The organism is Pseudoalteromonas sp. MEBiC 03607, from assembly GCF_004792295.1.
In the GTDB taxonomy this organism is placed as follows: Bacteria; Pseudomonadota; Gammaproteobacteria; order Enterobacterales; family Alteromonadaceae; genus Pseudoalteromonas; species Pseudoalteromonas lipolytica_C.
In genome coordinates this window covers 692,501-807,843 of the sequence record NZ_SRRY01000001.1, presented here as the reverse complement: position 1 = coordinate 807,843, position 115,343 = coordinate 692,501, and the positions used below count along the sequence as shown (strand labels likewise).

At 41.7% G+C, this 115,343-nt stretch carries 111 protein-coding genes, 3 tRNA genes, 2 rRNA genes and 1 riboswitch (2 of these 117 running past the window's edge); of the genes, 41 read left to right on the top strand and 75 right to left on the bottom strand.

The features are described from left to right. On the top strand, positions 1–1,077 hold the 3' portion of the coding sequence (locus E5N72_RS03675; RefSeq protein ID WP_135923274.1) for a sodium:proton antiporter. The gene continues 780 nt to the left of window position 1, outside the view; 1,077 of the gene's 1,857 nt are visible here — the last part of the coding sequence; the start codon falls outside the window, past its left edge; its stop codon occupies positions 1,075–1,077. Between the two features lie 50 nt (positions 1,078–1,127). Here the strand turns inward: E5N72_RS03675 and E5N72_RS03670 are convergent, their stop codons facing one another. From E5N72_RS03670 to cutA, 15 genes are all read right to left on the bottom strand, one after another. Continuing rightward, positions 1,128–1,736: a tetratricopeptide repeat protein gene (locus tag E5N72_RS03670; protein ID WP_135923273.1), complete on the bottom strand. Its 609-nt coding sequence runs from the start codon at positions 1,734–1,736 to the stop codon at positions 1,128–1,130. A gap of 112 nt (positions 1,737–1,848) precedes the next feature. After that, the gene (locus tag E5N72_RS03665) at positions 1,849–3,162 is read right to left on the bottom strand and encodes an adenylosuccinate synthase (protein ID WP_135923272.1); all 1,314 of its coding nucleotides are present in this window, start codon (positions 3,160–3,162) and stop codon (positions 1,849–1,851) included. 227 nt (positions 3,163–3,389) lie between these two features. Next, positions 3,390–4,268, bottom strand: coding sequence for a protease modulator HflC (gene hflC / locus E5N72_RS03660; protein ID WP_135923271.1), 879 nt, complete (start codon positions 4,266–4,268; stop codon positions 3,390–3,392). A gap of 5 nt (positions 4,269–4,273) precedes the next feature. Further along, positions 4,274–5,440, bottom strand: coding sequence for an FtsH protease activity modulator HflK (gene hflK, locus E5N72_RS03655; protein WP_135923270.1), 1,167 nt, complete (start codon positions 5,438–5,440; stop codon positions 4,274–4,276). Between the two features lie 91 nt (positions 5,441–5,531). Further along, positions 5,532–6,821 (bottom strand): ribosome rescue GTPase HflX, encoded by a 1,290-nt coding sequence (gene hflX, locus E5N72_RS03650; RefSeq protein WP_135923269.1) that lies wholly within the window; start codon positions 6,819–6,821, stop codon positions 5,532–5,534. Between the two features lie 17 nt (positions 6,822–6,838). Beyond that, positions 6,839–7,102, bottom strand: a complete 264-nt coding sequence (gene hfq / locus E5N72_RS03645) for an RNA chaperone Hfq (protein WP_130050381.1) — start codon at positions 7,100–7,102, stop codon at positions 6,839–6,841. Between the two features lie 80 nt (positions 7,103–7,182). Then, complete coding sequence (miaA, locus tag E5N72_RS03640) at positions 7,183–8,100, bottom strand: tRNA (adenosine(37)-N6)-dimethylallyltransferase MiaA (protein WP_135923268.1); 918 nt, start codon at positions 8,098–8,100, stop codon at positions 7,183–7,185. Between the two features lie 15 nt (positions 8,101–8,115). Then, a complete protein-coding gene (gene mutL, locus E5N72_RS03635; RefSeq protein ID WP_135923267.1) occupies positions 8,116–9,945 on the bottom strand; it encodes a DNA mismatch repair endonuclease MutL in 1,830 nt (609 codons plus the stop codon). A gap of 23 nt (positions 9,946–9,968) precedes the next feature. Continuing rightward, complete coding sequence (locus tag E5N72_RS03630; RefSeq protein ID WP_240704537.1) at positions 9,969–11,276, bottom strand: N-acetylmuramoyl-L-alanine amidase; 1,308 nt, start codon at positions 11,274–11,276, stop codon at positions 9,969–9,971. A 72-nt stretch (positions 11,277–11,348) separates the two neighbouring features. Continuing rightward, positions 11,349–11,816 (bottom strand): tRNA (adenosine(37)-N6)-threonylcarbamoyltransferase complex ATPase subunit type 1 TsaE, encoded by a 468-nt coding sequence (gene tsaE, locus E5N72_RS03625; RefSeq protein ID WP_135923265.1) that lies wholly within the window; start codon positions 11,814–11,816, stop codon positions 11,349–11,351. A 141-nt stretch (positions 11,817–11,957) separates the two neighbouring features. Next, the gene (accC, locus tag E5N72_RS03620; protein ID WP_135923264.1) at positions 11,958–13,298 is read right to left on the bottom strand and encodes an acetyl-CoA carboxylase biotin carboxylase subunit; all 1,341 of its coding nucleotides are present in this window, start codon (positions 13,296–13,298) and stop codon (positions 11,958–11,960) included. 23 nt (positions 13,299–13,321) lie between these two features. Then, the gene (gene accB / locus E5N72_RS03615; protein WP_135923263.1) at positions 13,322–13,786 is read right to left on the bottom strand and encodes an acetyl-CoA carboxylase biotin carboxyl carrier protein; all 465 of its coding nucleotides are present in this window, start codon (positions 13,784–13,786) and stop codon (positions 13,322–13,324) included. A gap of 30 nt (positions 13,787–13,816) precedes the next feature. Beyond that, positions 13,817–14,269, bottom strand: a complete 453-nt coding sequence (gene aroQ / locus E5N72_RS03610; RefSeq protein ID WP_135923262.1) for a type II 3-dehydroquinate dehydratase — start codon at positions 14,267–14,269, stop codon at positions 13,817–13,819. 348 nt (positions 14,270–14,617) lie between these two features. After that, positions 14,618–16,447: a protein-disulfide reductase DsbD gene (locus E5N72_RS03605; protein WP_135923261.1), complete on the bottom strand. Its 1,830-nt coding sequence runs from the start codon at positions 16,445–16,447 to the stop codon at positions 14,618–14,620. Further along, positions 16,447–16,767: a divalent-cation tolerance protein CutA gene (gene cutA, locus E5N72_RS03600; RefSeq protein WP_135923260.1), complete on the bottom strand. Its 321-nt coding sequence runs from the start codon at positions 16,765–16,767 to the stop codon at positions 16,447–16,449. The genes E5N72_RS03605 and cutA overlap by 1 nt, the downstream gene beginning before the upstream one ends. Positions 16,768–16,928: 161 nt before the next feature. On the opposite strand from cutA, the gene E5N72_RS03595 reads away from it, so the two are divergent. The 3 genes from E5N72_RS03595 (at position 16,929) to groL (ending at position 19,534) form a co-directional block, all read left to right on the top strand. Then, positions 16,929–17,405 (top strand): FxsA family protein, encoded by a 477-nt coding sequence (locus E5N72_RS03595; RefSeq protein ID WP_135923259.1) that lies wholly within the window; start codon positions 16,929–16,931, stop codon positions 17,403–17,405. A gap of 143 nt (positions 17,406–17,548) precedes the next feature. After that, complete coding sequence (locus E5N72_RS03590) at positions 17,549–17,836, top strand: co-chaperone GroES (protein WP_036973362.1); 288 nt, start codon at positions 17,549–17,551, stop codon at positions 17,834–17,836. 51 nt (positions 17,837–17,887) lie between these two features. Continuing rightward, the gene (gene groL, locus E5N72_RS03585; protein WP_135923258.1) at positions 17,888–19,534 is read left to right on the top strand and encodes a chaperonin GroEL; all 1,647 of its coding nucleotides are present in this window, start codon (positions 17,888–17,890) and stop codon (positions 19,532–19,534) included. 74 nt (positions 19,535–19,608) lie between these two features. Here groL and E5N72_RS03580 read toward each other — a convergent pair whose 3' ends face one another. Continuing rightward, positions 19,609–21,078 carry an NAD(P)H-hydrate dehydratase gene (locus E5N72_RS03580; protein WP_135926218.1) on the bottom strand — a complete coding sequence of 490 codons (1,470 nt, stop codon included), beginning with the start codon at positions 21,076–21,078 and terminating at the stop codon, positions 19,609–19,611. A gap of 171 nt (positions 21,079–21,249) precedes the next feature. Here E5N72_RS03580 and E5N72_RS03575 point away from each other — a divergent pair, with 171 nt between their 5' ends. Next, positions 21,250–22,560, top strand: coding sequence for a M24 family metallopeptidase (locus E5N72_RS03575; RefSeq protein ID WP_135926217.1), 1,311 nt, complete (start codon positions 21,250–21,252; stop codon positions 22,558–22,560). 98 nt (positions 22,561–22,658) lie between these two features. On the opposite strand, the gene speD is transcribed toward E5N72_RS03575, so the two are convergent. From speD to E5N72_RS03530, 9 genes are all read right to left on the bottom strand, one after another. Continuing rightward, entirely contained in the window at positions 22,659–23,471 is an 813-nt protein-coding gene (gene speD / locus E5N72_RS03570) for an adenosylmethionine decarboxylase (protein WP_063701590.1), read from the bottom strand. Between the two features lie 88 nt (positions 23,472–23,559). Then, positions 23,560–23,973, bottom strand: coding sequence for an OsmC family protein (locus E5N72_RS03565; RefSeq protein ID WP_135923257.1), 414 nt, complete (start codon positions 23,971–23,973; stop codon positions 23,560–23,562). Positions 23,974–24,134: 161 nt separating this feature from the next. Beyond that, positions 24,135–24,482: a DUF3802 family protein gene (locus E5N72_RS03560; protein WP_135923256.1), complete on the bottom strand. Its 348-nt coding sequence runs from the start codon at positions 24,480–24,482 to the stop codon at positions 24,135–24,137. A 128-nt stretch (positions 24,483–24,610) separates the two neighbouring features. Further along, positions 24,611–26,080: a succinylglutamate-semialdehyde dehydrogenase gene (astD, locus tag E5N72_RS03555; protein ID WP_135923255.1), complete on the bottom strand. Its 1,470-nt coding sequence runs from the start codon at positions 26,078–26,080 to the stop codon at positions 24,611–24,613. 18 nt (positions 26,081–26,098) lie between these two features. Then, positions 26,099–27,115, bottom strand: a complete 1,017-nt coding sequence (gene astA / locus E5N72_RS03550; RefSeq protein WP_135923254.1) for an arginine N-succinyltransferase — start codon at positions 27,113–27,115, stop codon at positions 26,099–26,101. Positions 27,116–27,197: 82 nt separating this feature from the next. After that, positions 27,198–28,403: an aspartate aminotransferase family protein gene (locus tag E5N72_RS03545; RefSeq protein WP_135923253.1), complete on the bottom strand. Its 1,206-nt coding sequence runs from the start codon at positions 28,401–28,403 to the stop codon at positions 27,198–27,200. Positions 28,404–28,772: 369 nt separating this feature from the next. Beyond that, positions 28,773–29,933, bottom strand: coding sequence for an HDOD domain-containing protein (locus tag E5N72_RS03540; protein WP_135926216.1), 1,161 nt, complete (start codon positions 29,931–29,933; stop codon positions 28,773–28,775). Positions 29,934–29,981: 48 nt separating this feature from the next. Further along, entirely contained in the window at positions 29,982–30,560 is a 579-nt protein-coding gene (locus E5N72_RS03535) for an aminodeoxychorismate/anthranilate synthase component II (RefSeq protein ID WP_135923252.1), read from the bottom strand. 82 nt (positions 30,561–30,642) lie between these two features. Then, positions 30,643–31,041, bottom strand: a complete 399-nt coding sequence (locus E5N72_RS03530; RefSeq protein ID WP_054552415.1) for a thioesterase family protein — start codon at positions 31,039–31,041, stop codon at positions 30,643–30,645. A 36-nt stretch (positions 31,042–31,077) separates the two neighbouring features. Between E5N72_RS03530 and E5N72_RS03525 the strand changes: the two genes are divergently transcribed. Further along, the gene (locus E5N72_RS03525) at positions 31,078–31,782 is read left to right on the top strand and encodes a 2OG-Fe(II) oxygenase (RefSeq protein ID WP_135923251.1); all 705 of its coding nucleotides are present in this window, start codon (positions 31,078–31,080) and stop codon (positions 31,780–31,782) included. 82 nt (positions 31,783–31,864) lie between these two features. On the opposite strand, the gene E5N72_RS03520 is transcribed toward E5N72_RS03525, so the two are convergent. The 7 genes from E5N72_RS03520 to E5N72_RS03490 all read right to left on the bottom strand — a co-directional run bounded on the left by E5N72_RS03520 (position 31,865) and on the right by E5N72_RS03490 (position 41,890). Continuing rightward, complete coding sequence (locus E5N72_RS03520) at positions 31,865–33,103, bottom strand: cysteine desulfurase-like protein (RefSeq protein ID WP_135923250.1); 1,239 nt, start codon at positions 33,101–33,103, stop codon at positions 31,865–31,867. A 9-nt stretch (positions 33,104–33,112) separates the two neighbouring features. After that, positions 33,113–33,745, bottom strand: coding sequence for a 2OG-Fe dioxygenase family protein (locus E5N72_RS03515; protein ID WP_135923249.1), 633 nt, complete (start codon positions 33,743–33,745; stop codon positions 33,113–33,115). A 196-nt stretch (positions 33,746–33,941) separates the two neighbouring features. Then, complete coding sequence (gene acnB / locus E5N72_RS03510; protein WP_135923248.1) at positions 33,942–36,539, bottom strand: bifunctional aconitate hydratase 2/2-methylisocitrate dehydratase; 2,598 nt, start codon at positions 36,537–36,539, stop codon at positions 33,942–33,944. A gap of 282 nt (positions 36,540–36,821) precedes the next feature. Next, complete coding sequence (locus tag E5N72_RS03505; RefSeq protein WP_135923247.1) at positions 36,822–37,889, bottom strand: OmpA family protein; 1,068 nt, start codon at positions 37,887–37,889, stop codon at positions 36,822–36,824. Positions 37,890–38,360: 471 nt separating this feature from the next. After that, complete coding sequence (locus tag E5N72_RS03500; protein WP_135923246.1) at positions 38,361–39,419, bottom strand: OmpA family protein; 1,059 nt, start codon at positions 39,417–39,419, stop codon at positions 38,361–38,363. A 354-nt stretch (positions 39,420–39,773) separates the two neighbouring features. Continuing rightward, positions 39,774–41,186, bottom strand: a complete 1,413-nt coding sequence (locus E5N72_RS03495) for a protein adenylyltransferase SelO family protein (RefSeq protein WP_135923245.1) — start codon at positions 41,184–41,186, stop codon at positions 39,774–39,776. 8 nt (positions 41,187–41,194) lie between these two features. Then, complete coding sequence (locus E5N72_RS03490; RefSeq protein ID WP_135923244.1) at positions 41,195–41,890, bottom strand: DNA-3-methyladenine glycosylase I; 696 nt, start codon at positions 41,888–41,890, stop codon at positions 41,195–41,197. 182 nt (positions 41,891–42,072) lie between these two features. Beyond that, a riboswitch (Lysine riboswitch) is annotated at positions 42,073–42,269 on the top strand. 137 nt (positions 42,270–42,406) lie between these two features. On the opposite strand from E5N72_RS03490, the gene dapA reads away from it, so the two are divergent. The 5 genes from dapA (at position 42,407) to E5N72_RS03465 (ending at position 47,600) form a co-directional block, all read left to right on the top strand. Beyond that, a complete protein-coding gene (dapA, locus tag E5N72_RS03485; protein WP_135923243.1) occupies positions 42,407–43,291 on the top strand; it encodes a 4-hydroxy-tetrahydrodipicolinate synthase in 885 nt (294 codons plus the stop codon). Positions 43,292–43,305: 14 nt separating this feature from the next. Beyond that, complete coding sequence (locus E5N72_RS03480) at positions 43,306–44,046, top strand: 2,3,4,5-tetrahydropyridine-2,6-dicarboxylate N-succinyltransferase (RefSeq protein ID WP_135923242.1); 741 nt, start codon at positions 43,306–43,308, stop codon at positions 44,044–44,046. Then, positions 44,046–45,251 carry a PLP-dependent decarboxylase gene (locus E5N72_RS03475; RefSeq protein ID WP_135923241.1) on the top strand — a complete coding sequence of 402 codons (1,206 nt, stop codon included), beginning with the start codon at positions 44,046–44,048 and terminating at the stop codon, positions 45,249–45,251. Before E5N72_RS03480 ends, E5N72_RS03475 begins: the two co-directional genes overlap by 1 nt. Positions 45,252–45,256: 5 nt before the next feature. Next, positions 45,257–46,375, top strand: coding sequence for a succinylglutamate desuccinylase/aspartoacylase family protein (locus E5N72_RS03470; RefSeq protein WP_135923240.1), 1,119 nt, complete (start codon positions 45,257–45,259; stop codon positions 46,373–46,375). Between the two features lie 187 nt (positions 46,376–46,562). After that, complete coding sequence (locus E5N72_RS03465; protein WP_054563462.1) at positions 46,563–47,600, top strand: phospholipase A; 1,038 nt, start codon at positions 46,563–46,565, stop codon at positions 47,598–47,600. A gap of 70 nt (positions 47,601–47,670) precedes the next feature. On the opposite strand, the gene E5N72_RS03460 is transcribed toward E5N72_RS03465, so the two are convergent. Beyond that, entirely contained in the window at positions 47,671–48,564 is an 894-nt protein-coding gene (locus tag E5N72_RS03460) for a bifunctional GNAT family N-acetyltransferase/hotdog fold thioesterase (RefSeq protein WP_135923239.1), read from the bottom strand. Positions 48,565–48,792: 228 nt separating this feature from the next. Between E5N72_RS03460 and E5N72_RS03455 the strand changes: the two genes are divergently transcribed. Next, entirely contained in the window at positions 48,793–49,482 is a 690-nt protein-coding gene (locus E5N72_RS03455; protein WP_135923238.1) for an SAM-dependent methyltransferase, read from the top strand. Between the two features lie 169 nt (positions 49,483–49,651). Here the strand turns inward: E5N72_RS03455 and dtd are convergent, their stop codons facing one another. Genes dtd through E5N72_RS03440 form a run of 3 tightly spaced genes read right to left on the bottom strand, consistent with a single transcriptional unit; the run spans position 49,652 to position 51,929 of the window. Continuing rightward, the gene (dtd, locus tag E5N72_RS03450; RefSeq protein ID WP_135923237.1) at positions 49,652–50,089 is read right to left on the bottom strand and encodes a D-aminoacyl-tRNA deacylase; all 438 of its coding nucleotides are present in this window, start codon (positions 50,087–50,089) and stop codon (positions 49,652–49,654) included. Beyond that, positions 50,077–51,030 (bottom strand): alpha/beta fold hydrolase, encoded by a 954-nt coding sequence (locus tag E5N72_RS03445; protein ID WP_168246705.1) that lies wholly within the window; start codon positions 51,028–51,030, stop codon positions 50,077–50,079. The genes dtd and E5N72_RS03445 overlap by 13 nt, the downstream gene beginning before the upstream one ends. Before the next feature lie 26 nt (positions 51,031–51,056). Beyond that, on the bottom strand, positions 51,057–51,929 hold the full coding sequence (locus E5N72_RS03440; protein WP_135923235.1) for a virulence factor BrkB family protein: 873 nt from the start codon (positions 51,927–51,929) through the stop codon (positions 51,057–51,059). Positions 51,930–52,015: 86 nt separating this feature from the next. Between E5N72_RS03440 and E5N72_RS03435 the strand changes: the two genes are divergently transcribed. Both E5N72_RS03435 and E5N72_RS03430 read left to right on the top strand, forming a co-directional pair. Beyond that, entirely contained in the window at positions 52,016–52,672 is a 657-nt protein-coding gene (locus E5N72_RS03435; RefSeq protein ID WP_135923234.1) for a DUF2959 domain-containing protein, read from the top strand. Positions 52,673–52,804: 132 nt separating this feature from the next. Then, positions 52,805–53,896 carry an MBL fold metallo-hydrolase gene (locus E5N72_RS03430; protein WP_135923233.1) on the top strand — a complete coding sequence of 364 codons (1,092 nt, stop codon included), beginning with the start codon at positions 52,805–52,807 and terminating at the stop codon, positions 53,894–53,896. A gap of 52 nt (positions 53,897–53,948) precedes the next feature. Here the strand turns inward: E5N72_RS03430 and E5N72_RS03425 are convergent, their stop codons facing one another. Together E5N72_RS03425 and typA are read right to left on the bottom strand one after the other, a co-directional pair. Further along, the gene (locus E5N72_RS03425; RefSeq protein WP_135923232.1) at positions 53,949–54,368 is read right to left on the bottom strand and encodes a BLUF domain-containing protein; all 420 of its coding nucleotides are present in this window, start codon (positions 54,366–54,368) and stop codon (positions 53,949–53,951) included. Positions 54,369–54,560: 192 nt separating this feature from the next. Next, positions 54,561–56,384, bottom strand: coding sequence for a translational GTPase TypA (typA, locus tag E5N72_RS03420; protein WP_135923231.1), 1,824 nt, complete (start codon positions 56,382–56,384; stop codon positions 54,561–54,563). A 507-nt stretch (positions 56,385–56,891) separates the two neighbouring features. Between typA and glnA the strand changes: the two genes are divergently transcribed. The 5 genes from glnA (at position 56,892) to E5N72_RS03395 (ending at position 61,993) form a co-directional block, all read left to right on the top strand. Continuing rightward, positions 56,892–58,298 carry a glutamate--ammonia ligase gene (gene glnA / locus E5N72_RS03415; protein ID WP_135923230.1) on the top strand — a complete coding sequence of 469 codons (1,407 nt, stop codon included), beginning with the start codon at positions 56,892–56,894 and terminating at the stop codon, positions 58,296–58,298. A gap of 134 nt (positions 58,299–58,432) precedes the next feature. Further along, positions 58,433–58,948, top strand: a complete 516-nt coding sequence (locus E5N72_RS03410; protein ID WP_135923229.1) for a DUF4124 domain-containing protein — start codon at positions 58,433–58,435, stop codon at positions 58,946–58,948. Between the two features lie 86 nt (positions 58,949–59,034). Further along, positions 59,035–60,105 carry a nitrogen regulation protein NR(II) gene (glnL, locus tag E5N72_RS03405; protein ID WP_135923228.1) on the top strand — a complete coding sequence of 357 codons (1,071 nt, stop codon included), beginning with the start codon at positions 59,035–59,037 and terminating at the stop codon, positions 60,103–60,105. Positions 60,106–60,123: 18 nt separating this feature from the next. Continuing rightward, the gene (gene ntrC / locus E5N72_RS03400; RefSeq protein WP_135923227.1) at positions 60,124–61,509 is read left to right on the top strand and encodes a nitrogen regulation protein NR(I); all 1,386 of its coding nucleotides are present in this window, start codon (positions 60,124–60,126) and stop codon (positions 61,507–61,509) included. A 25-nt stretch (positions 61,510–61,534) separates the two neighbouring features. Beyond that, positions 61,535–61,993 (top strand): cyclic nucleotide-binding domain-containing protein, encoded by a 459-nt coding sequence (locus tag E5N72_RS03395; RefSeq protein WP_135923226.1) that lies wholly within the window; start codon positions 61,535–61,537, stop codon positions 61,991–61,993. Here E5N72_RS03395 and E5N72_RS03390 read toward each other — a convergent pair. Beyond that, on the bottom strand, positions 61,990–62,652 hold the full coding sequence (locus E5N72_RS03390) for a hypothetical protein (protein ID WP_135923225.1): 663 nt from the start codon (positions 62,650–62,652) through the stop codon (positions 61,990–61,992). The genes E5N72_RS03395 and E5N72_RS03390 overlap by 4 nt on opposite strands. A gap of 57 nt (positions 62,653–62,709) precedes the next feature. After that, positions 62,710–62,997: a hypothetical protein gene (locus tag E5N72_RS03385; RefSeq protein WP_135923224.1), complete on the bottom strand. Its 288-nt coding sequence runs from the start codon at positions 62,995–62,997 to the stop codon at positions 62,710–62,712. 238 nt (positions 62,998–63,235) lie between these two features. Here E5N72_RS03385 and E5N72_RS03380 point away from each other — a divergent pair, with 238 nt between their 5' ends. From E5N72_RS03380 to E5N72_RS03360, 5 genes are all read left to right on the top strand, one after another. Then, on the top strand, positions 63,236–63,610 hold the full coding sequence (locus E5N72_RS03380; protein WP_135926215.1) for an RNA-binding S4 domain-containing protein: 375 nt from the start codon (positions 63,236–63,238) through the stop codon (positions 63,608–63,610). 70 nt (positions 63,611–63,680) lie between these two features. Next, positions 63,681–64,100 (top strand): hypothetical protein, encoded by a 420-nt coding sequence (locus E5N72_RS03375; RefSeq protein ID WP_135923223.1) that lies wholly within the window; start codon positions 63,681–63,683, stop codon positions 64,098–64,100. A gap of 214 nt (positions 64,101–64,314) precedes the next feature. Next, complete coding sequence (gene acnA, locus E5N72_RS03370; RefSeq protein ID WP_135923222.1) at positions 64,315–67,065, top strand: aconitate hydratase AcnA; 2,751 nt, start codon at positions 64,315–64,317, stop codon at positions 67,063–67,065. 188 nt (positions 67,066–67,253) lie between these two features. Next, positions 67,254–68,141 carry a DUF4097 family beta strand repeat-containing protein gene (locus E5N72_RS03365; RefSeq protein ID WP_135923221.1) on the top strand — a complete coding sequence of 296 codons (888 nt, stop codon included), beginning with the start codon at positions 67,254–67,256 and terminating at the stop codon, positions 68,139–68,141. A gap of 81 nt (positions 68,142–68,222) precedes the next feature. After that, positions 68,223–68,468, top strand: a complete 246-nt coding sequence (locus E5N72_RS03360) for a hypothetical protein (protein WP_054552382.1) — start codon at positions 68,223–68,225, stop codon at positions 68,466–68,468. Here E5N72_RS03360 and E5N72_RS03355 read toward each other — a convergent pair. The 5 genes from E5N72_RS03355 to E5N72_RS03335 form a co-directional block, all read right to left on the bottom strand. Further along, positions 68,465–69,004 (bottom strand): DUF4124 domain-containing protein, encoded by a 540-nt coding sequence (locus E5N72_RS03355; RefSeq protein WP_135923220.1) that lies wholly within the window; start codon positions 69,002–69,004, stop codon positions 68,465–68,467. The genes E5N72_RS03360 and E5N72_RS03355 overlap by 4 nt on opposite strands. Before the next feature lie 15 nt (positions 69,005–69,019). Next, positions 69,020–69,748 (bottom strand): transporter substrate-binding domain-containing protein, encoded by a 729-nt coding sequence (locus E5N72_RS03350; RefSeq protein ID WP_135923219.1) that lies wholly within the window; start codon positions 69,746–69,748, stop codon positions 69,020–69,022. Positions 69,749–69,848: 100 nt separating this feature from the next. Continuing rightward, positions 69,849–70,589, bottom strand: coding sequence for a phosphoadenylyl-sulfate reductase (locus tag E5N72_RS03345; RefSeq protein ID WP_135923218.1), 741 nt, complete (start codon positions 70,587–70,589; stop codon positions 69,849–69,851). A gap of 38 nt (positions 70,590–70,627) precedes the next feature. Beyond that, positions 70,628–72,325, bottom strand: coding sequence for an assimilatory sulfite reductase (NADPH) hemoprotein subunit (gene cysI / locus E5N72_RS03340; protein WP_135923217.1), 1,698 nt, complete (start codon positions 72,323–72,325; stop codon positions 70,628–70,630). Between the two features lie 48 nt (positions 72,326–72,373). Beyond that, positions 72,374–74,188, bottom strand: coding sequence for an assimilatory sulfite reductase (NADPH) flavoprotein subunit (locus E5N72_RS03335; RefSeq protein ID WP_135923216.1), 1,815 nt, complete (start codon positions 74,186–74,188; stop codon positions 72,374–72,376). A 347-nt stretch (positions 74,189–74,535) separates the two neighbouring features. Here E5N72_RS03335 and E5N72_RS03330 point away from each other — a divergent pair, with 347 nt between their 5' ends. Then, positions 74,536–76,176, top strand: coding sequence for an endonuclease (locus E5N72_RS03330; protein ID WP_135923215.1), 1,641 nt, complete (start codon positions 74,536–74,538; stop codon positions 76,174–76,176). Positions 76,177–76,236: 60 nt separating this feature from the next. On the opposite strand, the gene E5N72_RS03325 is transcribed toward E5N72_RS03330, so the two are convergent. From E5N72_RS03325 to rpsJ, 13 genes are all read right to left on the bottom strand, one after another. Beyond that, the gene (locus E5N72_RS03325; protein WP_135923214.1) at positions 76,237–76,551 is read right to left on the bottom strand and encodes a hypothetical protein; all 315 of its coding nucleotides are present in this window, start codon (positions 76,549–76,551) and stop codon (positions 76,237–76,239) included. A 64-nt stretch (positions 76,552–76,615) separates the two neighbouring features. Further along, positions 76,616–77,254, bottom strand: a complete 639-nt coding sequence (locus E5N72_RS03320) for a hypothetical protein (RefSeq protein ID WP_135923213.1) — start codon at positions 77,252–77,254, stop codon at positions 76,616–76,618. Between the two features lie 369 nt (positions 77,255–77,623). Beyond that, positions 77,624–77,881: a 30S ribosomal protein S17 gene (gene rpsQ, locus E5N72_RS03315; RefSeq protein WP_135923212.1), complete on the bottom strand. Its 258-nt coding sequence runs from the start codon at positions 77,879–77,881 to the stop codon at positions 77,624–77,626. Continuing rightward, positions 77,881–78,072, bottom strand: a complete 192-nt coding sequence (gene rpmC / locus E5N72_RS03310; protein WP_054552371.1) for a 50S ribosomal protein L29 — start codon at positions 78,070–78,072, stop codon at positions 77,881–77,883. The genes rpsQ and rpmC overlap by 1 nt, the downstream gene beginning before the upstream one ends. Beyond that, positions 78,072–78,485, bottom strand: coding sequence for a 50S ribosomal protein L16 (gene rplP, locus E5N72_RS03305; RefSeq protein WP_036974208.1), 414 nt, complete (start codon positions 78,483–78,485; stop codon positions 78,072–78,074). Before rplP ends, rpmC begins: the two co-directional genes overlap by 1 nt. A 12-nt stretch (positions 78,486–78,497) precedes the next feature. Next, complete coding sequence (rpsC, locus tag E5N72_RS03300) at positions 78,498–79,199, bottom strand: 30S ribosomal protein S3 (RefSeq protein WP_063701047.1); 702 nt, start codon at positions 79,197–79,199, stop codon at positions 78,498–78,500. A gap of 11 nt (positions 79,200–79,210) precedes the next feature. Further along, on the bottom strand, positions 79,211–79,543 hold the full coding sequence (gene rplV / locus E5N72_RS03295; protein ID WP_004588690.1) for a 50S ribosomal protein L22: 333 nt from the start codon (positions 79,541–79,543) through the stop codon (positions 79,211–79,213). 14 nt (positions 79,544–79,557) lie between these two features. Continuing rightward, complete coding sequence (gene rpsS, locus E5N72_RS03290; RefSeq protein ID WP_010376377.1) at positions 79,558–79,836, bottom strand: 30S ribosomal protein S19; 279 nt, start codon at positions 79,834–79,836, stop codon at positions 79,558–79,560. A 16-nt stretch (positions 79,837–79,852) separates the two neighbouring features. Then, positions 79,853–80,677, bottom strand: a complete 825-nt coding sequence (gene rplB, locus E5N72_RS03285; protein ID WP_135923211.1) for a 50S ribosomal protein L2 — start codon at positions 80,675–80,677, stop codon at positions 79,853–79,855. A gap of 17 nt (positions 80,678–80,694) precedes the next feature. Beyond that, positions 80,695–80,997 (bottom strand): 50S ribosomal protein L23, encoded by a 303-nt coding sequence (gene rplW, locus E5N72_RS03280; protein ID WP_135923210.1) that lies wholly within the window; start codon positions 80,995–80,997, stop codon positions 80,695–80,697. After that, on the bottom strand, positions 80,994–81,599 hold the full coding sequence (gene rplD / locus E5N72_RS03275; protein ID WP_062568199.1) for a 50S ribosomal protein L4: 606 nt from the start codon (positions 81,597–81,599) through the stop codon (positions 80,994–80,996). The genes rplW and rplD overlap by 4 nt, the downstream gene beginning before the upstream one ends. Positions 81,600–81,616: 17 nt before the next feature. Further along, positions 81,617–82,252 (bottom strand): 50S ribosomal protein L3, encoded by a 636-nt coding sequence (rplC, locus tag E5N72_RS03270; RefSeq protein ID WP_004588685.1) that lies wholly within the window; start codon positions 82,250–82,252, stop codon positions 81,617–81,619. A gap of 27 nt (positions 82,253–82,279) precedes the next feature. After that, positions 82,280–82,591 (bottom strand): 30S ribosomal protein S10, encoded by a 312-nt coding sequence (rpsJ, locus tag E5N72_RS03265; RefSeq protein ID WP_002957900.1) that lies wholly within the window; start codon positions 82,589–82,591, stop codon positions 82,280–82,282. Between the two features lie 493 nt (positions 82,592–83,084). On the opposite strand from rpsJ, the gene plsB reads away from it, so the two are divergent. Continuing rightward, positions 83,085–85,535 (top strand): glycerol-3-phosphate 1-O-acyltransferase PlsB, encoded by a 2,451-nt coding sequence (gene plsB, locus E5N72_RS03260; protein WP_135923209.1) that lies wholly within the window; start codon positions 83,085–83,087, stop codon positions 85,533–85,535. Here plsB and tesB read toward each other — a convergent pair. Next, the gene (gene tesB / locus E5N72_RS03255; protein WP_135923208.1) at positions 85,532–86,389 is read right to left on the bottom strand and encodes an acyl-CoA thioesterase II; all 858 of its coding nucleotides are present in this window, start codon (positions 86,387–86,389) and stop codon (positions 85,532–85,534) included. The two genes, plsB and tesB, sit on opposite strands and share 4 nt — an antisense overlap. 79 nt (positions 86,390–86,468) lie before the next feature. Between tesB and E5N72_RS03250 the strand changes: the two genes are divergently transcribed. Further along, positions 86,469–86,930 carry an EVE domain-containing protein gene (locus tag E5N72_RS03250; protein ID WP_135923207.1) on the top strand — a complete coding sequence of 154 codons (462 nt, stop codon included), beginning with the start codon at positions 86,469–86,471 and terminating at the stop codon, positions 86,928–86,930. Between the two features lie 85 nt (positions 86,931–87,015). Continuing rightward, the gene (locus E5N72_RS03245) at positions 87,016–88,047 is read left to right on the top strand and encodes a cytosolic protein (RefSeq protein WP_135923206.1); all 1,032 of its coding nucleotides are present in this window, start codon (positions 87,016–87,018) and stop codon (positions 88,045–88,047) included. Between the two features lie 15 nt (positions 88,048–88,062). Here the strand turns inward: E5N72_RS03245 and E5N72_RS03240 are convergent, their stop codons facing one another. Both E5N72_RS03240 and E5N72_RS03235 read right to left on the bottom strand, forming a co-directional pair. After that, complete coding sequence (locus E5N72_RS03240; RefSeq protein WP_135923205.1) at positions 88,063–88,275, bottom strand: hypothetical protein; 213 nt, start codon at positions 88,273–88,275, stop codon at positions 88,063–88,065. A 43-nt stretch (positions 88,276–88,318) separates the two neighbouring features. Then, the gene (locus tag E5N72_RS03235; protein WP_135923204.1) at positions 88,319–89,383 is read right to left on the bottom strand and encodes a potassium channel family protein; all 1,065 of its coding nucleotides are present in this window, start codon (positions 89,381–89,383) and stop codon (positions 88,319–88,321) included. 144 nt (positions 89,384–89,527) lie between these two features. Between E5N72_RS03235 and E5N72_RS03230 the strand changes: the two genes are divergently transcribed. From E5N72_RS03230 to E5N72_RS03215, 4 genes are all read left to right on the top strand, one after another. Next, complete coding sequence (locus tag E5N72_RS03230) at positions 89,528–90,481, top strand: chemotaxis protein CheV (RefSeq protein WP_135923203.1); 954 nt, start codon at positions 89,528–89,530, stop codon at positions 90,479–90,481. 114 nt (positions 90,482–90,595) lie between these two features. Then, positions 90,596–91,906: a short-chain fatty acid transporter gene (locus E5N72_RS03225; protein WP_135923202.1), complete on the top strand. Its 1,311-nt coding sequence runs from the start codon at positions 90,596–90,598 to the stop codon at positions 91,904–91,906. A 283-nt stretch (positions 91,907–92,189) separates the two neighbouring features. Then, a complete protein-coding gene (locus tag E5N72_RS03220) occupies positions 92,190–92,549 on the top strand; it encodes a hypothetical protein (protein ID WP_135923201.1) in 360 nt (119 codons plus the stop codon). 328 nt (positions 92,550–92,877) lie between these two features. Then, the gene (locus E5N72_RS03215) at positions 92,878–93,255 is read left to right on the top strand and encodes a hypothetical protein (protein ID WP_135923200.1); all 378 of its coding nucleotides are present in this window, start codon (positions 92,878–92,880) and stop codon (positions 93,253–93,255) included. Between the two features lie 172 nt (positions 93,256–93,427). On the opposite strand, the gene E5N72_RS03210 is transcribed toward E5N72_RS03215, so the two are convergent. Then, positions 93,428–94,444 (bottom strand): site-2 protease family protein, encoded by a 1,017-nt coding sequence (locus E5N72_RS03210; protein ID WP_135923199.1) that lies wholly within the window; start codon positions 94,442–94,444, stop codon positions 93,428–93,430. Positions 94,445–94,620: 176 nt separating this feature from the next. On the opposite strand from E5N72_RS03210, the gene E5N72_RS03205 reads away from it, so the two are divergent. Further along, entirely contained in the window at positions 94,621–95,841 is a 1,221-nt protein-coding gene (locus tag E5N72_RS03205) for an EAL domain-containing response regulator (RefSeq protein WP_135926214.1), read from the top strand. On the opposite strand, the gene E5N72_RS03200 is transcribed toward E5N72_RS03205, so the two are convergent. Then, entirely contained in the window at positions 95,838–96,902 is a 1,065-nt protein-coding gene (locus E5N72_RS03200) for a hemolysin family protein (RefSeq protein WP_135923198.1), read from the bottom strand. The genes E5N72_RS03205 and E5N72_RS03200 overlap by 4 nt on opposite strands. 144 nt (positions 96,903–97,046) lie before the next feature. Between E5N72_RS03200 and E5N72_RS03195 the strand changes: the two genes are divergently transcribed. Then, a complete protein-coding gene (locus E5N72_RS03195; protein WP_135923197.1) occupies positions 97,047–99,542 on the top strand; it encodes a S9 family peptidase in 2,496 nt (831 codons plus the stop codon). A 165-nt stretch (positions 99,543–99,707) separates the two neighbouring features. Next, the gene (locus E5N72_RS03190) at positions 99,708–100,412 is read left to right on the top strand and encodes a response regulator transcription factor (RefSeq protein ID WP_135923196.1); all 705 of its coding nucleotides are present in this window, start codon (positions 99,708–99,710) and stop codon (positions 100,410–100,412) included. A gap of 8 nt (positions 100,413–100,420) precedes the next feature. On the opposite strand, the gene E5N72_RS03185 is transcribed toward E5N72_RS03190, so the two are convergent. The 7 genes from E5N72_RS03185 to nudE all read right to left on the bottom strand — a co-directional run bounded on the left by E5N72_RS03185 (position 100,421) and on the right by nudE (position 105,139). Continuing rightward, entirely contained in the window at positions 100,421–101,932 is a 1,512-nt protein-coding gene (locus E5N72_RS03185) for a YifB family Mg chelatase-like AAA ATPase (RefSeq protein WP_135923195.1), read from the bottom strand. Between the two features lie 38 nt (positions 101,933–101,970). Then, a complete protein-coding gene (locus E5N72_RS03180) occupies positions 101,971–102,585 on the bottom strand; it encodes a trimeric intracellular cation channel family protein (protein WP_135923194.1) in 615 nt (204 codons plus the stop codon). Positions 102,586–103,103: 518 nt separating this feature from the next. After that, positions 103,104–103,180 (bottom strand) — tRNA-Met (locus tag E5N72_RS03175). Between the two features lie 141 nt (positions 103,181–103,321). Continuing rightward, positions 103,322–103,398, bottom strand: a tRNA-Met gene (locus tag E5N72_RS03170). A 61-nt stretch (positions 103,399–103,459) separates the two neighbouring features. Beyond that, positions 103,460–103,536, bottom strand: a tRNA-Met gene (locus E5N72_RS03165). Positions 103,537–103,776: 240 nt separating this feature from the next. Continuing rightward, complete coding sequence (gene cysQ / locus E5N72_RS03160; protein WP_135923193.1) at positions 103,777–104,574, bottom strand: 3'(2'),5'-bisphosphate nucleotidase CysQ; 798 nt, start codon at positions 104,572–104,574, stop codon at positions 103,777–103,779. Further along, on the bottom strand, positions 104,567–105,139 hold the full coding sequence (gene nudE / locus E5N72_RS03155; protein ID WP_205994286.1) for an ADP compounds hydrolase NudE: 573 nt from the start codon (positions 105,137–105,139) through the stop codon (positions 104,567–104,569). The genes cysQ and nudE overlap by 8 nt, the downstream gene beginning before the upstream one ends. 61 nt (positions 105,140–105,200) lie before the next feature. Here nudE and yrfG point away from each other — a divergent pair, with 61 nt between their 5' ends. Further along, positions 105,201–105,857, top strand: a complete 657-nt coding sequence (gene yrfG, locus E5N72_RS03150; protein WP_135923191.1) for a GMP/IMP nucleotidase — start codon at positions 105,201–105,203, stop codon at positions 105,855–105,857. On the opposite strand, the gene E5N72_RS03145 is transcribed toward yrfG, so the two are convergent. After that, positions 105,858–106,478 (bottom strand): dUTP diphosphatase, encoded by a 621-nt coding sequence (locus E5N72_RS03145; protein ID WP_135923190.1) that lies wholly within the window; start codon positions 106,476–106,478, stop codon positions 105,858–105,860. It abuts the gene before it with no gap. A 133-nt stretch (positions 106,479–106,611) separates the two neighbouring features. Between E5N72_RS03145 and E5N72_RS03140 the strand changes: the two genes are divergently transcribed. Continuing rightward, the gene (locus E5N72_RS03140) at positions 106,612–107,241 is read left to right on the top strand and encodes a peroxiredoxin-like family protein (RefSeq protein WP_135923189.1); all 630 of its coding nucleotides are present in this window, start codon (positions 106,612–106,614) and stop codon (positions 107,239–107,241) included. Positions 107,242–107,273: 32 nt separating this feature from the next. Here E5N72_RS03140 and E5N72_RS03135 read toward each other — a convergent pair whose 3' ends face one another. Together E5N72_RS03135 and E5N72_RS03130 are read right to left on the bottom strand one after the other, a co-directional pair. Further along, positions 107,274–107,642, bottom strand: a complete 369-nt coding sequence (locus E5N72_RS03135; RefSeq protein WP_135923188.1) for a YacL family protein — start codon at positions 107,640–107,642, stop codon at positions 107,274–107,276. A 123-nt stretch (positions 107,643–107,765) separates the two neighbouring features. Next, on the bottom strand, positions 107,766–107,990 hold the full coding sequence (locus E5N72_RS03130) for a hypothetical protein (RefSeq protein WP_054554878.1): 225 nt from the start codon (positions 107,988–107,990) through the stop codon (positions 107,766–107,768). A gap of 422 nt (positions 107,991–108,412) precedes the next feature. Between E5N72_RS03130 and uvrD the strand changes: the two genes are divergently transcribed. The 4 genes from uvrD to E5N72_RS03110 all read left to right on the top strand — a co-directional run bounded on the left by uvrD (position 108,413) and on the right by E5N72_RS03110 (position 114,628). After that, entirely contained in the window at positions 108,413–110,578 is a 2,166-nt protein-coding gene (gene uvrD, locus E5N72_RS03125) for a DNA helicase II (RefSeq protein WP_135923187.1), read from the top strand. Beyond that, positions 110,556–112,664 carry a GNAT family N-acetyltransferase gene (locus tag E5N72_RS03120; protein WP_135923186.1) on the top strand — a complete coding sequence of 703 codons (2,109 nt, stop codon included), beginning with the start codon at positions 110,556–110,558 and terminating at the stop codon, positions 112,662–112,664. Before uvrD ends, E5N72_RS03120 begins: the two co-directional genes overlap by 23 nt. Next, on the top strand, positions 112,588–113,712 hold the full coding sequence (locus E5N72_RS03115) for an ABC transporter substrate-binding protein (RefSeq protein ID WP_135923185.1): 1,125 nt from the start codon (positions 112,588–112,590) through the stop codon (positions 113,710–113,712). Before E5N72_RS03120 ends, E5N72_RS03115 begins: the two co-directional genes overlap by 77 nt. 67 nt (positions 113,713–113,779) lie before the next feature. After that, positions 113,780–114,628, top strand: coding sequence for a CZB domain-containing protein (locus E5N72_RS03110; protein WP_135923184.1), 849 nt, complete (start codon positions 113,780–113,782; stop codon positions 114,626–114,628). A 120-nt stretch (positions 114,629–114,748) separates the two neighbouring features. On the opposite strand, the gene rrf is transcribed toward E5N72_RS03110, so the two are convergent. Then, positions 114,749–114,863: ribosomal RNA gene (gene rrf / locus E5N72_RS03105) — 5S ribosomal RNA — on the bottom strand. A gap of 123 nt (positions 114,864–114,986) precedes the next feature. Then, positions 114,987–115,343 (bottom strand): 23S ribosomal RNA (locus E5N72_RS03100); it runs 2,526 nt beyond the window's last position.

Genomic DNA, 115,343 nt, shown 5'->3' with positions numbered 1-115,343 from the left:
GATTCAGTGCTTGAGTTTAAAGAAGATTTATCGATGATTTTAATTTCATCGCTATTCATTTTACTTGCAGCCCGCCTTCAATTATCTGATTTGATGATGTTACACAGCGATGTGTTTATTTTCTTAGCTATTGTGCTATTTGTGGCTCGCCCAGCGTGTATCGCGATATCTACGTTTAGAACCGACTTACCTATTAAGTCTCGTTTAGTGCTGTCATGGATTGCACCGCGCGGTATCGTAGCCGCAGCGGTAGGTTCTGTCTTCGCATTAAGTATGGTTGAAGCCGGTATTGCTGATGCAGAAAAAATGGTACCACTCATATTCACAGTGATTATCGTAACAGTGGTACTACAAAGCCTAACAGCAACGCCACTGGCAAAGCTGTTAAAAGTGCGCCAACCTGCGCCAAATACCATTTTGATTATTGGTGCAAACCATGTCGCTCGTGCCATTGCCTGTGGCTTAAAAGATCAAAATATTCCGGTGCACTTGTCTGATCCTGCATGGGAGAACTGTAAAATGGCACGTATGGATGGTTTGCCTTGCTACTATGGTAACCCACAATCTGAGCATGCTGAGCGTTATTTACCGTTAACGACGATTCGCAGCGTATTAGCGCTTTCGCCTAACCGCCATCACAACGCATTAGGCGTGCAATACTTCTCGCACCTGCTCGACGAAAAGGATGTGTTTTCATTACGTTCTTCAACTAACCACGCCAAAGCAAACAAAGACAGTGCAACCTTTTTGTCTCGACAAATTTTGTTTGGCGATAATGGTGCGTATGCTCGCTTGAGTAGCCTAATTGCAAAAGGTGGCAAAGTCAGTGCCACACGGATTTCAGAAGAATTTAGTTGGGAACAATACAAAGAAGTAAACAGCGAAGCAATTCCACTGTTTATTTTGCATGGTGAAAAATCAGATGACGACGACTCTCCTGTGAAAATTCGCCCGTTCACAACCAACATGGAAAAAGCTCCTCAAGTAGGTGAGCGTATTGTTGCGCTACAGCCTCCAAAGATGTCGGTTTTAAAAGACCCTAATAACGGCAAAAATAAAGAGATAAAAGAAGATTAATAACAAAAGGCCAGTTTTAAACTGGCCTTTTTTATACACAATTATAACGACTACATCGGTAAGCGAGCACGTGCGACGACGCTGTCAGGCATTTTTTCGGCAAGCTTAGCAAGTAAGCCTTCAATTTTTTTATGGGTGGCTTTATCAGCAACCATTGAATGAAACAACCAACGGTAAGCATCTTCATAATCTCGCGGACTACCATAACCTTGGTTAAACAAATTAACCAACCGCATCTGGGCTTTTAAATTCCCCTGTGCAGATGCCTCTCGCAGATAAGTTACAGCCATTGCTTTATCTTGCTGTACTAATTGACCGACATCATAGTAGCGCCCTAATTGCTCAAGTGCGGCCGCTAGACCCTGCTCAGCAGCCTTACGCATATAGTAGACACCAAGTTCTACATTTCGGTCGACACATACGGCATACGCTAGCATGTCACCATACAAGAACTGATACGATGGCAACGCCATTTTATTGGCTCGCGCTTCGATATCTTGAACTAACTGGCAATCATCTGCCTTTACACGTGCCAAATGGGTGTTTTTATTTATTAGAGCGATTAACTCGCTCTCTGTGTAAAGAGGCACAGCTGTAATGGGCTCTTCAGCCATGCTTAGGCTTGAGAAGAGTAATGTTAAAGGCAATAAAACACGCATCAAAATCACTTAAATAAAGTCGGTCTTAGCAAATAATATACAATTATCATTCCAGAGTGAATTTGGGGCACAAAAAAAGCTGCCGAAGCAGCTTTTTCAGTCACTATGACGATTATGCAAACGGGCTGCGTAATACCATAGTTTCTACACGGTCAGGGCCAGTAGAGATAATATCAACTGGAACACCAGTGATTTCTTCAATACGCTTGATGTAATCAAGTGCCGCTTGCGGTAATTGATCAACTGACGTAGCACCTACTGTGTTTTCTGACCAGCCTGGCATCTCTTCGTATACTGGTGTTACTTTCTCGTAACCTTCAGCAGCTAATGGTGTAACGTTCGTTACAGTGCCATCTTCTAACTGGTAACCAGTACAGATTTTTAATGTTTCTAAACCATCTAATACGTCTAGTTTAGTTAAACAGAAACCTGAGATGCTGTTGATTTGAACTGCACGGCGCATTGCCACTGCATCTAACCAACCAGTACGGCGTAAACGACCAGTCGTTGCACCGAACTCATGACCTTTTTCACCTAAGTGCTTACCTACTGGGTCTTGTTTATCAAGACCGTCGTAAAGCTCTGTAGGGAACGGACCAGAACCTACACGTGTTGTGTAAGCTTTAATAATACCTAGCACATAATCAAGGTGTAATGGACCAAAACCAGCACCTGTCGCTACACCACCCGCTGTTGTGTTTGACGATGTTACGTACGGGTAAGTACCGTGGTCGATATCAAGTAATGTACCTTGTGCACCTTCAAATAAGATGTTGTCACCCGCTAAACGCGTTTGATCAAGTAGCTCAGTAACATCAACAACCATTGCTTTTAAGATATCTGCGATAGCCATTGCATCGTCAAATGTCTTTTGGAAGTCAACTGGTTCAACTTTGTAGTAATGCTCTAACGTGAAGTTATGGTATTCCAATACTTCTTTAAGCTTGCTAGCAAACTGTTCTGGGTTGAATAAATCACCAACACGTAAACCACGACGTGCTACTTTGTCTTCATAAGCTGGACCGATACCACGACCTGTCGTACCGATTGGCTTATCGCCACGTGCTTTTTCACGGGCTAAATCTAATGCAATGTGGAAAGGTAAAATTAACGGACATGCTTCGCTAATTAATAAGCGCTCACGTACTGGTACGCCACGCTCTTCTAGCATACCGATTTCTTTCATTAATGCTTCTGGTGATAAAACAACACCATTACCAATCACACACTTAACATTGTCACGTAATACACCCGATGGAATAAGGTGTAAAACCGTCTTTTCACCGTTGATTACCAAAGTATGGCCTGCGTTATGACCACCTTGATAACGAACTACTAAAGATGCTTTGTCTGTAAGGAGGTCAACTACCTTACCCTTACCTTCGTCACCCCATTGGGTGCCTAGTACAACAACGTTTTTACCCATTGCAAATTCACTTAGAAAAAATTAGGACGAGATTTTATCAGAAAACGAGGTGAAAGATCACCCCGTTTAGCTTATTTTTTCTGCGCCTGAATTTTTATCATCTAAATAAACGCGACAAGCTGTGTCAGAACAGTGAGTTATAAACTGGCAGGAGTGAATAAATTAATAAAACACAGAAACAAAAAAGCCCTACAAACTGCAGGGCTTTTGTTCAACACAGTATTTAATTACTGTGCTTTCGATCCTTTCATATAGTTAAAGAAGTCGCTGTCTGGTGAAATCACCATTACGTCTTGTTTATCTTTGAAGGTCTTTTTATACGCTTCTAAGCTGCGCACAAAACCAAAGAACTCAGCATCTTTGCTGTAAGCATTCGCGTAAATAGCAGCAGCTTCAGCATCACCTTGACCACGAACCGTACGTGCATTTCGTTCAGCATCTGCCAGCATAACTGTAACTCGACGGTCTACCTCAGCACGAATCGTTTCAGCTTTTTCTTGACCTTCAGAACGGTGCTCTTTTGCCACTGCAGTACGCTCAGCACGCATACGTTGGAAGATTGAGCTACTCACTTCTTGCGGTAAGTTAATTTGCTTAACACGCACGTCTAGTACTTCGATACCTAGCTCTTGCGCACTTTCTGAAGCTTGTACTAATGCTTCTTCCATTAGCTCACTACGTTCACCAGAAACTATCTCTCTGATTGTACGCGAACCAAAGTTAGTACGAAGACCATTGTTCACTTTTTGCTTAAGTAATGTTTCAGCGTATTGCTTATCACCACGTGCACGAAGATAAAAAGCACTAAAATCATTAATACGCCATTTCACATACGAATCAACGATTAAGTCTTTTTTCTCGCTTGTTACAAAGCGGTCAGGTGCACCATCAAGCGTTTGAATACGTGCATCTAAACGACGTACTTGGCTAAAGAATGGCACTTTTAAATGTAAACCAGGGCCATATACCACCGCGTTATCGTTGCTGTCTTTTTCAACTTTGCTGAATAACAGTACGATCGCCTTTTCGCCTTCTTGAACAACAAATACAGCAGAGAAAGACAATACAACAGCAAGGGCAAGTATTACTAAACTAAAATTTTTCATCTTGCTTATCTCCCCTCATTAAAACGGTCAGTTGCGAAACGATCATTACTCGAATTAACCGTACTGTTACGCGACGTGTTTATTTTATTGCGAAGATCTTTGATATCACTTGAGCTTGGTAATGCAACACGTGTTGCCGTACCTTGCTTTTCCATGATTTTATCAAGTGGTAAATACAACATGTTATTACCGCCTTTCACATCAACTAACACTTTAGAGCTGTTACCAAGTACTTCTTCCATCGCATCGATGTATAAGCGCTGACGTGTTACTTCTTTTGCTGCTTGATATTCAGGTAGTAGCTTTTCAAATCGTGCCACTTCACCTTGTGCTTCAAGCGTAATACGTTCACGGTATGCTTCTGCTTCTTGCGTCATACGTGTAACCTGACCACGCGCTCGCGGTTCAATTTCACGGGCATAGGCTTCAGCTTCACGAATGAAACGTTCTTCATCTTCTTGCGCTGCAATTGCGTCATCAAAGGCGTCTTTTACTTCACCCGGCGGACGTGAATCTTTAAAGTTCACATCACTAACGATAATACCTAAATTATACGGCTCGATGATTTTGTTTAGCTCATCCCATGTTTGTTGACGAACAAGCTCACGGCCTGTTGTTAACACTTGGTCCATCTTCACATGACCAATTACATAACGCAGTGCGCTATCTAATGCTTGCTGTAAGCTATGATCAGCATCGGTGACGCTAAACTTGTATAAATGCGGGTCGATAACACGGTATTGTACTTCAAACTCAACATTAACCACGTTTTCGTCTTCGGTTAGCATGAAACCTTTTGCAGATAAAGAACGAACTGCTTCGATATCAACCGGGATCACGCGTTCAATGAAGGTCATTTTCCAACGTAAGCCTGGTTCTGCAATACGGTCATATTGACCAAACTGTAAAACAATACCACGTTCAGCTTCTTTTACTGTGTAAATACCACTTAATGCCCATACAATGACGGCAATAATCAGGATGAAAGAAATGCCTGCGCCACCAAGTCCGCCGTTATTTTTACCTGGCTTATTACCACCAAATAAACCGCCAAACTTGTTGCCGAACTTACGCAGTACCTCGTCTAAATCAGGTGGGCCTTGATCTTTTCCGCCTTTATTATTCCACGGATCTTTATCATTGCCATTGTTACCCGGTTCATTCCAGGCCATAGCTATACTCCATTGTTATCTAAATGAATTAGGTTAAATCTATCAAATCTACAGCATTTCTCATACTAAAAAAGACAAATGCTGGTAACTTTTAGTCAGCTGCAATAAAAGAATCGAGCTCTTGTCCCATTTCTTTTTTCAAGCGGTTCCACTCTGCCATAGGTAATCGTACTGACAACAGCCAGTTACCTTGTTCATCAAAACTCTCTTGATGAACCGCGTTTAAATTAAATAGTGCAGCTCGAATACGACCATGCTGAGGGGGTAATTTTAGCTCATCAGCAAACATCTTCTTGGCAAGTAACTCATTAATTGCCTCTGATAGTAGTTCGCAACCTACACCTGTACGCGCAGACAACCAAACTCGAATCGGCTGACCTTCGTCGTTTCTATCTATACGCGGCGCAACGTCATCTAGCGCATCTATTTTGTTATAAACTAGTAACTGCGGCACCTCATCTGCTTCAATCTCTTTTAAAACAGACTGTACTTGCTCAATATTTTCTTTACGTCGTGGGTCTGCGACGTCGATAACATGTAACTGTAAATCAGCTTCGCGGGTTTCAGTTAAGGTTGCTTTAAACGCCGCTACTAAATCATGAGGTAGATGACGAATAAAACCAACTGTATCGGCTAAAATTACGGGGCCGATATCGCCAATATCCAACTTACGTAGAGTTGGATCTAGCGTTGCAAATAACTGATCAGCTGCATACACATCAGAATCAGTAATACGGTTAAATAATGTTGATTTACCCGCATTGGTATAACCCACTAACGATACTGTAGGGATTTCGTTACGCGTTCGCGCACGACGCCCTTGCTCACGTTGAACAGCCACTTTATCTAAACGGGCACGAATATTTTTAATTCTTGCGCGCAGTAATCGTCTATCGGTTTCGAGCTGGGTTTCACCCGGACCACGTAAACCTATCCCGCCTTTTTGTCTTTCAAGGTGGGTCCAACCTCTGATCAAGCGGGTAGAAATATGCCTTAGCTGAGCTAACTCAACTTGAAGTTTACCTTCGTGAGTACGCGCTCGCTGTGCAAAAATATCAAGGATCAAACTCGTACGATCAAGTACACGGCACTGACAAACGCGCTCTAAATTGCGTTCCTGTGACGGGCTAAGTTGATGGTTGAAAATAATGACATCTGCATTGTGGATTTTGACAGTTTCAGCGATTTCTTCTGCTTTTCCGGTACCGACGAAAAGCTTCGGATGAGGTGCTTGACGACTGCCTTGCACAATCGCCAAACTACTAACACCAGCAGAAGATACCAACAACTCTAATTCGTGAAGATCTTCACGATCTCCCTCTTTAGGTAAGTCGATATGAACTAAAACTGCCTGTTCGCCGGCTTCATAACGGTCAAACAAGCATTACGCTCCTAAGTTTAAAAATTTCCAGGTTCTTGCTCTTCTGAATCATCACTTCCTTGAACACCTTGGAAGTTAACAGAACGCGCTGGAACAACAGTTGAAATAGCGTGTTTATACACCATTTGATTTACGGTGTTTTCAAGTAAAATAACAAATTGGTCAAATGACTGGATTTTACCCTGCAACTTAATGCCATTAACCAAAAAGATTGATACTGGAATGCGCTCACGACGTAACGCATTTAAAAATGGGTCTTGTAACGACTGGCCTTTTGCCATGTTATTTTCCTTCGTTCTAGGTGTTATTATAATTAAGTAGCTGAACTAATTTAACAAAGCTAAAAAAGTTCTAACTACTACTAGCTTAGCGAACTTACTACACGTTGCAAGTTTTCTTCATCACCCGTGGTTAACCAAGTTACTTCAGGCCAACCTCTTAACCAAGTTAACTGCCGCTTGGCTAACTGTCGTGTGGCTGCAATACCGCGAAAAACCATTTCATCATAGTCAATTTCGCCTGCAATGTAATCCCACATTTGTCTATAACCTACACAACGTATTGAAGGTAGATCTGGGTGTAAATCCTTACGTCTATATAGGGACGAAACTTCATTTTCAAACCCCTGTTCGAGCATTATTTTAAACCTTTTCTCAATCCGCTTATGTAATTCACTGCGATCATCAGGCGCAATGGCAAATTGATGAAAAGTATAAGGTAGCTCAGGCTGCTTTTGTTTTTGCAGCTCAGTCATTGTTTTACCTGTAATACGATACACTTCTAATGCGCGATTAATTCGTTGTGAATCATTTTCACTCATTTTATTCGCAGCATCTGGGTCGATATTCATCAGCTCTTTATGCAAATGAGGCCAACCAAATTGTTTTGCTTCTTTTTCCAGCTCACCGCGAACTTCCGGTGATGCTTCTGGTAGCGGCGATAGGCCATCAATAAGCGACTTAAAGTACATCATTGTACCGCCTACTAGGACAGGTACTTTACCTTGCTTATGAAATAGATCAATCTTTTCAATCGCATCACGGCGAAAATCCGCCACTGAATAACTTTCTGCAGGGTCAATAATATCAATCAAATGATGTGGCGCACGAGCAAGCTCTTCAGCGTTTGGTTTTGCTGTGCCTATATCCATATCTTTATAGACCAATGCTGAATCAACACTGATTATTTCAGTGTTTAAATGCTCACACAATGAAATTGCTAAATCGGTTTTCCCCGCAGCGGTTGGTCCCATTAAAAAAATGACCGGTAAGTTATTCAAGCCTAAATACCTTGCTTAATTTAAAAACTGAGATAGTTCTATTTTAACCGCTTTTTCGCGTAAACGTTGCATAGTTTGTGGATTATTTTCTAACCGAGCCACTTGCTCCATAAAGGCCTGACTTGCGTAATAACGTGTGGGTATTTGCTGAACCAGCCAATTTAGCCATTCATCAAGCGAATTAGCTGATGCTTTACAGCCGTTGATCAGCCGTTCAATAGCATTACTCACATCGAGTAAATAAAGACAGGGTGGTAATTTTTTTACCATCACAAACTGTTTTTCAAGAATTAAATCAAAGCCTAGTAAGGTAAACCACGACTGCTGAGCATTTAAAACGCTCATATCGTCAGCACTTGCATTGACTCTTACAGGTAATAATAAGGCTTTGCCGTCAAGACTACCCGCTTGCTCTACTTGGGCTTGCCAGTCGAGTGCTAAGGCATGTTTAAAGTGAGCAGCAAACAATTGATTATCTTCACTAAACACACACTCACCTTCACGTACGTGAATGAGTTTGGCAAGCTTTGTCTGCTCAGTAACGGGGGCAGCAATGCTTGGCTCTGGGCGTACTTGATCAAAATGCGCGGCATGTTGCTCACTGATCCCTTGATAAAAAGCATTCACATCTTGATGCGATGTTTTACTGCGTCCTTGGCTGTTGCTAAAACCTCCGCCTGAGCGCCCTGTGGCTCCTGAATAACTCGGTGAGCGTGTTGGCTGTAATTCAGATTTAGGGTAATCATATTGCTCAGTTGCCATAGCCTGATTAAAGTGTGGCTGCGAGCTTTGTGAATTAGCCTCGGCAAACGGAGTGCGGTCAAAGGTCGGCTCCTGAACAAAACCAGCCTCTTGCTGAAGCGGCACAACAACTTGTTTAATTGCCTGCAAAATAAAGTCATGCACTAAACGACCTTGATGAAAACGCACTTCATGCTTAGCCGGGTGCACGTTTACATCGACCTGACGAGGGTCAATATCAATATAAATTACAAAGCCTGGTAGCTCTTCTGAACCTGCGACTTCTTCAAACGCTTGGCGGATCGCATGCAAAATGAGTTTATCGCGCATCATGCGATTATTAACATAGGTATATTGCGTGCTATTCGCTGAGCCCACCGGTAATACCCAACCACGCAGCATCAAACCAGCTTCACCAGATTGAATATGCAGCCCTTGTTCACTAAAGGCTTTGCCAGCAACTTGAGCGACACGCGTTATTGCTTGCTCAGGGTTTGGTTTAGCACGGTATTGACGCACCACTTTACCGTTATGAGTAAGCGTAATAGACACATCAAAACGACTCAGCGCAATGCGCTTTATAAGTTCATCAATATGTGAAAACTCGGTTTTCTCGGTGCGAAGAAATTTACGGCGTGCTGGCGTGTTAAAGAACAAGTCTTTAACCTCGATAGTAGTACCATCAGGATGTGCGGTTGGTTTTACTTGCACAGCCATGTCACGACCTTCAGCAAAGGCTTGCCATGCGGCCTCTTGGTGTTTTGGCTTTGAACTTAATGTTAACCGTGATACAGAGCTAATAGACGCCAGTGCTTCACCACGAAAACCCAGCGAGCAAATGTTCTCAAGATCATCGAGTGATTTTAGTTTACTCGTGGCATGGCGTGAAAGCGCAAGGGTTAGCTCATCTTTATTAATACCAGAGCCATTATCGCGAATGCGAATGAGCTTATGACCACCCCGTTCAATATCTATTTGAATGCGCGTTGCGCCAGCATCTAAACTGTTTTCGACCAGCTCTTTTACAACCGATGCAGGGCGTTCAACCACTTCACCCGCAGCAATTTGGTTAGCCAATCGCGCGGGTAGTATTTCTATACTCATAGTGTTCCTAACACGAAAATTGACTAGCTTTGCGGAATATCAAGCTCTTGACCTATAAACAAGGTATTCGATTTTAAGTTATTGACCGTTTTTAGCTTACTAACAGAGGTGTTGTATCTGCTTGCCAAAATACTTAACGACTCACCCGGACGTACTCTGTGCTTTGTTGGAAATTGCGCTTTTAATTTCGCAAATAACGAGTCATCTGGGGGATTTTGCATGTAGTAATTTTTAATTGAGGTGAAAATTGCTTTCGCTAAGCGCTCCTGATGCTGCGCCGTTTTTAGCATTCGCTCTTCACGCGGATTCGAAATAAACCCTGTCTCGACCAAAATAGACGGAATATCCGGTGATTTTAATACCGCAAGGCTCGCCGCTTGTGGTTGCTTCTTATGCATTTTAGCTACTTTTCTTAATTCGCTAACTACTTCTTGTGCAACACTAAAGCCTGTTTTCATCGAATGATCCATCGACATATCAAGCAGTGCTTGTGCTAAATATTTTTCGCTCGCGGTATCTTTTAATACCCCAGCGGCACCACCCAAAAGCTCGGAGTGCTTTTCTTTATCTTCAATCCACTTACCTATTTCTGAGTTAGCTCGGCGCAGTGAGAGCACCCACACAGAAGCACCATTTGGCTGCGGGCTAGTAAACGCATCGGCATGAATCGAGACAAAGAAATCGGCTTTTTTCTCACGGGCAATGCTGGTTCGCGTGTTTAGATTTACAAAGTAGTCACTACGGCGCACCATGCGCGAAATCATGCCTTTTTCGGCATCGATCATTCGCTCTAAGCGCTTGGCTATTTGTAGCGTAATATCTTTTTCATAAGTACCCGATGGACCAATTGAGCCTGGGTCTTCACCACCGTGACCTGCATCAATGGCAATCACGATATCGCGCTCTTGCTGTAGCTCACGCTTTTTAACGCTGGTATTCGTTGCAGCAATAGGCTCAGCTTTCGGTGTTTTGTCGATGAGATCAACGACTAAACGGTGCTTGTATGGTTCGGTAGGTAATAAGGCAAACACCACAGGTTTACTGGCGCGTGCTAGTTCAAAAACAAAACGCACACTTTTGCTATCTTTAGGCTTTGAGTAACGAAGTTTTGAAACTATTTGATGCTTTTGCGGAATAGCAGGCAAGTTATCGAGCTTATCTGTATCTTTTAGATCAATGACTAAACGCGCTGGGTTTTTCAGCATGAAATAGCTGTAATCAGGCTTTTCATCTAGATCAAATACCACACGGGTGCTATCTGGTGAGGGCCAAACGCGTACGCTATTAATAGTATTTTGTGCAAGCGCAACCTGGCTCACAACCAAAAACATTAAAATAGTTAATAGTTTAAACGTACAACGACCCATTTTTACTAGTACACCTTTATTTTTATATGTTTATTCTTACACGCTCTTCAATTGTTCGACAATAGATTGACCGCGCTTAGTTAAGCTATTAATAACAATAGCACGTGCCTCACCGTCATAACGCAAAGTAATATCAAGGTCGGGAGTTGGGATAAATTCACCTCCCTTCTCAGGCCATTCAACAACACAAATAGCCTGTGGCGAAAAATAATCACGAATGCCCATATATTCAAGCTCTTCAGGATCACCTAAACGATATAAATCAAAGTGATAAACATCAGCTTTAGTTAGTTGATAAGGCTCAACCAGTGTATATGTCGGACTCTTAACCTTTCCTTGATGACCAAAACCCTGCACGATACCACGGGTTAATGTGGTTTTACCGGCACCTAAATCACCGTGCAAATAAATGACAGCCCCTTGTTCCATCAACGCTGCAAGTTGATTGCCCATATTTACCGTTGCAGCTTCATCAGCCAGTGGAAAACCAACACTGTCGGTCATTGTTACCTCATGAAAAACTAAAAACACATTACTTTGTTAATCATACCAGATAATTTTTATAAGGCGAGAGCCGCTCTTATGCCTAATTTGACATAAAAAAGCCGGCAAAGTTGCCGGCTTTTTAGCTTAAACAGAATTTTTTTACAGACCGAGTTTCTTCTCAAGGTAGTGGATGTTTGTACCACCGTTTTGGAAGTTCTCATCTGCCAAGATTTTCTTGTGCAGTGGCGTATTGGTCTTGATGCCATCAATCACTAATTCGTTTAACGCATTGCGTGAACGAGCAATTGCTACATCACGGTTTTCACCGTAACAGATCAGCTTACCAATCATTGAATCGTAATGAGGTGGTACTGTGTAATCTGCATAGATGTGGCTGTCCCAACGAATACCTAAACCGCCAGCAGGGTGGAATCGCGTGATTTTACCTGGTGATGGAATAAATGTTTCTGGGTCTTCCGCATTAATACGACACTCAATTGCGTGACCACGAATAACCACATCTTCTTGAGTGAATGATAATGGTTGGCCAGCTGCAATTTTTAACTGCTCTTTGATTAAGTCAACGCCAGTGACCATTTCTGTTACTGGGTGCTCAACCTGAATACGGGTATTCATTTCGATGAAATAGAACTCGCCGTTTTCATATAAGAATTCGAACGTACCTGCACCGCGATAACCAATTTCGATACATGCACGAGTACAACGGTCACCGATGAACTTACGCATCTCAGCTGTGATACCTGGCGCTGGAGCCTCTTCAACAACTTTTTGGTGACGACGTTGCATTGAACAATCACGCTCACCTAAGTGAACTGCATTGCCTTGACCATCAGCAAGTACTTGAACTTCGATGTGACGAGGGTTTTCAAGGAATTTTTCCATGTAAACCATGCCATTACCGAAGAATTGCTTTGCTTCTTGCTGAGTAAGAGCGATTGAATCGATTAGTTCTTTTTCGCTGCGAACAACACGCATACCACGACCACCGCCGCCGCCTGCTGCTTTAATGATTACAGGGTAACCAATACGCTTAGCGATTTGAATATTACGCTCGCTGTCTGCCGTTAATGGGCCATCAGAACCTGGTACACAAGGTACACCGGCTTTACGCATCGCTTCGATTGCAGAAACTTTATCACCCATTAAACGAATAGTGTCGCCTCTAGGGCCGATAAATACAAAGCCACTTTGCTCAACTTGATCAGCAAAGTCTGCATTTTCAGAAAGGAAACCATAACCTGGGTGAATAGCAACTGCGTCTGTTACTTCTGCCGCTGCAATAATGCGCGGAATATCTAGGTAACTTTCACTTGCTGCCGGTTTACCAATACAAATTGTTTCGTCTGCCAGTAACACGTGCTTAAGATCACGGTCTGCCGTTGAATGCACAGCAACAGTTTTGATCCCAAGCTCTTTGCAGGCGCGCAGTACGCGAAGTGCAATTTCACCTCGGTTTGCAATGACTACTTTATCTAACATAGAGTTGGCCTTTTGTTGCGCTGTTATTCAATGATGAATAAAGGTTGATCGAATTCTACTGGCTCGCCATTTTCAACTAAGATAGCTTTTACTGTGCCTGCTTTATCAGATTCGATTTGGTTCATCATCTTCATTGCTTCAACGATACATAACGTATCGCCAACATTTACTTTAGAACCTACTTCTACATAAGGTGCTGCTTCAGGAGAAGCTGCTGAGTAGAAAGAACCAACCATAGGCGATTTAACTTGATGACCTGTTGGTGCTGCTGGTGCTGCGTCTGCCGCTGGCGCTTCTGCTGCAGGAGCAGGAGCTGCTGGCGCTGGTGCAGGCGCTGCGTACTGTTGAGGAGCATACTGCATTGCAGGCGCTGCACTCATGTTGTTACGATTAATGCGTACTGATTCTTCACCTTCAGTGATTTCTAATTCAGCAATACCAGATTCTTCTACTAGTTCGATAAGTTTTTTGATCTTGCGAATATCCATGAACGACCCGCCTGTAAGTTTTATTTAAAATTAATGTGTGTTTTGCAACCGGCTAACCGCAGCTTCAAGTGCTACTTTATAACCCATTGCTCCTAATCCTACGATAATGCCTTGTGCCACATCCGAAAAATACGAATGATGACGAAATGCCTCCCGTGCGTGCACATTACTTAAATGCACCTCGTAAAAGGGAATGTTTACACTGAGTAATGCATCCCGTAAGGCAACGCTTGTATGCGTAAATGCGGCAGGGTTAATAATAATTGCATCAACCACTTGCCATGCATCGTGAATTCGCTCTATTAATGCAGCTTCACTGTTACTTTGAAAATGCGTTAAATCAACATTGTGACCCGCAGCAACCTGACTAAGTTCAGCGATAATCTCATCAAGAGATTGGGTGCCGTACTTTTCTGGTTCACGCTTGCCAAGCATGTTTAAATTTGGCCCATTAAGAACTAAAAGTTTGAATTTTGCAGCCATAATACGCGATATATCCTTTAAGTAAGCAGTTTAACCATATTCATCATAAACCCACGCTTAACCTAAGCGTATCGATGTAAAATAGCAACTATTTCTCACGTTAACCACCTATTATAGATATTTCGACGTAAATAGCAGCAAAATACTGGTCTAATCACTCATAGCACAAAGCAAATGTAGGCATAGCAAGGCACACAACAGGGTTAATCACTGTATTCTCTTGCTGTTTAATTGAACTTTTACAACAAAAATCACTCATTTACTTTTAGTTTGAGTACTTTTTCTTAGTGAGAAACAAAAACGCCACTCAGATGAGTGGCGTTTTGCTATTTTCTAGCACGTTTGCGTTTATTTAGCAGTATTTCGCACTTTTGACAGATGTTCTGCAAAGTCTTTGGCATTTAAAAAGCCTGTTACACGTTGCTCTAAAAGCTCATTACCTTGGCTGTCAAAGAACAAAATGCTGGGTAACCCGAATACTGTGTATTCTTCCATTAGCTCAATGGTTTTTGCATCACTTTCGGTTAAATCGATTTGGATTAACTCAAAGTGCGCAAATTGTTCTTGTACTTTAGCATCAGGAAACGTGTAGTGTTCAAACTCTTTACACGCGACGCACCAGTCAGCGTATAAGTCGACCATTACTAAGCGCCCTTCGCTACTTGCCTTTGCAATCTCTTCTTTCAATTCACTTAAATTAGCAACTTGTCTAAAACCATGTGTTTGCACTTCAGCTTGTGCAACCGCCGCTTTAGTAGGCCAAAAATAATTTTTCGTTAAACTCGCCCCAGTCACAACCAGTAAGGTTGCAGCAAACCATAATGCTGTTTTTAACTTACCTTGCGATTGACCACTTTGCCAATGATGTAAGTACAAGGCTGTAGCAAGTGCTAATAAACCAGCCATTAACCAAATGATCTCGATATCAACAATGCGCTCTAGCAGAATTAGCGGCACAACTAGCATGATGAAACCGAATAACGTTTTCACTTGTTCCATCCAACCACCGGCTTTAGGAAGCAGTTTACCACCTGATGTACCTAGCAATAATAAAGGCAGTCCCATGCCTAAGCTCAGTACATACAAAGTTAAACCTCCCACTAAATAATCACCACTTTGTGCAACATAAAGCAATGCAGCTGACAGTGGTGCAGTAGTACAAGGTGAAGCAATTAAGCCAGACAGTACACCCATCATAAATACGCCAACATAGTTGCCGCCTTTTTGCTGGTTGCTAACCTGAGTGAGTTTATTCATCATGCCGCTTGGCAGTTTAATTTCGTACCAGCCAAACATCGACATTGCTAGCAATACAAATAAGATACTAAAGCTGATTAGTACTGTAGGATGCTGCAAATACCCTTGTACTTGCCCACCTAAAGATGCAACCACTAAGCCCAGTGCTGCATAGGTAACTGCCATCCCTTGCACATAAACAAACGACAGCGAAAACGCTTTTTTAGTCGATAAATTCTGCTGACCTGCAATAAGGCTCGACAAAATCGGAAACATTGGGAATACGCATGGTGTAAAAGCCAGACCAACACCGACTAAAAAGAAGATAACTAGGTTCGTTAGTAAACCTTGTGACGCTAGTTTATCGGTATATGACTGCTCACCAACTGGTTTTGATACTTCTTGAGAAGGCGCTGATGATGCGTCATTTACCTCTGCGGCTTGTGTTAATGCAGCCAATGCATTGCCAGCATCTGCAGTTTGCGATACTTGCTCACCAGCAATCACAGATAAAGGAATGGTTCTCACTTCTGGCGGATAACATAACCCCGCTTCGGCACAGCCTTGAAAACGAACTTTAACAACTGCCCCATCTGTGATGTTGCTTACTTTTGTTATCACACTTAATGAATCAAAAAATACTTCGGTCTTACCAAAAAACTCATCTTCAATAATGACGCCTTTACCAAGCTCAGGCACCTCTATATCAGCTCCCTTGGCAATAATTTCGACTTTCTTTTTATAAAGATAATAATCGGGCGCTATATCCCAACCAATGAATAAGGTTTTACCTTGCTGATCAAAATCAAAAACAAAGGCTTTATCAACAGGGAGAAAGGTGTGTTCTGCCGGTTGCTGCAGTAAATTACCAAGTAAATTGCTATTACTTGCGCTTGCAGGCAATAACCACAGTGCGCAAAGTAATAAAAGGAACGATCGCATTAATTAAGTACCTCATCCATCCAATTAAAATAGGCTAAATTGCCTGTTGCTACATCAACGACCTGAATCTCAGGGACCTCATAACTATGCAATTTCTTGATAGTTTGGATCACCTCATTCATTTTTTCTGATTTAGTTTTGATCAGTAATTTACTCTCTGTCGCTTGCGTTAACTCGCCTTCCCACATATAGATAGATTCGATAGTAGGCAGAATATTAACACAGGCAGCTAGCTTTTCTTTCACTAGGTGTTGAGCCAGCTGACGAGCCTCAGCTTCATTCGCACAAGTAGTAAAAATCAGTCGATAATGCGTATTCATAAGGAACCTTTTTTTGATCACGTGAGTCGCACCATAGTAGCTGATAGCAGCAATAATGTGTAGCGAGCTAGGTGATCCATGGCTCCAGCTTGAAAAAAGACCCGATCACCCCAACTTATATTTCATTGACTCCAAAGAGAGTGACATTTTTAGAGAGCGTTATGTTTAGATTTTTGTTTTTGTTATTTATTTTAGTGCCGATTGTGGAGATTGCCTTACTTATTCAAGTGAGTGAAGTCATTGGCGGGTTTGCCACCATAGCGCTAGTTATCGTCACGGCCATTGTTGGTGCCAAATTAGTGAAGCAGCAAGGCATGGGAGCAATCCAAAATGTGCAACTACAAATGGCGCAAGGGCAAATGCCTGCGAAAGAATTATTTACTGGCTTGTGTGTGATTATTGCCGGAGTGTTATTAATGACTCCTGGCATAATGACAGACTTTTTTGGCTTTTTATTACTTACCCCAGCAATACGTAATAAATTAGCTGCAAGCCTTGCCAGCCATGCAACTGTGCGCATGAGTTCGCAAGCGAATCAAGGCTCTGCACACTTTCAATACCACAGTAAAGCACCCCAACACGAAGAGCCAACTCATCAACCGACAACTATTGATGGTGAATTTGAGCGAAAAGATTAAAATTTTTTAATTTTTGTACTTGGATTTTTTTAAGCCACCCCCATTAATGAAGGCAATGAAACGCAACGGGTGGCTTAGCACTCCCCTGCAATAACACAAGATTTTTTCTGTACTGTTCAGAAACTGTTAGGAGAACTAAATAAATGAACATTCGTCCTTTACATGATCGCGTCATCGTTAAGCGTCTAGAAGAAGAAACTAAGTCTGCTGGCGGTATTGTATTAACTGGCTCTGCAGCTGAAAAATCAACTCGCGGAGAAGTTATCGCTGTTGGTAATGGCCGTGTTTTAGACAACGGTGAAGTAAGAGCATTAGAAGTTAAAGCCGGTGACACTGTGCTGTTCGGCTCTTATGTTGAAAAAGCTGAAAAGATCGAAGGTCAAGAGTACCTGATCATGCGTGAAGATAACATTCTAGGCATTGTAGGCTAATCCTACTTTTCGTTTAGCAACCCGTTTACAGAATTTAAGAGGAATTAAATCATGGCAGCAAAAGAAGTACTTTTTGCAGGTGACGCACGTAGCAAAATGCTAACTGGCGTAAATATTTTAGCAAACGCAGTAAGAGTAACTTTAGGTCCTAAAGGCCGTAACGTTGTATTAGACAAATCTTTCGGTGCTCCTGTAATCACTAAAGATGGTGTGTCTGTAGCTAAAGAAATCGAGCTTGAAGACAAGTTCGAAAACATGGGCGCACAAATGGTTAAAGAAGTAGCGTCTAAAGCGAATGACGCTGCAGGTGACGGTACAACAACAGCAACTGTATTAGCGCAAGCTATCGTAAACGAAGGCTTAAAAGCAGTTGCTGCGGGTATGAACCCAATGGACCTTAAACGTGGTATCGATAAAGCAGTTACTGCTGCGGTTGAAGAGCTTAAAGCGCTTTCTGTACCATGTGCAGACACTAAAGCGATTGCTCAAGTAGGTACTATTTCTGCTAACTCTGATAAAGAAATCGGTGACATCATTGCAGAAGCAATGGAAAAAGTTGGCCGTGATTCAGGCGTTATCACTGTTGAAGAAGGTCAGTCGTTAGAAAACGAACTAGACGTAGTTGAAGGTATGCAGTTTGACCGCGGTTACCTGTCTCCTTACTTCATCAACAACGCTGAAAAAGGCGCTGTAGAGCTAGACAACCCTTACATTCTACTTGTAGACAAAAAAGTATCTAACATTCGTGAGCTACTACCTACATTAGAAGCAGTTGCTAAAGCTAGCAAGCCACTACTAATTATTGCTGAAGATCTTGAAGGTGAAGCACTTGCAACACTTGTTGTAAATAACATGCGCGGCATCGTAAAAGTTTCTGCAGTTAAAGCGCCAGGTTTTGGCGACCGTCGTAAAGCAATGCTACAAGACATCGCAGTATTAACTGGTGGTACAGTAATTTCTGAAGAAATCGGTTTAGAGCTAGAAAAAGCAACAATCGAAGACCTAGGTACAGCGAAACGCGTTGTGATCACTAAAGATGATACAACAATCATCGATGGTGCAGGTGAAGAAGACGGTATCAACGGCCGTGTTGCACAAATCAAAGCACAAATTGAAGAAGCAACGTCTGACTACGATAAAGAGAAACTACAAGAGCGCATGGCTAAACTAGCTGGCGGTGTTGCAGTAATCAAAGTTGGCGCAGCAACTGAAATCGAAATGAAAGAGAAGAAAGACCGCGTAGAAGATGCTCTACACGCAACTCGCGCAGCGGTTGAAGAAGGTGTTGTACCGGGTGGTGGTGTTGCACTAGTTCGCGTAGCAAGCAAACTTGCTGAGCTAGTTGGCGACAACGAAGACCAAAGCCACGGTATTAAAGTTGCACTACGCGCGATGGAAGCACCACTTCGTCAAATCGTAACGAACGCAGGTGACGAAGCATCAGTTGTTGTTAACTCTGTAAAAGGTGGTGAAGGTAACTACGGTTACAACGCAGCATCTGGCGAGTACAACGACATGATCGAAATGGGTATCTTAGACCCAACTAAAGTAACGCGTTCTGCACTACAGTACGCAGCTTCAATCGCGGGTCTTATGATCACAACTGAAGCAATGGTTGCTGAAATCCCTAAAGATGACGCTGGTGCTCCTGATATGGGCGGCATGGGCGGCATGGGTGGTATGGGCGGCATGATGTAATCATCCCCCCAAAAATCTTGCTTAAAAAACCCAGCTTCGGCTGGGTTTTCTTTTAGCTATTAGAAACTGACCACTCAGTTAACCAACTCCCTCACTATCGCGAACAAGTCACTTGGCAACATACCACGCTCACCATCGCGCTCAGCGGCGATATCACCCGCTTTCGCATGTAAGCAGACCCCTAGGCAGGCTGCTTGCTGGGTAGTTAGCCCCTGTGCGATAAGTGCCGCGATGATACCTGTTAAAACATCACCACTGCCGCCAACGGCAAGTGCAGGATTTCCATCTGTACACACCCATGTTTGATTCTTGTCTGCAATTAAACTGCCAGCACCTTTGAGTACACAAGTAGTGGTATAGCTGCGTGCAAGCTGCTTTACCGCATGAAAGCGATTTTCTTCAATATCGTTGGCGTGACAATTAAGCAGTCTTGCAGCCTCACCGGGATGCGGTGTTATAACCGTATTGGCTAATGGAAATGAAGAAGCATGCTGAGCTATTAAATTAAGTGCATCAGCATCAATAACCAATGGCTTATTATTAGTAAAGCAATACTGCATGACCGTTTCAAAGGTTGTTTCGGACCACGCGTCCTGTCCAAGCCCAGGACCAATAGCAATGCAACTCGCCCATTCAAGCGCACTAATTAAATGTGTATCGGTAACCATAATCTCAGGCCGCCCAATGCTCACTGGCAGAATAGAACTGCTATGGGTATACACTTTAACCATGCCCGCACCTGTGCGAAGAGCGGCTTCAGCAGTTAAACGAATTGCGCCTGCGGTGCCAGCATTACCACCAATGCACAGCAATTTACCATGACTGGTTTTATGGCTGTTGTTATCGCGCTTGGGAAGCCTTGACAGGGCCTTATAATTGATTAGCTCTGCAGTAGGTGTCGTCAATTGTAAAAAGGCATCTTGAATAGCTAAGTCTGCAAACTCAAGCTCTCCTGTATGTGCTCGTCCTTGCCCAGTTACTAAACCTTGTTTAATTCCCACAAAGGTGACGGTGAGCGCTGCTTTTATTGCAACTCCCTGTACTACACCTGTGTCTGCATTAATGCCTGAGGGGAGGTCAATAGCAACAACTGGCACTTGGCTTTCGTTGGCTGCTTTAATTAATTGTGCGAATGGCTCTCGCACCTCGCTTTGAATACCCGTGCCGAGCAAGCCATCAATGATGATGTCAGCTGTTTTAATGGGGCTTAGATCTGCAGTAATTGTCCCACCTAATTCTAACCAAGCTTGCTGAGCGGTGAGCGCATCCCCTTTAAGGGGTTGCTCAGGTTTTGCTGCTATAACCGTCACCTGCATCCCAGCATGTTTAGCTAAGCGTGCCACAACATAGCCATCACCAGCGTTATTACCAACGCCAGTTAATACAACAAACTTTTTAGCATCAGGAAAGTAGTTAAGTAGATGCTGATAAGTCGCTTGTCCGGCCCGTTCCATTAGCTCATAAAGTGTTACACCACACCGTTTAGCTGCTGGGCCTTCATTTTCACGAACCTGTTTTGCTAAAAATACCTGCTGATTCATTATTATCCTTAACTTTATTCCCAATCTACACCTTTACTTTAGCAAGCGAGTTTACGCATAGAAACCTGTAATTCACCTTAAATTACTCGTTTATTGTATAGAGTGTTGCTATGTTTTTAAGCAGTTTATAAAAATAATAAAGGAAACAACAACGTGCTAAATAAAACAAACATTATGCTAGCGCTAATACTATGTAGCTTGTGGGCATTGCCCATTAAGGCGAATGAATTATCGGTTCTACCAATGAAGGAGCGCGCTGCTTTTATAGATAAAGTCACAGAGCTTAGGGTTAAAACGCTTTTACCCACGCTTATGAAGCAACATAATATTGATATGTGGCTTATGATTAGCCGCGAATACAATGAAGATCCTATTTTAAAAACCTTTCTACCGGCAACTTGGCTTTCTGCAAGGCGAACAACCATACTTGTTTTTGCACTCAATAAACAAGGCGAAGTTGACGCACTCGCAATTGCGCCCTACAGCATAGGCACTGTATTTAAAAAAGCATGGGACAAACAACAGCAGCCGGATCAATGGTTAGCCTTAGTTGAACTGATTGAGCAATATCAACCCAAAAATATCGCACTTAACACATCAAAAATCTGGGCTCACGCAGATGGACTCGTTGTTAGCGATTTTAATGCACTTAAAAGTGCTCTCCCAAATAAATACCTTAATAAACTGATTTCTGCAGAGCCCCTCGCGGTAGCTTGGCTCGAACAACGCATACCTGAAGAAATAGCAATGTATAAAAAAGCGGTCGCCATTGCGCATCAAATTATTGCTGAGGGTTTTTCAAGTAAAGTCATCACTGTCGGTAAAACTACAACCACAGATTTAACTTGGTGGTTTAGAGAGCGGGTAAGGGAATTAAAACTGCAAACATGGTTTCACCCAAGCGTCAGTATACAACGTGCCGATAAAACAACTTTTGACCATGAGACCAGTTTTAGTGAAGGTGATGAGCAAATTATTCAAGCAGGCGATCTGCTGCATGTTGATTTTGGTATTACCTATTTGCGTTTAAATACTGACACTCAACAACATGCTTATGTGTTAAAAGAAAATGAAACACAAGCACCCGAGTATTTAATAAACGCATTAAAACGCGGTAATCAATTGCAAGATATTTTTACTTCACATTTTGCAATCGGTAAAACCGGTAACGAAGTACTGAAAGAATCACGCGCCGAGGCAATTGCTAAAGGATTAAAGCCAACAATCTACACGCACCCAATTGGTTATCATGGCCACGCAGCAGGTACAACATTGGGCATGTGGGATTCACAACAAGGTGTTGCTGGCGATGGTGACTACCCGCTTCACTTAAATACGGCGTATTCGATTGAGTTAAATAATGCTGTATTTATAGAGCCTTGGAACAAAGAGATCCGTATTATGCTCGAAGAAGATGCTTTTTTTGATAGCTCTGGAGTTTGGTATCTTGATGGCAGACAAACAGAGTTGCTACTTATTAAGTAACTGAGGGTTCGCAGTTACGACTGCCACAACACTAAGCCTGAAATAAAAAACGGCGTGTAACATACATTACACGCCGTTTTTTTTAAGCTTGTGGCTACTTACTCTGTGTCTGGTAAGTTACGACCGTAGAAGATTTCTTGCATCTCACGAGTTAACTTAGAACGAATTTCTTCTTCTTCGTCTTCTGAAAGATCTGCTGTAGAAACACCGAATAAATAAGTATTCAAGTCAGTTTCTTTTAGCATCATCTTGGTGTGGAACAAGTTCTCTTGATACACGTTCACGTCCATCATTTGGTACGCTTCTTTTGTATCTTCAGTCATGTAGTTCTGAATTGAGTTAATTGCGTGGTCGATATAGTGCTTAACACCATCCACATCACGCGTAAAACCACGTACGCGGTAGTCAATTGTTACAACATCAGACTCAAGGCTGTGAATTAAGAAGTTTAACGCTTTTAATGGCGAGATGATGCCACACGTTGATACTTCAATATCAGCACGGAACGTACAAATACCATCATCAGGATGTGCTTCTGGGTATGTGTGAACACAGATGTGGCTCTTGTCTAAGTGCGCAACAACAGTTTCAGGCAAAGGACCCGGCGCTTCATCAACGTCATAGGTAGTTTGCTGCTCAATTGGCTCTTCTGAGATCAGAATTGTCACACTGGCACCTTGCGGATCGTAATCTTGGCGAGAAACATTCAAGATGTTTGCACCAATAATATCCACAACTTCACCTAAAATATCGGTAAGGCGATCAGCACTATACTGTTCGTCGATATATTCAATATATTCTTTACGCTGTTGTTCAGTCTTTGCGTAACAAATATCGTAAATACTAAAGCTTAAGCTCTTAGTTAAGTTATTAAAGCCATGAAGCTTAATTTTATCGAAGGGTTTATTCATGCTAAACCAACCTTTAAACGAGTGAAACCTGCACCAGCAGAAATAAAAGTTCGCGGATTTTATACGAATTTCCCGCTCGGAAAAAGCGTTATTTTACCTGTTCTTGCACAACTTCATGGCTATGCGTGATTTCTACTGATTTATCAAGCATTAAGGCTACAGAGCAATACTTTTCTGCAGACAATTGCACAGCTCTCGCAAGGTGTTTTTCAGAGACATTATCACCGGTAACCACAAAGTGTAGGTTAATCTTGGTAAACACGCGAGGTGCAGACTCAGCACGTTCAGCTGTTAGCTTCACTTGCACATCTGAGAATGATTGCTTTGCTTTTTTTAGAATGCTTACTACATCAACCGATGAGCAGCAACCTGCCGACATTAATACCATTTCCATTGGGCTTGGTGCTGCGCTATCGCTTCCAGCATCAAAAACGACATTGTGGCCTGAGTTTGAAAGGCCAATGAAGGTATCACCCTCTACCCATTTTACATTCGCTTGCATTTATTTTGTCTCTTCAAGTTGTTTTGCTTGATTGTAAGCAAGTCACACTCAGATGCAAGAGATAAGCGGTAGACCAAGGAGTAAAGCAGTTAATTGAGGATTTGCAGCTGCAAGCGCAAGCACGCTGATTGCGAACTTAAAAAGAGCGCTAACACTGGCCGTTAAGCACTTTCAGCCACGGCGTTATCAAATAAGTTTTTTACCAGTCCAGCAAACTCATCAATAAAAGCATGCTGCTCAACGGTTACAGTGTGATTTGTAACGCTACTTAACACTTCTTGTAAGTCATACACAATGCCATCTACTTCGCGGACAATTTGGCTGCGTTGCTCAGTATTAAGCTCAGTGTGTTGTTCGCAAAGTAACATGACGTTTTCTGCTATCACGTCTTCAATCAGCTCTAACACAGTTGGAGCTCCTGGTTTAATTTGACCTGGCTTCTCAAAAAGCGCTAAATTTTGAGTGAGATACATGACAAGATCATCGTACCCTTGCCTATCTAAAACCATACGACTGCACACCTAATAAAAAACTATCTCTTTAGATTTAAGCAGAAAGCGCTTTTAATTGCTACCTTTGCTAGACATCTCATACAAAAAAAGCAGCCTAAGCTGCTTTTTATAATAATTTACGGTTATTAATCGATTTTTAAGCCTGGGCTCAATGTCGCTGGCATCGCTACTTTTTCAAGCTCTACCGAAGCAACAGGGTATGCACAATAATCAGCTGCATAGTAAGCACTTGCTCTGTGGTTACCCGATGCACCAATACCACCAAATGGTGCTGCACTTGATGCACCTGTGATTGGACGGTTCCAGTTTACGATACCTGCACGAATACGACGTAAGAAGTGATCGTAATCTGCTGCGCTGTCACTTAATAAACCGGCTGATAAGCCAAAGCTTGTGTCATTCGCTTTATCAATAGCGGCATCAAAGTCAGTAAAGCGGAACACTTTAAGCAGTGGTCCAAAGTGCTCTTCATCTGGGAAGTTAGCCACATCGGTACACTCTAAAATACCCGGTGTTACAAAGCCGGTATTTTCTTTGTGAGTAAGTTCAACTAACACTTCAGCACCAAGCTCAACAAGTTGCTTTTGCGCTGCAACCATTCCAGCTGCTGCTGCCGCAGAAATCATTGAACCCATGAAAGGCTGATCTTCTGCGTCGTAGTCACCTACTTTAATCGCTTTAGTCGCTTTAATAAGACCGGCTAAGATAGCATCACCCTGCTCGCCTTTTGGTAAAAACAGTTTACGCGCACAGGTACAGCGTTGACCGGTTGAGATAAACGCTGATTGGATAATATCGTGGATAGCCGCTTTAGTATCAGCAACATCAGTGACGATAAGCGGGTTATTCCCCCCCATCTCTAACGCTAGGATTTTACCCGGCTGACCGGCAAACTGCTCATGTAAAATATGACCAGTACGAGAAGAGCCCGTAAAGAATAAGCCATCAATACCTTTATGAGACGCAAGCGCTTTACCCGTTTCTACTTCACCTTGCACAAGGTTGATTACACCTGCAGGGAGACCCGCTTTTTGCCATAACTTTAACGTTAACTCAGCAACTGCTGGCGTTAGCTCAGACGGTTTAAATACCACGGTATTACCTGCTAATAATGCAGGCACAATATGACCATTTGGTAAGTGGCCAGGGAAGTTGTATGGCCCAAATACTGCGACAACACCATGAGGTTTGTGACGGATCATCGCACGGCCTTGCGGCATTGGGTTTTCAACATCACCAGTACGCTCTAAAAATGCTTTTTCAGAGATAGCAATTTTACCCACCATAGCACCTGCTTCAGTGCGCGTTTCCCAAAGTGGTTTACCGGTTTCTTGTGCAATCGCAACAGCGAGTTCTTCACTGTGCTCTTTTAGCGTTTCAGCAAATGTTTTTACAATCGCTAAACGCTCAGCAAATGATTTGTCAGCCCAGCTGTAAAATGCTTCACGTGCAGCAGACACGGCACTGTCTACTTGCTCAGCTGTTGCACTGTTTGCTTGCCAAATTACGTCGTTGTTTGCAGGGTTAACAGACTGAAAAGTATGACCAAGGCCTGCTTGCCATTGACCATTAATAAATTGCGCTGCATGAGTCATTAATATGTCTCCTGAATTCTATAGTTCTGCTAGTGATACTGAATCACCCGCTTCTAGGTGAAGTGCTTTTGCTAATTCACTTGAGATTGTGATGCTATCGGCATCGCATGATAGGCTAACTTGAGTCACGGTTGCTCTAAAATCAGCAATTTTATCGTTTGCTAACAATACCGTGGTGTCGCCTTGGCTTTCACCAATTTCAACTTTGAATGTTTTGGCATTACGAATTGTAGCTATATTTTCGATCTTTGCTTCAACCGTTGGGCCTGCGTCAAAGATATCTACGTAACCGTTAAAGGTGAAACCTTCGCTCTTTAAAAGTTCAATAGCAGGACGCGTGTTAGCGTGCACTTGACCGATTACAGCTTGCGCATCTTTGCTCAATAAGTTGACGTAAATTGGGTACTTAGGCATTAACTCAGCAATGAACACCTTTTGACCAATTCCGGTGAGGTAGTCGGCAGTAGGAAAGTCCATTGAAAAAAAGTGCTCTTCTAACCATTGCCAGAATGGGCTTTCACCGTTTTCGTCTGATACACCACGCATCTCAGCAATCACAGTTTCTGCAAAGCGTTCTCTATGCTGGTTTATAAACATAAAACGCGCTTTTGAGAGTAATTTACCATTATTATTTTTACGGTAGCCATCTTTTAGGAATAACGTGCATAGCTCTGTTGCCCCTGTGTAATCATTACACAAGGTAAGAATATCAACAGCTTTGTATACATCAAGGGTCCGTGAAGAGTGAATCACTTTACTTAAGTGGTAGTGATAAAAAGCATCATCTAAACCAACAGCTGCTTCGATACCAGAAGTACCAACAACTTCACCAGTCTCGCTATCCTCAAGAACAAACAAGTAACCTTCATCACCTGGTTGTTGGGCAGCTTTTGCAAATGAGCTGACAGAATGATCTATTTTCTTTTGTAGCAATTGTTCATTATTAGGCAAAGATGTGAAGCCATGTCCTGACTCTACGGCAATCTTTACTAATGAAGCGTAATCACTTTGCTGAATTGGGCGAAGGATCATCATAAGTCCGCTTGCTCCCTTATAAATAACGGTAAATTAAGAAATGTGGGCAAGCTATGCTTGCCCTGAGTTGGCAGTTAAGAAATTAACTATTAGCGACTTTAGCAACCGCTTTTTCAAAACGAGCCATACCTTCGCGGATATCAGCTTCTGGAATTACAAGTGACGGAGTGAAACGAACAACATCAACACCTGCAACTAAAGACATCACGCCTTCTTCTGTTGCTGCAACTAAGAACTCTTTTGCACGACCTTTAAATTGCTCTGTTACTACAGCACCAATTAATAGGCCTTCACCACGGATTTCAGTGAATACATTGTGCTTTTCGTTAATCGCCGTTAGTAACTCACGGAATAATGCCGACTTTTCTTTAACACCATTTAATACTTCTGGTGTATTTACTGTATCGAATGCCGCTTCTGCTACTGCACATGCAAGTGGGTTACCACCGTAAGTAGAACCATGAGTACCTACTTTTAAGTGCTTAGCAATATCAGTTGTGGTGATCATCGCACCGATTGGGAAACCACCACCTAACGCTTTGGCTGTAGTTAAGATATCTGGAGTTACGTTTAGACCTTGATAAGCATATAACTCACCAGTACGACCAACACCTGTTTGTACTTCATCAAAAATTAAAAGTGCATTGTGTTTAGTACACAGCTCACGTACACCTTCTACAAATTCTTTGGTTGGTGAAATGATGCCGCCTTCACCTTGCAGAGGCTCCATCATTACCGCACACGTATTATCAGAGATAAGCGCTTCGAATGCTGCTAAGTCGTTATAGTCACAGTGCACGATATCGCCAGGTTTAGGACCAAAACCATCAGAGTATGCAGCTTGGCCACCTACCGTTACAGTGAAGAATGTACGACCGTGGAAACCTTTATTGAATGAGATAATTTGCGACTTTTGCTCGCCATAGTTATCTAGAGCAAAACGACGCGCTAATTTTAGTGCCGCTTCATTTGCTTCTGCGCCTGAGTTAGCAAAATATACTTTCTCTGCAAATGTTGCATCAGTTAGCTTTTTAGCTAGACGAAGTGCAGGCTCATTAGTCATTACATTTGATAAGTGCCAAATTTTCTCGCCTTGCTCTTTTAATGCACTTACAAGAGCTGGATGGCAGTGACCTAGACAGTTAACTGCGATACCACCAGCAAAATCGATAAATTCGCGACCTTCTTGGTCCCATACACGAGAGCCTTCGCCTCGAACAGGAATAACACTTGATGGTGCATAGTTAGGAACCATTACTTGATCAAATAATTCACGATTGACTGTCATTTTATATCCTCTTAATTGTAAGCACACGAAGAGTAAGGTGGCATCTTAAAGCTAAACTAAGCCATTTTAATTAGCCGATTGAGCTTAGCGTAAATTCACCAAAATTACTCTTTGGTTCAATTTTCATTCGTTCATTATTTCAGAAAATTTTCGTTCTGTCTCTTAGAAAACTTTCATGTAGCCCTTGAAAATAAAGGGCTCGAGATATTTTTTCATGGATAGTGAATAACTATTTGAAGGTTGTTTTTTAGACTAAATACGATAAAAAGGCGTGCTGCTAGTAAGCACCGCATAACATGCTTACAGAAAAATTGTCAGTGTGGATTGATAAACAATGAATGAATAGTCGCAAAAAAATTAACATTTTTTTTAATTAATTTGGATATGGAAGCGATCAAAATTGCATTTTGCAAGCTGATCGAGCTCTTCTTGAGTGAAGTTAAAGTGCGCAAACCAATGCTCAGTTTCGTCTTGTTCAACTAATTGGTGCTCATTTAAACTTAAGTATTGAGCATAACAACGCGCTTTTAATATCACTTCTGTTAGTGGTAGGTACTCATCGTTTTTAGCTAGTGGCGTTGTTAATTGCTGCATCACCGCATTAAAGGGTAAATACTTAAATGACATTTGCTCAATAACAGTAGCGGTCACTTTCATTGACAGAGTTCTCAATAATGAGCTTAAAAACAAGGGATCTGGCTTAAGCTCTAAAAGTGCCGTGTGTAAGTCTTTCTTTTGTTCTTCACGCGCTTTTGCCACTTGTCGCTGCCAAACTCGCTCAAAGGTGCGTAAATACAAACGCACTAAAGCAATTTTGCCAACATCCAATAACATACCTAAGGTAAACGCGTGCACCTCGTTTACACCATTTAATTTAGCAAGCTCTTGAGCCGCAATGGCACACGCCATCGAATTATCGCGCAAACGACGCTTTAATAATGGAAATGGTTCTGTACTGTGAGGCATCCAATGGCGAACCGCAAATGTAGGCACAACAAACTTTAAATTATCTAAACCAATATAACGCAGCGCTAATAATGGGTTATCAACTTGAACCGAGGTATGCTTGTTACGCTGCTTACGATAGAAAGGCAAATTAACAAAGGCAACCAACTCGCGGCCTAACCAACTTAAATCTTTAACTAAAGGTTCAAGGCGACCAACCGATGCAGAGCGTACTGCTAATATTTCTAAAATCGCTGGAACACTATCTTGAATACCAATTGTTTCATGCACAACCGAGTCGACGTCTTCTAGCTGCTTGTTCATAGCTGCTTCTATGACTTGATGTAACTGCTTACTCGCCTGAGCACGGTACTTATGATGTGCTGTACTGCTTTTTTGTCGCTTCTTTTCGGCTGCAACTTCCACCTCTAATAAAGTGCGTTGCTCCATCGACTCACCGTAGTCAATCTCTAAGGTGTGAATATAACCAATTTGGCGCTGTGCAAAACTATGACCAAGCAATAGATCGTGGGCGCGTTCATTGAGCACCATCGAAGTCCTTTGTTGTCGTTTTTCTTCACTAATTTGCACAGGGGTATTGTCAGTCATATTTGTTAATTCATTAGCCTAAGATTAGAAGCGAGTTAAAAAGTTAGCAAGTAATTCAAGTCCCTGCTGAGTCAAAATTGCTTCGGGGTGAAATTGCACTCCTTCAAGTGCTAAATCATTATGCATGATCCCCATAATTTCATCAAAATCAGAATTTTGTTCTGTCCATGCAGTAATAGTGAAGTCACTAGGCAGGCTTTGTTTATCCACCACTAAAGAATGGTAGCGGCATACCGTCAGTGGATTTGCCAAACCGTTAAACACACCTTGATTGCTATGCTTAACTAACGAGGTTTTACCATGCATCACTTGCTTTGCACGAATAACATCAGCACCTAGAGCCTGAGCAATAGTTTGGTGACCTAAGCAAATACCAAGAATTGGCAACTGGCCTTTTAGTTGTTCAACCACTTGCAAAGAAATACCCGCTTCGTTGGGTGAACATGGGCCGGGTGAAAGAACAATATGTTCAGGATTGAGCTGTTTGATCTCTGCAATGCTGATCTCGTCATTACGTTTTACCAATACATCTTGATCTAAGCGCTGAAAATACTGCACTAAGTTGTAGGTAAACGAATCATAATTGTCGATCATTAACAGCATTGCGTGTAACCCAAAATTACTCAGTCAAAATAATGAAGGCGCATTTTAACCCAAGTGCTGCGAAATGTCGGCAAAAAATGGTTTATTCCTCAGCGATTAAATGCGCTGTAAGGTCAGCCCTTTCCTGCTCATTAAGTTTTTGCGAGCATTTGTTTGCAAAGTCGTAACGCACGAGTACAGTTTTACCAACGGCGCAGCAGTTATCTTGTTGCCATGCTTCTTGGCGAAGCACAAATGAGCTAGAGCCGATGTGCTCTACACTGGTTTTAACGGTTACATCGTGGCCATAAAACAACTCACCGACAAAGCTTACCTCAACCTTAGCAATGATCAATTTCCACTCATAAGGGTTTAGATCGGGGGTAAAAAACCTGAAAATAGGCGCTCGGGCGGCTTCAAACCATACAGGGAGTACGGTATTGTTGATATGCCCTAGCACATCAGTTTCGCTAAAACGAGGTGTGATAGTCTCAGTAAACATAGTAACCCTATAAAAAATATAAACTAAAGGTAGCTCATGACGGACTTTATTCGCGTATACGAAAACGCCCTCAGCAAAGAATTTTGCGACAACTTTATCACGGTATTTGAACAAAGCCCGCATTTAAAACAAGGCATTACCTCTGGCGGCGTGGATTTAGCAAAAAAAGACAGCCGCGATTTATATCTTAACAATCATCCAGAGTACGTTGAGCAACTTAAGCATATTCAGCAAACAACCGCCAGCCACATCTTTAAATACCTTGAAGAGCATATTTTCATGATGATAGGTGCATTTGGTTTAAAGGTATATCATCCGAAAACAGGTCAGCCAGTTGATCTTACACAAGATAATTTTGAAGAAGTTGGCAAACCACAATTGCCATTACTCGTGCAGCAAATTTTCCGCCTTGGGCCTATTCAAGCACAAAAATACGATATCAATAAAGGAGGCTACCCGTATTGGCATAGCGAGGTATACCCACAACACGGTCATAACGAAGCCTTGCATCGCGTACTGTTATTTATGTTCTATTTAAATGATGTCGAAGAAGGTGGTGAAACTGAGTTTTACTATCAACAGCGTAAAATATCACCGAAGCAGGGTTCTATGGTCGTAGCACCGGGTTACTTTACCCATACGCACCGAGGTAATAAGCCCATTTCAAATGATAAGTATATTTTAACGTCGTGGGTTCTATTTAACCGTGCAGAGCAAATCTATGGGCAACCACAATCCTAGCGGTAAAAATCCAACTGACTGTTAGCTCTGTCAAATAGCAGCCCCTTCGGGCTGCTTCAAACTTATAGCTAAAAACTTAGCTTTAATTTTTTAGTAATTGATCAAATAAATCAAAAACCTTATCAAGCTCTTCGATTGTGTTGTAATGCATACAGCCAATGCGAACTACGCCGCCTGTCTCTAATACACCGAGTTGCTTACATAAGCCTTGCGCGTAGAAGTTACCATCCCACACACAAATATGTTGCTTCCCTAAAAACTCAGAAACAACACGCGGCTCGACGCCTTCAAAAGTTAAAGCAAAAGTCGGTGTGCGATTAGCAACACGCTCTAGATCATTAATACCAAACAGCTTAATGCTCGGGTAATCTGCTAAACGCGTTAAGAAATGCTTACTTAATGCCATTTCGTGCTGTTTAGTGATAGCAAAGGCAGCTGCCAGTTTTTCTCGGCGTGAATGACTGTCATCAAGCTCACTAATTGCAGCAATGTAATCAACAGCAGCAATGAGACCAGCTAGCGCTTCAAAGCTTTGCGTACCCGTTTCCCAGCGACCTGGGGCAACATCTTTTGCAGGCTCAACTTTGTATGGTGTGAAACCTTCAAGGTGCTCACGTTTGCCATATACAATACCAAGATGAGGGCCAAAGAACTTGTATGCTGAGCACGCTAAAAAGTCGCAATCAAGTGCCTGTACATCTACCAGCTCATGAGGTGCGTAATGAACGGCATCAACATAAACTAGCGCACCAACTGCATGAGCAAGCTCAACAATGCGTTTAATGTCATTAATTGAACCAGTAGTATTTGATGCATACGTCACTGCTACAAGTTTTGTTTTGCTTGATAAAAGGCTTTCAAAGTGTGCCATATCTAAGCTGCAATCAGCTTCATTGATAAGAGCCGTTTTTACTGTTGCGCCCTTATCTTCAGCAGCTTGCTGCCAAGATGAAACATTTGAGTAGTGATCAGCATTTGTGACAATAATCTCATCACCAGCAGTCCAATCACGCGAGATGGCACGACTGAAGCTGAACGTTAAGCTTGTCATGTTTGCACCAAACACGATTTGCTCTTTAGATGGGGCATTTAATAAATCGGCTGCTGCTTGGCGAGCGCTAGCCATTAACTCAACCGTTTTATCACTTGAGAAAAATGCACCACCTAAGTTCGAGTTGTAGTAACCCAAATAAGCAGTCATGGCACTTAAAACTGACTGTGGCACTTGCGAGCCACCCGGGCCATCAAGGAAAATCGGTGACTGACCAGCAACTTGTTGCATAAGTGCAGGAAATTGACGACGTAATTGCGTTAAGTTCATGATATACCCTTACGCAGTTAGTACGAAGCAATCAAGGTAACCTTCTTTGCTTGCGTCTAATTTATTCATTGGTGTTGCGTTGTGCCATACTTCACGGTCATTAATAAGCGCGAACATGCCGTCTTTAATTTCCATTTTGAAACAAGGCTCTGCTTGCTGATGTTCATAAACAAGTAGCTCACCACCTTCAAGGTTTTCGTGTGATACACCACATACACATACGTGATCAAAACCATCTTGGTGAACACCTTCAGGCGCAGCGGGTGTATCGCTGTCAATCGCAAGCATTCTAAATTGGTGAATTTCAATATCGCGATCATCGCTGATCCCCGTCATATCGCGGAACTGATTAACGATTTGCTTCATGCCATCAGTGGCTAATAAGCTATCTTCTAAATTTTCATAAGTACGCTCAACATTACCTTGGAAGGTATTGATTGAGTCATCCTGCACAAATGCTTTAGTTGGTTGTAGCTTTAATTCACCACCAACGACTTTGATTACTGAATAGCGACGCTTACGAAATTGACCATCGGCGTACGGATTCGCAGGTAGGTTAGCAAAAGAAGGCTTTACTGCGTCAATATGAGCTTGGCTTACAAAACGAAGTTGCAATAGATTCTGGTTGTTTAATTTTGTCATAACGATCTCGCCTTAATATGTTGAGAATATTGGCGAGGATTTTAATGCAATTGGTAGGAAATTTTTGCGTTATTATGTAAACAGCAATGATGATTTATGTAGCTTTAAGATCGAATTTAGAAGTAAATTAGAATTTTTATCTAAAATAAAAAGCCCGCTGGATGCGGGCTTTTTAGCTATTTAATTTTAATTAGAATTAAACGGCTTGCTGAACGATTACTTGGTCTGCCTTTTTAGTGTATTGAGGCATACGGTGGAAGTTCAGGTAACGATATGTATCAGCTGCAGTTGCATTGATCTTATCTGCATACTCTTGGTACTCAGCAGGTGTAGGTAGTTTACCTAAGATTGCCGCTACTGCTGCAAGCTCTGCTGATGCTAAGAATACGTTTGCGCCAGTCCCTAGACGGTTAGGGAAGTTACGCGTAGAGGTAGACACAACCGTTGCTTTATCAGCAACTCGTGCTTGGTTACCCATACATAGTGAACACCCTGGAGTTTCGATACGCGCACCTACACGACCAAAGATACCATAGTAACCTTCGTCAGTAAGTTGGTCTTTATCCATTTTAGTTGGTGGTGCAACCCAAAGTTGAGTTGGGATACGGCCACTGAAACCATCTAGTAGTTTACCTGCAGCACGGAAGTGACCGATGTTAGTCATACAAGAACCGATGAATACTTCATCGATTTTCTCGCCCGTTACGTCTGAAAGAAGACGTGCATCATCAGGGTCATTTGGAGCACAAAGGATTGGCTCTTTGATATCAGCTAGGTCGATTTCAAGTACGTGTTTGTACTCTGCATCAGCATCAGCTTCCATCAGCTCAGGGTTAGCTAACCACTCTTGCATTGCTGTGATACGACGCTCAATAGTACGCACATCACCGTAACCTTCAGAGATCATCCACTTAAGCATTACAATGTTTGACTCTAGGTATTCAGCGATAGACTCTTTAGAAAGTTTAACTGTACAACCTGCAGCTGAACGCTCAGCTGATGCATCAGAAAGTTCGAAAGCTTGCTCAACAGTTAGGTGCTCAACACCTTCGATTTCTAGTACACGACCAGAGAATTCGTTGATCTTACCTTTCTTCTCAACTGTTAGAAGACCTTCTTTGATACCGTAATAAGGGATAGCATGTACTAGGTCACGTAATGTGATACCTGGCTGCATTTCGCCTTTAAAACGTACTAAGATTGACTCAGGCATATCAAGTGGCATTACACCTGTTGCTGCTGCGAATGCTACTGCACCAGAACCCGCTGGGAATGAAATACCTAGAGGGAAACGAGTATGCGAGTCACCACCAGTACCTACTGTATCTGGTAATAACATACGGTTTAACCATGAGTGGATTACACCGTCACCTGGACGTAGTGATACACCGCCACGGTTCATGATGAAATCAGGAAGTGTGTGGTGAGTGTTAACGTCGATTGGCTTAGGATAAGCTGATGTATGACAGAAAGACTGCATTGTTAAATCTGCAGAGAAACCTAAACACGCTAGATCTTTAAGTTCGTCACGCGTCATAGGACCTGTTGTATCTTGCGAACCAACCGTTGTCATTTTCGGCTCACAGTATTGACCAGGACGTACGCCAGGCATGTTACATGCTTTACCAACCATCTTCTGAGCTAATGTGAAGCCTTTACCAGAATCAGTTACAAGGGCAGGTTTGCGGAAGATATCTTCAGCTTCCATACCTAGTGATGCACGTGCTTTATCAGTTAAACCACGACCGATGATCAGTGGAATACGACCGCCAGCACGCACTTCATCAAGAATTACGTCTGATTTAAGAGAGAAAGTTGATATTACTTCATCTGTGCCGTGACGCTTAACAACACCTTCGTATGGGAAGATATCGATTTGGTCACCCATGTTTAGCTCATCAACAGGTAGTTCGATTGGTAATGCACCAGAGTCTTCCATTGTGTTGAAGAAGATAGGCGCGATTTTACCACCTAAACATACACCACCAACGCGTTTGTTTGGTACGTGAGGAATATCATCACCCATGAACCAAAGTACAGAGTTAGTTGCAGATTTACGAGAAGAACCCGTACCAACTACATCACCAACGTATGCAAGAGGTAAACCTTTAGTTTTAAGCTCTTCTAGTTGTGAAATTGGACCAACTTCACCTGGTTTGTCAGGGTTGATACCATCACGTTCGTTCTTCAGCATTGCTAAAGCGTGTAGTGGGATATCAGGACGTGACCATGCATCTGGAGCAGGTGAAAGGTCATCTGTGTTTGTTTCGCCCGTTACTTTGAATACGGTAACTGAGATTTTTTCAGCAACTGCAGGCTTGTTTACAAACCATTCTGCATTTGCCCAAGATTCGATTACTTGCTTAGCAAATTCGTTACCTGCTTTCGCTTTTTCTTCTACATCGTAGAAAGCATCGAACATTAATAATGTGTTTGATAAACCTTTAACAACGATTGGTGCTAACGCTTCGTCGTCTAGAAGTTCGATCATAGGTGCGATGTTGTAACCACCTAACATAGTACCAAGTAGCTCAGCTGCTTTTTCTTTTGATACAAGTGGTGAGCTCGCTTCGCCTTTTGCAACTGCAGCTAAGAAACCTGCTTTAATGTAAGCAGCATCATCAACACCTGGTGGTACGCGGTTAACAAGAAGGTCTACGATAAATTCTTCTTCACCTGCCGGTGGATTTTTGATTAGTTCAATAAGATCAGCCGTTTGCTGAGCATCTAGTGGCGCTGGTACGATACCTAACGCGGCACGTTCTTCTACGTGTTTACGATATTCTTGTAGCACAATATTGCCCTCTTGGTGACGTGAAAGTACTCGGTTCTATTAATCTAAATAGCAATTTTACCCAGTACTTATAGTATTCTGACGGTTAATTATAAAGCTTTTAAGTATAGATGAAAATCCATGCTGCGCTTAGGCACTTTATATTCAGTATAAATAACATGAATAGTACTAAAAAAAAAAGCTATTCTGATGAATATTTATTAAGAATCATTCCTATCTGTGTTTTAAAAGCAAAAAACCCAGCACTAGGCTGGGTTTTAAACTCAATGCAAAGTCTAACTATTAACGCTCTACTTTAACACGTTCAATAACTTTAACTTTTGCTTCTACACGACGGTTTTCTGCATGTGCTTCCGGCGTGTTAGCTGGATTTTTAAGACGCTCTTCACCATAACCAACTGTAGTTAGGCGCATCGCATCAATACCATCTTCAATAAGCTTCTTAGCGACTGCATCAGCACGTTTTTTCGATAACCACTTATTGTAATCTGCTTTACCAACAGATGAAGTGTGACCTTCTAATACAACATCAGTGCCTGGATGCTCTTTTAAGAATGCAGCTGCACTGTCAATATCATCTAAATATTGTTGTGAAACTTTAGATGTATTGTTAGGGAATGTGATTAGTAAGCTCTTCGTTACTTCACGGTCTTCGTATAATGTACAACCAGAAGCATCTACAGCATCTGTCATAGGAGTATTAGCGCATTGGTCATCTGCATCAGGAATGCTGTCGCCATCGCTATCAACTGGCTCAACCGGAACAGGTACAACTGCAGGTGCTGGCTCAACTGGCTCTGGTTCGCTTTGATCACCAAAGATATAGCTGAAACCTAATTTAGCACCAACATCAGTGTAGCCACGGTCAAGACCTTGGTATAAAGAAGTTTCTGCGTTAAATGCAAAGTTATCTGTAAAGTAGTGCTGGTAACCGGCACCCACGTTAGCAAACATTAAATCTTCATCAACAGCGTCAAGGTTTTTCAAACCGAAAATACCGTAGAATGGGCCACCGCCAAAGTGATACAAACCATCGATACCGTAACGCTTACCGCTTTCAGAACCACTCATTGTAGTTCCATCGTTGTCGGTCACGTTCCAATCGAAATCCATATCTGCGTATTCTAAGCGGGCACTCCAGTAATCGCTAAAGCGATAACCAAGCTCTAAACCCCACCCTGTTGAGTCGTCTACGTCTAGGCCACCTGGCGGATAATCACGGATATTCTCCCATGAATTATCGTAGTAATCACCAAACGCACCAATATAAAAACCTTGTTTCTCGGCTGCGATTGTTGAGGCACTTGTTGCAGCAAGCGCTAAAGCAATTGTAAGTGGTTTCAGTTTCATGTTTCATTCCCTTCCATTTAAGATAACTTAAGGCCGTGTAGCCTACATTCCGTCAAGATAGTTGATGAGTAATTAATCCAAACTTAATAAACCCAAACAACATAATAAATTTTCTTAATTTAACAACACCAACTAAATACAGCGACGTAAAAAGAATCAATATAAATCCAACAATATTGATACTAAAAAAACATTACAGTAAAAATAATTATATTACCTAATAATTATTCTACAAGGTAACTAAAAAAGCTATAGCACAAATGGTTGATAGTTACTTTGATGATTCAAATCAATATTCACTTAAATTATCATTTAACAAAAAGGTACATTCTGAAGATTATTTTATTTAATCGAAAAATAATTATGTTCTTAAATTAAAAAAATAAAGCCGAACCAACTACTTGGCTCGGCTTTACTATTTGTAACTATTTATAAATATAGGAGTATTTACATATTTATAATAGTTTAGTCTTATTTACGAAGAACTTTTACACGTTCAACACTTGTAATTTGCGCTTCTACACGACGGTTTTCAGCATGTGCTTCCAGTGTGTAGGCTTTATTTTTCAAACGCTCTTCACCGTATCCAACTGTCGAAATTCTATCTGCAGCGATACCGTCTTTGATAAGTTCATCAGCAACATCTTGTGCGCGCTTTTCTGAAAGCTTCATATTATAGTCAGCATCACCCACTGCAGAGGCGTGGCCTTCTAATACAACTGATGTGTCTTGGTTTTCTTTCATAAACGCAGCCACATCTGCAATATCGCTGAAGTATTTGTTTGGTACTTCTGCTACATCATGCGGGAAAGTAACTAACAAGGTGATAGTTGCTTCTTTTTCTTCGTATAATGTACAGCCTGTGCTATCTACTGCATCTGTCATTGGTGTGTTAGCACACTGATCATCAGCATCCATAACACCATCATTATCGCTATCAGTTGGAGCGCTAACAACCGGCGCAGGCTCTACTGGCTCAGATGAGCTTTGGTTACCGAAAATATAGCTGAAACCTAATTTAGCGCCAACATCAGTGTAACCACGATCAAGACCTTGATATAAAGACGTTTCAGCGTTAAATGCGAAATTGTCTGTAAAGTAGTGCTGATAACCGGCACCAACGTTAGCAAACGTTAAGTTTTCATCTAGAGCACTTAGGTTCTTAAGACCAAAAATACCATAGAATGGGCCGCCACCTAAGTGATATAAAGCATCAATACCGTAACGCTCGCCGCTTTCAGAGCCACTTGTTGAAGTACCATTAGCTAAATCTGCAGTCCAATCAAAGTCCATGTCTGCATATTCTAGACGCGCGCTCCAGTAATCACTGAAACGATAGCCTAACTCTAAGCCCCAACCAGTTGAGTCATCAACATTCAATCCACCTGGCGGATAATCACGAACATTTTCCCAAGAATTGTCGTAATAGTCGCCAAATGCGCCAATATAAAAACCTTCTTTTTCAGCAGCGAGGGCTGTAGAACTCGTTGCAGCCAGTGCTAACGCAATAGTAAGTGATTTTAGTTTCATTATTTCCTTCCCATTTTCACAATAAAGCTGTTTTCAGCTAATGTTTGTTGAGTATTTAAAAACTGTTGAGTAGCTCAAAAAATCAATCTTACGATAGTTCATAAGCCACAATTTTACTTATTTATTAATTATCAATGCTTAACACTTGATGCTTAATACTTAATAAAGCTGAATCCAATATAACAAAAGAATTATTTAAATTACGTCTAACATGATTCTAAAGTCGTATTAGATCATCATCTAAAGCAATAAGTTAACTCCATTCTATGATAGCACTTGCGTTTATTCTGCTCAATCAGCAAGCATTTAAAAAAACTAAATAAACACTTTTTATTTCAAGCAAGTACAAATGCATTAGGTACCACAAAATGTTTGATAATTAGCATCGCCATTTTCAGGTGGCTCATACCAAGATTCGAATTGCTGATCATAAACGTAGGGCTTTGATAAAACTGACAAAAAGCCATTCAGCATTGAACTACATCCTGTTTTTTCATATTCCGCCAAGATCATTTCAATATTATGGTTGCGTGGAATGACTGCAGGATTAACAGCACGCATGATGTCATAACTTTCAGCTGATGTTCTGACTCGCCACTTTGCAGCCCACCCCTTAATACTATCCGGTAATGCAAAATCCGCAAGTAATGACTCCGTAAGAGCATTGAAAGTATTAGTATAATCAAGGTTATTTTGCTGCATCAGAGTGAGTAACTCAGTCACTAAAGCTTGGTTATCGTCGTGTTCATCTAGAAGTCCTAACTTCCGTCGCCACATTGTAGTAAATGCATGATTAAACTTTTCAGCAAAACTATTTACTGCACTGGATAATAACGACAAAGCTTGCTGTTCATTTTTAAATAATGGCAGCAAGCTCTCAGCTAATCGCGCGCAATTCCAATTCGCAATGTTTGGTTGGTTACCGAATGCATAGCGCCCTTGATGGTCTATGGAACTAAACACAGTATCAAAGTCAAACTGGTTCATCATAGCGCATGGGCCGTAATCAATGGTTTCACCACTCACTAATGTATTGTCTGTATTCATTACACCATGGATGAATCCCACTCGCATCCAACTGATGATAAGCTCAATTTGCTTATCTATGACTGCGGTTAAAAAGTCTACATAACGTTGCTCTGCACGCGTATCTATCTCTGGGAAATGACAACTGAGTGCGTAATCAACTAACTTTTCTAAGCCTTCAATATCGCCCTGGGTTGCTAAATACTGAAATGAACCAACGCGAATATGACTTTTTGCTACGCGAGTTACGACAGCGCCTGGCCGAGGTGGTTGTCGATACACCGTTTCGCCGGTAGTAACAACAGCTAAGCAGCGAGTTGTCGCGACACCTAATGCAGCCATCGCTTCGCTCATTATAAACTCACGAACCGCCGGCCCAATCGCACAACGTCCATCACCACCACGTGAAAACACTGTAGCACCCGCCCCTTTAAGCTGTATGTCCCACAGTACTCCTTCAACGTCTTTAACTGCTCCAAGCAAATGCGCTCTGCCATCCCCCAGACGTGGTGAGAAATGACCAAATTGATGCCCTGAGTAACCTAAAGCAATAGGCTTTACGCTGTCATCAGTTATTGAGCCACTTAACTGTCCTGCTAGGTATTCTGGATCATGATTAATACCAAGCGACTGAGCTAATTTATCATTGAATAACAATAATGCGGGATCAGCGGCGCGAGTAGGCATATCTTCAATAGCCAATAGTTCGCTGATATCGGTATACCTAGTTTGCAGTTTCATAAAAAATCCTATCGCGCAGCTATGCCAACGCGGTTATCGCCTACCCCATAGGCAACTAATTGACTTAGCGCTTGCAGGCTAAAGCCACTTTGTTGTTGTAGCTCGTTGAAAAAGTCTTGTGCAGCTTGTAATGACTTTTTAGTTTGTAAGCCACCGTCAATTAATTCATGAGCACGTAAATAATTTTCTACGTCTCGAGACAGTAAAAAAGTATCCTTACCCATGGCACGCAATGCATAAGGCCCTGTGTTCCCACCTAGTCGCGCACCATGCTTTTTTAAGTAAGCCCACAAACCGATAATATTATTTACTGGCCAATCAGCTACAAATTGGCTGAAACTGCCATGTTTTTCAGCTACTTCATGGATCATGTAGGCATTTTCAGGGATCGTTTGTACTTTTTTAAAGTTACGAATAATACGTTCATCACTGGCTTTTTGCTCGAGCATATCAGGTGGCATCATTAATAGTTTCTCAACACTGAAGTCCCAAAATACCTCTCGAAATCCTGACCACTTACTATTGATAACAGACCAGTAAAAACCACTTTGGAACACTTTACGCGTTAACTCTTCCAACCATAAGTCGTCATGCATTTTGGCAATGTCAGCGCTATCAAGCGGGTCAGAAAGCAGTGCAAGCAGCATTTCTTCACTGCCCTTACGGGTGACAGCTCGCTGATAGATATCGTTAAACTTTTCCATTCTTCTTCCAATTCGTCTGGGTAATACTAGTGTACTAAAAACACGCTTATACGTAACCATGTTGCAAAATCGGTCACTAAAAAAACGAATACTCCGCCTTGACACCTAGATGGCTAAAATGCTTTAATCGCCGCTGATACCCTATTTAACTATGTTGGCTTTAAGCTATAAAGCGAGCATAAAGGGCTGGAAGAGGTGCGTTATTCAGGTAGCGTATAGGAGGAGCACAGACTCTGTTGATCATACGTGAGGGGAATTAACGCCGAGAAGTAACACCGTTTGTGAGGTGCTTATTTCGGGCGACTGGGCTGAATCCCAGCGACTGTCACCAACAATAGCAAAACGCTATTGATTAGTTTGGTGGAGAGCTTCTGGTCTTAGTATAATAAGGCCGTTGCGTCTTTATTATTTTAAGCCCATTCGCTCTTCGAATTATACCTTGTTCGAACGACGACATGCGGCTCCATTCAATTGCTCCCGCATAAACTCTTCGAATACCTTATAAGTTCGTGAGAGATGATCAACAATTTTGATTTAAACGACTATCCACTATGGACAGCGCTTGTCACGCCATTTTCTGAATCTGGCGAGGTCGATTATACGGCCCTTGGACAACTGGTCGCTGAGCAGCAAGATGCAAATAACGGCATTTTATTGCTTGGCAGTACCGGTGAAGGACTGGCGCTTTCACTCAAAGAGCAACAAGCCATTGTTGAGCATGTTTGCCAATTAGCACCGACTGTACCACTCATGGTTGCTGTGGGCGGCATGAACCTTAAGCAGCAAATTGCTTGGGTTGAATACTGCAACCAACTACCTATTCATGGCTACCTGTTAGGTTCACCTCTGTACGCAAAGCCTGGGGTTGTTGGCCAAACACATTGGTTTGAAAGCCTACTTAACGCAAGCCATCACCCTTGTATGTTGTATAACGTACCAGGACGTAGCGCAGTTGAGATCTCACCGCAGGTGATCAAAAACCTTGCTGAGCACAAAAACCTTTGGGCTTTGAAAGAAGCCAGTGGTGACATTAGCAAATTTGAAGGCTTTAGAACGGCGTCACCAACACTGGCTATCTTCAGTGGTGATGATGCACTTATGCCGTATTTTGCTCAAGCGGGTGCAAAAGGCTTAGTTTCGGTTGCCGCAAATGCTTGGCCGAGTCAAACCCATGAGTTTGTTAAACGCAGTTTAAGTGGTCAATATCCAAATCTATTCACCGATTGGTCGCAAGCGATTCAAAGCTTATTTGCTGTCGCAAATCCAATCCCCGTAAAAGTACTGATGCACCTGCAAGGTAAAATAAATACCCCGCATTTACGTCCGCCGCTTACGCATTTAGAGCTAGAGCAAACAGACAGCATCACCCACGCAAACAACACAATTTTATCTTGGAACTAAAAACAGGTTTTATCATGAGCTGGTTAGAATTATTAAACAACTTAGAATCGGGCGCAGTGCGCGCAGCAACACAAGACGAAAATGGCAACTGGCATGCCAACGTTGAAGTTAAACAAGGCATTTTAGAAGCCTTCAAAAATGGTACTAACACCGAGTTCCCGGGTGGTTTTGTGGATAAGCACAACCTAGCACCACAGGGCTTTGCTGCAAATGCCGGCGTGCGTATGGTACCAGGTGGTAGCAGTGTTCGTCGTGGCGCACACGTTGCTAAAGGCACGATAATCATGCCACCAGCGTATGTAAATATTGGCGCATTCATCGACGAAGGTACGATGGTCGACAGTCACGCATTAGTGGGTTCATGCGCACAAGTAGGTAAAAATGTTCACCTAAGTGCAGCAGTACAGTTAGGTGGCGTGCTTGAGCCAATTGGTGCCAGCCCTGTGGTTATTGAAGATGACGCTTTCATCGGTGCAGGCTGCGTTATTGTTGAAGGTGTGGTTGTGAAAAAAGGTGCTGTACTTGCGCCGGGTGTGCGCTTATCTGCAACTATTCCTGTCTACGATTGTGTTAATGAGCGCCAGCTAAACAAAGGTGAAGCAATTCCAGAAAACGCGATTGTAATCCCAGGTTCTCGCCCTGCTTCAAATGCATGGGCTCGCGAGCAAGGTTTAAGCATGTCTTGTGCATTGATCGTGAAATACCGTGACGAACAAAGCGATGCATCATTATTGTTAGAAGAGGTTTTACGTTAATGAGCTTTTTGAGCACGCCCATCAAGCAAGCGGTTGAACAAGTTTCAACACATCTTGATACGCCATTTTTTATCTATGATTTAGATAAATTAACTGCACATTTAAATCAATTAACTGCGCAAACCGATGTGAAACTTTGGTATGCCGTTAAGGCCAACCCGCTGTCTCGCATTATTCAATGTTTAGACAGCGCAGGGTTTAATTTTGATGTTGCGAGTAAAGGTGAACTTGAGCAAGTACTTGCCCAAGGCATCGATAGCGAGCGCGTGCTCAACACAGGGCCTGCAAAGAGCCCTGCACAAATTTCACATTTTATTGCTCGCGGCGTACGTACCTTCGTGGCCGAGAGCATAAACCAAGTTCGCTGGTTAAATGAGCAAGCAACAAAAGCAAATTGTCAGCTGCAAGTTCTGTTGCGTGTACAACTTCGTTGGCCAGACAGCGAAAAGAACCCACTTGGCGGCGATAGCCTTACTCCTTTTGGTTTGGGCTGTGATGAGTGGCAAGCGCTCACAGTAAGTGATTACACTGCTCTTAACTTTGATGGCCTGCATATTTTCCAATGGGGCAATATGCTGAGCACTGACAAACTCGCCGAGCTATGGCGTGCGATGATTGCGCCATTACAACAACTAGCAAGTGCATTAAATATTAACCTTAATATTCTCGATTTAGGGGGTGGCTTAGGCATTCCTTATACTCAAGATGCTAACCGACTCGATTGGTCTGCACTTATCGAGACTCTGGCGAGTATTAAAGCAGATGCCGGTGTCAAAGAGCTTTGGATGGAACTTGGCCGCTATGCGGTGGGCGAATGCGGCCATTACGCCACACCGGTTGTTGAACGCAAAGAAAATTACAATCAACAGCAGGTGATTTTATCAGGCGGTATTAACCATTTACTTCGCCCTGCTGTGACAAGCCAAGATTTTCCTGCGGCGTTACTGCGTGAGTCAACGGCTGAGCCTGCAGCAATGACTTTATATGGCCCGCTTTGCACTGCACTTGATTGCTTAGGTGAGCACCAACTAGCTAGTGATTTAAGTGAGCAAGACTGGTTGGTATTCAGCCAATGTGGCGCGTATGGCTTTACCGAAAGTATGCCGTACTTTTTATGCCACGAATTAGCGGCTGAATACATCCTTGAACAAGGCAATATTGAGTGCATTCGTAGCGCTGAAGATGCCAGCTATTATTTAAGGTAATCACCATGAGTAAAGAGTTAATCAGCCAAGAGAATATTGTGGTTGGCGAAATTGCCAACGGCCTACCACTGACAATTCCTGTGTATCGTTTAAAAGGCGATGACACAGGGCCAAACGTGTATATACAAGCTAATATGCACGGTGCTGAAGTACAAGGTAACGCTGTAATTTATCAATTGCTTGAGCAGCTAAAATCACTCAAGCTGCGTGGCGATATTACCCTAGTGCCTTATGCCAACCCAATTGGTTGTAATCAAAAGTCAGGTGAGTTTACTTTAGGTCGCTTCGATCCAATTACTGGCACCAACTGGAACCGCATGTACCGCTTTAATAAAGCGTTACCGTCACAGATTGCTGAACAGCATAAAGACAGTGATGATGCGACCCTTAAAGCTGCGTTTAAACAGGCACTCGTTGCTGACATCGACAGCCAATTAACGGGCCCAGATTACAGCTTAACAACGGGTAAGCGCATTGCACTTAACTTGCAAAAGCTTGCCCATCAGGCTGATATTGTTTTAGACCTTCACACCGGGCCTATCTCAAGTAAGCATTTATACTGCCCCCAATACGCCAAAGCCAGCGCGAGCTATTTCAACATCGAACATGTGTTATTGATCCCAAGTGATTTTGATGGCGCAATGGATGAAGCGAGTTTCTGCCCGTGGTGGTCGTTATCTGAAGAGCTTGCCAAACAAGGCCGTGAATTTGCAGTTCAAGTCGAAGCATTTACCGTTGAACTTGGTAGCCAAGAAAAAATCGATTTAAGTGCAGCCCTTGAAGACGCCAATAGCATTTTAAGTTACCTCAATCATAAAGAGGTATTGGTTAATGCCGCATATCAACCTAAAGCGATGACACGCTATGCATGTATGCTTGAAGATTATGTAGCTTACTACGCACCTATGGGTGGCATGGTAGAATACCTTGCACCACTCGGTGGCCATATAAAAGCAGGCGAACCAATTGCTCATATTTTACGAATGGAGCGCTACCTTTCTGAGCAGCCACTACAAACATTGAGTTTTGATAAAGACGCCATCGCTATTTTGCATTTTGCCTCAGCAAGCGTGAATCAAGGCACCGAACTTTATAAGTTTTTTACCAACGTATTTGAGCTATAAGCTCACCCCTTCTCATTGCGTGAGAGTCGACGGCTTATGCCCTTAGGCCGTCACAGCAGGGCTCCAAGCTTAGCTTGGGGCTCTCTATTTACCTAAAATATCAACAATTCAGTATAAGTTCACGGTTACTTATGTAAAAATCGTTATAATTATTCTTACTTATAAGTCTATTCAAAAGGGAACTGCAATGGGATGGCGCATTTGGCTGGCAGCTGCTGGCTTATTTTCTGTACCTGTATTTGCTCAAACTGAACAACCACAAACCAATGAACAAGATGACGCGCTAGAACTCGTAAAGCAGTGTATTTTGAACGAAGCCATTGGCGGTGACGGCAAACAAACACTCGAAGAACTTCGTAAAAAATGCTCTGACTTAGACGAGAGTAAAAAACTTACCGCTTTAGACAAACGTAAAGCCCGTGAAGAAGTGAGCAAGAAAAACCGTAATGTGATCACTCCTCATAAGCGTAACTACATTTTACCACTTTCATATGTATCTAATCCGAATGAGCGTCCATTTGATGGTTTAAAAGATCTTGCTGAGCAAACTGATGGTGAACCACTTGATAACCTTGAAGTGAAATATCAACTATCAATTAAAGTGCCTATTTTCGAAGGCTTCTCAGATAAAGATCAGGGCGTATTCTTTGCGTTTACCATGCAATCGTTTTGGCAGTTTTATAACAAAGATATTTCATCACCGTTTCGTGAAACAAACTACGAACCAGAGATCTTCTGGGTGAACTACCTTGATCCTGAGCATGTGCTTTGGGGCGATGAAATGGCAATTGCAATTGGTGCATCACATCAATCTAATGGTCGCAGCCAACCAAATTCACGTTCATGGAACCGTATCTATGCCGATTTCTTATGGGAAAAAGACGGCTTTGTATTTAGCTTTAAGCCTTGGTACCGAATTCCGGAAGATAAAAAAGACGATGAATTAGAAGCGCGTGGCGATGACAACCCTGATATTTACAAATACATGGGTTACTTTGAATTCTCAGGTGCATACCGTTATAACGAGCATGAATTTAGCTTTATGACCCGTAATAACCTAAATTCAGATAACCGTGGTGCAATCCAATTAGATTGGTCTTTCCCTCTATGGGGCCGATTACGTGGTTACGCACAATACTTTAATGGTTATGGCGAGAGCTTAATTGATTACAACGCCGATATTGAACGTTTTGGTGTGGGTATTCTGTTAACTGACTTGCTTTAACTGCAGTATTAACTGACTTACTTTAACTGCAATAAAGAGCGAGCTTTAGTTAGCTCGCTCTGAATATGCGTTATTTTTTAACGATGAAGTGACCTTCAAATTCAGCAACTAACACATCACCATCATATACATTCACTGGTACATGGTAGCTTGCTTTGCCACTGTCTTCTAAATCCGCTAACTTGCCTTTACAACCAGCCAGCTCAACACTACCACGAGGGTCGTTATTCAGTGGTTTAAGGTATTTAATGTTGGCATCAGCTAATACGATATTCCCTTCAAGTCCTGCTTCTTTCAGTGCAAGGTAAGTAGCACCCCAGCCAGTTAAAGTCGCTAGACTGTAAATTGAACCTGCAAACATAGTGTTATGAAGGTTTAGGTTCGCATCTAAATCAGCACGAGTAGTAAATTGCCAATCGGTATAGCTTTCAACTTTAATTCCCATCGCATCACTGATTGGAATCGACTCACGCCACGTATTTTGCAGTACTTGTGTCCAGTTTGGATGACGGAACCACCCCGGCTCAGACGGTTTTTGTTTTACCATTTTCCAGTGTTGTACATCGTCATAGGCAAGGTGCGCTTTTTCTTTTAGCTCGTAGCCGTGACGTTTATAAAACTCTAAGGCACGTTCACGGGCAAAAAGCACGAGCTCATCGGCATCTTGAGTCCACGCTATTTTTTCTAGCTCATGCAGTAAACGACTACCAATGTGCTGATTACGATTCCCTTCAGCAACCGCCATATAGCGTACTTGTGCTTGTTGATGATTATTAAAATGCAAACGTGCTACACCTAATACTTCGCCATCATTGTTTTTAATAAAGCGATGCTCGGCATCTTGCTCTAAGTCATCTTGCTCAGAACCGCGCGGCTCACCCCAAGGTGCTCTTAAAACCTGCCAACGTAATGAATAATACGCTTGCCAATCTTCGCTACTTTGCGGTGTGGTCACTTTAAACATAAATACTCCTGTGAAAATACAGCCACTGTCTGTTATTTTTCTAACGTGGCTCGACGAATGCAAATTACGATACGCGATCTTCTTGCAAGTTGGAATAATACTTTGGTGACCCAGCTTAAATTATTATCCTGAGCTGTAAAAACTAATGCACAATTGCACTTTATGGTGACTAGTCTATGCTGAAACAATTGTCATACTTTTTAAACATAAAAGCTAAAGGCCCGAGATATGGAACATTTTCTTGAACCCAGTGGCGCAATAAAGCATAGTTTTATTGAAGAATGTCACCAGTTAGGGCAGCTGATTTACTGGCACAAGCAAGGCAATTACAGCATTCAAGTTAGGCAACTCAATCAACTACGTTGGTTATTGATTAACGAAACTCTTCAATCTGTTATCGAAAAACGTCAGCCTAACAGGCTTCTTTTCCCTCATTTACAATATCTTGCGAAGCTCTGGCAGAAACTTGATGAACCTAAAAAAATTTTAGAGTTAGGCTTAGGTGGCGGGGCAATTCGTAACTATCTTCAGCATACCTACCCTGATAGCCAGCTTATTTCAGTGGAAAAAAACCCCGATATTATTCATTGTTACAAACGCTACTTTGGTGGAGATCACACAAGTAATTTACGCTGTTTCGATGCTCAACAAATACTTGAGCAAGGACACGAATACAATTGGATTATATTGGATTTATTCAGTGAAGTAGATGGCCCACTGTTTTTATACAAACATACTTTTTATGCCAAGCTTCGCACAGCGATGGCTAAAGGTGGTGTATTATTTATTAACTTTTTATCCAGTCACCCATCGCAGTTAAAGCAACTTGAGCATTTACTTATCACCGAATTCGGCAAGCGACCAAGTATCGAAAAGATCCCTAATTATGTGAATCATATCGTGATGATCAAAAAATAAAAATACTTATACCAATCCGCTTAATTAAGTAGTCTATTTTGAGGCAATAAAACCTCGTTGATAACAAGGCAAAAATTTCGTTATTTAGTTGTTCTAAATGAGAAATTTTTAACGCAGGTAGCGACAGGTTTAATCCCTCAAAATGATTAAGTATTATTGCGGATTGGTATTACACAGATAAATTAAAAGTAACGGGACCATCGTTACATAGGCTTACTTGCATATCAGCACCAAATTGCCCTGTGGCTACTGTTAACCCGGCTTTTTTAGCTTCAGCGATAAAATACTCATAGAGCGTATTAGCTTGATCAGGCGTACCAGCACTTGAAAAGCTCGGACGCATGCCCTTTTTAGTGTCTGCGGCTAGTGTAAACTGCGAAACCACCAACAGTTCACCCTTGATATCATTCAAGCTTAAATTCATCTTTCCTTGTTCATCGGTAAAAATTCGGTAATTACTTACTTTATGTAAAAGCTTCTGAGCGCTTTGTTCGGTATCCTGTTTTTCAACGCCTAATAGCAGCAAAATACCTTGTGAAATTTCACCGACGACTTCGCCCGCCACTTCTACTTTTGCCTGTTTTACTCTTTGAATTAAACCTTGCATTGATCCCTCGATAACTTGATATACATTAAATCTGCAGCACGTCGCATTGCTGCCAAATATACCTGATTATCGCTACTGTGCCCAATACCATCTAATATCAATAATTGTGCATTTAATTGTTCAGCAAGCTGCTGTACGGCACTATATCGACAGATCAAATCGGCTCGGCCATGAATAAACCAAATGGGTAAATGAGTCAAAACATGCGCATTTTCTGCGATGTAACCCTCTTCAATAAAACAAAGATTACGAAAATAATGCACCATTAACCTTGCTTGATTTAAGCCTACATGGGGCTCTTGCAAACTCCAATTAGTTAATGGCTCACCATGACATAACACCTGCTCCCAATGGCACCATAGTTTAGCGAATTTGCTGGCTTTAATTTGATCGCTACTATTTAGTTGTTGCTGATAAAAGTCGAGTAAGGCATGCCAATCGGTAAAATCATGAGCAAACTCTTTAAAGCATTCTGGGTAAAAATGCGCGCCCGCGCCTTTAGTTGTGTAAAGCCATTCAAAGTCACTGTTACAGGCTAAAAAACTAGCCCGTAAAATAAGTCCTGCGATGTGCTCCCGATGTTTTATTGCATACACAAGTGCAAGAGTTGCTCCCCACGATTCGCCGCACACCAGCCATTTTTCAATGCCGAGTTGCTGGCGTAAAAACTCGAGATCAGCGACTAAATCTAATGTGGTGTTTGTGTTGATATCATGGGGGGTTGAATGACCACAACCGCGCTGGCTGAACATGATCACTCGATAACGTTCTAAATCAAAAAAGCGGCAATTTTCAGGGCACAGCCCCGCGCCAGGCCCGCCATGACATAACACCACAGCAATCCCTGTAGACGCACCATATTCTTGCACATGGATTTGATGGCCATCGCCAACACTCAAATGGTAATCACGGTTGGCAACATAATGTGGATGTAACTGCACCTCGCTCTCCTTAGGTGCAGTCGCTATTAAACGTCTATATCAGGTGTATCCTCAATATCTTCAGGACTGATACATACCGTAAACTCTGCACCGAGTAATACGACAATCCAAGACAGATAGACCCAAACAAATAGTATAGGTATCGTCGCCAACGCCCCATAAATAACTTCATAAGATGGGAAGTGACTGATATACAGAGCAAAGCCTTTTTTTGTCAGCTCAAACAACATAGCTGCAAACAATGCTCCTGGAATTGCCGCTCTAAATGGAACTCGTGTGTTAGGCACTAAAGTATAGAGCATAATGAAGCCAATCATGGAAATTATGTAAGGTAATAGTTTCAATAAAAAGCCGCTGAATCCAGGAATACCTTGATCAGCGAATGATACTAAAGACACAATGTATGAGGTAACACCAATACTCGCGCCGAGTAATACTGGACCTAAGCTAAGCACCATCCAATAAACGGCAAACGAAATCATCATGGGGCGTTTTTTCTTAATACGCCAAATTCGGTTCAATGTGGCATCGACATTGCGAATGAGTAACAAGGACACTGCTGCTAAAAATCCCACACCGACCGCAGTCATTTTATTAGCATTACCGGCAAAGGCGCTGATATGCTCTTTAATAACATCAGAAGAAGTCGGCACAAGATTAGTAAATAAGAAATTTTCTATGGTTACCAAGGTGCTTTCAAATCCAGGAAAAGCAGAAAAAATAGCGACACCAACCGCCACTAATGGCACGATTGATAACAAGGTTACATAAGCCAAATAACCTGCATTAACAGTAATTTGATCGTCAATACAACGATTGAGATACTGCATCCACCAAGTAGGTTGTTGCTTTAAGAAAATGCTTATTTGCAGCTTATAACGAGTGAGCTTCTCATCCATAGAATCTAATTTCTGCTAAAATGTTTTGATAATCATAGCAATCCACCACATAATTTGAAATGACAGGTACCTAAAAAGGATTCTCAATGAAAAAACTGACACTTTTAAGTGCACCACTATTTGCAGTAACCATGGCATTATCAGGCTGTCAGTCAGCTTATTACTCTGCTATGGAATCTGTAGGAGTGCACAAACGCGACATTTTAGTCGACCGCGTAGAAGAAACAAAAGAATCACAACAAGAATCCCAAGAAGAATTTCAATCAGCCCTAGATAGATTAACCACATTAATCAATTTCAATGGCGGTGAACTTGAGGATGCATATAAGCAACTAAATGATGATTATGAATCAAGCCTAGCGGCTGCAAATGACGTAACAAATAATATCAATAAAGTTGAAGATGTCGCTGAGGCACTATTTGAAGAATGGGCTGATGAGCTAGAGCAATACAAAAGCGCCTCACTAAAACGTGAAAGCAGCAAAAAGCTCAATGCAACTAAGCGCCAATTTGATCAACTACTTCGCTCAATGCGCAGCGCAGAAAGCAAAATGGAGCCGGTATTATCATCACTGCATGACAACGTTCTGTATTTAAAGCACAACCTCAACGCGCAGGCTGTTACAGCTATCAAGGGTGAGTTCACAAACCTAAAACGCGATATAAAAGTGTTAATGGACGACATGAACAAATCAATTGAAGACTCTAATAAGTTCATTGAGCAAATGAATAAAGCTGGTTAATTAGCGCAAACGAGTTTTTACAAAGCCTACTTAAACGTAGGCTTTTTTGTGTAATCTCTTGTTACTTTTTAATGATTTATCTTAAATTTTATTTTGCTAAACTCACGGCAAAGAATAAAAAATAAACATAGTATGCACTTAAAAACACTCTCAGCACTCATTGCAGCTGCACTCTTAACTGCTTGTAGCAGCCCTAATACTGTCAATGTTATTGCCGGTGCAGGCACTATTACTCCGTTAAAAACTGAAGGTGACTACGAAGGTCGCTTTCATAACCTATATCCTGGTGATAAAGAATACCCAACAACCTGTACTGACAATTGCTATGAACCATCAGAGCTACTTATATGTGACGACAGCAACTCACAATGCCAATATCAAGCAGAACAAAGCGTACCTGAAATAAACTCAGGGTTTACAGTTCGCTGGTTAGGTCATGCAGGCTTTTATATTCAATCACCCAATGGTGAGCAGCTATTATTTGACCCAGTCAAAGAGCAATTTGATTCGCCTGTAGACTTGGCCTTTAAGCTAGCTGGGGGCATTTATCGCAAACCAGGTTTTTGGCCAACACAAGCAGAGCTTGATGGCTTAGATGCTGTGATATATTCACATATTCACTATGATCATTTTAACAAAGCCGACATAGAAGAAATTGGCAATTCGCCGCGTTATTTAGTGCCATTAGGATTTGCAGATAACTTTCCGACTGGTGGCTTTAATATTTCAGAAATGGCGTGGTACGCGAGTACACAAATTAATGACTTAACTATTAATGCGGTGCCAGCACACCATTTTAGTAGCCGAACTCTAGTCCCATTCATTTATGAAGATCACAACAAAGATCTCTGGAATGGCTGGTTACTAGAACAAAATGGTAAAACCTTATTTTTTGCTGGCGATACCGGTTACTCACAACATTTTCAGGATATTAAGCAGAAATACGGCGAGATTGATGTATGCCTTATGCCGATAGCTTCTTATTACCATGAAGAAGATGGTAAGTGGTATCGCTATGTTCATACTACACCTGAAGATGCTATTAACGCAGCTGAGGAGCTTGGCTGTAAAGTGATGATCCCTTGGGGTTATGGTAACTCAAGCTGGCAAATGGGCGACCATTCAAGCCATTCGGCACTACTAAGATTACTAACAATGAAAGCAAGAATGGCTAGCAAGCTCCCTTTGTACATTCTTAATGAAGGTGAGCAAGTTTCACTATAATGCTGCTTGCTCTAGTATACCAATTCGCTTAATTGAGCGAATTGGTATTAAGCTAACTTTTAAGCAGTAAATCCCTGAGTGCCAACATTAGTTTGTGTGCACTACCTGCAGACATAGCGAGCGGGTTAAACTCACTCGTACCAGAATATTTGAGGGTAATCGGAGTAACGAGTCTAGAGTAAGGAATGTAGCCCATAGACCAGTTCTCAAATTCTCTTTCATAAATCTCACAATAACTTAGCATAATAATATTTTTATGCCGCGTATCATTCAAAATACGGTGATAAGTTGCATTTACCGCACTTCTAGAGCCTTCCAAGCACTGTAAAAAGTGAGTAGTATTAAAACAAAGCAAACCTGTAACATTCATTTTGCTATTGTTTTGTTTGGCTTTCTCAAGAATATTTTCAATATCCCCAGGCCCAAACCCATCGCTAATTTCACTTGTATAAATAAGTCTAACTAAGTACATCTCACTCTCCTGCAAGGTCGATTTAGAAAAGATAGTACAGATGGAGGGTTTAGCAAAAAAGTGCAGTTAAGTTTAAAATTTTACATGAATAAAGTTGGGTATCGCTGCGCTCAACCTACTTGGCTGACCACTAAAAAAACCGCCGTATCTTTCAATACGGCGGTTCTAATTTTGTGAAACTACAAGACCTTATTAGTCTTTAGCTTGACGGCTCGCACGTTTACGCTCACTTTCAGTTAAGTGACGTTTACGAATACGGATGCTCTGAGGTGTCACTTCCACTAACTCATCATCATCGATGAATTCAATCGCTTGTTCAAGCGTATAGTTAAGTGGTGGTGTTAACGTTTGTGCTTCATCTGTACCAGATGCACGAACGTTAGTAAGTTGCTTACCTTTAAGTGCGTTTACTGTTAGGTCGTTATCGCGGCTGTGGATACCGATAACCATACCTTCGTAAACTTCAACACCGTGACCGATGAATAACTTACCACGGTCTTGTAGGTTGAATAATGCGTTAGTAAGTGCTTTACCTGTTGCGTTAGCAATCATTACACCATTCTTACGCGCGCCGATAGTACCGCCTTTATGTGGGCCGTAGTGATCGAATGTGTGGTAAAGAAGACCAGAACCAGACGTTAATGTCATGAATTCAGTTTGGAAACCAATTAAGCCACGGCTTGGGATCATAAAGTCCATACGTACACGGCCTTTACCATCTGGAGACATGTCTGTTAGTTCACCCTTACGAAGACCAATTTGTTCCATGATAGAACCTTGGTGCTCTTCTTGACAGTCAATTGTAAGTGTTTCGTATGGCTCTTCTTTTTGACCATCAACTTCACGAAGGATTACTTGTGGACGAGACACCGCAAGCTCATAGCCTTCACGACGCATGTTCTCGATTAAGATACCTAAGTGTAACTCACCACGACCAGAAACACGGAAGCTATCTGGGTTGTCAGTTTCTTCAACACGTAGTGCTACGTTGTGTACAAGCTCTGCTTGTAAACGCTCTAGGATGTTACGTGACGTTACGAATTTACCTTCTTTACCAGCGAATGGTGAAGTGTTTACAGAGAACGTCATTGTTACTGTAGGCTCATCAACGCTAAGCGGTGGTAATGCTTCAACGGTATTTACATCACAGATAGTGTCTGAGATTTTCAGCTCACCAAGACCCGTGATAGCAATGATGTCACCAGCGCCTGCAGATTCTGCTTCATGACGCTCAAGACCTAAGTAGCTCATTACTTGGCCAACTTTACCGTTACGCTTAGTACCGTCAGCACTTACAACAGTAACCTGTTGGTTAGGACGAACAGTACCACGCTTGATACGACCAACACCGATAACACCGATGTATGAGTTGTAGTCAAGCTGAGAAATTTGCATTTGGAAAGCACCTTCAGGATCTGCATCCGGTGGAGATACTTCATCAACGATCATCTGGAACATTGGTTCCATGTTATCTGATGGCTCGTCTAAATCTAATGTAGCCCAGCCATTGATAGCTGATGCATAGATTACTTTAAAGTCTAACTGTTCGTCAGTTGCACCTAAGTTATCGAATAAGTCGAATACTTGGTCCATAACCCAGTCAGGACGTGCACCTGGCTTGTCGATTTTGTTGATAACAACGATCGGTGTTAAACCTTGTGCGAATGCTTTTTGCGTTACGAAACGCGTTTGTGGCATTGGACCTTCTTGAGCATCAACAAGTAGTAATACTGAGTCAGCCATCGAAAGTACGCGCTCTACTTCACCACCGAAGTCGGCGTGTCCTGGGGTGTCTACGATATTGATATGGTAGTCGTTCCAAGAGATAGCTGTGTTTTTAGCTAAAATGGTAATACCACGCTCTTTCTCAATGTCGTTTGAGTCCATTACGCGCTCTTCATTACCGCCGCGCGTTTCTAATGTGCCTGATTGCTCAAGCAGTTTATCAACCAAAGTTGTTTTACCGTGGTCAACGTGGGCGATAATCGCTATATTTCTTAACTTTTCGATGCTCATATTTTTTCTCAGAGAAATTGAATCTCATTGATCCTGCAAGATCTACGCACTCACCGGCATTTTCACCAGATGTCCCAGCATAGGATTTAAAAGGGCGCATATTATCCCTTAATAATGGCATGGATGAAAGTTTATCCAATACAATTTTCAAAACTTTCTTCAGGCATTTTATAAGTATCTGTTTTATAAATGACAAATTTATGAAAATAATAATTTTTATAAGCATAAAACTGGCAGAATTGCATTTTTTAAACCATATTTTGGCACTTAATCGTATTTAGAACCGATAAATTGGCACGCTCAGTAATTGTGCAAATCGTCGTCATTCTTTTTACGCACCAAAATGATCTTTTTTCGCACCAAAACAGTGCATAAAAAGTTAACATAACAACAAGCGGTTTCTTTTTTATCAGCCTTAACAACACCTTAAAAAAATGGCATGAAACCAGCTTACATAGAGCAAAAGCAATAATGCAGCAAAAATAAAACCCAACAATTGGAGGACACATGTCACAATCGGTTTTAGATTTTATCAAAGAAAATGACGTTAAGTTCATTGATTTACGCTTTACTGATACCAAAGGTAAAGAACAGCATGTTTCTATTCCTCATCACCAAATTGATGAAGATTTCTTCGAAGACGGCAAAATGTTTGACGGTTCTTCAATTGCAGGTTGGAAAGGCATCAACGAATCAGATATGGTGCTTATGCCTGTTCCTGAGTCTGCTAAAATGGACCCGTTTTCTGAAGAAGCTACACTAATCATCCGTTGTGACGTAGTTGAGCCTTCAACACTTCAAGGTTACGAGCGTGACCCACGTTCAGTTGCAAAACGCGCTGAAGAGTATATGCGTTCTACAGGTATCGCTGATACTGTATTATTTGGTCCAGAGCCAGAATTCTTCCTTTTTGATGACGTTAAATACAAATCAGACATGTCTGGTTCTATGTACAAAATCGATTCTGTAGAAGCTGCTTGGAACTCAGATAAAGATTACGAAGGTGGCAACATGGGTCACCGTCCAGGTGTTAAAGGCGGTTACTTCCCGTGTTCACCTGTTGATTCATCACATGACTGGCGTTCAGCAACTTGTTTAGTTCTTGAAGAACTAGGTCAAGTAGTAGAAGCTCACCACCACGAAGTAGCAACTGCAGGTCAAAATGAGATCGCAACTCGCTTCAATACAATGGTATTAAAAGCTGACGAAATCCAAGAGATGAAATATGTTATCCATAACATGGCTCACTTATACGGAAAAACAGCGACATTCATGCCTAAGCCAATCGTAGGTGATAACGGTTCTGGTATGCACTGTCACCAATCTCTAGGTAAAGATGGCGTAAACATCTTCGCTGGTGACAAATACGCTGGTCTATCTGAAGAAGCACTTTACTACATCGGTGGTATCATCAAGCACGCTAAAGCAATCAACGCATTCGCTAACGCGTCAACTAACTCATACAAGCGTCTAGTTCCGGGCTTCGAAGCACCAGTAATGCTTGCATACTCTGCACGTAACCGTTCTGCTTCAATCCGTATCCCAGTGGTACCGTCTGCTAAAGCACGTCGTATCGAAGTACGTTTCCCTGATCCAACAGCTAACCCATACTTAGCGTTCTCTGCAATGCTTATGGCTGGCCTTGACGGTATCAAAAACAAGATCCACCCTGGTGATGCAATGGATAAAGACTTATACGATCTTCCAGCTGAAGAAGCTGCAGAGATCCCACAAGTTGCATCTTCACTGCAAGAAGCATTAGATTCATTAGATGCTGACCGTGAGTTCTTAAAAGCTGGCGGCGTATTCACTGATGACCTTATCGATGCTTACATTGCACTTAAGGGCAAAGAAGTTGAAAAGCTTAACATGACAACTCACCCAGTTGAGTTCGAAATGTACTACAGCGTTTAATTTAACGCCGTATCAGAATTATCAGATTGATAATAAATGTGTGTTCTCAAGCCCGCTTTGCGGGCTTTTTTGATGGTAATTTGGCCAATTCTACTCTAAAGTTTTAGTTAGATTAGATAACCTAGGGTCACAGAGTGAAAAACACGATTTTATTAGTATTACTCCTTTTTACAGTATGCAATTACGCACAAAGTGAAGTAAAAAAAATTTACTCGTGGAAAGATGAGAATGGTGTTTTGGTGTTCTCAGACTCACCTCGCCCTGGGGCTAAAGAAGTAAAGCTCAATACTCAAAACCTTACCATGCCTAAAACCGACACCAGCATACTTGATAACCCGGCTAGTGCGACACCTGTAAACTTTAAAATAACGATTTCCTCACCAGAAAATGAGGCAACCGTTCGAGAGAATACAGGCTCAGTATACGTGACAGCACGAGTGAGTCCGCGTTTTGCAACAGGCTTCAAAGTACAGCTGATAGTCGATGGCACACCTCACGGAAAATCGAGTAATAGCACGACCTTTGCATTGCGAAATGTCGACCGAGGCGAACACACATTACAAGCAAAACTTATAGATGCGAATAATAAAGTCGTTTCGGTTAGCCCTGTTAGCACTTTCTACATGCACAGAGCATCGATACTTAATTGAAACTAATTTTTTCGAGTCGGTATCATGCAAAGTAAATGGATTGTGCTAAGCTGCTGTTAATTGCAACGCACTAAAATGGTGCAAACATGCTCAGTGATACACATTTTAATTCTGAACTACTCGAAAGTATTTGGAAAAATTTAAGTACAGCCGTTATTTTGCTCGATAATGATTTTAAATTGGTTTATGCAAATGATAGTGCTAGTGAGCTATTAGGCTTAGGTCCAAAGCGTATAATTAATCAGCCATTCGATAACTTATTTAACTACCACTCCATTGACCTAAAACGTATTGCTCAGTACTCGTTGTTTGATGGCGTTGACTGCCACCAGCATAGAGCTGACGTGGTGTTCGTCGATTCTCGCCATGCTAAGCTAACCATTAGCACCCGCCGAATAAACAGCAATAATGAAAATTATATTTTGTTTGAGTGCCGACAAATGGATGATGAAATTCGCCACGATCAAGCATCAAATCAAATGCACCAATATCAAGCCGCACGCAATTTAATTCGTGGTTTAGCACACGAAATTAAAAATCCTTTGGGTGGAATACGCGGAGCGGCGCAATTATTGCAGTACGAGGTTGATCAGCAAGAGCGTGACCAATGTGCAGAGCTTATCATTGAGCAAGCTGACCGATTACGAGAGCTAGTAGACCGTTTACTTGGTCCAAACCAATTGCCACATAAATCATATGGCAATATTCACCAAGCTCTTGAGTCCGTGATTAAGCTTAGCATGTTAGATAACAGCGCTAATATCACTTTAGTGAAAGACTATGATCCAAGTATACCGAGTGTGTACATTGACCAAAGTAAAATTCAACAAGTGGTACTTAACATTATTCGCAATGCACAGCAGGCTCTGGTTGATGGTGGCGAAATTAGAATAAAAACCCGTATTAACCATCAACATAGACGTCCTGGTAAAGCACCGAAGAAAACCTTGCTGATCCAGATTTCAGATAATGGTCCAGGAATAGATAAGAGTTTAAGAGAAACCTTGTTTTATCCAATGATCACTAACAAAGAAAATGGTTCAGGACTAGGGTTATCCATTGCACAGACTTTGGTTGATCAACACGGTGGACACATTGACTGCGATAGTTGGCCAGGCCATACAGAATTTAATATCTATTTGCCTTTTACGGATTAATGGTTTTTTGGAGTAGTCATGAAAACAGTTTGGTTAGTTGATGATGATGCCTCAATACGCTTTGTATTAGAAAAAGCGCTGGCGCGAGCAGGATTTGAAACAGAAAGTTATGCAAATGCACAAGATGTGCTTAACGCACTCAAGTTTAGTCAGCCTACCGTTCTAGTCTCAGATGTAAGAATGCCTGGTATGGATGGTATGGCATTACTTGAAACAATTGCCGAACAAAACCCTGGGTTGCCAGTCATCATTATGACTGCACACTCAGACTTAGACTCAGCGGTAAATGCATTCCAAAAAGGCGCATTTGAATACCTTGCAAAACCATTTGATCTAGATGAAGCAGTTGCGCTGGTAGAGAGCGCCTGTCGTGCTAATTCAACAAAAAAAACCAAGCGTAAGCAAGCACCACAAACGAATGCCCATATCATAGGCGAAGCGCCTGCGATGCAAGAGGTGTTTCGCGCGATTGGTAAATTATCAGCATCAAGTATGAGCGTGCTAATTAATGGTGAATCAGGAACAGGTAAAGAGCTTGTTGCCAGCGCCCTACACAATCATAGTCCGCGTAAAGAAAACCAATTTATCGCTTTAAATATGGCTGCCATTCCAAAAGAGTTAGTAGAATCAGAATTGTTTGGCCATGAAAAAGGCGCGTTTACAGGGGCCGACAGTATTCGTAAAGGTCGTTTTGAACAAGCCAATGGTGGTACCTTATTTTTAGATGAAATTGGTGACATGCCACTTGATGTACAAACGCGTTTGTTACGTGTATTAGCCGATGGTGAATTTTACCGAGTTGGTGGCCATCAAAGCATTAAAGTAGATGTGCGTATTATCGCTGCAACACACCAAAATCTCGAAGATTTAGTTAAACAAGGCAAGTTTCGTGATGACTTGTTTCATCGTCTTAACGTTGTGCGTTTACGCTTACCAGCGCTACGCGAACGTACCGAAGACATTGAACGTCTTGCACAGCACTTTTTACATAAAAGTGCCAAAGAGCTTCAAGTTGAAAGCAAAATACTAAGCCCTAAAGCCACAGAGCAACTACGCTTATTCAATTGGCCAGGTAACGTGCGCCAACTAGAAAACACCTGTCGCTGGTTAACAGTAATGGCTCCGGGTGAGCTTATCAGCGAACAAGATTTACCGCCCGAAATAGTTGCCGCAGCTCCAGTGGAACAGGAAGGTGATTGGCTGGATGCATTTCAGCAATGGCTCAACCTTGAGCTTAAACAAGGTAAAGAAAATATCTGGCCGGCTATACAGGCACAGCTAGAAACTCGCTTGATTAAAACAGCATTAGCCAATTGTGCGGGGCACAAGCAAGACGCCGCGGTGAAAATTGGTTGGGGCCGCAATACATTGACCCGTAAGTTAAAAGAGCGCAATATTAGCTAATTTATCGCCATAACAATGTGAATCAATGAAGTTAATCGAACACATACCACTCATTAAACAAATGGAAATAATTAACAGATTGTCGTTCTTTAGAGAGTTTACTCTTAGTGAACGACAAGTGTTATTAGAGTCATTCAGTCATTTATATTTGGTTAAACAAGGCCGTGCTGTTTTCAAGCAGTACGACAATGACAAGCGTTTGTATATTGTTCTAAGTGGTTCACTGATGGTGTTCAAGCAAAGTCATTTACATGAGCTTGGGATTATTGACCCAGGTGAGTTTATCGGTGAAGGTGCATTTATTAACAATCGGGAACATAGCACAAGCGCCCGTGCTAGAGTGGATACTATTTTATTAGCTATCGCCCCCGAAGCACTCACCCGCTTGCCCAATGTGATCCGCGAGAAAATTAAAGATCGCATAATCGAAGGCATGAGTGAGCGAATTGTGAAATTGAGTAATTATCTCGAATCACGTAGCTAATCCATATACACAACTTGCAATGAACAATTAAGCCACCCTGGTTTATTTACACGTGCTGTGTAACGGTAGGTATCTGATGGTTTCATACCAAATGGGGTACTCACTTCTGGCGTTAAATGGCTGTAACTTTGCGAATAGTTTTTATAATAAATGACTAAATAGCCGTATAAGTAATCCCAGTCTAATGAGACTCGTCTACCACTCGCTAGGTTAAACTCGGCCTGTTTATCACTAAATTTGACCGCAAGGCCGTTAAACTCATCCTCAACGCAACCCGTTGTTATTACTCGAGCCGGCATAGTGAAACTAGTTGAGCCATTTTTTGCTCGTAAGTAAAAGCCTATATTGCCTTGATTGTAAAAGTGATTAGCCTCTGTGGTGTACTTAATTTCAGCTTGATAACCCAGCCCCTGCATAATTTCTGCAAGTTGCTCGGTTTCATGAGTGAGAATTTTATCGCTCGATAACATTAAGGTTGCATCAGCAAAGTCTCTTGGAATAGGGAGCTTTGTGTATTCGTAGGGTAAGCTTTGCTCATTTAAAGCATGCTCTAATGTGTGCAACTGTTGTTGATCAAGATTTTCTGTGTATACGTAGACTGTTGGTTGCTGACAACCTGCCAAAATTAAAAATATGGCTGCTGAAATTATCCTTTTCATTGTTTTTCTCGCTTTAGATTACAAATGTAGTCTAAAACGAGAAAAACAATAAATCAATTAATTCAGGTGCTTTTTCAGCCAATTATTAACACTTTGCCTAGTGTAGAGAATATCTTTAAATAAGCGGTGAGTTTGATGCTGAAGCAGTCTTTCTTTATTTGCTTCACCTGAAGTCAATTGGCTATGGTTATCATTAAAGCGAGAAATTAATGCAAATCCCTGTTCTGACTTTTCAGGCTGCGACTTTATAGCTTGAGTTAGCAAAGCTCGCACATCATCTGCCGCTAGCAATGATGAATCTTGTAATCCCATTAACTCTTTTCTTAGCGCTGATCTTACGCCCATTACTACTACTCCAGAACGAATCTAAAAATATTAAACGGATAAGCAATTAGCAATTTGTACACCAATTTCATACGCGCGCAGTGTAGCCAGCAAATACTGCAGTTTTTTTACTGTTTGTAAAAATCTCAGATTATTTATTGCTGTAAATTTTAACCGCTTGAAGAGCTTGAAAATTTAATCTTGGTTCAATTCAGTGCTAGGCTTTATAATGGCTGCGATTGAATTAAGAGAGACCAACATGAACGAAGATTTCATCGAAATTGAACTAGAAGAAGAGCCAATAGAGCTATGTAACTTGCTAAAAGTGCTCGACCTAGTCGAAACAGGTGGCCAAGCAAAAGCCTTAATTGGTGAAGGTTATGTTGGGGTTAACTATGAAATTTGTACAATAAAGCGGAAAAAATTATACAGTGGTGACGTGCTTGCTTTTGATGGTGAGTTGTTCCAGCTTACATTAAGCGAAGATGCAACACCAAATCCTCGTCCACCAGAATCAGTACAAAAAGCAAAACCACAAAGCTCTGAAGAAGCGCCAAAAAAATCAAAACGTAAACGCACTAAAAAACCAAAAGTAGACGAAAAAACCGGTCGCCGCCCTATCTCGTTTGGTTAACTAAATCTTGCTTAGTTAGCATAAATCACCTTTAATTGAATGTGATAATAACAACAATAAAAGGTGATTTATGACCCCTCCTGCTTGGCTTAAACCACTTGCTTGGGCTGCACTTGTTTGGAATCTGTTAGGTGTTTTTGCGTTTATCATGCAACAGTTAATGACTCCTGAAATGATTGCTTTACTACCCGAGAATCAACAAGACGCATACCGCAACATCCCCCTTTGGTCTACTGCAGCCTTTGCTGTAGCGGTGTTTTCAGCATGCCTTGGCAGTATTATGCTAATTGTTCGAAAAGCCCTAGCCAGAGAGTTTTTTTTAGTGTCATTTATCGCTGTGTTAGTACAGCAATATTATAACTTTGTAGTGATCGATAGCCTTGCTATGTTTGGCAGTAGTGCACTGGCAATGCCATTTTGCGTTATTGTGATTGGCTTAGTCTTACTTTTGATTAGTAATAAAGGTAAGCAAGAAAGCTGGCTTAATTAACACACTTATTCATGAGAACTATTTTAAATATCTACACTTTAATCTGCCCTTTACACTTGAAATAAATCACATAGGCATCAACTATATTTAAGTAGCATATTTTTTCATCAGCAGAAAAATTTACCAGCTGGTATTAAGTTTGCAATAGCAATGTGTCTATTTCAAAAGGAAACACAAAAGCGAGCTTTGCTTGCTCAAACCACAGGGGCAAATAATGAATAATAGTTTTGATACCCAAAAACAGCTTACAATTAATGGTGAACAATACCATATTCACTCTTTACAAGGTTTAGGTGACAAAGCCAAACGCCTACCATTTTCGTTAAAAATATTACTCGAAAACCTGTTGCGCAATGAAGATGGCGTCAACATTAAAAAGCAAGACATTGAAGCCTTACTCAACTGGGACCCACAAGCTAAACCATCTGCTGAAGTTGCCTTTACACCTGCACGCGTAGTAATGCAAGACTTCACAGGGGTTCCTGCAATTGTTGACTTAGCGGCGATGCGCGATGCCATGGAAAAACTCGGTGGTGATCCTGCAAAGATAAATCCACTGTCACCTGCTGAGCTGGTTATTGACCACTCAGTGCAAGTCGATGGCTACGGTGAAGATGGCTCATTTGATCTAAATGCGAAGCTTGAATATGAGCGTAACAAAGAACGTTACGAATTTTTACGTTGGGGCCAAACCGCTTTTGATAACCTAAAAGTTGTGCCACCAGCAACCGGTATCGTTCACCAAGTTAATTTAGAATATTTAGCCCGCGTGGTATTTAACGATAGTAAAAACGGTAAATCACTCGCTTACCCAGATACCCTCGTTGGTACTGACTCACATACGACTATGATCAATGGTCTTGGGGTACTTGGTTGGGGCGTAGGTGGTATCGAAGCCGAAGCCGCAATGCTTGGCCAACCAATCAGCTTACTTATTCCTCAAGTTATTGGCTTTAAGCTCAATGGTCGCCTGCCTGAAGGTACAACTGCAACCGACCTTGTGCTAACCGTGACAGAAATGCTACGTAAACATGGTGTGGTTGGAAAATTTGTTGAATTTTATGGTGATGGTCTTGCTGATTTACCACTTGCTGACCGCGCGACAATCGCCAATATGGCGCCTGAGTATGGTGCAACTTGCGGTATTTTCCCGATTGACGACGAAACTATTAACTATCTACGTTTAACTAACCGTGATGAGGAGCAGCTTAAGCTTATTGAGGACTATGCTAAGCACCAAGGCTTATGGCGTAACCCTGGCGATGAAGCTCACTACACAGATACGCTTGAATTATCACTTGATGATGTCGTGCCAAGCCTTGCAGGTCCTAAACGCCCGCAAGATAGAATCGCCCTTGATAAAGCTGGTAGCATTATCGGTGAACACCTTCGCGGCTTTCAAGAAGAGCGCATGCAACAACGTGATAAAAGCGATGTTCAAGAAGCCCGCATTGAAGATGAAGGTCCAACAACTAACCCAGATGATCAGGTAAACGAAGCCCAATACATGGGTGCTGCCAAGGTTAACTTTAAAGGCGAGGAGTTTGAGCTTAAAGACGGCGCTTGTGTGATTGCTGCAATCACAAGTTGTACAAACACCTCAAACCCAAGTGTAATTCTAGCTGCTGGATTAGTTGCGAAGAAAGCAAAACAATTAGGCTTAAAGGTTAAACCTTGGGTTAAAACTTCACTCGCTCCAGGCTCACAAGTGGTGACTGATTACTTGAAAAAAGCCGACTTAATGGATGATTTAGATGCGTTAGGCTTTAACCTTGTCGGTTATGGTTGTACAACCTGTATCGGTAACTCAGGCCCGCTGGCCGATGAGATCAGTGAAGCAATTCAAAAGCATAAACTGGTCGTAAGCTCTATTTTATCGGGTAACCGTAACTTTGAAGGTCGTATACACCAAGATGTGAAAATGAACTTCTTAGCCTCACCGCCACTCGTTGTTGCTTACGCTATTGCAGGTCGCACAGATATTGATGTATATAACGAGCCATTAGCGCAAGATCCGAATGGTAATGACATTTACCTGAAAAATATCTGGCCAAGTGTTAGCGAAGTTAACGACCTTGTCCGTGAAACAGTGACCAAAGAAATGTTCGCATCAAGCTATGGCAATGTGTATCAAGGCGATGATCGTTGGCAGAAAATTCAAATTCCTGATGGCAAACTATATGATTGGGATGATGAGTCAACCTACATCAAAAAAGCGCCATTCTTTGATGGTATGGAAATTGAGCCTCCAGGAATTCCAAGCATTAGTGGTGCACGCTGTTTAGCAAAATTAGGTGACTCAGTTACAACCGACCACATTTCGCCAGCAGGTGCGATTAAAGCTGATGCTCCTGCAGGTCTTTACTTACAAGATCACGGTGTACAAAAAGCACAATTTAACTCTTATGGATCACGCCGTGGTAATCACGAAGTGATGATGCGCGGTACCTTTGCTAATGTGCGTTTACGCAACCTACTAGCGCCGGGCACTGAAGGCGGTGTTACCCGTATACAACCAAGTGATGAACTTGCCAGTATTTATGATGCAGCAATGCAGTACCAGCAAGACGGCACACCTCTGATTATTTTAGCGGGCGCAGAATATGGCACAGGTTCATCACGAGACTGGGCAGCAAAAGGCTCATTATTACTGGGTGTTAAAGCTGTTATTGCACAAAGTTATGAGCGTATTCACCGCTCTAACCTGATAGGTATGGGTGTATTACCACTGCAATTTAAAGAAGGTGAAAGCTATGAGTCACTGGGCCTTACAGGCCAAGAGTCATTCGACTTTGAGGGCTTATACGACAAAACCAATGAAGTCAGTGTGATTGCCACTAACAGCGAAGGCAAACAAATTAGCTTTAGTGTTGATGTGCGCATAGATACTCCTAAAGAATGGGATTACTACAAACACGGCGGTATTTTACAGTATGTACTTCGTAATATGCTGGCTGAGCAATAACTGCTTTTAAGTTAACTAAGGGGCTGAATTTTCAGCCCCTTTTTTTGTTTAAATCACTAATTAATTGCAGTTTAGACCAACACACTTATTTACAAAAAATGAAAAGCACATAAAAATCAGCATGTTAAAATTGGACCATAGTTTGCAAATGCTAACCAGATAACAATCACAATAATTTTGGAATCCATATGACTATTGCATCATTCAAACGCGCAATTTGCGCAACGGCCATTTCATCAAGTTTATTATTAACGGGCTGTGTTATTCACGTCTCTCCGGGTCAAATCGCAGAACAAAAACAACAAGACTTAAGCGTGTCGGCTGCAAATATCAGCGCATTAAAAATTGATGCCGAAGCCGGTTCATTGATCATCAAAGGCGAGAGTAATACAAAAGATATCACCGTAAATGCCAATATCTATGCCGCAAAAGGCGATGAGACCTATACATTAACACTCGAAAAGCATGGCGACACGGCTGAGCTTATCAGCAAGCTCAATAATGGTAGCTTGTCGTTTTACAGTGGCTCATCCCCTCATATTGATTTAATTGTCTCTGTGCCTAGCAACCTCAAACTAGAGATCGATGATGACTCAGGTGATATCGTGATACGTGCGATGCAAAACGATATCAGCATTGATGATGATTCTGGCTCAATCATTATTGAACAAGGCAGAAATATCAACATAGATGATGACTCCGGCGATATTCGCATTAGCAATGTCAGCGGCAATATCAGCATTGAAGACGATTCTGGCTCAATTATGATTGACCAAGGTCAAGGGCGTATTGATATTGAAGATGACTCTGGTGATATCCGCATCGAAAACAGCCAAGGCCCTGCACGTATTATTGATGAATCAGGTAGTATCAGCGTTAAAACATTGGCTGGTGCGCTTACTATCGAAGATGGCTCTGGTGATATAGATGTAAGACAAATCAAAGGGCTGGTTACCATTACCGATGGCTCTGGCAGCATTTATGTTGATGACACACTTGGCCTGACAATTATCGAAGCGGGTTCAGGTGATTTAAGTATCGATAACATCAACGGCCCAGTAAAATTGGACAAATAACCGACAATTGCTTGATTTAGAACAATCCTATTAATTACAACAGCACCTACACTTTAATTAAGGCTAAAGTGAGGTGCTTGTATGACTGAACAAACCATCATTCGAATCTTAAAAACCTTTATCATTTTAGGTATTTGCCTAATTATATTGGGGCACTCTTTATTAGCCGGTAATTACTTAAGTGATAGCATGGGTATACATGGCATTATGATCAGCGCAGCGTGTATTGCTGTTGGTGTGCTATTCTCACTACCCACCAAAATTTATCTCACTATTTTACTGATGAAAATGGAAAGCGACCTCACAGCGCAAAACAAACAAAGTTAATTTCCACCTTGCTTTTTGAGCTGCTGCTCAAGTTGCTTGTTACGTTGCTCCATAAGCTGTTTTGCTTGCTCAGCGTCTTGCATCATTTTTTGTACGTTTTTAGGGTCGTATACCCCAAGCGTTGAAGGTGTTTCGTCAGCTTTAACGGTTGCTGCTTGCTTCTCATCTGCTTGAAATGTCTCTGCAGGTAACACTGTTATGTCGTTAGGATCTAAACTTACCGCGATACTAAAATAATTAGGGTGGGGTGTATCAGCATAGTGCCACTGACCATGTTCATCTTGCCATTTATAAACAACAACAGGTGTATTAACGTCTTTGCTAAAGCTCAACTTCTCAGTGAGCTTTTTTGCTTGGCTAGTAAGCGTATCGGCTCCTTGCGAAGCAAAATCACTCACATCATCACTGACTTTTTCTGAATAACGCTCAAACATACCAAGCTCTAGGTAAGGTTTACCGCCTGGCTTTTTAATGTAAAACAGCAGCGCAACACTGGTTAAGAGCAGCATCACAGCAAAATAACAAAAGCGTTTCATAATTCCATTTACACATTATTGGTAGTTACTCACAATCTTAGCAAATTCCCCCGATGATTTAAGACTTTTCATAAAGTCATTAAATTTTTCGCTCATGCGCTTACCTTTTTCATTATAAATGAACTGTAGTTGCATCGGCGCTTTGCCCACGTTGTAGTCGCTAACAGTAAACTTTTTAAAGGCATCATTTTGTGCGGCATACCATTGCAAGGTATTTTTTGCGATGACGGCAACACGTTGATTTTGTTTTTGATCAAGTAAAGCATTCAACATGTCTAATTCAGAATAGAAGTCTTCTCGGTGTACTTTTCCTAAAGCAAACAAAGCTTCAAATTGCGGATAGGTATAGCCAAATCGCGTCAGTACAGCAAAACCATTCAGTTTATCAAGTGGTGGGATATGACAACCATTTGGCATCACCAGCACGTCTTCGACAACAGCAATCATATCACTCCAATAATAGTGATTTTCGCCTCTGTACCACTGCTCAGACTCCAACCTCACATCAACCTTTCCCTCATCCAGTAAATGCTGAGAGCGCACTTCAGGTACGAGAATATAACTAATTTGCACTTTGTACTTTTCAGCGAAACGTTCAAGTAGCTCATCAACTAAGCCTTTTTGTTTCTCACTCGCAAAATGATAAGGAGGGTAATCTGTGTCATAGAGTGCAACACGCAGCGTTTCAGCTCGTACTAAAGGAGCAATAAATAATAAAAATAAAAATACAACAACACGACTCATAATTTTCTCTCACAGAATTAAGCCTGAGATTGTATATAAATAGCACAAAAAAAGCGCAACCTTGGTTACGCTTTACGAAAATTCTGATAGGAATTTAGGATTAGATACCATCACCATCGATATGTAAGCCACATTCACGGTTTAAACCAAAGAAACGCGTCTCTTCTTCTGTCATGCCCGGTTCAAGTTTACGTGTTGTGTGAACATCGCCCATCGACACATAACCTTGCTCCCAAAGTGGGTGATAAGGTAAATCATGTTTAGTTAGATACTGATAGATGTCACGGTTGTTCCACTCAATAAGCGGATACACTTTCACAGTACCTCGGCTGATTTCAACAATTTGCTTATCAGCTCGGCTAGATGACTGATCGCGACGCAAGCCACTAAACCAAGTACCTGCATCCAGCTCGTTTAAGGCACGAGTCATTGGCTCAACTTTATTCAGTTGATTGTACTGCTTAATGCCTTCTTCACCTTGCTCCCAAAGCTTACCAAACTTCGCTTCTTGCCACGCAGGGCTAAGCTCAGCTTTATAAACTTTAAGATTAAGCGAAAGTCGTTCGGTCATTTGCTCGATGAACTGATAGGTTTCAGGAAACAAATAACCGGTATCTGTCAGTACCACCGGAATATCTGGCTGCTGTGATGTCACTAAGTGCAACATCACCGCCGCTTGAATACCAAAACTCGACGACAAAAAGTGCGTGCTTGGTAAGTTTTCAAGCGCCCAAGCAACACGCTCTTCAGCGCTTTTATCAGCCAGAAGACCATTTATATCAGCCAACATGGCTGTTTGGTCTTCTTTGCTCATCGTTAAGATGTTTTTAAATTCACTCATGGTTAATTCCAAACCTTAAAGCGGTGTCGCTTATAAAATTATGCGTGAAAATCAGTTACTGAAACTTTAACTTCAGCAACAATGCCTTTGCGAATTACAAAATCACCAAAACACTCGCCTTCATTACGCTCACTTGCCCATTGGCCAATTAGCTTATCGAATGCGTCTAGGTATACGTCTTCGCCAACATTTTCTAAATACAGTTTTGGAATACGCGTGCCTTCACGGTTACCACCTAAGTACACGTTGTATTTTCCTGGACCTTTACCAACCAGACCCGCTTCTGCCAACATTGCACGGCCACAGCCATTCGGACAACCCACAACACGCATAATGATGTTGTCATCGCCAATACCATGTTTCGCTAATAGCGCTTCTGTTTTCTCAATTAAGCTTGGTAAATAACGCTCAGCTTCTGCCATCGCTAACGGACACGTTGGTAATGCCACACACGCCATTGAGTTTTTACGCTGCTCTGTATGGCTGTCATCAATTAGGCCATGGTTACGAGCGATCTCTTCGATTACCGCTTTTTGATCAGCCGGAACACCTGCGATGATCAAGTTTTGGTTTGCCGTCATGCGGAAATCACCTTGGTGAATTTCAGCAATTTTACGACAGCCTGTTTTTAGCGGTTTATCTGGGTAATCTAAAATACGGCCACTTTGAATAAACAGCGTTAAGTGGTGCTTACCATCAATACCTTCAACCCAACCGATACGGTCACCACGGTGAGTGAACTCATACGGGCGGCTCTGTTCAAATTTAACACCAGCACGTTTTTCAACTTCAGCTTTAAATACATCCGTACCTACACGGTCTAGTGTGTACTTAGTTTTCGCATTTTTACGATTTGAGCGGTTACCCCAATCACGCTGTACAGACACGACGTGCTCAGCAATTTTCAAGGTGTGCTCAAGTGGAATAAAACCAAAGTCATCTGCTTTACGAGGATACGTTGCTGTATCACCGTGAGTCATAGCAAGACCACCACCCACTAACACGTTAAAACCAACTAACTTGCCGTTTTCTGCAATTGCCACGAAGTTTAGGTCGTTCGCATGCACATCCACTTCATTATTCGGTGGAATTGTTACTGTGGTTTTAAACTTACGCGGTAAATAAGTTGAACCTAAAATTGGCTCTTCAGTGGTTTCACTCTTTTCACCATCTAACCAAATTTCAGCGTATGCTTTGGTTTTTGGTAATAGGTGCTCTGAGATCTTCGCAGCCCACTCGTAAGCTTCTTGGTGAAGCTCAGACTCAACAGGGTTAGTCGTACATAATACGTTTCGGTTTACATCGCCCGCTGTTGCAATTGAGTCAATGCCCACGCTATTAAGCATTTGGTGCATACCTTTAATATTTGGCTTAAGCACACCATGGAACTGGAAAGTTTGACGCGTGGTTAAACGAATACTGCCATAGCTGGTTTTCTCTTCAGCAAACTTATCAATCGCTAACCATTGCTCTGGCTTGATGATACCGCCAGGCATACGAGCACGTAACATTACGTTATGTAACGGCTCTAATTTTTGTTTAGCGCGCTCAGGGCGAATGTCACGGTCATCTTGCTGGTACATGCCGTGGAAACGGATCAGTTGGAAGTTATCAGCAGTGAAACCACCGGTGATCTCGTCTTTTAAATCTTGCTCAATGGTGCCACGTAAAAAATTACTTTCTCTTTTCAAACGCTCGTTATCAGAAAGCTTTACGTTTTTGTCTTGTTCGCTCATGGTATTTCCTAAATTTGTTACAGTGACGGCTGTTAGCTTTAAACGTGATTAGTACACGTCTTTCTGATAGCGGTTTGCGCTACGTAAATCTTTTAAATATTGCTCAGCTTGTTCATCATCTTTGCCGCTATTTTCTTTGATAATGTCTACAAGCGCCTGATGAACATCTTTCGCCATACGGTTTGCATCACCACAGATATAGAAATGAGCACCCGCTTCTAACCAAGCAAATACTTCTTGGCTGTTTTTGCGAAGTTTGTCTTGAACATATACTTTTTCCGCTTGATCACGGCTAAACGCCACATCCACTTTAGTCAGTAAACCTGACTTCAAGTAACCTTGAATTTCAACTTGATATAAGAAGTCTTGAGTAAAGTGTGGGTTACCAAAGAATAACCAGTTTTTACCGCTAGCTTCACGCGCATCACGCTCTTGTAAAAACGCACGGAATGGGGCAATACCCGTACCCGGACCTACCATGATAATTGGCGTTTCATCATTAGCCGGTAAACGGAAATTATCGTTGTGCTCGCTGAATACTTTTACTTTGCAGCCTTCTTCAGCACGACGTGCTAAATAACCAGAACAACCACCTAAGTGCTCGCTGCCAAATGCATCAAACTCAACCAGACCCACCGTTAAGTGAACTTCTTCTTCAACTTCAGCTTGGCTAGATGCAATCGAATATAAACGTGCTTGTAGTTTACGTAAGCAGTCTACTAAGGTTTGCGCTTCTAGTTGAGCTGGGTTTTGACGAATAATATCGAAGATTTGGCGAGGTTCGATGTACTCACGCATTGCCGCTTTATCTTCAACTAACTTTAATAATTCAGGATTGCCAGTTGCTGTTGCATATTTTTCAACAAAACCTGGGTATGACTGGGTTAACTCTAATTTTTCGATTAATGCATCACGAATACTGAGCTCTTCATCGCCTAGTTTAACCGTGCTAGATGCATCAATTTGGGTAAGCGCAAGGACTTCATCAACAAGTACTTCATCATTCAAGAAGTAAACGCCTAGCGAATCACCCGGTGTATAGGTGATGTCTGAACCTTCTAATGAGATTTCAACATGACGCACATCTTTAGTTGAGTCACGACCGGTAATTTTTTGCACAACACTTAGCTCTGCAGCAAATGGGTTTTGCTTGGTGTATTGGCTTGCTGCTGGTGCCGCTGCACCAAATGGCATCGCCACAACTTGACCACCACTTGCTTGCTGCTGCGCTTTAAGATCTGGTTCAAACGCATCAAGTGCACCATCAATCCACTTAGCAGCTTCATCATCGTAATCAACATCTAAGTCGGCACGCTGGAAAATAGTTTCTGCGCCAAGCTTGTTAAAACGCTCTTCGAAATCTTTTGCTGTTTGGCAGAAGAATTCGTAGCTTGAGTCACCTAAGCCAATCACAGCCACTTTAACACCATCTAGCTTTGGTGCTTTTTTAGTCGTTAAGAATTCATGGAGGCTTTCAGCATCTTCTGGTGGCTCACCCTCACCGTAGGTTGAAACAACAACCGTGATAAACTTTTCTTTTTTCAGGGCTGTTGGTTTGTAGTCAGCCATGTTTACTAGCTTAGCCGTTAGACCGCGCGACTCTGCTTGCTCTTTTAACTTGCTCGCCACGCCTTTGGCGTTACCCGTTTGCGAGCCGTATAAAATAGTCAATGGTGCAGCATCACCCGCAGCTGGAGCGGCAGCAACACCACCAGTTAATGCACCTGCATTTGCGTTAGCAGCTAAGTAACCACTTACCCACGCTTGCTGAATTGGATTAAGTTCAGCCACTAAGCCTTGCAGCTTTTGTACTTGCTCTTGCGATAGCGGGCTCGCCGCTGCATTTAGTTGACTTAACAACATGAATTTATTCCTCGTAACCCTGAAAAGTTAACTGCGAAACGAGCTTACTACCGTCATTTCGCGAACAATTTTTTCGACTTTAAAGACTAAACAAAAATGCTTTAAAGGTTTATCTGAGCGTGAAGAATAACGGGGTCTGAGGCGATTAAAAAAGAATAGAATCTGCTTTGATATTCCATTTAGTTATTAATTTAGTATTTATCCAAAAAAAACATGTTAAAAGCAAAAATTACCCAATAAGAAACTTTTATTAATTAACATTATTGCAACATAAGCCGATTAGCCTATACTCGCTGTGTTCATTTTGAGAACAGCTAAAACTATTAAAATATAAAAAGGAAACAACGATGTCACACGGGACATGTAAAAAATACATGCTAGCCAGTAGTTTACTGTGTTTAGCGAGTTCAGCATTGGCAAATGTTAATAATGCCGACTTCGAAAACTGGTCAGCAAACACCCCTGCAAGCTGGAGCACCATAGATAGCGGTATTAGTCTTAGCGCTAATAGTAATGTGGTTTACTCAGGTAATTACTCAGCGCAAGTTGTGGTTAATACTGGCACGCAAAGTAATACCGATTTACAGCAATTAGTTGATGTAGTGGCCGGTGAAAGCTATGAGTTTTCTGCTTGGGTTTACCATACTGAAGGCGGCGTAAAAGCTCGCTTAGTGGTTGATGGCTATCAGGGTTACTCTAATTCAGCATTAACGAATCAATGGCAACAAATCAGCTATCAGTATACAGCTTCAGCGACTACCTCAATTAGTGTTGGCCTGCGCTTTTACGATGTAACAGGCTTTGATGGCAGCGAAGTGGTTTATGTTGATAACTTTGCACCAAGCACGGGCTCAACACCACCACCTTCGGGCAGCTGCGCCGATAACCAAGTATCTTTAACCCTCACTACCGATAACTATGGTGAAGAAACCAGCTGGCATATCACTAATAGCCAAGGTAGCACAGTAGCATCAGGCGGCAGCTATGCTGCAAATACTCAGTACAGTGAGCAAGCATGTTTAACTGATGGTGACTATACCTTTACTATTTTTGATAGCTATGGTGATGGCATATGCTGCTCATTCGGCAATGGCAGTTACAATCTTTCTTTAGGTCAAACAGTACTTGCCAGTGGTGCAAGCTTCCAAAGCTCGGAAGCTACGCCATTTACTTTGGGTGATAAATCAGGCGGCGGTGACGGTGGTGGTACAACACCAACAGAGCCAACGGGATACTATGTTACAACGCAAGGCCTTAGTGGTTATGCACTGAAAACAGAGTTATACAACATCATTAAAGATCACAACTCACAAGGCTATTCAGCTATTTGGAGTTTTTACGATGTTGCCTCACGCGATAAGTATTTTGAAAACGACAACTCTATTTTAGACCGTTATTCAGAAAACCCTGCAGGCCAAGACAGTTACAACTATGTTGCTGTGAGCGATCAATGTGGGACATACAACAGCGAAGCAGATTGCTACAACCGTGAGCATTCTTTCCCGAAAAGTTGGTTTGGCGGTACAGTTGAGCCAATGAATTCAGACGTACATCACATTTTTGCTACTGATGGTTATGTAAATTCAAAACGTAGTAACTACCCATTTGGTGAAGTTGGTAGTGCAAGCTATACCTCTAGCAACGGCAGTAAGTTAGGCAGTGCAGCTAGCTCATTAAATTACTCAGGAACGGTATTTGAACCTATTGATGAATTTAAAGGTGACTTTGCAAGAGCCTATTTCTACATGGCAACACGCTATGAAAACGTAATTGGCTCGTGGCAAAACAACACAACCTACAGTAACGCTGTATTGAATGGTTCATCTGATCAGGTATTTGAGAACTGGGTCGTTGCTATGTTATTAAAATGGCATAACGAGGATCCTGTTAGCCAATTAGAGCTTGACCGTAACCAAGCAGCTTATGAACATCAAGGTAACCGCAACCCATTTGTGGATCATCCAGAATTTGTAGAAATGATTTGGTAACTTCGTTAAGCCAAGGCACTTAGTTTCGGCTAAGTGCCTTTTTATACGATACAAGATGACTTAAGCTCCACTAGCGTTTAACTGCTCGACAAGACGAATGTCATGTAACAAATGGTTATGCCTTACCGATAAAGCGTTTTCCGGCGTTGGCTTTATTTTATAGCCAAGCTGCAGTAAAACCAGTGTAAATAGGGCTGCATGCTGGTAATGGCTAGGCTGCCCATTCAAATCAAACTCTTCGATTACGCTATGTGCATAACTAGAATTATTTTGTAATGACTGCCAAATACGCGTTTGTACTTGAGAAATTTGAATCGCTGACGCTTGATAGCAATTAATCTGTAAGCTTAATAAATAGTTTTCTAGTGAGTTCATAGCGTTATCCATTACAAAAAACGCTACTTTAAAATCTCAAGTTAAGTTGAGGTAAAGTGTTTTATTATTTATTACTCCATTTATTCATTATTTCTTTAAATAACTTAGCGTCTTTGTCTTCGCAGGGTCTTGGCGATCCACTTGGCACCCCAGATTTACCAAACACCGAATTGAAATCTATGCCATAACACATACCATTTAACACCTCGATACGCTTGCTACCATCACCACTCTGCCAAACGACGGTTGCTTTATCAGAAACTGTTAATTGTGCAGGCACTGAAACCCTGCCTACAGGCAAATTATTATTTGCCCCTTCAACCTGCCCAAATAATGACGAATTAGAAGAGCCATTTTCAAAATTAAGCTGTGGGATTGGCGCATACGGGTTGAGCTTTTTAAAGGGTGCTTCGGTTGTTTTTGAACTATCAAATGCTTGATTAGACTTAACGATCTTAGTGGTTGCTTCTTTGGGCTCATTAACTAAGTGCTCAACGACCTCAACACCGTTACTCTGCCCAGAACCACTATGAGAAGCTTCTTCTATTTCTGGCAAAGGCTTAGTCTCATCAGGCATTACTTGCGGCTGCTCCGGTAAAGGTTTGTCTTGGGATTTCTGAAAACTAGGTAAGGTAGTTAAATCGACACTCACATACGCGTTGATTACTTTTGGCGGCTCTGTGGCTGCTACTGGTAGTTTCACAAATTTTCCATATTGAGCAAATAACAACAAAAGCACAGCATGTAGCGTAATCGAGATGATCCATGCTTTGTAAGTCCCTTTTAGCACCCAAACGCCTCATTTTTATTTTTAAGAGTGTTAAATGAGTGAGTTAGTTCATAAGAAAAAGTGGCGTTTTAGCAAGAGTAAATTTTAAGGTTCTAGCTCAAGTCTATTCGTAGAGATGATTTGGATTCAGCATGAGTGCCATATGAGGTTTTACAGCAGCGGGAAACTCTGCAGCAAACAAGTCTACCGCTCAACTGACGTCTCAAAGCTGATAGCTTTATTTTAAAAACAAAAAGCCCCAGCAAATGCCGGGGCTTTTTAGTAAGTAAACTTAATTAAAAATTAAGCTTGCTTTGGACGTTCAACAACGTCTACTAAAGTCCAAGACTTAGTCTTAGAAATAGGAGCACACTCACGAATAGTAACTACGTCACCAGTTTGAGCTGTGTTGTTTTCGTCATGTACGTGTAGTTTAGTCGTACGTTTGATGAATTTACCATATACTGGGTGCTTCACGTAACGTGCGATAGCAACAGTGAAAGATTTATCCATCTTGTCGCTGATTACACGGCCTTGAAGAGTACGGATTTTATCGCTCATTATTGACCTGCCTTCTGGTTAATAACTGTTTTTACACGCGCGATATCGCGACGTACTGTTCTTAGCGTGTGTGTCTGAGCTAACTGACCAGTGCTTGCTTGCATGCGCAGGTTGAACTGCTCACGAAGAAGTCCTAGAAGTTCAGCGTTTAGCTCTTCTACGCTTTTGTCTTTTAGTTCGCTAGCTTTCATTACATCACCGTCCGAGTTACGAAAGTTGTTGTGAATGGTAATTTACGCGCTGCAAGGTTAAATGCTTCACGAGCAAGCTCTTCAGAAACACCTTCCATTTCGTAAAGTACTTTACCAGGTTGAATTTCAGCAACCCAATATTCAACAGAACCTTTACCTTTACCCATACGAACTTCTAATGGCTTGTTCGTAATTGGCTTATCTGGGAATACACGGATCCAGATTTTACCTTGACGCTTTACGTGACGTGTCATAGCACGACGAGCTGCTTCGATTTGACGAGCAGTCATACGGCCACGACCAGTAGCTTTCAAACCGAAAGTACCGAAGCTTACTTTGTTACCGTTTTGCGCTAAACCGCGGTTGCGGCCTTTGTGCATTTTACGGAATTTTGTACGTTTTGGCTGTAACATTACTCGCTACCTCTACTTAGCACTTTTTTTGGCTTTCTTTGGCGCGCGTTTAGCTGGCTTCTCTTGCTCTTGTACTAGTGGTAAACCACCAATAACTTCGCCTTTGAAGATCCAAACTTTAACACCAATGATACCATAAGTGGTTAAGGCTTCAGAAGTTGCGTAGTCGATATCAGCACGTAGAGTATGTAGAGGTACACGACCTTCACGATACCATTCTGAACGTGCGATCTCAGCACCGCCAAGACGACCGCTAACTTCAACTTTGATACCTTTTGCACCAATGCGCATTGCATTTTGTACCGAACGCTTCATAGCGCGACGGAACATAACACGACGCTCTAGCTGTGACGCAATACCGTCAGCTACTAGTTGTGCATCAAGTTCAGGCTTACGAACTTCAGAAATATTGATCTGAGCCGGAACACCTGCAATCTTAGTTACTGCTTGACGTAGTTTTTCAACGTCTTCGCCTTTTTTACCGATAACAACACCAGGACGAGCTGTGTGAATTGTTACACGGATAGATTTAGCTGGACGCTCGATAACGATTTTAGACACAGAAGCCGCTTTTAATTCCTTAGTTAGGAATGCACGTACTTTGTGATCGCCAAAAAGCTGATCAGAGAAATCTTTTGAATTCGCGTACCAGGTAGAAACCCAAGGTTTAGAGATACCTAGGCGAATACCAGTAGGATGAACTTTTTGTCCCATTACTTATACTCCTAGCTATCTGAAACCACAACAGTGATGTGGCTTGTACGCTTAAGGATGCGGTCAGCGCGTCCTTTAGCACGTGGCATAATACGCTTCATTGTAGGACCATCGTCCACAAAGATCGTAGTTACACGAAGCTCATCAATGTCAGCACCTTCGTTATGCTCTGCGTTAGCAATAGCAGACTCAAGTACTTTCTTAACTAATACAGCCGCTTTTTTAGGGCTGTACGCCAGGATTTCTAGAGCGCGATCAACCGGAAGTCCGCGGATCTGATCTGCAACTAGACGTGCTTTTTGCGCCGAACCAGAGGCGAATTTATGTTTAGCTAATGCTTGCATTTATCATTCTCCTCTTAACGTTTCTTCGCTTTCTTATCCGCAGCGTGACCGCGGTAAGTGCGAGTTGGTGCAAATTCACCTAGTTTGTGACCGATCATTTCGTCTGTGATAAACACAGGAACGTGCTGACGACCATTATGGACAGCGATGGTCAATCCGATCATGTTAGGTATGATCATTGAACGACGGCTCCAAGTTTTAATTGGCTTCTTGTCACCGCTTTCCAACGCTTTCTCTACCTTCTTCAGCAAGTGTAGGTCAATAAAAGGACCTTTCTTGAGAGAACGTGGCATGGCTATTCCTCAACTATTATTTAGTACGACGACGTACGATAAATTTATCAGTACGCTTGTTCTTACGTGTCTTAGCACCTTTAGTCGGTTTACCCCATGGAGACACAGGATGACGACCACCAGATGTACGACCTTCACCACCACCGTGCGGGTGATCTACCGGGTTCATGGCAACACCACGAACTGTCGGACGGATACCACGCCAGCGATTTGCACCAGCTTTACCTAGTGAACGAAGCATATGCTCAGCATTACCTACTTCACCAAGTGTTGCGCGACAGTCAGATGGAACTTTACGAACTTCGCCAGAACGAAGACGTAGAGTTACGTATTGACCTTCACGAGCAAGGATTTGAACGTATGCACCAGCAGAACGTGCGATTTGCGCGCCTTTACCTGGTTTTAATTCTACGTTGTGAACAGTCGAACCTACAGGCATGTTGCGCATTGGTAACGTGTTACCAGGTTTGATTGGTGCATCAATACCAGACTGGATTGAATCACCCGCTTTTAAGCCTTTAGGTGCAATAATGTAACGACGCTCACCGTCTGCATATAATACAAGAGCGATGTTTGCGCTACGGTTTGGATCATACTCTAGACGCTCAACAACAGCTGGAATGCCATCTTTAGTGCGTTTAAAGTCGATTACACGGTAATGATGCTTGTGACCACCACCGATGTGACGAACCGTGATACGACCTTTGTTATTACGACCACCAGACTTAGAGTTTTTCTCTAGTAGTGGTGCGTAAGGTTTACCCTTATGTAAATCTGGGTTAACCACTTTAACCAGGTGACGACGACCCGCAGAAGTTGGTTTACACTTTTGAAGTGCCATAATTCTAACTCCCCTTATTACTCGGCGCCGCCGACAAAGTCTAGCTCGCTACCTTCTTTAAGAGTAACGTAAGCTTTCTTCCAGTCTGAACGACGACCGAAACGCATGCCAGTACGTTTTGTTTTACCCTTAACGTTTAGTGTGCGAACACCAGTTACTTCTACTTCAAAAAGCTTTTCTGCAGCAGCTTTGATTTCAGCTTTAGTTGCATTAGAAGCTACTTTGAAAACAATCGTGTTGTTCTCTTCAGCAGCGATAGTGCTTTTTTCAGAGATGTGTGGAGCAAGGATCACTTTTAAAAGACGTTCTTCACGGATCATGCTAGCGCCTCCTCAAGTTGCTTAACAGCAGCAGCTGTAATAAGTACCTTATCGAAAGCGATTAGGCTTACAGGATCGATACCAGCTACATCACGCGTGTCAACCTTGTATAGGTTACGTGCCGATAAGAAAAGATTCTCATCTACTTCTTCAGTCACGATTAGAACATCTTTAAGCTCAAGTTCTTTAAGCTTAGCAACTAGTTCTTTAGTTTTTGGTGCTTCAAGACCAAACTGTTCAACAACGATTAAACGCTCTTGACGAACTAATTCAGATAAGATGCTTTTGATCGCACCGCGGTACATTTTACGGTTTACTTTTTGGCTATGATCTTGTGGTTTAGCTGCGAAGCTAACGCCACCTGAACGCCAAATTGGGCTACGAATTGTACCAGCACGTGCACGGCCAGTACCTTTTTGAGACCATGGTTTTTTACCACCACCGCTAACTTCAGAACGTGTCTTCTGAGCACGAGTACCTTGACGAGCACCTGCTGCGTAAGCAACAACTACTTGGTGTACTAATGCTTCGTTAAACTCACGTCCAAAAGTAGCTTCAGAAACTTCAAGAGCGCCAGAAGCGTCTTTAATTGCTAATTCCATCACTAAATCTCCAGGACTTATGCTTTAACAGCTGGTTTAACGATAACGTCACCGCCGATAGCGCCAGGTACTGCACCTTTAACTAAAAGCAAGTTACGCTCAGCGTCAACGCGAACTAGTTCTAAGTTTTGAGTCGTTACACGCTCAGCACCCATGTGACCGGCCATTTTCTTACCTTTAAACACCTTACCAGGTGATTGGTTTTGACCGATTGAACCAGGAGCACGGTGAGATAGAGAGTTACCGTGAGTAGCGTCTTGCATGCTGAAGTTCCAGCGCTTAACACCACCTTGGAAACCTTTACCTTTAGAAGTACCGGTTACGTCAACTTTGTTGATTTCGTTGAATAATTCAACAGTAAGCTCAGCGCCTACTTCAAAATCGCCTTCACCACCATTTAGGCGGAATTCCCACAGACCGCGACCCGCTTCAACACCAGCTTTAGCGAAGTGACCCGCTGCTGCTTTGTTTACACGGCTTGCTTTTTTAGTGCCTGCGGTTACTTGAAGCGCGTTATAACCGTCTGTTGCGTCAGATTTGATCTGTGCAATGCGGTTAGGAGTCGCTTCGATAACTGTCACAGGGATAGATACACCATCTTCAGTGAAGATACGTGTCATACCCACTTTACGACCGACTAGACCTAATGCCATTTTCCTAAAACCTCTCTAATCTTCCGATTAACCCAGGCTGATTTGAACATCAACACCAGCAGCAAGATCTAAACGCATAAGAGCGTCAACAGTCTTGTCAGTTGGTTCTACGATGTCGATCAGACGTTTATGGGTGCGGATTTCGTACTGATCACGCGCGTCTTTGTTAACGTGCGGTGAAGTTAGTACAGTAAAACGTTCAAAGCGTGTAGGTAGTGGAATTGGACCACGTACTTGAGCGCCAGTGCGTTTCGCAGTTTCCACGATTTCCGCCGTTGATTGGTCAATCAAACGGTGGTCAAAAGCTTTTAGGCGAATACGAATGCGTTGATTTGACATTCTTAAACCTCAATATAAAGAGCATTTAAAAAGAGCATAAAAAAACGACCGAAACAATCTTACTAACTAAGATGTCGGCTGTTCTCTTATATCTACGTTGAATTCCAAATCGGAATTCCTGTTTATTAGCTTGAAATCCAAGCTTAATCTTTCCTTCCAAGTTCCCGAGGGAATTTTGAAAGCCTGCGTATTATAGTTATATTGGTGATAAATGCAACAACTTTTTAGAATTAATACACTCGACACCTTATCAAAATGAAATTTAAATGAAATAGAACTAAATTCAGCCAAGGTATGTCTTTGCTTACTATAGTTAGGTAAAGAAACAAAAAGCCATACAATGTTGCAATGGTCAGTCCAGTTAATAATTGTTATTCTATGCCGCTTATTTTGACCGCATGTGGTCTACTGTATATTTACTAATACCAATTGGCTTAATAAAGTGAGCTGTCTTAGGCACTAAACCTAGTTGGTATAAAACTTTGGTGAGTTGATGCGTATCATTAATCGTTGTTTAAATGCTATTTCTGCTGGGATGAACCGCTTGCTAGTAAAAAGCAAAGTTCTGCCTGAGAACCCTATTGAACAATACAATCTAAACCCTGCCAACCCAACTTTTTATATTGTGAGGTTGAATGCGCGCTCTGATTTAGCGGCACTGGCGCGGGTATGTAAAAAATATGGCTTACCTGACCCAACCGAAGAGCAGTTATTAGGTAATGCCGAACTTAACCGCTTTATTGGTATTCAAAACCCACCACCGCTATTTGGTAATAAAAGCAAACCAAGTAATGCCTTGCAGCAAGGCAAACACATTATTGACCACCTAATGCAATCTGGTGAGCAAAACGTCCAAGTGATCCCGGTGACCATTTTATGGGGTCGTAACCCAGGAAAAGAAAAGCCTGGTTTAGGTACTTTGGTGTCTCATTCATTAACACCCAGCTGGTTTCGCAAGTTCTTTGTGTTGCTATTTTCTGGGCGTGATAACTTTATTCGATTTAGCCAACCACTCGACTTATCTTTATTAGTCAATGAAAAAGCCGATGTTGATGAGCTACCACATAAGTTAATACGCGTAGCCCGTGTGCACTTTCGCCGTCAAAAACTGGCTGCTACAGGGCCAAAAATGCCATCGCGTGAACAGCTTTTTAATTCGCTACTTGCATCACCAACAATAAAAAAAGCGATTCAAATAGAAGCAAAAGAAAAAAACATCAGCCAAGAGCAAGCTCGTCAAAATGCGCTGAAGCTACTTGATGAAATAGCCGCCAATTACAGCGATGCCACCATTCGTGTTGCTGACCGTGTATTAACTTGGCTGTGGAATAAACTTTATAACGGCATCGACATTAAGTTTTCAGAGCAAGTTCACGAGCTCACTGATAAAGGCCATGAAATTATTTATATGCCTTGTCACCGCTCGCACATGGATTACTTATTACTGACCTACTCTATTTATCACTTAGGTTTAGTACCACCGCATATAGCCGCTGGTATCAACTTAAACTTCTTCCCGGCAGGTGGTATTTTCCGTCGAAGTGGTGCTTTCTTTATTCGCCGCTCTTTCGCGGGCAACAAGTTATATTCATCAGTGTTTAAAGAGTATCTGAGCCAGTTATTTATTAAAGGCTACTCAGTGAAGTTTTACACTGAAGGTGGCCGTAGCCGTACTGGTCGTTTGTTACCACCAAAAACAGGTATGCTCGCCATGACGTTGCAAGCCATGCTTCGTGGCATAGATCGCCCTATTTCGATTGTGCCTGTATACATCGGTTATGAGCACGTAATGGAAATTAATACTTACTTAAAAGAGCTGGCCGGTAACGATAAAAAAGGTGAGTCGGTCTTGGGGATTTTTAAAGCCATTAAAAACCTGAAAAACTATGGCCGTGGTTACTTAAATTTTGGTGATCCTATTTCGATAAATCAATACCTTAATGAACAGCAACCTGATTGGCGCGAGTCTATTCACCCGACCGATGTACAAAAGCCACAATGGCTTGGACCGCAGGTAGCGAATCTTGCCGATAAAGTAATGGTTAATATTAATAGTGCCGCTGCACTCAATGCGGTGAATCTACTCGCGATGATTTTATTGGTGAATGACAAACATGCGTTAAGTAAACCTAAGTTGATTGCGCAACTTGAGTTTTATCTACATTTACAACGCAGCGCAAGTTACAGCGACAAGGTAACAACACCTAACGAAAGTGCTGAACAGCTATTAGAGCATGCACTTAAGCTTAATAAGTTTGACGTCATCAGTGATGAATTTGGCGAAATTATCGCTATTAACGACAAAGAAAAGACGCTATTCAACTACTACCGTAATAACGTATTGCACTTATTTGCTGTACCAAGCTTGCTTGCGCTGCATTTATTCAAAGCACATCAAACTACCATGGCAGATTGCCGTGCCTTGATTGCACGTTTTTACCCGCTGTTCGCTAAAGAGTGGTTCTTGCATGAGCTAGATGAAAACTACATTACTCGCGTGCTCGCAAGCTTTGTTGATCAAGACCTTATTGAAATTGAAGGTGATAATATCAAAATCACCAATAGCAACGACTGCTTAGCAAAACTCGAAATGCTTGGTCGCGCCTTAAGCTTAACGCTACAGCGTTACGCTATCGTGGTTGGTTTTATTCAAACCAGTAGCGGTATTGAGCGTGAAGAACTTGAGCACGAAAGCCAAGTGTTAGCAGAGCGTTTAGGCACGTTGCACGGCATTAAAACGCCGGAGTTCTTTGACAAAAAAGTACTTATTGGTTTTATCTCAAGCTTGCGAGAGCAAAAGCTAATTACCGAATCAGAGCAAGGCTTAACGGGTAGCAATGAGCTGTGTGAAGTGTATTTATATCTGAAGGCATTGCTGCCAGCACGAGTCTGGCAGTCAATTGACGATATAGTGCAAAGCCAAGCTCAGCACGCAAAAGATTAACGCTGACGCATGACCCCTTCTTGGATCGTTGAGGCAACCAAATTGCCTTGACGGTCAAAGAACTGACCTCGCACCAAACCACGGCCAGAGCTCGCACTTGGGCTATCAATCGAATATAAAATCCAATCGTCTAGTCTAAACGGGCGGTGAAACCACATTGCATGGTCAATCGTCGCAACCTGCATATTCGGCTGCATAAACGATACACCGTGCGGCTGTAATGCCGTTGGTAAAAACTCAAAGTCAGACGCATAAGCAAGTAAGTAATTATGAATACGCTGATCGTCAGGCATCTCACCATTGGCTTTAAACCAAATATGCTTAACGGGTTCCATTGCTTGTGGTTTAAATGGGTTATGAAAGGTCACTGGACGCATTTCAATTGGCACTTCACGAATAAACTTATTGCGAATTGGTTCAGGAATAAGTTCAGCATTCGCTTGGTAAAACTCAAGCGATGACTTTAATTCTTCAGGCTGTGGGACATCGGGCATCTGCGCTTGGTGTGATAAGCCGTCCTCTTCACCTTGAAACGAAGCAGTCATGTAAAAAATCGGCTTACCATATTGAATAGCTTTTACACGGCGGGTACTAAAGCTCTTACCATCACGAATATTTTCTACATCGTAAACGATTGGTTTGCTCGCATCACCTGGACGTAAAAAATAAGAATGCAGTGAATGAACTATACGCCCTTCAGGTAATGTTTCTTTGGCTGCCGACAAGGCTTGCCCCATTACTTGGCCACCGAAAACAGCTCTAAACCCTAAATCTTGGCTTTGCCCGCGATACAAGCCTTGCTCAATCTCTTCTAACGACATTAATGACAGTAAGTCATCTAATACTTGGCTCATTTATTTATCCTCAATCCCGACAAGCGTTTAATGATACTATAGACTAATTGGAAGTAAATCTTTGTAAGAGCACCCCATTATGGCTTATTGGCTTTTTAAAACCGAACCTGATGCATTTTCAATTGATGATTTAAAAAACGCACCTATGCAAACCTCTATGTGGGATGGCGTGCGCAATTATCAAGCGCGAAACTTTCTACGCGATGGTATTAAACAAGGCGACTTGGTAATGATTTATCATTCAAGTTGTAAACATGTAGGTGTCGCAGGAATAGCCACGGTCAGCCGTGAGGCCTATGCCGACCCAACTCAGTTTGATTTAAATAGCGATTACTACGACGCTAAAGCAACAGCTGATAACCCGCGCTGGTTTGTAGTCGATGTTACTTATAAATCTCACCTTAAAAAGCTTGTTAGCCTACAAGCAATTAAAGCCAATGAGTCCATTACCGAAATAGCCCTTAAAAAAGGCGGTCGATTATCTGTAATGCCAGTAACTGAACATGATTGGCAACAGATTATAGCTATGAGCGAAACATAACACATTAAAAAGGCGTGCATTTTTAATGAGTAGTGATTTTTGCTATAATTCTGTCCCTTTATTTTAGAGGTATCTTGGGGGATGTATGAAATTATTATATTGGTTAGATGAGTGGACCCATCTCCCACATGAGCAACAACAAAGCCGAGTCCCATTTACCGGTGGTGACTTACTCGGTGATGTATACGTGAAGTACCATATCATCGACGCAAATAAACCTCTGCTATTCACCTTCTCACCAGCGGGAACCAACTACCAAGAACATGATCTCACAGATGATTTTTCGCCTTGGGCCTATAAACTTGCGAAAAAACAAAATGTGAATGTAATTGCCTTCCAACATTTAGGCATTAGTAACTGGTTTAGACACCGCAACCTATTGTTTTTTATTGAGCAGTTAGCGCCATTGATTGGCGGATTTAAAGAACGATTAGGATATGGCTTGAGTCGTGGTGGCTTTGCTGTTGGCGCATTTGCCAATCTATTAAAGCTTGATAAAGTCTTGTTATTTCATCCTGTCAGCACAAAAAATAAAAACAAAGCCCCATGGGATGACCGCTCAAGCACAGATATCGCACAAAAATTTGACTGGAACGGTGATTATCACGATTTAGACCTAGGTCATGCTAAAGGCTATATCATCTACGATCCAACCAATCGTATCGACCGAGCTCATGCTAAACGCTACCCACAACTCACCCATTTACGGGTGTTCGGTATGGGCCACAGCGTTCATGCTACATACTTGAATAAATTTGGTTTTTATAAAGATGTTGCTGTTGATTTTATTAGCCACCAGCAAGTCGATATTGCTCAATTTCGACAGCAGACAAAAACGTTACGTTTTAAAGAAGACTATTATCGTCGGCTCAATAAAGCCAACTACGGTTCGGCACACCGCTTAGCCTTACTTAGTAAGGCGCACACAATTTTGACTGAAGAAAAAGCAGAGCATATTCAAGAGCAAAATGGCACAATTGATGTTCAGCCGCTGATTGATGTCGCAATCAAGCATCAGGATGAACACCCAAACGATGCAATAAAGATTTTAGAGGTGGCGCAGCAACTTTCACCTGATGACCCATTGATAGATCATAAATTGAAACAGTTGAAGTGAGATAGTAGCTGTAAGTTAACCCTTCGTTTTTATTTTACGGTGTTTTTTGACCCGCCCGTGTTTAGGGATAATAGTTAAGTACATCACTAAAGCTAACCACGAAAAGAAGATGATACCGATTAACCAAGCATTCTTTTCGTGGCCTTGAGTACGTTTACTATTGAGCACAATGACCACAGGTAAAATGTAGGCACTCAAAACAATAATTAAAAACGCAACTTCATTCATAAATACCAATTCGCTTAATTAAAAGTATTATTGCGGATTGGTACTATACCAACGCTGACCAATCAACTTCGTCACTCAAAACACGCTCCGCAGCAATATAATGCAAAATATCTCCTTCACTGACTACATAGTCAAGTGGCGGATTTAAATCCATGTTTTTTGCACTTAAATTATGTGCGACACCCAGTAATATAGCATCGTGGCTGTATTTAAAGTGATGAAACAGCTTGCCAAACTCCATTGCTTGCACGCCTTTTGGAATAGGCAAACTAAACTGAGTATCACCATGAAGTGTTGATAACAACTCTTCTTGCACACGGCTCGAACCTGGATCTTGCATTGAACGCACTAAGATTTCGGCTGACTTGGCACTACTGCATTCAACATTATGACAGAGCTCATGTAGCATTTCGATTTTGGTTTCGTCAGTAAAATGCGCGCTAATATGACAATCCTTATTTACCAACTTACTTATGCGCAGTGCAGTAGTAAACGTTTGGTCATCATCTTGGCCATCAATAATAATTTTATCGGCGCGTTCAATTGCGATTCTTTGCAACTCATCTAAGTCGGTAAAGCTACTTAGGCGTGCAAAATCAACCATCGGATTTGTTAAAAATGGATGCTCCATTTGTTCAGTAACTGCCAATAGAATACGACGATCTAAGCGTTTTTGATCGGCTAGAATATAGTCAACCATCTTCTTAGTACGAGTATCGTGCCAACCAAAAATAATAATGTGATTGTTTATATGTGCGAAGCTTTTATCACCCGTCATAGCGCGCCTGATTAAATAAGTTACTGTTTGCCCTGTTTTTCCTAACAGAACGCCAAATAATGCTAAACCAAAAGGTATTTGTAGTAATGCAACAATCCAGCGGCCAAGCTCAGTACTGGCACTAAAATCGCCATAGCCAACTGTTGATGTTGTTACAACATAATAATAAACGTAGGTACTTAGTGGTGTTAAAGCTTGCTCTCCTGCAAGCATAAGCAGCCACCATATAAGTAGCATATGCAAAAGCGTGGTAACCACCACAGCCTGCCAACTTACTTGATCAATATGACTGCGGATAAGTACCACTATACGATTTAATAAATAGTGCATAATCCTTGCAATTTACAGTGGTGGAAATTAACGATACGGTACTGGAATGCTTGCTCTTTGGCAACAGATTGAAATTACTAATGCATGTCGATGAAAAATAATAGTAGACTATAATATCTCTGTATTAGTTGTTTTGGGTGAAATATGTCAGGTGTTCTTGCTTCAGTTGATAAGCGTACGCAACTAGTCGGTGAAAACCGCTTAGAGCTTTTACTATTTTACCTCCACAGTCGCCACTTATTTGCTCTTAATGTTTTTAAAGTAAAAGAAGTCGTTAAACTGCCTCATATTAGCAAAATTCCTCACGCACACCCGAAAGTGTCAGGTGTAGTTGATATTCGCGGTGAGTCAATTCCTGTGATTGATTTACGTAGAGCGATTAACATGCCTGAAGCTAAACACATTGAAGATACAAACCTCGTTATCACTGAATACAATCGTACTGTACAAGGCTTTTTAATTGGCAAGGTTGATCAAATCATTAATATGACATGGTCTGATATTATGCCGCCACCAACTGCGATTGGTAAAAATCATTACCTAACAGCCTTAACGAAGGTGAAACGCGATGGCCAAGAGCAACTGGTTGAAATAATCGATGTAGAAAAAGTGCTCGCCGAAATCGTTGAGTACGAAGTACATATTTCTGAAGATATTCTTGATAAGAGTATCGTGAACGAATTTGCAGGCCGCAAAATTCTTCATGCTGATGATTCACCAACGGCTCGCAAACAAGTAAGCGATACTTTATCGCAACTCGGCATCGAAATTATTCCTGCTCGTAACGGACTTGAAGCACTCGAAATGTTAAAAGGCTGGGCTGATCAGGGCAAAGACGTCGAAAAAGAATTACTTATGGTGATCACCGATGCAGAAATGCCAGCAATGGATGGCTACCGTTTAACCCACGAAATTCGCAACGACAGCCGAATGAAGAACTTACATATCGTGCTTAACACATCACTCAGTGGTAGCTTTAACCAAGCCCTGGTTGAGAAGGTTGGTTGTAATGCCTTTTTATCAAAGTTCCAGCCAATTTTGTTAGTGGAAGAAGTACAAGCCCGCTTAAAAGCCGTGCTAGAACAAGATGCTCAGTAATCGTTTTTAACATTTGTTTTATTAATATAAGCTAAAGCAACGACGTCGCAATTTGCCAATCATCGTTATTCATGATTTATTGGCTTTATCGATTCGACGACAACAATAAAAACTATGCTAAATCGCGTTGCCAAACCATTCACTAAACTAGTAGAGCGTTACCTACCCGACCCGTTTGTATTTGTTATATTACTCACCTTGCTGAGCTTTATCGTTGCGAGTCTCTTTACGCCGTCAACGCCCACACAAGTGCTCGCGGCTTGGGGTGGTGGATTTTGGAACCTATTACAATTTGCTATGCAAATGCTGCTAGTACTGCTTACAGGCTACATGTTAGCGAGTACTCCAGTTATGCGCAGCATACTCAATAAACTTGCGACACTAGCAAATACCCCAGCCAAAGCAATTATACTCGTGACACTCGTTTCTTTATTAGCGAGCTGGCTAAACTGGGGCTTTGGCTTAGTCATAGGCGCTTTGTTCGCCAAAGCAATTGCAAAACAAACCCGTGTTGATTACCGTTTATTGGTTGCCAGTGCCTATTCAGGCTTTATTGTTTGGCATGGCGGCTTAGCCGGTTCAGTGCCGCTGACAATCGCGACCGACGGCCACTTTGCACAGCAAAGTATTGGTGTAATAGGCACCGAAAACACGATCTTTTCGGCATTTAATATCGCTATTGTTGTGGGCTTGTTTATTATCATGCCGCTGGTAAATCGCTACATGCTGCCAAACGAGAAAGACAGCGTCTATGTTGACCCCGCAAAGCTTGATGATGAAACGCAGCAAATAGCAACACCTACCCGCCCTGCCGAAGTAATAGAACATAGTCGTTTATTAGGAATGGGGATAGGTGCCGTTGGCCTTGCCTATTTATTCTATTATTTTGTACTAAGCGGAGGCGGCTTAAATTTAAATAGTGTGATCGCTATTTTCTTATTTAGCGCAATTTTACTACATCAAACACCACATAATTTACTCCGAAGCTTACAGCAAGCAATCCCCAGCGGCGCTGGTATTGTGATTCAATTTCCGTTTTATGCCGGGATCATGGCCATTATGGTAAAAACGGGACTTGCTCAACAAATCTCTGAAGGATTTATTGCCATTGCAACAGCCGAAACGCTGCCTTTTTTGAGTTTTTTAAGTGCCGGGTTTGTGAATATCTTTGTGCCATCAGGCGGCGGCCAATGGGCAGTGCAAGCGCCAATTGTCATTCCTGCAGCACAAACACTTGGCGCTGATATGCCACGTGTTGCTATGGCTGTCGCATGGGGCGATGCCTGGACTAACCTAATTCAGCCGTTCTGGGCACTCCCCGTACTTGCTATTGCCGGCTTAAAAGCAAAAGACATCATGGGCTTTTGCCTTGTGCAGCTGATCATCACCGGCGTGTTTATATCGTTAATGCTGAGTTTTTATTAATAACAGTCCCTTATTCAGAGCTATATTACGTATTGACTACCCATGTAAACTAAGCAAAACTAGGTACAAGGTTAGTAAATCAATTTAAAAGGAACTTAAATGAATATTAGCGAACTACCTTATTCCTTACCAAAAACACCTAAAGCGCAATGCCAATATCTTGCTCGTATGTATATGTTCTATTAGTTTACACAAGCTAAGTAACAACCACCAAGAAGAATCTGAAGCAATAGCAAGCGTGATTATTTATAGGCACTTAAACAGTAATCAAAAAATAGAAGCCATGCGCTTAATTCAAACCCTAAACAACAAGCCATTAATGGCTAAATTAATCGAAAAAGTAACAGATGTCATTGTTAATCCCCAATGGGGAATTTGGTCGCTATCCAATACAGAACTGTTAAAAGACCAAAAATTTCACGATATGGTAAATTCATATGTTGGAATTCTAGGTGCTTCAATTTCTGCTGCAAGCGCTAAAGAATTGGCATCGACAATATGGAAAACTAAAAAAGTGTCTAAGGGTGGTTGGATTACTATCGTTATGTGGGGCTCTTTATATTTCAATGCCACAGAGTTGAACAAGGCAAACCAAGAAATATCTAATAGGAGTAAACTTTTAGATTCAGTGCACTACAACTAATGAAGATTATACTTCCTATTTCTGTATATCTAATAAACTTTGTAGGTTGCATACTAGTTTATAGCTATGCAACCAGTTTCCATAAAGATATTATTTTTTATATTATCCTTTTTTTAGCAAATGCCCAAGGGATTTACTACGGGTATAAACTTTCTAAAATTAAGAATGAAGATGAAAAAAATTAAAATATTATTTTTATATTTATTAATTTTTCAATTTAATTTAGCTTATGGGTCACCAACAGATAGATGTAATGCTGATAACCTTGGGTTTTCTTTCAACTCATCTTTTAACGAAGATATGTTCGATAGAAAAGAAATGAAAAGAAATGAAAAGAAATATCTCAGTCGAAGATAAAAATTTTGCATGGGCTTTTTCATTTTCAGAGTTATCCCAAGACAGTATTTTACGAAACATCAATGGTACTGAAAAGTCTATAGATGAAATAGTTTACATCAACTTTAGTAAATTTTTAAAAAGTGAATTATTTCTCACGATTGAGAATGAAAAATTAGTTAAAGATAAGTACATGGAAATTAAAACAAGTTTTGAAAATAAAAATAGGGTTATATTTTTTATAAAACTAAATAAATACAGAAAAAAAGAGTACTTAACTAAATTAATTATTACAGCTAAGAATAGCCTACCACTCAGTGAGGATGACTATAAAAAAGTAGATAGCTTTTTTAACTTTTGTGTTTTTTGATATGAAAGCTATAGCCTAATTAGAATAGGCTATAGCTAAACTAACTATTCCTTGATTAAAACATTTTCTCTTACTTTTATATGGATGTTGTAAGCTAACCTGACTTCAAAAATTACTTTTACTAAGTAGCCACTTCCCTAAAAAAGTACTCAAAAATATCCGTATTTAATACTTAATTCGATAAAATCTTCATAGGTAGGCTTAGGATTGCGCTTTCTGAATCAGCAAAATGCATCATCACCGCAACGTGGCCTGCAACAACCAATGCGTACATGACCGCTGAAAAACCTTGCCCGTAAGTATCAAGAGGGATTAAGTGTGAATAATGACGACCACGCCATTCAAATACAATTTCAAGCGCGCCAACAAACAAGAAGAACACGAGGAGCATTAAACCGAAGGTATAGCTCAACCATAAACCAAATAACACGCCTAATAAGCACACGCTTAAGCCGACCCAAGAACGCATAGAAAAACTAATGCTTTTAAGTACATGACCGCCATCTAAGGGCAAAATAGGTAACAAGTTAAATAGGTTTAACAGTGCACTGAGTACTGCCACACCGGCGAATATTTCCATTTCAGTGGCGTAGTAAAGCACCACTCCGAGTACTGAGGTAATTAAGCCAAATGCAGGCCCCATTAGAGAGATCACCACATCTTGCCAACGGGTGGTAATTTTATCGTCGGAAACGGCCAAGCCACCGACAAACGGAATAAGATAAATACCTTTAGTTTTAATGCCAAAATATTTCATAGCGCGCACATGACCATATTCGTGCACAACCAAGCAAGCAATTAACATCAAAGCAAATTCAATAGAAAAAAGCCATGCGTAACCAGCAACTGATGCACCCGCTAAAGCAGCTTTCACTACTTTTGCACTTTTAAATAATTTAAAGCCCAGTGCTAGCAGGCCAATGATGCCGCGTTTTGGTTCAGTGTCTTCTACCGCAGGAAGTGCAAGTTCACTAACTAATTGCTGATTAACATAAATAGCTAAGCTTTTTTCATGCACTTTGCTGGTATCTAAACTAATTTTTTGTCCTTGAAAATCAAATTCATACTTATTCTGAGTCGGGTTATCAAATGCAATAGCTTGCTGTTGATGGAATAACTGTATTAATTGCGAGCCGTGCAAATGCAAAGTGAAGGTTTCATTTGCTAAGCTCAACTGAAGTCTTGCCATAATCTGTAAAAATACTAGATAAGAGTGCGGCTATTATACGTAGGACAAAATAAATTACGAGAGAGAGGCTTCTACAATTTAAATTACTCTTCCCAGCACACAAACAACCAAAAAACATGACTAACTAATATTTATCTACTACTTTTAAGTATAGTGTTCTCGTTCAAGGAGTGAATATAGTGAAGTCAAATAGGCATATTCTCGTAGTCGATGACTCCAAAGCGATTCTTATTGTTATGCAGGCTATTTTGAATGAGCTGGAAATTAGCCATGTCACTACCTGCCTAAGTGCAGAAGAAGCCCTAGAAAAAGTAAAAAAAGCGCCTCACTTCTTTGATGCTATCTTTACTGATCTAAAAATGCCCGATATGGATGGTATGGAATTGATCCGTCATTTAGGCGCAATGAAATACCATGGTGCTATTGCGATCATTTCTGAAATGGATCCCAAAGTAATTGATTTAGCGGCTGATATTGCCCGTAAAAATAATGCCCATCTGATTGGTAATATATCTAAACCCGTGCAGTTGAATCAGGTTTATTTGTTGCTGCAAAAACTTGAGCATTTTTCATTTCACGTAGAGCGGACAAAATCCCCTATTTCTGAGTCGCTATTACTTCATGCGATTAGTCACAACGAAATAATTCCATTTTACCAACCCAAAATTAACCGCCACGATAACCGTGTCGAAAGTATTGAGGTATTAGCGCGAATAAATACAAGTAAAGAAGAGGAAATAATTCTTCCTGAGCGATTTATTTGTGTTGCCGAGGATTTAGATTTAATTAACCTTATTACCTTTCAGCTCTTTGAAAAAGCGACCAACGACTTTGCTGAAATCAAAGAACATTTTCATCCTAACCTAAAACTGGCTTTTAACTTATCGCCTTCGCAACTCGAAGACTTAAGCTGCCCAGATAAATTGGCACTAATATTACATCTAAATAACCTCACCCCAGGTGAAGTTATTTTAGAAATAACCGAGCAATACGCCTTACGCACCGCTGCACAGTTAGAATCACTAAACAGATTAAGAATGAGAGGATTTGGTATTTCTCTTGATGACTTTGGCACCGGCTTTACCAACATACAACAATTGAAAACCTTACCATTTACCGAGATTAAAATAGATAAAACGCTGATCAGTAATATTGAAACTGACCAATTTTCTCAAGTCATTGTCAGTAGCCTTGTGAATATTGCTATTCAAGAAGATTTATTTATTGTCGCCGAGGGGATCGAGCGAGTAGAAGAACTCGAATACTTAGACCGCTATAAAGAATTTATCTTAATGCAAGGCTTTTTGTTATGCCGCCCGAAAGCCAAAGAAGATTTTTTAAATTGGTCAATCTCATGGCGGCAAATGGTCAAAACAGCGACCGGGCAGCGTCGCTAAGGCTCCCGTTTGTCATCACTAACAATGGTATTACTTCGTGCTAAGCGCTGTCGCCAACGCTGCTTAGCCACTTTTTGCATATTTGCAGATTGGTCATGTTCATCAACAATCTCAAGCCCCATCAGCGCCTCAATTAAATCTTCTAAGGTCACAATCCCTTGAACATCTCCGTATTCATCAACCACTAAACAAATATGGGTTCGCCCTGACAATAAGGTTTCAAGTAGCGTTGGCACATGCAGGGTCTCTGGCACTGTATAAATTGGTTTAACCAGCTTACTTATCTTATAGTCTTCACCTAAACGATGATACGCCAGCATAATATCGTTTTTATGTACAAAGCCGATAATATCATCACCATTTTTGTCATATACCAGCACCCGAGAGAATGACGATGAGCCATGTTCAGACAAATACTGATTAACAGTTAAATCTTTATGCACTTTAAACAGCACAGTACGCGGCGTCATTATGGTATCTAGCTTAGCGTGGCGAAAACGCAGCAGACTCCTAATAATCTCAGATTCATCGTGACCAAGTGCCCCTGACTCTGTGCCTATATCAGCCATGGCTTCAATTTCTTGGCGAATATAGTAGGCCTCATCATAATTACGCCCCAAAAAGCGCGTGAGGATATCTGCAAACCAAACGAAAGGTTTTAAAATGACCACCAACCAAATAAGGCTAATGCTGACGATAGGTGTTAGACCACGCCAATAATTTGCACCCAGTGTTTTCGGAATGATTTCAGAAAGTACAAGAACCAATAAGGTCATAATTGCCGAGGCTATTCCAACAGCAGCATCTGAAAAAACCACTGCAGCTTGTGCACCAACACCTGCAGCACCAGCTGTGTGCGCAATTGTATTAAGCGTTAAAATAGCCGCGAGCGGTTGGTCTATATTATCTTTTAGCTTAGCAACGCGTTTTGCTAATGCAGGTTGCTGCTTCCTTAACATAGCAACATAGCTTGGCGTTATACTTAATAACACCGCTTCCATTACCGAGCATAAAAAAGAGACGGTAATAGCAACCAACATATAAACAAGTAAAAGTGTCACTGTGCATCCTCATTGTTCATCTAAGCGCCCACCATATCAACAGATAACTGGAACCTCAAACCCATCAGCATTCTAACGCAGAGCTCTTTTTGCTAGTTTTTCTGCGTGCTATATTGCTAAAACATACCTTCAACAGGCGAAACTATGACATTTACAACCACTTGGCTGAACAAAAAAACTCAGCTAAAAACCACGCTTAGCGCACTTGTACTTTATTCTCTAAGTTCAACAGCTATGGCAGATGCTATTGAACGTTCAGCAATTCAGTTTATTGGCCCTCTTAGCGATGATATGCAATTAAAGCCTTATCAAACCGAACATCGTGACGCTATTATTGCCAACTTAGTACCAAGCTTACAAAAAAATAACGACAATATTCGTATTTTTGGCGACGAGATAAAGTGGCAATCATTCGACAAAGTAAGCGCCCTTACATTAGGTGGCCTGCAAGCACTAAAATTTACTGCATCAACCGAGCGCTTTAGCCAAGGCTCGTTGACCCTTAAAGGCATTGAAAACGCACAGCTGTTTATCGATGGTGAAAAGCAAACAGAAAAAAATAACAGCTATGAGTTAGCTTTAAGCCAAGGCGATCACCAATTTGTTATCATCACTGAGCAAGTAGCAAACTGGAATGAAGTTGAGCTTGATTTTACTGCAAAGTCTGAACTAGATACTGTGCAATTTAGTTCTAAACAACAACATGGCTTGTCTGCAAAACAGTTATTCGATGCGCCAACGGTAAGTTATATTTCAATGGCGCCAAATGGCAATTACTTTATTACTAGCCAACGTCATTACGAAGATGCAACGGCTAATCAAGCGCAATACGTGACTGAGCTTAAAGACGCAAAAAACAATACTCTTTATCGCTTTGAGTCAGCCCAACCGAGCAATATTACTTGGAGCCCTGATAGCACAAATTTAGTGTATCTATTAAATGGTGAGCTTAAGCGTTTAAATCTAAAAACGATGCAACTTAGCGTGATTGCTAAAAACCTTTCTGGTGCAAGTGGCTTTCAATATTTTGATAACAACAGCTTAATTTTTAGCTGGTCAAAATCACCAACAGACAATGGCAAGCTCACTAAACATTATCAAGGCCTGCAAGACCGTTGGTCTTATGCTCGTACAACATCACAAATATACTTGCTTGATATCACAACAGGTCTTAGCAAAATTTTAAGCCAAGGCCCACTTAGCCATTCACTTGAAGATTTTGATGCTAAAAACGGTCACGTATTAATGAGCCGCTCAGCACAAGCAATGCAGCTATCACCACAGCCTGCAACAGAGCTTGTTGAGCTAAACCTAGCTACATCGGCTATCACGGTGCTTGGTCAATTTAATACCTTTAATCAGGCTAAATATACTGATGACGGTATTTATGTCACTGCTGGCCCAGATTTTAATAATGGCTTAGGCCGAAACCTTCCTGAAGGCATGCTGGCTAATAACTATGATGGTCAACTTTATTTACTCAGCCGCGACGGTAAAAAAGCAACCGCTTTAAGTAAAGAGTTTAACCCGGCTATCGGCCAGTTAAATGTACTAGAAAACGGTGATGCACTTATTAAAGTCACCGAGCAAGATACCGTACAACTTTATCAATACGACTTAAGCAAAAAGCGTTTCAATAAAGTAAATACAGGCTTTGATGTTGTTGAGCAATTTAGTTACTCAAACGAGCGCAATCCAAGCATTTTAGTGACTGGCACTACAGCGACAACACCACAGCAACTTAAGCAGCTCAACTTAGGCAAGAGCCGTGCTAAAGTCGTATGGGATTCAAAGCCAATTGGCTATGAAAATACCCAAGTAGCCTCACTTGAAGAATTTAACTTTACTAATAAAGATGGCATTGAAATTAAGGGTCGTGTTTATTTACCTCATGATTTAGATAGCAAAAAACAATATCCTGCACTGGTTTATTATTACGGTGGCACATCACCAGTAACACGTGGCTTTACAGGTCGTTACCCATTTAACTTATGGGCAGAGCACGGCTATGTTGTTTACGTAATACAACCAACAGGTGCGACTGGCTTTGGCCAAGAGTTTTCGGCTAAACATGTAAATGCATGGGGTGAGTACACAGCTAATGACATTATTGACGGCACAAAAGCCTTTTTGGATAAATATAGCTTTGTAGATAGTAAGCGTGTTGGCAACTTGGGCGCGTCTTACGGTGGCTTCATGACCATGCTACTAGCAACTAAAACTGATATGTTCAGTGCATCTATAGCTCATGCGGGGATCTCAAATATCACCTCGTACTGGGGTCAAGGTTGGTGGGGTTATTTATATTCAGCTGAGGCATCAAAAAATAGCTACCCTTGGAACAACCCTACACTTTATAGCCAACATAGCCCGGTGTTTCATGCTGATAAAGTAACCACTCCGCTATTACTCCTTCATGGTGATTCAGATACCAACGTACCAGTTGGTGAAAGTCACAACATGTACACGGCATTAAAGCTACTCGGTAAAGATGTTGACCTAATCGAATACAAAGGAGCAGATCACCAAATTTTTGCGCGAGATAAACGCTTTGACTGGTGGAACACCATGCTGGCTTATTTCGATAAAAACTTAAAAGATCAGCCGCAGTGGTGGCAATATCTTTATCCTGAAAAGTAGTTTAATCACTTGGCTGAGCACTGCACGAGTGTTCAGCTTTCACCCTTTTCAACTATCGCTAAGCCATTAAATTGTAAGAAATAGTTACAAACCTCGCCATTACACTTCTCACCCTTCGCTATACAGTGCTAACATAACAACAAATCAAGTGTGAAATTAAAGCGAATGACTATTCAAGTTTTATTGGTTGAAGACGACGAACTGCTCGTTAAACGCATTCTTAACCACTTTAAAGAAACTGAGTTTAACATTGAGATAGATTCAACAGGTGCTGATGCATTGAGCATAGTGCAATCTCGTGCAGCTTCTTCACAAGCTATTTCTTTAGCAGTTATCGACATTGTGCTACCTAAGCGCGATGGGTTATTGCTTGCCAAAGAACTAAATGCTCTGACTGATATTGGGGTCATTGTTTTATCAAGCCGAGATTCGCAAGCTGACCGTATCGCAGGCCTTGCGCAAGGGGCCGATGATTATATTTGCAAACCAGTGGATTTACTCGAGCTAGAACTTAGAATGCGCGCACTGTATAAACGCCTTAAGAGCTCTCAAACAAACGACGAAAGCGAAGAGTTTATTGAGTACGCCAACTTTAAATTACACCCTGATAATCGCACGCTGATCACACCCAGCGGCGAAGAGTCACGCCTGACTGAAGCAGAACATAAAGTTTTAATCTGCTTAATTGGTAATGCAGGTAAAGCCACATCAAGAGAAAAGATTTCCGAAGAAATTGGCCAGCCTGATTGGAGTCCAAGCGATCGTACCGTTGATGTATTAATTGGTCGCCTTCGTAAAAAGCTCAGCGATGAAAAAGATCAAAAGCGCATTGTCACCGTGCGCGGTAAAGGCTACATGCTTTCAATCTAATTCGTTTTCTAGTACTGCGTTAACTGACTTATTAGTCGTTCAAACGCACGGTAATTTAGCGCCTCTTTTAATTCATTTAAGGTAATTGTTGGCTGGGCTTTTAAGTCGCTTAAAGTTCGGGCCACTTTGATAATACGATGATAAGAACGCGGTGACAGCGCCAGTTTCTCACTAGCTTTAGCCAAAAACTGCAACTCAGCGGCTCCTAGCTCACAATAACGCGCCATTTCTCTATTACTTAACCTGGCATTCACCTTACCCTGCCGATTAAGCTGTATAGCATACGCGCGCTCTACACGCTGGCGCACTTGATCACTGCTTTCTTCTGCTTGGGTGCTCTGCAATTGGCTACTTGTAAGCCGCGGTAACTCTATTTGCAAATCAATCCTATCGATAAATGGCCCAGACACCCGAGATAAGTATCGCAAGACTTGGTCTGGCGTTGCACGTTTATCGGTATGACTCCCTGTCGGGCTAGGATTTAATGCGGCGATTAGCTGAAACTGCGATGGGAACTCCATTTGCCTTGCCGCTCGAGATATTGTCACTACACCTGTTTCCATTGGTTCACGCAGTGAGTCGAGCACTTTACGCTCAAATTCAGGTAATTCATCTAAAAACAACACGCCATTGTGTGCCAATGATATTTCACCGGGCTTCGGATTTGACGACCCTCCCACCAGCGCTACCGCAGAGCAAGTGTGGTGTGGATTTCGAAATGGTCGCTCGCGCCAATTTGATAGATCTACCGATTGACCTATAATCGAATACAACGCTGCGGTACTAATGGCTTCTTCGTCAGACATGGTGGGCATAATCGTCGGCATACGCTGTGCGAGCATTGATTTTCCTGTACCAGGGGGGCCAAGAAAAAGTAAGTTATGTCCACCAGCGGCAGCGATTTCTAACACTCTTTTTGCGCCGGGCTGCCCTTTCACATCACTTAGATCAAGTAGCGACTCTCGGTTTGGCTGCTGCTCTGGGTAGTGGATATTCAAAGGCAGAGGTTGTTGATTTAGTAAGTCGTTCCAGACATCTTGTAATGAATAAACTGCTTTTCGTGATACGCCAGAAACTAAACTAGCTAAGTTATCGTTTTCGACAGGTAAAAAGCAACAGCGCCCTTGCTCTTTAGCACCCAACACTGAAGGTAAGATAGCATTCACACCTCTTACTTCACCGTTTAAGGCAAGTTCACCATAAAATTCATAACGATGTATGTCGTTGCAGGTGATCTGTCCAGAAGCGACTAGAATCCCTACTGCTATGGCTAAGTCAAATCGACCGCCATCTTTTGGTAAATCAGCGGGCGCAAGATTAACGGTTATACGTTGATCAGGAAAGCCAAACTGCGAGTTTTCGAGCGCGCTACGTACACGGTCTTTGGCTTCTTTTACTGAGGCCTCAGGAAGACCAACAATATGAAACGCTGGCAATCCATTACCTAAATGCACTTCAACAATCACTTCAGGAGCTTGCACGCCAACCTGAGCACGAGAAAAAATTCGGGCTAAAGACACGATCCGATATGTCCCTATAGTTCATCCATGAATACAGTTTAGTCAGGATATTTAAAAACATGCAACGTTAAATGCCACCTCATTGCAGCTAAACGAAGCATCAGTGTCATTAACATTGCCATAATCATGGCAAGCTCAGTGACTAAACCTAGGGAAATACTTACTGTGTAAACAATACCACCGGCGATACATGTTATCGCATACAGCTCGCCTTTTAACAGCATGGGTATGTTGCCTGCTAATACATCGCGAATGACTCCGCCAAAACATGCCGTGATAACCCCCATAATAATCGAAGTCGTATCTGGCATACCGGCAAGCATTGCTTTTTGAGCCCCCATAACAGCAAAAAACGCGAGTCCAAATGCATCTGCAATCTGTAGTGCACTTAGCGAAATAGAGCGCTGTTTGTTTATTAAACGCGTAGTGATAAATACCGAGAGTAAAATAGCCCAAAAGTAGCTTTGATCATGCAGCCAAAAAACAGGAATGTCTAAAATAACGTCGCGGACTGTGCCGCCGCCAATTGCAGTAACAGTGGCTAATACGACAACACCAAAGCCATCCATCTTTTTATCATATGCCAGTAGCGTCCCTGAGACCGCAAATACGGCTACGCCAAATAAATCAAACCAATGGTAAAGTTCAGTCATGTTTGTAGCTAAAAAGTAATATTACTGACGTTGTAACATAAACCTTTCTATCTTTTAAGCGAAGATTCATTGCTCGCACAAAGCCACTAACATAATAAAGAAAAGCAACTGAATACTCAGCTGCCAAAACTCAAAGGAAGGAAAGCTGAACTGTAAGAGGTTAGGATCTCAGTGATGCTTTAACCATAGCTGTTATTGAGCCATGTTTGCCCGTCAAATACTTACACAAGAGATCCTATCAAGGTACAGCCTAAAGCCATACTTTAAGATTAGTTCAGTCAGTTCTGATATGTAAGTAAATTACGACAAAAAGAATGGAAAATAAGTAAAAAACACTTCTTTTGATTTTAACTATAATAATTTGTTACTAAAAACTAATAGATATAAATTCAGTTGGTTGCGGGAGCTGTAAGTTTTGAGGGCGAACCGACGACCTTCAGGCTCTGAACCTGAATTTCAGACATAAAAAAACACGCTACAGCGTGTCTAGTATTACATATTAATTTTTTAATTTCAGTTGGTTGCGGGAGCCGGATTTGAACCGACGACCTTCGGGTTATGAGCCCGACGAGCTACCAGGCTGCTCCATCCCGCGCCTGAAATTATTAAGTTTATTTTACTTCTCACTTAATTTAAGAAGTCAGCCAATTCAAATAATTGGTTGCGGGAGCTGTGAAGGTGAAGAGTGAACCGACGACCTTTATAGTTCCAACATTGCACCAATCTTTTTAAAAATTGGTTGCGGGAGCCGGATTTGAACCGACGACCTTCGGGTTATGAGCCCGACGAGCTACCAGGCTGCTCCATCCCGCGCCTGAATATTAAGTTTATTTTACTTCCTACTTAATTTAAGAAGTCAGCCAATTCAGAAAATTGGTTGCGGGAGCCGGATTTGAACCGACGACCTTCGGGTTATGAGCCCGACGAGCTACCAGGCTGCTCCATCCCGCGCCTGTATGTTTAGAGTCCCAGAAGCCGGATTTAAACCGACGACCTTCGACTTCAGGTATTAGCGAGTCCGACGAATGATTTATCATTCTGCTCTATCCCGCGCCTGTAATCCCTAAGTAACATGAGCATGTTAACGATGCCTTGTTCCGAAGAGAGCGCTATAATATAGCAATAAAATTAGAAATCAAGCGTTATAATCAAAATACGGGCTTAAGCGAACAAAAAGCACACAAAACCTCACTAAAATGCGCGCTGATGTGGACTAATCATTTTTTGCCACTCCCAATCAGGGTGCCCCATAACAATAAAATCAGGATTCTCGGTACTTTCTCGTTGATTGTAAGTTAACGGATTGAATTCAGCGTCCGTGATGCAACCACCCGCTTCTTCAACAATGACTTGCGACGCGCCTGTATCCCACTCACCTGTTGGCCCTATTCGTAAAAAACAATCAGCTTTACCTTCCGCGATAATGCATGCTTTCAATGAACAAGAACCTAATGCAACCGTCGCAAACTGGGTATTTAAATATTGGCTAACAGCTTCAATTTTTTGTCTTCGGCTTACAGCTAAGGTTAAATTATCCGGCGTTGCTACCGAAATTTGCTGATCTTGGCCATTTTCACGTTTAAACGCGCCATTTTGATAACTAGCAAAATAAGTCACTTGTTTCGCTGGCCAATGAATAACGCCAAGCACTGGGCGATTATTTTCAACTAAAGCGATATTTACTGCAAAATCACCACTTTCTAAAATAAACTCGCCAGTGCCATCCATTGGATCAAGTAACCAATAACGCTGCCAATCTTTTCTATCTGCCAGCGCTGGAATAGGTGTTTCTTCTGACATAATTGGAATATCAGGCGCTAATGCTTGTAAGCCTGCCATCAACACCTCATTCGAGGCTAAATCAGCTTTAGTAACAGGCGTATCATCTGACTTTTGCTCAGCACCTATATCATCCTGTTGATAAATGGCCATTATAGCGTCGCCAGCTTGTTCAGCTAACCGAATACACGGCTCTAAAAAATTATTCATTGCCCGCTCCCGACTCTAAGTACTTTGTTAATAATAGCAAAGCTGCGACACTTCGTGCTTCGGTAAAGTCTTCTTGTTGCAATAATGATTGCCAATCACTTATTGGCCATTTCACAACGACAAGCGGTTCAGGCTCATCACCAGGTAAGGTTTCAGGGTAGAGAGCTTCGGCGTACAAAATATGCATAGTGGCATTAAAGTAACTCGGTGCCATGCTGACTTTTTTAAGTTCAGCAAAGTGCTTCGCGCCAAAACCAACTTCTTCTTTAAGCTCACGATCTGCAGCTTGCTGTGGTGTTTCGCCTGGGTCAATTAAGCCCTTTGGAAAGCCCAACTGATAATCATTGGTGCCTGCACAATACTCTCGCACTAATAGCAGTTCATTATCGGCCGTTACTGGCACAATCATCACTGCCCCTCTGCCACCGCCACGAATTCTTTCGTATTGCCTTTGCTCGTCATTTGAGAACTTCAATTCGAGAGACTCAACAGTAAATAGTCGACTTTTAGCGACAACTTCATTAGACAAAATTTGCGGTGGTGTAGGATGCTTTTTCTGTGTCATTGGCATTAATTTGCTATCATGGCAGTTATGCTCATCATAAATCTTTTAAAGTGAATTGCCTATGTTAAATTGGTCAAAAATCGATACTGTGTTGTTAGATATGGATGGCACCCTACTCGATTTGCATTTTGATAATTACTTTTGGCTAACCGTTATTCCCGAGCAATATGCGCGTAAACATAAAATCAGTTTAGACCAAGCAAAAGCTGACATTTTACATCGTTATCAACAAGTTCACGGGCAAATTAATTGGTACTGCTTAGATTACTGGCAACAGCAACTTGATTTACCGATTATGGCGTTAAAACGTGAAATTCAACATTTAATCAGAATTCGTGACGATGTTCCGCCGTTCTTAACGGAGCTAAGAAAAGCAGGCAAGCAATTGATAATGCTTACTAACGCGCACCCAGATTGTGCCATGTTAAAGTTTGAACACACGGCTATCGATAATTACTTAGATGGGGTTATCTCAACTCACCAATATGGCGTGAGTAAAGAGCATCAACCATTGTGGCAACAAGTACATCAAGAATGGCAGTTTGATAAGGAACGGACTTTATTTGTCGATGATAGCCCTGCCGTGCTAGATGCGGCAAAAGAGTTTGGTATTGGCCATATACTTGCGGTTGCCAACCCTGATAGTCAGCAACCGCATAAGCAGTTCGATGGCTTTTTATCGACCATCGATTTTCGCGAGTTTATACCCGTTAAATAATTACTTCGGGTAACGCTGTTCTAGGCCTTGGTATACAAGTTTTGCAAAATCAGCATGCTCTGTATCCAGGCTTTTAACCACTTCTACTAAGTGCTCGTTATCTTCTTGGCCATTCCAGACTTTGATATAACTACCGTCTTTGTAACCATGATCTTGACGGAAGAAGTTCAAGGTATTTTTACCAACATAACCACGGTATAAATCATCAATATCCATACCAATTTGCGCCATACAACCTGCAAATGTAGCTGCATTAAAACTCTTTTCAGCGACTGCTGACGCGGCTAATAATTCGAGTGTTTGTTTAAAGTCATCAGCTTGAACTGGCGCACTTAACTCAGCTTCAAGTTGCGCAGCTAACTGCTCATAGCTGGTTTCACCATCAATACGTAAAGATAAACCAAAATGGAAAATATCAACTAACTCTAAAATAACTTGTTCAGTATCTGGGGTTTGTTTTTTCCACCACTTCCAACCGTAGTGGTCAAGCATTTCAGCACACTCAACCCAAATTGCACGATACCATTCAAAACCTTGGCTAAACCATTGCTCATGAACTTTGGTATTCATCGCATTTTGCATCTCGAGCATAACAACGAGTTTTTGTAAATTAGCAGACATTCTTTATCCCAACTTGCATTTTTTATTTGCCTATATACTACAGTTAAATTTGAGTTTGATGTAGGTAAAGATGAAATTAATCCCGCAACAATCAGGTCATCTTTGCAGTTGAAAAAAATAACCGAGGAAGCCCATGTTTAAATCTCTACTCATTAGCGCGTTGTTTGTACTATCAAGCCAAGTTATCGCTGCAACTGCGACCAATATTGCCGAATCTGCTGAGCGAGTCAGTCCATTATTACCAGGATTAACGGTGCCAAATATTGAATTAAAAGACCAATACGGCAAAACAGTGTCTTTAACTGAACGCTTTAAAGAAAAAACCACGGTGCTGATTGTTTATCGTGGCGGTTGGTGCCCATATTGTTCAAAGCAATTGGCTAGCGTACAAAAAATTGAGAAAGAATTAGCAGATTTAAACGCGCAATTAATTGCCGTTTCGCCAGACAGCCCTGAAAAACTCGCTGAAACAAAAATTACAGCTCCTAGCTATCAATTGCTTTCTGACGACAGCCTCACTTTGGCGCAAACGTTAGGTCTAGCGTTTTATTTAGATGACAAAACAGCAAAGATTTACCGTAATAAGCTTGGAGTTAACTTTGTCTCGTTAGAGGGTGAGGCGAAAGTCGCGCTACCAGTACCCGCAGTATTCGTGATAGACACAAATGGGTTAGTTCATTTTCAATACGCTAACCCAAATTACAAAGTACGCTTAACAGAAGATTTATTACTAGCCGCTGTTAAATCAGTGAGTGAGCAATAAATTGGCAATCGATAAGCAGAACATGTTTCTGCTTATCGGCCTTGTGTAAACTCTTGCCAAGATTCAATTAAATCAACAAAGTCTTCAAAGCCGCAGCCACTGCAGAGGCCTTCTTCTTCAAGCATTAAATCATCATCTTGATAGGCAACTAGGTCTTCGTTGTCTTGATGTAATGCATGTGCTTCGAATAACGCTTCATCTTTACTTAAGATCAAATCAATTTCTTGACCTTGTAAAGTTAATGGCTCATTGCTGCTCTTAACCGCAGAGATCAACGCTTGCACCATCGCGATTTTTTCTTTACCGACTTCTTCGTTTAGCCAACGGCCTATGACGGCATGTTCAGAGGAAATTTTAATGCGTAAACCGCTAATTGGGTCGCGGATAAATTGATATTCCATGAAGGGTACTCGTAATACGTTATGTGCTAATTATACCGTTTGCAGCTAGACGTGGCGAGTTTTGTAAGGTTAAAACAACACGAGCGCCCATGCGGGCGCTCGTATTTATGCTATTTAAAATAGCTAGAGTCGCGATTTGAAGCGTGCAGCATCAATAATCGCCCATAGGTATACGATTGGCAGTAAAATAAAACCTACTGCAACATATATTAATGCACCACTAATCACCCATGCTAAAAAGAATGCAATTGCCGCCATTAAACGACCTTGTACCAATTGTCCTAAACCAGGAAAAAAGATATTACATATTGCTGCGATTACATTACCGCCAGAACCTTGCTCTGCCATACTAACCTCTGTAGTTTTTAATGATTATACTTTTTATAAACACACTTTATGCCAACTTATTATGACTTACAAATCAAAGTGTTAAAAAGTAGCGTTATTTTGATTTTAGTTCTTTTTGCTAAAAATCGGTCAAATTCACAATTTTCATACCTATTCGCTTAATTAAGTGATCTATTTTGAGGCAATAAAACCTCGTTGATAACAAGGCAAAAATTTCGTTATTTAGTTGTTCTAAATGAGAAATTTTTAACGCAGGTAGCGACAGGTTTAATCCCTCAAAATGATTAAGTATTATTGCGGATAGGTATCCTTTCGTAATTTTAATGACTTGCCAAAATAGCTGTTTATAAAAACAGTATTTTATTTAGCCTTGCATAAACACCTGTTATACTCCACCCATTATAGATTGAAAAGGCGTAACGATGGACGTTTCTGAATTACTCGATGGCTTAAATGATAAACAACGGGATGCAGTCGCAGCCCCATTGCAAAACATGCTAGTACTTGCAGGTGCAGGTTCTGGTAAAACTCGAGTACTTGTTCATCGCATCGCATGGCTCATGCAAGTTGAGCAAGCTTCTGCATACAGCATCTTTGCGGTAACCTTCACTAACAAAGCCGCGAAAGAAATGCGCACCCGTGTAGAAGAAACCTTAAAAGCACCGGTTGGCGGTATGTGGATTGGCACTTTCCATGGCTTATCTCACCGCATTTTACGCGCCCATCACCGTGAAGCGAACTTGCCTGAAAGCTTTCAAATCTTAGATTCTGACGATCAACAACGTATGATCAAACGCTTGCTTAAAGCGATGAACATCGATGATAAAAAGTGGCCAGCAAAACAATTTGGTTGGTATATCAGCGCGAAAAAAGATGAAGGTCTACGTCCTAAAGACATTCAAGCCTACGATATTAATGAGCAGATGATGCTGAAAGTCTACGCTGCATATCAAGAGGCTTGTGACCGCGCAGGCTTGGTCGACTTTGCAGAAATACTGCTGCGCTGCTACGAAGTACTTAAAAACCACCCAACACTTTTACGTCACTATCAACAGCGTTTTGCTCACATGCTAGTAGACGAGTTCCAGGATACTAATACTATTCAATACGCTTGGTTAAAACTACTCGCGGGTAATACGAACAGTATTATGATTGTGGGTGATGATGACCAAAGTATCTATGGCTGGCGTGGCGCAAAAATTGAAAATATCAAACGCTTTTTAACTGACTTCGAAGCCGAAACCATTCGCCTTGAACAAAATTACCGCTCAACGGCAACCATCTTGAAAGCCTCAAATGCGCTGATCAAAAACAATGCTGAACGCATGGGCAAAAGCCTTTGGACAGACGGCAATGATGGTGAGCCTATTTCTGTTTACGCTGCGTTTAATGAATTAGACGAAGCGCGCTTTGTCAGCAGCAAACTGCGTAGCTGGCTAAATGCAGGTAATGCATTACAAGATGCCGCGATTTTATACCGTAACAATGCGCAATCTCGTGTACTCGAGGAAGCAATGCTACAAGAAGGTTTAAAATACCGTATTTACGGCGGTATGCGCTTCTTCGAACGTCAAGAGATCAAAGATGCACTTTCGTATCTACGTTTAGTGGGTAACCGTCAAGATGATGCTGCTTTCGAGCGCGTTATTAACACCCCAGCCCGTGGCATAGGTGATAAAACACTAAGCCATATTCGTGATTGCGCGCGCAATGAATCATTGCCACTTTGGTATGCCGCAAAAGCTATTATCGAGCAGCAGCATTTATCTGGCCGAGCTGCGAGTGCCGTCACTAAATTCTTAGAGCTTGTTGAGCATATCGAAGATAAGATCAGCGATCTCACCTTAGAAGAGCAAGCGAAATGCGCCATTCAAACCTCAGGGTTAATGGCAATGTATCAAGCTGAAAAAGGTGAAAAAGGCCGTGCCCGGGTAGAAAACTTAGAAGAGCTTATTAGTGCTTGCGGTCAATATGAACTCCCTGAAGATGAAGAGTTCAGCTCGCCACTACAGGGCTTTTTGGCATATACCTCTCTAGAATCTGGCGAAGGTCAAGCTGACGAGCACGAAGACGCGGTGCAAATGATGACCCTGCACTCAGCAAAAGGCCTAGAGTTCCCGTTGGTATTTATGGTCGGTGTTGAAGAAGGCATGTTCCCATCTCAACAAAGTAATGAAGAGTCTGGCCGTTTAGAAGAAGAGCGCCGTTTATGTTATGTCGGTATGACTCGCGCCATGGAAAAACTATACATTAGCCACGCAGAAAGTCGCCGTTTATACGGACAAGAAAAATACCACAGCCCATCACGCTTTTTACGTGAAATGCCTGAAGACTGTATCGAAGAAATTCGTATTAAAACACAGGTTTCAAGACCGCCTGCAGCAGGTCGTTTTAGTCCATCAGTAACACATGCCGCATTTGAAGATAGCGGCTTTAACTTAGGTCAACGCGTCTTGCATGCCAAGTTTGGTGCAGGTACTGTACTCAATTACGAAGGTAGCGGCGCACAGTCACGTATTCAAGTGAACTTTGATGACCTAGGCAGTAAATGGCTTGTAACACAGTATGCAAGACTTCAAGCCTTATAATGAGTATTTAACAGCACTGTGCAACGAGCTGGTTATTGCAAAGCATCGCCAGCTTGTCATAGTGCAAGGAAGCGAAGCTTGGTGCTATCAGTTTGCAAACCAATTAGCGCTTAAAAATAGCTATGTTTTCAGTAGCAACTCATTATTAGCAAATAGTGAGTTTCCAAAACATGCTCACCAAATTCTTGGTCAAGAGTTTCAAAATGCAATTTTTGATGGTTTTAGCGGCTTATATGCCGATAAATTAGCCGCACTTGCAGGCACCGTAAAAGCAGGTGGTGTACTGATACTATTGCTGCCTGATGACAGTAATTGGCAAGACCCTGCACTCACAAGTATTACCTCCTATGGCCAAGTGATTCAACACAGCTTTTTTAATCAGCGTTTATTCGCCAAGCTAAAGTTGCAGCCACATTATTTTACTGAGCACTCGCTCCCTGCTTACCAATCAGTATCACCAGCAACTGCTGAGATAAATTTTCAGCAACAACAAACATGTGTTGAGCAAATTATTAAAACCGCGACAGGACGCGCTAATCGTCCTTTTGTGATCAGTGCCGACCGAGGTCGTGGTAAGTCAGCGGCTTTAGGACTTGCAGCAGCCAATCTTCAAGATAAAAAAATCCTTATTTGTGCAACCCAAGCCAAAGCTGTACAAACAAGCTTTAAACATTTAGCTGCTGAGCTTGGTGTTAGCAAAGAGCAAAACTGTAAGCAATTAGCTAACCTTAGCTATATTGCGCCAGATATACTGCTAAATGAAAAACCTGATTGCGATCTGCTGTTTGTCGACGAAGCAGCAGCGATTCCAGTTCCACTATTATTGCAGATCCTGAAAAGCTACCCACGAATTGTATTTGCTAGCACTATGGTTGGTTATGAAGGAAATGGACGAGGTTACACGTTACGCTTTTTACATTACTTGCGCAGTCAATTTAAATCGCTAAAGACTATTACTCTGGATGAGCCAATTCGTTTTGCTAAACATGATCCCCTCGAAAATAGCCTACGCGAACTATTACTTCTCGATGCAAAGTACCTACACACAAGTAAAGAACAATCTCTCAATTTTGCACAAGTAAGCAAACAACAACTTGTTGATAATGAGCAACTGCTAGGCCAGATAATAGCCTTACTTGCTTTGGCACATTATCAAACCAGTGTTAATGATTTACGCCAATTACTTGATGCGCCTGAATTACAATTGTTTATTTGCACTCAAGCAGATGAGCTCAAAGGCGTCTGCTTGGTTGCTCTCGAAGGTGGACTGACTAAAGATATAGCAGACCATGTTAAAGCCGGTCAGCGTCGTCCGCATGGCCATTTGATGGCACAAACACTTACTCAACTAAGCAAAGACTCACACTTTCTGACAGAGGTCTCTGCTCGGGTTGTAAGAATAGCGATAGCACCCGAATGCCATCAGCAAGGAATTGGCTCAGCCTTATTAAAATTCTGCGAAAGACAGTTAGATAATTGTAGCTATTTTGGGGCAAGTTTTGGTGCTAATGCATCGCTTGTTAGATTCTGGCAGCACAATGGCTTTCATGTCGTAAAACTCGGTTTTAGTCATGATAAGGCAACAGCTGAACACCCTGCTTTAGTGATCAAATCGCTTTGCAAACAAAATAGCTCATTGGTACAGCAACTCATTAATGAGTTTAAGTTAGACATATCAGTGCAATTGTTAGGGCACTTTAAAAGCTTACCTTGGCAGTTAGTTGATCAATTAGTATCGCATTTGCCAAGCTCTGCTTGCCCTACTGCATTATCCACTAGAGCAGAGCGAATCATCAGTGATGATTTCAATCTTTTCAATATACAACCTTTACTGTGGCAACTAATATGGCACACACCAATTAGTCTAAAATTATTAGATGAAAATACAAAATTCATCCTTATTAGACTAGTATTACAGCAGACTTCTGTGAATAGCTTTATTTATGAAGCTAATTTTGCTGGCCGTAAAGAACTCGATTCACAGTTTATAACCGCAGTAAAAGGTTGGTATGCTCACTATAAATCACTTAACACTAAAAGTACTCAATGCCCTTTTAATAACCCTGGTGTTGATACCAACAACTAGCTTAGCGCAACATACGCAACCCCCTATAAAGTTAGGCATGTCTACCGCATTAACAGGACCTGCCAAACAAATCGGTGAGCAACTTGCGCTAGGCAGTAAAATTTACTTCGATAAAGTTAACAAAACCCAAGGGATCAATGGCCAGAATATAGATCTTATACTCGCTGACGATGGATATGAGCCAAAAAACACCGTTGTAAATACAAGACAGTTTTTGTACACCGAAAAAATTCACGCGATTTTCGGCTCGATGGGAACACCCACCGCTCACGCCATAAAACCATTACTAGATAGGCACCGCATTCCCTTTCTAATGCCGTTTACAGGCGCTGATTTTCTGCATAATAGCTCAATGCCCAATGTGTTTAACTTACGAGCTAGCTATCAAGATGAAGCTATTGAGCAGATAAACTATTTGATAAAAGAACGTAACCATCAAAAGATCGGCTTAATCATTCAAGCTGATGAATTTGGCTACATGGTTGAAAGTAACTTAATCACTGCTTTAGAAGAGTTTGGCATCAAACCTATCGAAGTAGCTCGTTTTAGAAGAAATAGTTCAGATATATCGAAAGCCTTAGAAACCCTGAAGCAAAGCAAAGTAACGGCTGTTTGTATGGTAGGGACCTATCAACCGCTAGCCGAATTTATAAATACCAGCTATGAACAAGGTTTCAAACCTGACTTTACATCCGTTTCATTTGTTTCTAGTCACGATTTATTTGCTCTTGTAAAACACCCAGCAAATATAATGGTCACAGAAGTGGTCCCCAACCCTAATAAATGTGAAAACGCCTGGTGTAAAAGCTTTAAGGAAGATATCAAACCTTATAAGGTGACCCCTAATCGAATTATTTTTGAAGGCTATTTGAATGCAGCAGCTTTAGTAGAAGCCGCAAAAGAATGCCCTACACCACTAAATAATCAATGCTTACTAATCGAACTAAACAAAACCTTTGACAGAGATAGTGAGCTAGCCGCTCTGTTTAGTGACCCCGATAAAGATAAGATAAAAAAAATCTATCGCTCATACTACAAAAGTAATTAAATTTAACTACAACTAATTAGCAATAATGTTCTATGCTATAAAGACTTAACAAGGCTTTGAGGGAAATATGGATCTGATTAATTTTCGTGTCGGGCAAAAGACCATTTCATTAAAAATTCTCGATATACTTCTAACTGAACGTTATGAAGGAAATTTGACATCTTTGCCGAATGAAAATAAAAGCTTCATTGGTGTAAAAGACTACATGGATACACCCACCCCTATCTTTGATTTAGGCATCGTTTTAAACAACCAATCAACAAGTGATACAAACACTGCACTTTCAGATTTATTAGTAGAACGAGAAAAAGAGCACCTAGAGTGGCTAAATGCGCTTGAGCACAGCTTAGTAACAGGCACTCCATTCACTAAATCAACAGATCCTGATAAGTGTGAGTTTGGCCGCTGGTATAACAATTTCAAAACAGATAACGAGGATTTACACAGCATTATTGTTAAGTTCGATGCACCTCATCGTGAACTACATGCTATGGCCAGAGAATTACTAGAGTTACAGAAAAGCCAACCCCAAGAAAAAGTTCTTAGTGTTTTTGAAGAAAAAAAACGTCAGGTATTTAATCAACTCGTCAGATTATTTGAGTCAGCCCGAGAACAAATTATCCTTGATTACAAGCCAATTATTATCTTCACAACAAAAGATGGCATCACGCCTCATATAGGTCTGTTAGTTGACCAAGTTGAAGATAACATAAACGTAAAAAAAGAAGATATTAAACCATTAGAGCAGCTCACCTCTGTGGGTTTCGATGTTGACCCTCAGACGAAAAATATGATGCGTGGTTTAATCAAAATGAAAAATAAACATAGCCTGTTGTTAGATCCAAGCGCAATATTCCGTCCAGAACACCTCATGCGCCATGAAGCTGAAGAAACCGAAGAATACGGGCTCTTTTAGTAGCGAGAGTAAAGTTTGAAGCCAGCCCAACCTACCTGAAGAATGAATAAGCCACGTTGTGTGAATAGCTTAAACGCAAAAAAGCCCGACTCTTTCGAATCGGGCTTTCTTTAATTTGGAGCCTGGCGATGTCCTACTTTCACATGGCAAATGCCACACTATCATCGGCGCTGTTTCGTTTCACTACTGAGTTCGGCATGGGGTCAGGTGGGTCCAAAACGCTATTGTCACCAAGCAAATTTGGTTTGTTAATCGCCTTGGCAATTAACTAAAATCTGGAATTCTGATATCAGTAAATGTCTACTTTAGTGTCTTAACTTCTGTCTGTTACGCTGTCATAAAACGCGTTTGGCGTTGTATGGTTAAGCCTCACGGGTAATTAGTACAGGTTAGCTTAATGGCTCGCACCACTTCCACACCCTGCCTATCAACGTTGTAGTCTTCAACGGCCCTTCAGAGACTTTAAAAGTCTAGTGAGAACTCATCTCGAGGCCTGCTTCGCGCTTAGATGCTTTCAGCGCTTATCAGTTCCGAACGTAGCTACCGGGCAGTGCCATTGGCATGACAACCCGAACACCAGCGGTTCGTTCACTCCGGTCCTCTCGTACTAGGAGCAACCCCTCTCAATTCTCAAACGCCCACGGCAGATAGGGACCGAACTGTCTCACGACGTTCTAAACCCAGCTCGCGTACCACTTTAAATGGCGAACAGCCA

Excerpts from the sequence above, each read along its gene's own strand:
- E5N72_RS03670 (WP_135923273.1), bottom strand. The coding sequence starts at position 1,736 with ATGCGTGTTTTATTGCCTTTAACATTACTCTTCTCAAGCCTAAGCATG.
- E5N72_RS03665 (WP_135923272.1), bottom strand. The coding sequence starts at position 3,162 with ATGGGTAAAAACGTTGTTGTACTAGGCACCCAATGGGGTGACGAAGGT.
- hflC (WP_135923271.1), bottom strand. The coding sequence starts at position 4,268 with ATGAAAAATTTTAGTTTAGTAATACTTGCCCTTGCTGTTGTATTGTCT.
- hflK (WP_135923270.1), bottom strand. The coding sequence starts at position 5,440 with ATGGCCTGGAATGAACCGGGTAACAATGGCAATGATAAAGATCCGTGG.
- hfq (WP_130050381.1), bottom strand. The coding sequence starts at position 7,102 with ATGGCAAAAGGCCAGTCGTTACAAGACCCATTTTTAAATGCGTTACGT.
- mutL (WP_135923267.1), bottom strand. The coding sequence starts at position 9,945 with ATGAGTATAGAAATACTACCCGCGCGATTGGCTAACCAAATTGCTGCG.
- E5N72_RS03630 (WP_240704537.1), bottom strand. The coding sequence starts at position 11,276 with ATGTTTTTGGTTGTGAGCCAGGTTGCGCTTGCACAAAATACTATTAAT.
- tsaE (WP_135923265.1), bottom strand. The coding sequence starts at position 11,816 with ATGACCGACAGTGTTGGTTTTCCACTGGCTGATGAAGCTGCAACGGTA.
- accC (WP_135923264.1), bottom strand. The coding sequence starts at position 13,298 with ATGTTAGATAAAGTAGTCATTGCAAACCGAGGTGAAATTGCACTTCGC.
- accB (WP_135923263.1), bottom strand. The coding sequence starts at position 13,786 with ATGGATATTCGCAAGATCAAAAAACTTATCGAACTAGTAGAAGAATCT.
- aroQ (WP_135923262.1), bottom strand. The coding sequence starts at position 14,269 with ATGGCTGCAAAATTCAAACTTTTAGTTCTTAATGGGCCAAATTTAAAC.
- E5N72_RS03605 (WP_135923261.1), bottom strand. The coding sequence starts at position 16,447 with ATGCGATCGTTCCTTTTATTACTTTGCGCACTGTGGTTATTGCCTGCA.
- cutA (WP_135923260.1), bottom strand. The coding sequence starts at position 16,767 with ATGAATACGCATTATCGACTGATTTTTACTACTTGTGCGAATGAAGCT.
- E5N72_RS03595 (WP_135923259.1), top strand. The coding sequence starts at position 16,929 with ATGTTTAGATTTTTGTTTTTGTTATTTATTTTAGTGCCGATTGTGGAG.
- E5N72_RS03590 (WP_036973362.1), top strand. The coding sequence starts at position 17,549 with ATGAACATTCGTCCTTTACATGATCGCGTCATCGTTAAGCGTCTAGAA.
- groL (WP_135923258.1), top strand. The coding sequence starts at position 17,888 with ATGGCAGCAAAAGAAGTACTTTTTGCAGGTGACGCACGTAGCAAAATG.
- E5N72_RS03575 (WP_135926217.1), top strand. The coding sequence starts at position 21,250 with ATGCTAGCGCTAATACTATGTAGCTTGTGGGCATTGCCCATTAAGGCG.
- speD (WP_063701590.1), bottom strand. The coding sequence starts at position 23,471 with ATGAATAAACCCTTCGATAAAATTAAGCTTCATGGCTTTAATAACTTA.
- E5N72_RS03565 (WP_135923257.1), bottom strand. The coding sequence starts at position 23,973 with ATGCAAGCGAATGTAAAATGGGTAGAGGGTGATACCTTCATTGGCCTT.
- E5N72_RS03560 (WP_135923256.1), bottom strand. The coding sequence starts at position 24,482 with ATGGTTTTAGATAGGCAAGGGTACGATGATCTTGTCATGTATCTCACT.
- astD (WP_135923255.1), bottom strand. The coding sequence starts at position 26,080 with ATGACTCATGCAGCGCAATTTATTAATGGTCAATGGCAAGCAGGCCTT.
- astA (WP_135923254.1), bottom strand. The coding sequence starts at position 27,115 with ATGATGATCCTTCGCCCAATTCAGCAAAGTGATTACGCTTCATTAGTA.
- E5N72_RS03545 (WP_135923253.1), bottom strand. The coding sequence starts at position 28,403 with ATGACAGTCAATCGTGAATTATTTGATCAAGTAATGGTTCCTAACTAT.
- E5N72_RS03535 (WP_135923252.1), bottom strand. The coding sequence starts at position 30,560 with ATGCTGTTAATGATCGACAATTATGATTCGTTTACCTACAACTTAGTG.
- E5N72_RS03530 (WP_054552415.1), bottom strand. The coding sequence starts at position 31,041 with ATGTTTACTGAGACTATCACACCTCGTTTTAGCGAAACTGATGTGCTA.
- E5N72_RS03525 (WP_135923251.1), top strand. The coding sequence starts at position 31,078 with ATGACGGACTTTATTCGCGTATACGAAAACGCCCTCAGCAAAGAATTT.
- E5N72_RS03520 (WP_135923250.1), bottom strand. The coding sequence starts at position 33,103 with ATGAACTTAACGCAATTACGTCGTCAATTTCCTGCACTTATGCAACAA.
- E5N72_RS03515 (WP_135923249.1), bottom strand. The coding sequence starts at position 33,745 with ATGACAAAATTAAACAACCAGAATCTATTGCAACTTCGTTTTGTAAGC.
- E5N72_RS03505 (WP_135923247.1), bottom strand. The coding sequence starts at position 37,889 with ATGAAACTGAAACCACTTACAATTGCTTTAGCGCTTGCTGCAACAAGT.
- E5N72_RS03500 (WP_135923246.1), bottom strand. The coding sequence starts at position 39,419 with ATGAAACTAAAATCACTTACTATTGCGTTAGCACTGGCTGCAACGAGT.
- E5N72_RS03495 (WP_135923245.1), bottom strand. The coding sequence starts at position 41,186 with ATGAAACTGCAAACTAGGTATACCGATATCAGCGAACTATTGGCTATT.
- E5N72_RS03490 (WP_135923244.1), bottom strand. The coding sequence starts at position 41,890 with ATGGAAAAGTTTAACGATATCTATCAGCGAGCTGTCACCCGTAAGGGC.
- dapA (WP_135923243.1), top strand. The coding sequence starts at position 42,407 with ATGATCAACAATTTTGATTTAAACGACTATCCACTATGGACAGCGCTT.
- E5N72_RS03480 (WP_135923242.1), top strand. The coding sequence starts at position 43,306 with ATGAGCTGGTTAGAATTATTAAACAACTTAGAATCGGGCGCAGTGCGC.
- E5N72_RS03475 (WP_135923241.1), top strand. The coding sequence starts at position 44,046 with ATGAGCTTTTTGAGCACGCCCATCAAGCAAGCGGTTGAACAAGTTTCA.
- E5N72_RS03470 (WP_135923240.1), top strand. The coding sequence starts at position 45,257 with ATGAGTAAAGAGTTAATCAGCCAAGAGAATATTGTGGTTGGCGAAATT.
- E5N72_RS03465 (WP_054563462.1), top strand. The coding sequence starts at position 46,563 with ATGGGATGGCGCATTTGGCTGGCAGCTGCTGGCTTATTTTCTGTACCT.
- E5N72_RS03460 (WP_135923239.1), bottom strand. The coding sequence starts at position 48,564 with ATGTTTAAAGTGACCACACCGCAAAGTAGCGAAGATTGGCAAGCGTAT.
- E5N72_RS03455 (WP_135923238.1), top strand. The coding sequence starts at position 48,793 with ATGGAACATTTTCTTGAACCCAGTGGCGCAATAAAGCATAGTTTTATT.
- dtd (WP_135923237.1), bottom strand. The coding sequence starts at position 50,089 with ATGCAAGGTTTAATTCAAAGAGTAAAACAGGCAAAAGTAGAAGTGGCG.
- E5N72_RS03440 (WP_135923235.1), bottom strand. The coding sequence starts at position 51,929 with ATGGATGAGAAGCTCACTCGTTATAAGCTGCAAATAAGCATTTTCTTA.
- E5N72_RS03435 (WP_135923234.1), top strand. The coding sequence starts at position 52,016 with ATGAAAAAACTGACACTTTTAAGTGCACCACTATTTGCAGTAACCATG.
- E5N72_RS03430 (WP_135923233.1), top strand. The coding sequence starts at position 52,805 with ATGCACTTAAAAACACTCTCAGCACTCATTGCAGCTGCACTCTTAACT.
- E5N72_RS03425 (WP_135923232.1), bottom strand. The coding sequence starts at position 54,368 with ATGTACTTAGTTAGACTTATTTATACAAGTGAAATTAGCGATGGGTTT.
- typA (WP_135923231.1), bottom strand. The coding sequence starts at position 56,384 with ATGAGCATCGAAAAGTTAAGAAATATAGCGATTATCGCCCACGTTGAC.
- glnA (WP_135923230.1), top strand. The coding sequence starts at position 56,892 with ATGTCACAATCGGTTTTAGATTTTATCAAAGAAAATGACGTTAAGTTC.
- glnL (WP_135923228.1), top strand. The coding sequence starts at position 59,035 with ATGCTCAGTGATACACATTTTAATTCTGAACTACTCGAAAGTATTTGG.
- ntrC (WP_135923227.1), top strand. The coding sequence starts at position 60,124 with ATGAAAACAGTTTGGTTAGTTGATGATGATGCCTCAATACGCTTTGTA.
- E5N72_RS03395 (WP_135923226.1), top strand. The coding sequence starts at position 61,535 with ATGAAGTTAATCGAACACATACCACTCATTAAACAAATGGAAATAATT.
- E5N72_RS03390 (WP_135923225.1), bottom strand. The coding sequence starts at position 62,652 with ATGAAAAGGATAATTTCAGCAGCCATATTTTTAATTTTGGCAGGTTGT.
- E5N72_RS03385 (WP_135923224.1), bottom strand. The coding sequence starts at position 62,997 with ATGGGCGTAAGATCAGCGCTAAGAAAAGAGTTAATGGGATTACAAGAT.
- E5N72_RS03380 (WP_135926215.1), top strand. The coding sequence starts at position 63,236 with ATGAACGAAGATTTCATCGAAATTGAACTAGAAGAAGAGCCAATAGAG.
- E5N72_RS03375 (WP_135923223.1), top strand. The coding sequence starts at position 63,681 with ATGACCCCTCCTGCTTGGCTTAAACCACTTGCTTGGGCTGCACTTGTT.
- acnA (WP_135923222.1), top strand. The coding sequence starts at position 64,315 with ATGAATAATAGTTTTGATACCCAAAAACAGCTTACAATTAATGGTGAA.
- E5N72_RS03365 (WP_135923221.1), top strand. The coding sequence starts at position 67,254 with ATGACTATTGCATCATTCAAACGCGCAATTTGCGCAACGGCCATTTCA.
- E5N72_RS03360 (WP_054552382.1), top strand. The coding sequence starts at position 68,223 with ATGACTGAACAAACCATCATTCGAATCTTAAAAACCTTTATCATTTTA.
- E5N72_RS03355 (WP_135923220.1), bottom strand. The coding sequence starts at position 69,004 with ATGAAACGCTTTTGTTATTTTGCTGTGATGCTGCTCTTAACCAGTGTT.
- E5N72_RS03350 (WP_135923219.1), bottom strand. The coding sequence starts at position 69,748 with ATGAGTCGTGTTGTTGTATTTTTATTTTTATTATTTATTGCTCCTTTA.
- E5N72_RS03345 (WP_135923218.1), bottom strand. The coding sequence starts at position 70,589 with ATGAGTGAATTTAAAAACATCTTAACGATGAGCAAAGAAGACCAAACA.
- cysI (WP_135923217.1), bottom strand. The coding sequence starts at position 72,325 with ATGAGCGAACAAGACAAAAACGTAAAGCTTTCTGATAACGAGCGTTTG.
- E5N72_RS03335 (WP_135923216.1), bottom strand. The coding sequence starts at position 74,188 with ATGTTGTTAAGTCAACTAAATGCAGCGGCGAGCCCGCTATCGCAAGAG.
- E5N72_RS03330 (WP_135923215.1), top strand. The coding sequence starts at position 74,536 with ATGTCACACGGGACATGTAAAAAATACATGCTAGCCAGTAGTTTACTG.
- E5N72_RS03325 (WP_135923214.1), bottom strand. The coding sequence starts at position 76,551 with ATGAACTCACTAGAAAACTATTTATTAAGCTTACAGATTAATTGCTAT.
- rpsQ (WP_135923212.1), bottom strand. The coding sequence starts at position 77,881 with ATGAGCGATAAAATCCGTACTCTTCAAGGCCGTGTAATCAGCGACAAG.
- rpmC (WP_054552371.1), bottom strand. The coding sequence starts at position 78,072 with ATGAAAGCTAGCGAACTAAAAGACAAAAGCGTAGAAGAGCTAAACGCT.
- rplP (WP_036974208.1), bottom strand. The coding sequence starts at position 78,485 with ATGTTACAGCCAAAACGTACAAAATTCCGTAAAATGCACAAAGGCCGC.
- rpsC (WP_063701047.1), bottom strand. The coding sequence starts at position 79,199 with ATGGGACAAAAAGTTCATCCTACTGGTATTCGCCTAGGTATCTCTAAA.
- rplV (WP_004588690.1), bottom strand. The coding sequence starts at position 79,543 with ATGCAAGCATTAGCTAAACATAAATTCGCCTCTGGTTCGGCGCAAAAA.
- rpsS (WP_010376377.1), bottom strand. The coding sequence starts at position 79,836 with ATGCCACGTTCTCTCAAGAAAGGTCCTTTTATTGACCTACACTTGCTG.
- rplB (WP_135923211.1), bottom strand. The coding sequence starts at position 80,677 with ATGGCACTTCAAAAGTGTAAACCAACTTCTGCGGGTCGTCGTCACCTG.
- rplW (WP_135923210.1), bottom strand. The coding sequence starts at position 80,997 with ATGATCCGTGAAGAACGTCTTTTAAAAGTGATCCTTGCTCCACACATC.
- rplD (WP_062568199.1), bottom strand. The coding sequence starts at position 81,599 with ATGGAATTAGCAATTAAAGACGCTTCTGGCGCTCTTGAAGTTTCTGAA.
- rplC (WP_004588685.1), bottom strand. The coding sequence starts at position 82,252 with ATGGCATTAGGTCTAGTCGGTCGTAAAGTGGGTATGACACGTATCTTC.
- rpsJ (WP_002957900.1), bottom strand. The coding sequence starts at position 82,591 with ATGTCAAATCAACGCATTCGTATTCGCCTAAAAGCTTTTGACCACCGT.
- plsB (WP_135923209.1), top strand. The coding sequence starts at position 83,085 with ATGCGTATCATTAATCGTTGTTTAAATGCTATTTCTGCTGGGATGAAC.
- tesB (WP_135923208.1), bottom strand. The coding sequence starts at position 86,389 with ATGAGCCAAGTATTAGATGACTTACTGTCATTAATGTCGTTAGAAGAG.
- E5N72_RS03250 (WP_135923207.1), top strand. The coding sequence starts at position 86,469 with ATGGCTTATTGGCTTTTTAAAACCGAACCTGATGCATTTTCAATTGAT.
- E5N72_RS03245 (WP_135923206.1), top strand. The coding sequence starts at position 87,016 with ATGAAATTATTATATTGGTTAGATGAGTGGACCCATCTCCCACATGAG.
- E5N72_RS03240 (WP_135923205.1), bottom strand. The coding sequence starts at position 88,275 with ATGAATGAAGTTGCGTTTTTAATTATTGTTTTGAGTGCCTACATTTTA.
- E5N72_RS03235 (WP_135923204.1), bottom strand. The coding sequence starts at position 89,383 with ATGCACTATTTATTAAATCGTATAGTGGTACTTATCCGCAGTCATATT.
- E5N72_RS03230 (WP_135923203.1), top strand. The coding sequence starts at position 89,528 with ATGTCAGGTGTTCTTGCTTCAGTTGATAAGCGTACGCAACTAGTCGGT.
- E5N72_RS03225 (WP_135923202.1), top strand. The coding sequence starts at position 90,596 with ATGCTAAATCGCGTTGCCAAACCATTCACTAAACTAGTAGAGCGTTAC.
- E5N72_RS03220 (WP_135923201.1), top strand. The coding sequence starts at position 92,190 with ATGCGCTTAATTCAAACCCTAAACAACAAGCCATTAATGGCTAAATTA.
- E5N72_RS03215 (WP_135923200.1), top strand. The coding sequence starts at position 92,878 with ATGAAAAGAAATATCTCAGTCGAAGATAAAAATTTTGCATGGGCTTTT.
- E5N72_RS03210 (WP_135923199.1), bottom strand. The coding sequence starts at position 94,444 with ATGGCAAGACTTCAGTTGAGCTTAGCAAATGAAACCTTCACTTTGCAT.
- E5N72_RS03195 (WP_135923197.1), top strand. The coding sequence starts at position 97,047 with ATGACATTTACAACCACTTGGCTGAACAAAAAAACTCAGCTAAAAACC.
- E5N72_RS03190 (WP_135923196.1), top strand. The coding sequence starts at position 99,708 with ATGACTATTCAAGTTTTATTGGTTGAAGACGACGAACTGCTCGTTAAA.
- E5N72_RS03180 (WP_135923194.1), bottom strand. The coding sequence starts at position 102,585 with ATGACTGAACTTTACCATTGGTTTGATTTATTTGGCGTAGCCGTATTT.
- cysQ (WP_135923193.1), bottom strand. The coding sequence starts at position 104,574 with ATGAATAATTTTTTAGAGCCGTGTATTCGGTTAGCTGAACAAGCTGGC.
- nudE (WP_205994286.1), bottom strand. The coding sequence starts at position 105,139 with ATGACACAGAAAAAGCATCCTACACCACCGCAAATTTTGTCTAATGAA.
- yrfG (WP_135923191.1), top strand. The coding sequence starts at position 105,201 with ATGTTAAATTGGTCAAAAATCGATACTGTGTTGTTAGATATGGATGGC.
- E5N72_RS03145 (WP_135923190.1), bottom strand. The coding sequence starts at position 106,478 with ATGTCTGCTAATTTACAAAAACTCGTTGTTATGCTCGAGATGCAAAAT.
- E5N72_RS03140 (WP_135923189.1), top strand. The coding sequence starts at position 106,612 with ATGTTTAAATCTCTACTCATTAGCGCGTTGTTTGTACTATCAAGCCAA.
- E5N72_RS03135 (WP_135923188.1), bottom strand. The coding sequence starts at position 107,642 with ATGGAATATCAATTTATCCGCGACCCAATTAGCGGTTTACGCATTAAA.
- E5N72_RS03130 (WP_054554878.1), bottom strand. The coding sequence starts at position 107,990 with ATGGCAGAGCAAGGTTCTGGCGGTAATGTAATCGCAGCAATATGTAAT.
- uvrD (WP_135923187.1), top strand. The coding sequence starts at position 108,413 with ATGGACGTTTCTGAATTACTCGATGGCTTAAATGATAAACAACGGGAT.
- E5N72_RS03120 (WP_135923186.1), top strand. The coding sequence starts at position 110,556 with ATGCAAGACTTCAAGCCTTATAATGAGTATTTAACAGCACTGTGCAAC.
- E5N72_RS03115 (WP_135923185.1), top strand. The coding sequence starts at position 112,588 with ATGCTCACTATAAATCACTTAACACTAAAAGTACTCAATGCCCTTTTA.
- E5N72_RS03110 (WP_135923184.1), top strand. The coding sequence starts at position 113,780 with ATGGATCTGATTAATTTTCGTGTCGGGCAAAAGACCATTTCATTAAAA.